General features: G+C 39.7%; 121 protein-coding genes and 6 pseudogenes (1 of these 127 running past the window's edge). 19 read left to right on the top strand and 108 right to left on the bottom strand.

Annotated elements, in window-relative coordinates; translation table 11 throughout:
• From QZ114_RS03120 to QZ114_RS03085, 8 genes are all read right to left on the bottom strand, one after another.
• Window positions 1-1,093 carry the 5' portion of an MATE family efflux transporter gene (locus QZ114_RS03120; protein ID WP_295499613.1) on the bottom strand. Its footprint begins 278 nt before the window's first position, so the window shows 1,093 of its 1,371 coding nt (coding positions 1-1,093); the start codon lies at window positions 1,091-1,093; the stop codon falls past the left edge of the window.
• Window positions 1,094-1,313: 220 nt separating this feature from the next.
• On the bottom strand, window positions 1,314-2,480 hold the full coding sequence (recA, locus tag QZ114_RS03115) for a recombinase RecA (protein ID WP_295499611.1): 1,167 nt from the start codon (window positions 2,478-2,480) through the stop codon (window positions 1,314-1,316).
• Between the two features lie 54 nt (window positions 2,481-2,534).
• Entirely contained in the window at window positions 2,535-3,791 is a 1,257-nt protein-coding gene (locus QZ114_RS03110; protein ID WP_295499610.1) for a competence/damage-inducible protein A, read from the bottom strand.
• Between the two features lie 76 nt (window positions 3,792-3,867).
• Complete coding sequence (locus tag QZ114_RS03105; RefSeq protein ID WP_295499608.1) at window positions 3,868-4,965, bottom strand: biofilm formation/cell division transcriptional regulator BrpA; 1,098 nt, start codon at window positions 4,963-4,965, stop codon at window positions 3,868-3,870.
• Window positions 4,966-4,972: 7 nt separating this feature from the next.
• A complete protein-coding gene (locus tag QZ114_RS03100; RefSeq protein WP_295499606.1) occupies window positions 4,973-5,491 on the bottom strand; it encodes a GNAT family N-acetyltransferase in 519 nt (172 codons plus the stop codon).
• Window positions 5,481-5,924 (bottom strand): tRNA (adenosine(37)-N6)-threonylcarbamoyltransferase complex ATPase subunit type 1 TsaE, encoded by a 444-nt coding sequence (tsaE, locus tag QZ114_RS03095; RefSeq protein ID WP_295499604.1) that lies wholly within the window; start codon window positions 5,922-5,924, stop codon window positions 5,481-5,483. The genes QZ114_RS03100 and tsaE overlap by 11 nt, the downstream gene beginning before the upstream one ends.
• Before the next feature lie 84 nt (window positions 5,925-6,008).
• Window positions 6,009-6,629: a hypothetical protein gene (locus tag QZ114_RS03090; RefSeq protein WP_050222261.1), complete on the bottom strand. Its 621-nt coding sequence runs from the start codon at window positions 6,627-6,629 to the stop codon at window positions 6,009-6,011.
• Window positions 6,630-6,934: 305 nt separating this feature from the next.
• Window positions 6,935-7,798, bottom strand: a complete 864-nt coding sequence (locus QZ114_RS03085; protein WP_050389815.1) for a helix-turn-helix domain-containing protein — start codon at window positions 7,796-7,798, stop codon at window positions 6,935-6,937.
• Window positions 7,799-7,988: 190 nt separating this feature from the next.
• On the opposite strand from QZ114_RS03085, the pseudogene QZ114_RS03080 reads away from it, so the two are divergent.
• From QZ114_RS03080 to QZ114_RS03050, 7 genes and pseudogenes are all read left to right on the top strand, one after another.
• A pseudogene (locus QZ114_RS03080) lies at window positions 7,989-8,158 on the top strand (PhrA family quorum-sensing system peptide).
• Between the two features lie 156 nt (window positions 8,159-8,314).
• Complete coding sequence (locus tag QZ114_RS03075) at window positions 8,315-8,608, top strand: hypothetical protein (protein ID WP_261274920.1); 294 nt, start codon at window positions 8,315-8,317, stop codon at window positions 8,606-8,608.
• Window positions 8,609-8,644: 36 nt separating this feature from the next.
• Window positions 8,645-10,816, top strand: a complete 2,172-nt coding sequence (locus tag QZ114_RS03070) for an ABC transporter permease (RefSeq protein ID WP_295499598.1) — start codon at window positions 8,645-8,647, stop codon at window positions 10,814-10,816.
• Window positions 10,817-10,820: 4 nt separating this feature from the next.
• Complete coding sequence (locus QZ114_RS03065) at window positions 10,821-11,477, top strand: ATP-binding cassette domain-containing protein (protein ID WP_295499596.1); 657 nt, start codon at window positions 10,821-10,823, stop codon at window positions 11,475-11,477.
• Window positions 11,478-11,590: 113 nt separating this feature from the next.
• On the top strand, window positions 11,591-13,606 hold the full coding sequence (locus QZ114_RS03060) for a bacteriocin-associated integral membrane family protein (RefSeq protein ID WP_295499594.1): 2,016 nt from the start codon (window positions 11,591-11,593) through the stop codon (window positions 13,604-13,606).
• Between the two features lies 1 nt (window position 13,607).
• On the top strand, window positions 13,608-14,240 hold the full coding sequence (locus QZ114_RS03055) for an ABC transporter ATP-binding protein (protein WP_000571431.1): 633 nt from the start codon (window positions 13,608-13,610) through the stop codon (window positions 14,238-14,240).
• A 140-nt stretch (window positions 14,241-14,380) separates the two neighbouring features.
• Window positions 14,381-14,539, top strand: a pseudogene (locus QZ114_RS03050) (competence protein ComA); the annotation flags it as partial.
• Between the two features lie 627 nt (window positions 14,540-15,166).
• On the opposite strand, the gene ndk reads toward QZ114_RS03050, so the two are convergent.
• The 3 genes from ndk to rpoB form a co-directional block, all read right to left on the bottom strand.
• Window positions 15,167-15,580, bottom strand: a complete 414-nt coding sequence (gene ndk, locus QZ114_RS03045; RefSeq protein WP_295500255.1) for a nucleoside-diphosphate kinase — start codon at window positions 15,578-15,580, stop codon at window positions 15,167-15,169.
• 350 nt (window positions 15,581-15,930) lie between these two features.
• Window positions 15,931-19,608: a DNA-directed RNA polymerase subunit beta' gene (rpoC, locus tag QZ114_RS03040; RefSeq protein ID WP_295499591.1), complete on the bottom strand. Its 3,678-nt coding sequence runs from the start codon at window positions 19,606-19,608 to the stop codon at window positions 15,931-15,933.
• 32 nt (window positions 19,609-19,640) lie between these two features.
• On the bottom strand, window positions 19,641-23,240 hold the full coding sequence (gene rpoB, locus QZ114_RS03035) for a DNA-directed RNA polymerase subunit beta (RefSeq protein ID WP_295499589.1): 3,600 nt from the start codon (window positions 23,238-23,240) through the stop codon (window positions 19,641-19,643).
• Window positions 23,241-23,749: 509 nt separating this feature from the next.
• On the opposite strand from rpoB, the gene QZ114_RS03030 reads away from it, so the two are divergent.
• The gene (locus QZ114_RS03030; protein WP_295499587.1) at window positions 23,750-25,228 is read left to right on the top strand and encodes a M protein trans-acting positive regulator PRD domain-containing protein; all 1,479 of its coding nucleotides are present in this window, start codon (window positions 23,750-23,752) and stop codon (window positions 25,226-25,228) included.
• Between the two features lie 204 nt (window positions 25,229-25,432).
• Here the strand turns inward: QZ114_RS03030 and glmS are convergent, their stop codons facing one another.
• The 8 genes and pseudogenes from glmS to ruvB form a co-directional block, all read right to left on the bottom strand.
• Entirely contained in the window at window positions 25,433-27,241 is a 1,809-nt protein-coding gene (gene glmS / locus QZ114_RS03025; protein ID WP_295499585.1) for a glutamine--fructose-6-phosphate transaminase (isomerizing), read from the bottom strand.
• A gap of 190 nt (window positions 27,242-27,431) precedes the next feature.
• Window positions 27,432-28,116 (bottom strand): annotated as a pseudogene (locus QZ114_RS03020) (family 1 glycosylhydrolase); the annotation flags it as partial.
• 406 nt (window positions 28,117-28,522) lie between these two features.
• A complete protein-coding gene (locus QZ114_RS03015; protein WP_295499583.1) occupies window positions 28,523-30,376 on the bottom strand; it encodes a proline--tRNA ligase in 1,854 nt (617 codons plus the stop codon).
• Window positions 30,377-30,388: 12 nt separating this feature from the next.
• Window positions 30,389-31,648: an RIP metalloprotease RseP gene (gene rseP, locus QZ114_RS03010; protein WP_295499581.1), complete on the bottom strand. Its 1,260-nt coding sequence runs from the start codon at window positions 31,646-31,648 to the stop codon at window positions 30,389-30,391.
• Between the two features lie 21 nt (window positions 31,649-31,669).
• A complete protein-coding gene (locus tag QZ114_RS03005; RefSeq protein WP_295499579.1) occupies window positions 31,670-32,473 on the bottom strand; it encodes a phosphatidate cytidylyltransferase in 804 nt (267 codons plus the stop codon).
• An 8-nt stretch (window positions 32,474-32,481) separates the two neighbouring features.
• Window positions 32,482-33,240: an isoprenyl transferase gene (locus tag QZ114_RS03000; protein ID WP_295499577.1), complete on the bottom strand. Its 759-nt coding sequence runs from the start codon at window positions 33,238-33,240 to the stop codon at window positions 32,482-32,484.
• Between the two features lie 230 nt (window positions 33,241-33,470).
• Window positions 33,471-34,043 (bottom strand): nucleotidyltransferase family protein, encoded by a 573-nt coding sequence (locus QZ114_RS02995; protein WP_295499575.1) that lies wholly within the window; start codon window positions 34,041-34,043, stop codon window positions 33,471-33,473.
• Window positions 34,024-35,022 carry a Holliday junction branch migration DNA helicase RuvB gene (gene ruvB / locus QZ114_RS02990; protein ID WP_295499573.1) on the bottom strand — a complete coding sequence of 333 codons (999 nt, stop codon included), beginning with the start codon at window positions 35,020-35,022 and terminating at the stop codon, window positions 34,024-34,026. Before ruvB ends, QZ114_RS02995 begins: the two co-directional genes overlap by 20 nt.
• 132 nt (window positions 35,023-35,154) lie before the next feature.
• Between ruvB and QZ114_RS02985 the strand changes: the two genes are divergently transcribed.
• Window positions 35,155-35,247: a type I toxin-antitoxin system Fst family toxin gene (locus tag QZ114_RS02985; protein ID WP_295499571.1), complete on the top strand. Its 93-nt coding sequence runs from the start codon at window positions 35,155-35,157 to the stop codon at window positions 35,245-35,247.
• A 136-nt stretch (window positions 35,248-35,383) separates the two neighbouring features.
• Here QZ114_RS02985 and QZ114_RS02980 read toward each other — a convergent pair whose 3' ends face one another.
• The 3 genes from QZ114_RS02980 to QZ114_RS02970 are packed head-to-tail and all read right to left on the bottom strand — an operon-like array spanning window position 35,384 to window position 37,781.
• A complete protein-coding gene (locus tag QZ114_RS02980) occupies window positions 35,384-36,106 on the bottom strand; it encodes an ABC transporter permease (protein ID WP_295500252.1) in 723 nt (240 codons plus the stop codon).
• Window positions 36,107-36,112: 6 nt separating this feature from the next.
• Entirely contained in the window at window positions 36,113-36,841 is a 729-nt protein-coding gene (locus QZ114_RS02975; RefSeq protein WP_295499569.1) for an ABC transporter permease, read from the bottom strand.
• Window positions 36,842-36,845: 4 nt separating this feature from the next.
• Window positions 36,846-37,781, bottom strand: a complete 936-nt coding sequence (locus QZ114_RS02970; protein WP_295499567.1) for an ABC transporter ATP-binding protein — start codon at window positions 37,779-37,781, stop codon at window positions 36,846-36,848.
• A 529-nt stretch (window positions 37,782-38,310) separates the two neighbouring features.
• On the opposite strand from QZ114_RS02970, the gene QZ114_RS02965 reads away from it, so the two are divergent.
• Complete coding sequence (locus tag QZ114_RS02965) at window positions 38,311-39,171, top strand: helix-turn-helix domain-containing protein (RefSeq protein ID WP_295499565.1); 861 nt, start codon at window positions 38,311-38,313, stop codon at window positions 39,169-39,171.
• Window positions 39,172-39,247: 76 nt separating this feature from the next.
• On the opposite strand, the gene QZ114_RS02960 is transcribed toward QZ114_RS02965, so the two are convergent.
• Entirely contained in the window at window positions 39,248-39,508 is a 261-nt protein-coding gene (locus QZ114_RS02960) for a DUF5966 family protein (protein WP_295500248.1), read from the bottom strand.
• 142 nt (window positions 39,509-39,650) lie between these two features.
• On the opposite strand from QZ114_RS02960, the gene QZ114_RS02955 reads away from it, so the two are divergent.
• Entirely contained in the window at window positions 39,651-39,743 is a 93-nt protein-coding gene (locus QZ114_RS02955) for a type I toxin-antitoxin system Fst family toxin (protein ID WP_000970294.1), read from the top strand.
• Between the two features lie 580 nt (window positions 39,744-40,323).
• On the opposite strand, the gene QZ114_RS02950 is transcribed toward QZ114_RS02955, so the two are convergent.
• The 55 genes from QZ114_RS02950 to uvrA all read right to left on the bottom strand — a co-directional run bounded on the left by QZ114_RS02950 (window position 40,324) and on the right by uvrA (window position 82,461).
• Window positions 40,324-40,740 (bottom strand): GNAT family N-acetyltransferase, encoded by a 417-nt coding sequence (locus QZ114_RS02950; protein ID WP_295499562.1) that lies wholly within the window; start codon window positions 40,738-40,740, stop codon window positions 40,324-40,326.
• Window positions 40,741-40,751: 11 nt separating this feature from the next.
• Window positions 40,752-41,444 carry a GNAT family N-acetyltransferase gene (locus QZ114_RS02945; protein WP_295499560.1) on the bottom strand — a complete coding sequence of 231 codons (693 nt, stop codon included), beginning with the start codon at window positions 41,442-41,444 and terminating at the stop codon, window positions 40,752-40,754.
• A gap of 94 nt (window positions 41,445-41,538) precedes the next feature.
• A complete protein-coding gene (locus QZ114_RS02940; protein ID WP_295499558.1) occupies window positions 41,539-41,958 on the bottom strand; it encodes a DUF3021 domain-containing protein in 420 nt (139 codons plus the stop codon).
• Between the two features lie 9 nt (window positions 41,959-41,967).
• A complete protein-coding gene (locus QZ114_RS02935; protein ID WP_261021415.1) occupies window positions 41,968-42,423 on the bottom strand; it encodes a LytTR family DNA-binding domain-containing protein in 456 nt (151 codons plus the stop codon).
• An 18-nt stretch (window positions 42,424-42,441) separates the two neighbouring features.
• A complete protein-coding gene (locus QZ114_RS02930; protein ID WP_295499556.1) occupies window positions 42,442-43,284 on the bottom strand; it encodes an ABC transporter permease in 843 nt (280 codons plus the stop codon).
• The gene (locus QZ114_RS02925) at window positions 43,284-44,150 is read right to left on the bottom strand and encodes an ABC transporter ATP-binding protein (RefSeq protein ID WP_295499555.1); all 867 of its coding nucleotides are present in this window, start codon (window positions 44,148-44,150) and stop codon (window positions 43,284-43,286) included. The genes QZ114_RS02930 and QZ114_RS02925 overlap by 1 nt, the downstream gene beginning before the upstream one ends.
• Before the next feature lie 670 nt (window positions 44,151-44,820).
• The gene (locus QZ114_RS02920) at window positions 44,821-46,053 is read right to left on the bottom strand and encodes an acyl-CoA thioesterase/BAAT N-terminal domain-containing protein (protein WP_295499554.1); all 1,233 of its coding nucleotides are present in this window, start codon (window positions 46,051-46,053) and stop codon (window positions 44,821-44,823) included.
• Window positions 46,054-46,109: 56 nt separating this feature from the next.
• Window positions 46,110-46,565: a MarR family winged helix-turn-helix transcriptional regulator gene (locus QZ114_RS02915; protein ID WP_295499553.1), complete on the bottom strand. Its 456-nt coding sequence runs from the start codon at window positions 46,563-46,565 to the stop codon at window positions 46,110-46,112.
• 161 nt (window positions 46,566-46,726) lie between these two features.
• A complete protein-coding gene (leuS, locus tag QZ114_RS02910; protein WP_295499552.1) occupies window positions 46,727-49,228 on the bottom strand; it encodes a leucine--tRNA ligase in 2,502 nt (833 codons plus the stop codon).
• A 156-nt stretch (window positions 49,229-49,384) separates the two neighbouring features.
• A complete protein-coding gene (locus tag QZ114_RS02905; protein ID WP_295499551.1) occupies window positions 49,385-50,077 on the bottom strand; it encodes a histidine phosphatase family protein in 693 nt (230 codons plus the stop codon).
• 235 nt (window positions 50,078-50,312) lie between these two features.
• The gene (locus QZ114_RS02900; protein ID WP_295499549.1) at window positions 50,313-51,650 is read right to left on the bottom strand and encodes a PFL family protein; all 1,338 of its coding nucleotides are present in this window, start codon (window positions 51,648-51,650) and stop codon (window positions 50,313-50,315) included.
• A 9-nt stretch (window positions 51,651-51,659) separates the two neighbouring features.
• Window positions 51,660-51,926, bottom strand: a complete 267-nt coding sequence (locus QZ114_RS02895; RefSeq protein ID WP_000644124.1) for an ACT domain-containing protein — start codon at window positions 51,924-51,926, stop codon at window positions 51,660-51,662.
• Window positions 51,927-52,190: 264 nt separating this feature from the next.
• Complete coding sequence (gene rplQ, locus QZ114_RS02890; protein ID WP_000331493.1) at window positions 52,191-52,577, bottom strand: 50S ribosomal protein L17; 387 nt, start codon at window positions 52,575-52,577, stop codon at window positions 52,191-52,193.
• 11 nt (window positions 52,578-52,588) lie between these two features.
• Window positions 52,589-53,524, bottom strand: a complete 936-nt coding sequence (locus tag QZ114_RS02885; protein WP_295499527.1) for a DNA-directed RNA polymerase subunit alpha — start codon at window positions 53,522-53,524, stop codon at window positions 52,589-52,591.
• A gap of 42 nt (window positions 53,525-53,566) precedes the next feature.
• Window positions 53,567-53,950, bottom strand: coding sequence for a 30S ribosomal protein S11 (rpsK, locus tag QZ114_RS02880; RefSeq protein ID WP_001118385.1), 384 nt, complete (start codon window positions 53,948-53,950; stop codon window positions 53,567-53,569).
• A gap of 17 nt (window positions 53,951-53,967) precedes the next feature.
• Window positions 53,968-54,333 (bottom strand): 30S ribosomal protein S13, encoded by a 366-nt coding sequence (rpsM, locus tag QZ114_RS02875; RefSeq protein WP_000090781.1) that lies wholly within the window; start codon window positions 54,331-54,333, stop codon window positions 53,968-53,970.
• A 17-nt stretch (window positions 54,334-54,350) separates the two neighbouring features.
• Entirely contained in the window at window positions 54,351-54,467 is a 117-nt protein-coding gene (rpmJ, locus tag QZ114_RS02870) for a 50S ribosomal protein L36 (protein WP_001808836.1), read from the bottom strand.
• A 24-nt stretch (window positions 54,468-54,491) separates the two neighbouring features.
• A complete protein-coding gene (gene infA / locus QZ114_RS02865) occupies window positions 54,492-54,710 on the bottom strand; it encodes a translation initiation factor IF-1 (RefSeq protein ID WP_001029883.1) in 219 nt (72 codons plus the stop codon).
• A 116-nt stretch (window positions 54,711-54,826) separates the two neighbouring features.
• Window positions 54,827-55,465: an adenylate kinase gene (locus tag QZ114_RS02860; RefSeq protein ID WP_295499525.1), complete on the bottom strand. Its 639-nt coding sequence runs from the start codon at window positions 55,463-55,465 to the stop codon at window positions 54,827-54,829.
• A gap of 150 nt (window positions 55,466-55,615) precedes the next feature.
• Window positions 55,616-56,926, bottom strand: coding sequence for a preprotein translocase subunit SecY (gene secY, locus QZ114_RS02855; RefSeq protein WP_295499523.1), 1,311 nt, complete (start codon window positions 56,924-56,926; stop codon window positions 55,616-55,618).
• A gap of 12 nt (window positions 56,927-56,938) precedes the next feature.
• Window positions 56,939-57,379 (bottom strand): 50S ribosomal protein L15, encoded by a 441-nt coding sequence (gene rplO / locus QZ114_RS02850; protein WP_000766089.1) that lies wholly within the window; start codon window positions 57,377-57,379, stop codon window positions 56,939-56,941.
• A gap of 144 nt (window positions 57,380-57,523) precedes the next feature.
• A complete protein-coding gene (gene rpmD / locus QZ114_RS02845; protein ID WP_000057241.1) occupies window positions 57,524-57,706 on the bottom strand; it encodes a 50S ribosomal protein L30 in 183 nt (60 codons plus the stop codon).
• A 13-nt stretch (window positions 57,707-57,719) separates the two neighbouring features.
• On the bottom strand, window positions 57,720-58,214 hold the full coding sequence (gene rpsE, locus QZ114_RS02840; RefSeq protein WP_000874202.1) for a 30S ribosomal protein S5: 495 nt from the start codon (window positions 58,212-58,214) through the stop codon (window positions 57,720-57,722).
• Window positions 58,215-58,231: 17 nt separating this feature from the next.
• Window positions 58,232-58,588 (bottom strand): 50S ribosomal protein L18, encoded by a 357-nt coding sequence (gene rplR / locus QZ114_RS02835; RefSeq protein ID WP_000624044.1) that lies wholly within the window; start codon window positions 58,586-58,588, stop codon window positions 58,232-58,234.
• An 83-nt stretch (window positions 58,589-58,671) separates the two neighbouring features.
• Window positions 58,672-59,208 carry a 50S ribosomal protein L6 gene (gene rplF, locus QZ114_RS02830; RefSeq protein WP_295499521.1) on the bottom strand — a complete coding sequence of 179 codons (537 nt, stop codon included), beginning with the start codon at window positions 59,206-59,208 and terminating at the stop codon, window positions 58,672-58,674.
• 186 nt (window positions 59,209-59,394) lie between these two features.
• Window positions 59,395-59,793, bottom strand: a complete 399-nt coding sequence (gene rpsH, locus QZ114_RS02825) for a 30S ribosomal protein S8 (protein WP_049543957.1) — start codon at window positions 59,791-59,793, stop codon at window positions 59,395-59,397.
• A 284-nt stretch (window positions 59,794-60,077) separates the two neighbouring features.
• Window positions 60,078-60,263, bottom strand: a complete 186-nt coding sequence (locus QZ114_RS02820) for a type Z 30S ribosomal protein S14 (protein ID WP_001085697.1) — start codon at window positions 60,261-60,263, stop codon at window positions 60,078-60,080.
• Between the two features lie 17 nt (window positions 60,264-60,280).
• Window positions 60,281-60,823, bottom strand: a complete 543-nt coding sequence (gene rplE / locus QZ114_RS02815) for a 50S ribosomal protein L5 (RefSeq protein WP_000013542.1) — start codon at window positions 60,821-60,823, stop codon at window positions 60,281-60,283.
• A gap of 23 nt (window positions 60,824-60,846) precedes the next feature.
• Window positions 60,847-61,152, bottom strand: coding sequence for a 50S ribosomal protein L24 (gene rplX / locus QZ114_RS02810; protein WP_000497690.1), 306 nt, complete (start codon window positions 61,150-61,152; stop codon window positions 60,847-60,849).
• Window positions 61,153-61,229: 77 nt separating this feature from the next.
• The gene (gene rplN / locus QZ114_RS02805) at window positions 61,230-61,598 is read right to left on the bottom strand and encodes a 50S ribosomal protein L14 (RefSeq protein ID WP_000616545.1); all 369 of its coding nucleotides are present in this window, start codon (window positions 61,596-61,598) and stop codon (window positions 61,230-61,232) included.
• Between the two features lie 25 nt (window positions 61,599-61,623).
• Entirely contained in the window at window positions 61,624-61,884 is a 261-nt protein-coding gene (gene rpsQ / locus QZ114_RS02800; protein ID WP_000440801.1) for a 30S ribosomal protein S17, read from the bottom strand.
• A 24-nt stretch (window positions 61,885-61,908) separates the two neighbouring features.
• Window positions 61,909-62,115, bottom strand: coding sequence for a 50S ribosomal protein L29 (gene rpmC, locus QZ114_RS02795; RefSeq protein ID WP_000772918.1), 207 nt, complete (start codon window positions 62,113-62,115; stop codon window positions 61,909-61,911).
• A gap of 9 nt (window positions 62,116-62,124) precedes the next feature.
• Window positions 62,125-62,538, bottom strand: a complete 414-nt coding sequence (gene rplP / locus QZ114_RS02790; protein WP_000960946.1) for a 50S ribosomal protein L16 — start codon at window positions 62,536-62,538, stop codon at window positions 62,125-62,127.
• Between the two features lie 3 nt (window positions 62,539-62,541).
• Window positions 62,542-63,195: a 30S ribosomal protein S3 gene (rpsC, locus tag QZ114_RS02785; protein WP_000529938.1), complete on the bottom strand. Its 654-nt coding sequence runs from the start codon at window positions 63,193-63,195 to the stop codon at window positions 62,542-62,544.
• 12 nt (window positions 63,196-63,207) lie between these two features.
• Window positions 63,208-63,552 (bottom strand): 50S ribosomal protein L22, encoded by a 345-nt coding sequence (rplV, locus tag QZ114_RS02780; protein WP_295499518.1) that lies wholly within the window; start codon window positions 63,550-63,552, stop codon window positions 63,208-63,210.
• An 11-nt stretch (window positions 63,553-63,563) separates the two neighbouring features.
• The gene (rpsS, locus tag QZ114_RS02775) at window positions 63,564-63,845 is read right to left on the bottom strand and encodes a 30S ribosomal protein S19 (RefSeq protein WP_000533766.1); all 282 of its coding nucleotides are present in this window, start codon (window positions 63,843-63,845) and stop codon (window positions 63,564-63,566) included.
• A gap of 103 nt (window positions 63,846-63,948) precedes the next feature.
• On the bottom strand, window positions 63,949-64,782 hold the full coding sequence (rplB, locus tag QZ114_RS02770) for a 50S ribosomal protein L2 (RefSeq protein WP_000512911.1): 834 nt from the start codon (window positions 64,780-64,782) through the stop codon (window positions 63,949-63,951).
• Window positions 64,783-64,799: 17 nt separating this feature from the next.
• Window positions 64,800-65,096, bottom strand: coding sequence for a 50S ribosomal protein L23 (locus QZ114_RS02765; protein ID WP_001055347.1), 297 nt, complete (start codon window positions 65,094-65,096; stop codon window positions 64,800-64,802).
• A complete protein-coding gene (rplD, locus tag QZ114_RS02760) occupies window positions 65,096-65,719 on the bottom strand; it encodes a 50S ribosomal protein L4 (protein ID WP_000024537.1) in 624 nt (207 codons plus the stop codon). The genes QZ114_RS02765 and rplD overlap by 1 nt, the downstream gene beginning before the upstream one ends.
• A 24-nt stretch (window positions 65,720-65,743) precedes the next feature.
• The gene (gene rplC / locus QZ114_RS02755; protein WP_295499513.1) at window positions 65,744-66,370 is read right to left on the bottom strand and encodes a 50S ribosomal protein L3; all 627 of its coding nucleotides are present in this window, start codon (window positions 66,368-66,370) and stop codon (window positions 65,744-65,746) included.
• A 216-nt stretch (window positions 66,371-66,586) separates the two neighbouring features.
• Complete coding sequence (gene rpsJ, locus QZ114_RS02750) at window positions 66,587-66,895, bottom strand: 30S ribosomal protein S10 (protein ID WP_001284511.1); 309 nt, start codon at window positions 66,893-66,895, stop codon at window positions 66,587-66,589.
• A gap of 255 nt (window positions 66,896-67,150) precedes the next feature.
• Window positions 67,151-67,741, bottom strand: a complete 591-nt coding sequence (gene nrdG, locus QZ114_RS02745; protein WP_295499512.1) for an anaerobic ribonucleoside-triphosphate reductase activating protein — start codon at window positions 67,739-67,741, stop codon at window positions 67,151-67,153.
• Window positions 67,734-68,240 carry a GNAT family N-acetyltransferase gene (locus QZ114_RS02740; RefSeq protein ID WP_295499510.1) on the bottom strand — a complete coding sequence of 169 codons (507 nt, stop codon included), beginning with the start codon at window positions 68,238-68,240 and terminating at the stop codon, window positions 67,734-67,736. The genes nrdG and QZ114_RS02740 overlap by 8 nt, the downstream gene beginning before the upstream one ends.
• Before the next feature lie 37 nt (window positions 68,241-68,277).
• On the bottom strand, window positions 68,278-68,418 hold the full coding sequence (locus QZ114_RS02735) for a hypothetical protein (RefSeq protein WP_000521632.1): 141 nt from the start codon (window positions 68,416-68,418) through the stop codon (window positions 68,278-68,280).
• A gap of 11 nt (window positions 68,419-68,429) precedes the next feature.
• Window positions 68,430-70,637: an anaerobic ribonucleoside-triphosphate reductase gene (gene nrdD / locus QZ114_RS02730; protein WP_295499508.1), complete on the bottom strand. Its 2,208-nt coding sequence runs from the start codon at window positions 70,635-70,637 to the stop codon at window positions 68,430-68,432.
• Window positions 70,638-70,756: 119 nt separating this feature from the next.
• Window positions 70,757-72,298, bottom strand: a complete 1,542-nt coding sequence (locus QZ114_RS02725) for a damage-inducible protein CinA (protein WP_295499506.1) — start codon at window positions 72,296-72,298, stop codon at window positions 70,757-70,759.
• 284 nt (window positions 72,299-72,582) lie between these two features.
• Window positions 72,583-74,115, bottom strand: coding sequence for a cardiolipin synthase (cls, locus tag QZ114_RS02720; RefSeq protein WP_295499504.1), 1,533 nt, complete (start codon window positions 74,113-74,115; stop codon window positions 72,583-72,585).
• 370 nt (window positions 74,116-74,485) lie between these two features.
• On the bottom strand, window positions 74,486-75,733 hold the full coding sequence (locus QZ114_RS02715; RefSeq protein WP_295499502.1) for a folylpolyglutamate synthase/dihydrofolate synthase family protein: 1,248 nt from the start codon (window positions 75,731-75,733) through the stop codon (window positions 74,486-74,488).
• A gap of 579 nt (window positions 75,734-76,312) precedes the next feature.
• A complete protein-coding gene (locus QZ114_RS02710; protein WP_000017620.1) occupies window positions 76,313-76,618 on the bottom strand; it encodes a DUF1292 domain-containing protein in 306 nt (101 codons plus the stop codon).
• 15 nt (window positions 76,619-76,633) lie between these two features.
• Window positions 76,634-77,053 (bottom strand): Holliday junction resolvase RuvX, encoded by a 420-nt coding sequence (gene ruvX, locus QZ114_RS02705; protein WP_295499500.1) that lies wholly within the window; start codon window positions 77,051-77,053, stop codon window positions 76,634-76,636.
• A 3-nt stretch (window positions 77,054-77,056) separates the two neighbouring features.
• Window positions 77,057-77,323 carry an IreB family regulatory phosphoprotein gene (locus QZ114_RS02700; RefSeq protein ID WP_000507059.1) on the bottom strand — a complete coding sequence of 89 codons (267 nt, stop codon included), beginning with the start codon at window positions 77,321-77,323 and terminating at the stop codon, window positions 77,057-77,059.
• Window positions 77,324-77,409: 86 nt separating this feature from the next.
• The gene (locus tag QZ114_RS02695) at window positions 77,410-77,979 is read right to left on the bottom strand and encodes an SP0191 family lipoprotein (RefSeq protein ID WP_295499498.1); all 570 of its coding nucleotides are present in this window, start codon (window positions 77,977-77,979) and stop codon (window positions 77,410-77,412) included.
• Between the two features lie 66 nt (window positions 77,980-78,045).
• Window positions 78,046-78,444 carry a transcriptional regulator Spx gene (gene spx / locus QZ114_RS02690; protein ID WP_000591165.1) on the bottom strand — a complete coding sequence of 133 codons (399 nt, stop codon included), beginning with the start codon at window positions 78,442-78,444 and terminating at the stop codon, window positions 78,046-78,048.
• A gap of 131 nt (window positions 78,445-78,575) precedes the next feature.
• Complete coding sequence (locus QZ114_RS02685) at window positions 78,576-79,637, bottom strand: Xaa-Pro peptidase family protein (RefSeq protein WP_295499495.1); 1,062 nt, start codon at window positions 79,635-79,637, stop codon at window positions 78,576-78,578.
• Entirely contained in the window at window positions 79,630-82,461 is a 2,832-nt protein-coding gene (gene uvrA / locus QZ114_RS02680) for an excinuclease ABC subunit UvrA (protein WP_295499493.1), read from the bottom strand. Before uvrA ends, QZ114_RS02685 begins: the two co-directional genes overlap by 8 nt.
• A 131-nt stretch (window positions 82,462-82,592) precedes the next feature.
• Here uvrA and QZ114_RS02675 point away from each other — a divergent pair, with 131 nt between their 5' ends.
• The 3 genes from QZ114_RS02675 (at window position 82,593) to QZ114_RS02665 (ending at window position 85,400) form a co-directional block, all read left to right on the top strand.
• Window positions 82,593-83,537 carry a magnesium transporter CorA family protein gene (locus QZ114_RS02675; RefSeq protein WP_295499492.1) on the top strand — a complete coding sequence of 315 codons (945 nt, stop codon included), beginning with the start codon at window positions 82,593-82,595 and terminating at the stop codon, window positions 83,535-83,537.
• 11 nt (window positions 83,538-83,548) lie between these two features.
• On the top strand, window positions 83,549-84,226 hold the full coding sequence (locus QZ114_RS02670; protein ID WP_295499490.1) for a DUF1129 domain-containing protein: 678 nt from the start codon (window positions 83,549-83,551) through the stop codon (window positions 84,224-84,226).
• A gap of 142 nt (window positions 84,227-84,368) precedes the next feature.
• Window positions 84,369-85,400, top strand: coding sequence for a S66 peptidase family protein (locus QZ114_RS02665; RefSeq protein WP_295499488.1), 1,032 nt, complete (start codon window positions 84,369-84,371; stop codon window positions 85,398-85,400).
• A 51-nt stretch (window positions 85,401-85,451) separates the two neighbouring features.
• On the opposite strand, the gene QZ114_RS02660 is transcribed toward QZ114_RS02665, so the two are convergent.
• The 4 genes from QZ114_RS02660 to mutL are packed head-to-tail and all read right to left on the bottom strand — an operon-like array spanning window position 85,452 to window position 89,254.
• Window positions 85,452-86,126: a CPBP family intramembrane glutamic endopeptidase gene (locus QZ114_RS02660; protein ID WP_295499486.1), complete on the bottom strand. Its 675-nt coding sequence runs from the start codon at window positions 86,124-86,126 to the stop codon at window positions 85,452-85,454.
• Window positions 86,123-86,686, bottom strand: coding sequence for a DNA-3-methyladenine glycosylase I (locus QZ114_RS02655; protein ID WP_295499484.1), 564 nt, complete (start codon window positions 86,684-86,686; stop codon window positions 86,123-86,125). The genes QZ114_RS02660 and QZ114_RS02655 overlap by 4 nt, the downstream gene beginning before the upstream one ends.
• A 9-nt stretch (window positions 86,687-86,695) precedes the next feature.
• Entirely contained in the window at window positions 86,696-87,289 is a 594-nt protein-coding gene (ruvA, locus tag QZ114_RS02650; protein WP_049543119.1) for a Holliday junction branch migration protein RuvA, read from the bottom strand.
• Window positions 87,290-87,304: 15 nt separating this feature from the next.
• Complete coding sequence (gene mutL, locus QZ114_RS02645; protein WP_295499481.1) at window positions 87,305-89,254, bottom strand: DNA mismatch repair endonuclease MutL; 1,950 nt, start codon at window positions 89,252-89,254, stop codon at window positions 87,305-87,307.
• Between the two features lie 206 nt (window positions 89,255-89,460).
• Between mutL and QZ114_RS02640 the strand changes: the two genes are divergently transcribed.
• Both QZ114_RS02640 and QZ114_RS02635 read left to right on the top strand, forming a co-directional pair.
• Window positions 89,461-89,901, top strand: coding sequence for a LytTR family DNA-binding domain-containing protein (locus tag QZ114_RS02640; RefSeq protein ID WP_295499479.1), 441 nt, complete (start codon window positions 89,461-89,463; stop codon window positions 89,899-89,901).
• Window positions 89,898-90,356 (top strand): DUF3021 domain-containing protein, encoded by a 459-nt coding sequence (locus QZ114_RS02635; protein WP_295499477.1) that lies wholly within the window; start codon window positions 89,898-89,900, stop codon window positions 90,354-90,356. The genes QZ114_RS02640 and QZ114_RS02635 overlap by 4 nt, the downstream gene beginning before the upstream one ends.
• Window positions 90,357-90,407: 51 nt before the next feature.
• Here the strand turns inward: QZ114_RS02635 and nrdI are convergent, their stop codons facing one another.
• From nrdI to QZ114_RS02620, 3 genes and pseudogenes are all read right to left on the bottom strand, one after another.
• Complete coding sequence (gene nrdI, locus QZ114_RS02630; RefSeq protein ID WP_295499475.1) at window positions 90,408-90,872, bottom strand: class Ib ribonucleoside-diphosphate reductase assembly flavoprotein NrdI; 465 nt, start codon at window positions 90,870-90,872, stop codon at window positions 90,408-90,410.
• Between the two features lie 78 nt (window positions 90,873-90,950).
• The gene (locus QZ114_RS02625) at window positions 90,951-91,478 is read right to left on the bottom strand and encodes an ABC transporter permease (protein ID WP_295499473.1); all 528 of its coding nucleotides are present in this window, start codon (window positions 91,476-91,478) and stop codon (window positions 90,951-90,953) included.
• 60 nt (window positions 91,479-91,538) lie between these two features.
• Window positions 91,539-91,734 (bottom strand): annotated as a pseudogene (locus QZ114_RS02620) (helix-turn-helix domain-containing protein); the annotation flags it as partial.
• Between the two features lie 157 nt (window positions 91,735-91,891).
• On the opposite strand from QZ114_RS02620, the gene QZ114_RS02615 reads away from it, so the two are divergent.
• Window positions 91,892-92,461 (top strand): MptD family putative ECF transporter S component, encoded by a 570-nt coding sequence (locus QZ114_RS02615; protein ID WP_295499470.1) that lies wholly within the window; start codon window positions 91,892-91,894, stop codon window positions 92,459-92,461.
• Window positions 92,462-92,490: 29 nt separating this feature from the next.
• Here the strand turns inward: QZ114_RS02615 and QZ114_RS02610 are convergent.
• The 15 genes and pseudogenes from QZ114_RS02610 to QZ114_RS02540 all read right to left on the bottom strand — a co-directional run.
• Window positions 92,491-92,724 (bottom strand): annotated as a pseudogene (locus QZ114_RS02610) (ABC transporter permease); the annotation flags it as partial.
• 22 nt (window positions 92,725-92,746) lie between these two features.
• On the bottom strand, window positions 92,747-93,991 hold the full coding sequence (locus QZ114_RS02605; RefSeq protein ID WP_295499468.1) for a transporter: 1,245 nt from the start codon (window positions 93,989-93,991) through the stop codon (window positions 92,747-92,749).
• Complete coding sequence (locus QZ114_RS02600) at window positions 93,988-95,922, bottom strand: kinase (protein WP_295499466.1); 1,935 nt, start codon at window positions 95,920-95,922, stop codon at window positions 93,988-93,990. Before QZ114_RS02600 ends, QZ114_RS02605 begins: the two co-directional genes overlap by 4 nt.
• A 341-nt stretch (window positions 95,923-96,263) precedes the next feature.
• Window positions 96,264-97,133, bottom strand: a complete 870-nt coding sequence (locus QZ114_RS02595) for a helix-turn-helix domain-containing protein (protein ID WP_049502605.1) — start codon at window positions 97,131-97,133, stop codon at window positions 96,264-96,266.
• A 129-nt stretch (window positions 97,134-97,262) separates the two neighbouring features.
• Window positions 97,263-97,955, bottom strand: a complete 693-nt coding sequence (locus tag QZ114_RS02590) for a methionine ABC transporter permease (protein WP_295499463.1) — start codon at window positions 97,953-97,955, stop codon at window positions 97,263-97,265.
• A gap of 1 nt (window position 97,956) precedes the next feature.
• Window positions 97,957-99,018, bottom strand: coding sequence for a methionine ABC transporter ATP-binding protein (locus QZ114_RS02585; protein WP_295499461.1), 1,062 nt, complete (start codon window positions 99,016-99,018; stop codon window positions 97,957-97,959).
• Entirely contained in the window at window positions 99,011-100,384 is a 1,374-nt protein-coding gene (locus tag QZ114_RS02580) for a M20/M25/M40 family metallo-hydrolase (RefSeq protein ID WP_295499459.1), read from the bottom strand. Before QZ114_RS02580 ends, QZ114_RS02585 begins: the two co-directional genes overlap by 8 nt.
• A 111-nt stretch (window positions 100,385-100,495) precedes the next feature.
• Window positions 100,496-101,350, bottom strand: a complete 855-nt coding sequence (locus QZ114_RS02575) for a MetQ/NlpA family ABC transporter substrate-binding protein (protein WP_295499457.1) — start codon at window positions 101,348-101,350, stop codon at window positions 100,496-100,498.
• Window positions 101,351-101,502: 152 nt separating this feature from the next.
• A complete protein-coding gene (locus QZ114_RS02570; protein ID WP_295499455.1) occupies window positions 101,503-102,333 on the bottom strand; it encodes an amino acid ABC transporter substrate-binding protein in 831 nt (276 codons plus the stop codon).
• Window positions 102,334-102,436: 103 nt separating this feature from the next.
• Entirely contained in the window at window positions 102,437-102,760 is a 324-nt protein-coding gene (locus QZ114_RS02565) for an AzlD domain-containing protein (protein WP_295499453.1), read from the bottom strand.
• Window positions 102,750-103,445 (bottom strand): AzlC family ABC transporter permease, encoded by a 696-nt coding sequence (locus QZ114_RS02560; RefSeq protein ID WP_295499451.1) that lies wholly within the window; start codon window positions 103,443-103,445, stop codon window positions 102,750-102,752. The genes QZ114_RS02565 and QZ114_RS02560 overlap by 11 nt, the downstream gene beginning before the upstream one ends.
• Before the next feature lie 119 nt (window positions 103,446-103,564).
• Entirely contained in the window at window positions 103,565-104,575 is a 1,011-nt protein-coding gene (gene tsaD, locus QZ114_RS02555; protein ID WP_295499449.1) for a tRNA (adenosine(37)-N6)-threonylcarbamoyltransferase complex transferase subunit TsaD, read from the bottom strand.
• Window positions 104,565-104,999, bottom strand: coding sequence for a ribosomal protein S18-alanine N-acetyltransferase (gene rimI / locus QZ114_RS02550; protein WP_295499447.1), 435 nt, complete (start codon window positions 104,997-104,999; stop codon window positions 104,565-104,567). Before rimI ends, tsaD begins: the two co-directional genes overlap by 11 nt.
• Window positions 104,996-105,679, bottom strand: coding sequence for a tRNA (adenosine(37)-N6)-threonylcarbamoyltransferase complex dimerization subunit type 1 TsaB (gene tsaB / locus QZ114_RS02545; protein WP_295499445.1), 684 nt, complete (start codon window positions 105,677-105,679; stop codon window positions 104,996-104,998). Before tsaB ends, rimI begins: the two co-directional genes overlap by 4 nt.
• Before the next feature lie 104 nt (window positions 105,680-105,783).
• Window positions 105,784-105,999, bottom strand: a complete 216-nt coding sequence (locus tag QZ114_RS02540; protein ID WP_295499444.1) for a hypothetical protein — start codon at window positions 105,997-105,999, stop codon at window positions 105,784-105,786.
• Window positions 106,000-106,276: 277 nt separating this feature from the next.
• Between QZ114_RS02540 and QZ114_RS02535 the strand changes: the two genes are divergently transcribed.
• Both QZ114_RS02535 and QZ114_RS02530 read left to right on the top strand, forming a co-directional pair.
• Window positions 106,277-106,510, top strand: coding sequence for a DNA-dependent RNA polymerase subunit epsilon (locus QZ114_RS02535; RefSeq protein ID WP_000639572.1), 234 nt, complete (start codon window positions 106,277-106,279; stop codon window positions 106,508-106,510).
• Window position 106,511: 1 nt separating this feature from the next.
• Complete coding sequence (locus QZ114_RS02530) at window positions 106,512-108,191, top strand: ribonuclease J1 (RefSeq protein ID WP_295499443.1); 1,680 nt, start codon at window positions 106,512-106,514, stop codon at window positions 108,189-108,191.
• A gap of 339 nt (window positions 108,192-108,530) precedes the next feature.
• On the opposite strand, the gene mnmG is transcribed toward QZ114_RS02530, so the two are convergent.
• The 8 genes and pseudogenes from mnmG to QZ114_RS02490 form a co-directional block, all read right to left on the bottom strand.
• Window positions 108,531-110,444 (bottom strand): tRNA uridine-5-carboxymethylaminomethyl(34) synthesis enzyme MnmG, encoded by a 1,914-nt coding sequence (mnmG, locus tag QZ114_RS02525; RefSeq protein ID WP_295499442.1) that lies wholly within the window; start codon window positions 110,442-110,444, stop codon window positions 108,531-108,533.
• A gap of 9 nt (window positions 110,445-110,453) precedes the next feature.
• Window positions 110,454-110,909, bottom strand: a complete 456-nt coding sequence (locus tag QZ114_RS02520) for an NUDIX hydrolase (RefSeq protein ID WP_295499441.1) — start codon at window positions 110,907-110,909, stop codon at window positions 110,454-110,456.
• Between the two features lie 139 nt (window positions 110,910-111,048).
• Window positions 111,049-112,170 carry a tRNA 2-thiouridine(34) synthase MnmA gene (gene mnmA, locus QZ114_RS02515; protein ID WP_295499439.1) on the bottom strand — a complete coding sequence of 374 codons (1,122 nt, stop codon included), beginning with the start codon at window positions 112,168-112,170 and terminating at the stop codon, window positions 111,049-111,051.
• A gap of 156 nt (window positions 112,171-112,326) precedes the next feature.
• Window positions 112,327-112,542: a hypothetical protein gene (locus QZ114_RS02510; RefSeq protein ID WP_295500245.1), complete on the bottom strand. Its 216-nt coding sequence runs from the start codon at window positions 112,540-112,542 to the stop codon at window positions 112,327-112,329.
• Between the two features lie 47 nt (window positions 112,543-112,589).
• Entirely contained in the window at window positions 112,590-112,811 is a 222-nt protein-coding gene (locus QZ114_RS02505) for a hypothetical protein (RefSeq protein ID WP_295499438.1), read from the bottom strand.
• 171 nt (window positions 112,812-112,982) lie between these two features.
• The gene (locus tag QZ114_RS02500) at window positions 112,983-113,570 is read right to left on the bottom strand and encodes a hypothetical protein (protein ID WP_295499437.1); all 588 of its coding nucleotides are present in this window, start codon (window positions 113,568-113,570) and stop codon (window positions 112,983-112,985) included.
• Between the two features lie 384 nt (window positions 113,571-113,954).
• The gene (locus tag QZ114_RS02495; RefSeq protein ID WP_295499435.1) at window positions 113,955-114,812 is read right to left on the bottom strand and encodes a helix-turn-helix domain-containing protein; all 858 of its coding nucleotides are present in this window, start codon (window positions 114,810-114,812) and stop codon (window positions 113,955-113,957) included.
• Between the two features lie 69 nt (window positions 114,813-114,881).
• Window positions 114,882-115,127: pseudogene (locus tag QZ114_RS02490) on the bottom strand (IS5/IS1182 family transposase); the annotation flags it as partial.
• Window positions 115,128-115,343: the final 216 nt, after the last annotated feature.

Below are 115,343 nucleotides of genomic sequence, written 5' to 3'. Positions count from 1 at the left end.
TGATTTGCAGGTAGAGACTTCCATTTTCTACCAAGTAGCTATCCGTCGAACTAGCCAAGAAGGAAACCAAGGCTGGACTGGCAAAAAAGAGGAAAACACAAATAAAAACTCCCCAGGACATACTTAAACGACTGCCGATTCGAAGACCTTGAACAATACGGTCTGGACGCTTAGCACCTAAATTCTGAGAAGCAAAGGTCGTCATCGAAGCAGAAATAGCGGTCATAGGAAGAAGGGCGAAAGCCATAATACGTCGAGCCGCCGTCTGAGCACTAATAATTACGGCACCAAAGGTATTAACAGAAGACTGTAAAATCACACTGCCGATGGACACAATGGAACTCATCAAGCCCATAGCCAAGCCTTGCTCCAAAAGATCCGCGTATAAAGCCTTATTCCACTTAAAATGTTTGAGTTGAGGGAGTAGTTCAGGTACATTCTTTCGGATATAGTAGAAACAAAGTACAGCTGACAGCCCCTGCGAAATAATAGTTGCAAGTCCTGCCGATTGAACTCCTAACTGCAGTTGTGTAATGAAATACAAGTCAAGAACTACATTGACAAGGGCAGAGAAAATCAGAAAACCAAGTGCAGCCAGACTGTCACCAATAGATCGCAACAAACCTGCAAAGAGATTATAGGCAAAGCTGACACCGACACAGGTCACAATCATAGAAATATATTGATAGGACTGAGGGAGGATTTCTGCAGGAGTATCTAGGTACTGTAAAAGCGGATACAAACCAAGAAAACCCAGCAACATAACCACAATACTCAAAAGAGCACCTAAAATCCAGGTAGCTGCTACTGCTTCCTTGATTTTTGTAAAATTCCGAGCACCATAATAGCGAGCAATAACAATCCCCATCCCATTGCCAACACCAAGAGTAAAACCTACAATCAGGTCAAAAATCGCTGTTGTCGCCCCTACTGCAGCCAAGGATTCTTGACCAAGAAAACGCCCTACAATTAAGACATCAGCAGTGTTATAGAGCTGTTGAAAAATATTAGACAGCAAGATTGGGAAGGCGAAGCTTAAGAGCGAGGGAAGAATCGGGCCATGAATCAGGTCCACTGTTCGTTTTTTATTCATAAGGCTATTATATCAGCTTTCTAGAGGAGCGACAAGAAACAGCAAACTATAGATGATCTGAGACCTTAAACAAAAAATCGAAAAAGTAGTGGATTTGCTCCACTACTTTAATAGCTTATACTCAATGAAAATCAAAAAGTAAACTAGGAAGCTAGCCGTAAGCTGTACTTGAGTACGGTAAGGCGACGCTGACGTGGTTTGAAGAGATTTTCGAAGAGTATTATTCTTCAATTTCGATTTCAAGCTCATCGCCTAGGTCAAGAGTCACTTCTTCATTCACAGAATCTGCTTGAACTGCCTTATCTTTTTTGCTTTCAACACCTTCTACAGAAGCTTCTTCTCCATCAATCAAACCAAATTGAACACGGATTTGATGGTCGATTTCATCAAAGACTTCTGGATGATCTGCCAAGTATTTTTTAGCATTTTCAGAACCCTGCCCGATTTTCTCATCCTTGTAAGAGTACCAAGCTCCTGCTTTTTTAATGATATCCAAATCGCTTGCGATTTTCAAGAGTTCACCAGTCTTAGAAATCCCTTCTCCGTACATGATTTCAACGAAGGCTTCCTTAAATGGTGGAGCCACCTTGTTTTTCACGACCTTAATCTTGGTTTCCTTACCAACATTGGTGTCTTTTTGATCCCCAGTTCCCTTGATTTGCGTGCTTCCACGAACATCCAAACGCACTGATGCGTAGAATTTCAAGGCACGTCCACCAGGAGTTGTTTCTGGATTTCCAAACATGACCCCAACTTTTTCACGCAATTGGTTGATAAAGATGGCAATTGTTTTGGTCTTATTGATAGAAGCACCAAGTTTACGCATGGCCTGGCTCATCATACGAGCCTGCAAACCAACGTGGCTATCTCCGATATCTCCATCAATTTCTGCACGAGGTACAAGGGCAGCAACTGAGTCGACCACAACAAGATCTACAGCACCTGAGTCGATCAATTTTCCTGCAATCTCAAGACCTTGCTCTCCTGAGTCTGGTTGTGACAAGAGCAATTCGTCAATATTGACACCAAGGGCCGCAGCATAAGCTGGATCTAGGGCATGCTCTGCATCGATAAAGGCTGCAATACCACCTTCTTTTTGCGCTTGTGCAACTGCATGAAGGGCAACTGTTGTCTTACCAGATGACTCTGGCCCATAGATTTCGATGATACGCCCCTTAGGATAACCACCTGAACCAAGGGCAATGTCAAGCGCCAAGGAACCTGAGCTCATGACTTGTACCTTTTGCTCTGCACGTTCACCCAAACGCATGATTGAACCCTTACCAAAGTCTTTCTCAATCAATTTAAGAGCATCATTCAAGGCTTTTTCACGTTCTGCCCCGAATTTTTTTGAAATTTCTTCTAATTTTTTTGGTTTTTTTGCCATTCTATTCTCCTACATTCTAATGGTCCTCAGACCTATCTACTATTATATCAAAAGTTAGTCACTTAATAAAGCCTTGCGAACTAGGTTAAAGGCATGCATAACCGCAATGTGACGTACATCTGCTCGACTTCTGCCTCCAATATTCACCTTGATGACCTCAGTTCCATGCTCTTGAGCCAAGCCTATAAAGACTGTCCCAGCTGGATATCCTTCTAGGCTATCTGGTCCTGCCACTCCAGTCAAACTAAGGGCAAAATCAGACTGGGTCTTGATTCGTACCTGCTCAGCCATCTTCTGAGCTGTAAATTCAGACACTACACCATGTTCTTCCAAATCCTTGGCAGGAATATCCAACATCTTTGATTTTTCCTCCAAGCTATAGGTCACAAAACCACCCTTAAATATACTTGAAACCCCCGAAAAATCCGCTACGGTAGCTTGGAAAAGACCTGCCGTCAAACTCTCTGCAGCCGTAATCGTTTTCCCTTGCCTTTTCAGTTCTTCTACCACAATGCTGGCCAAGCTGGACTCTTCCCCATACCCATAACAAAGGTCTCGTAAAGAAAGACCTTCAAAGGTCTGGCGATCCAAGATTTGATTTTCCAAGATATCCAGCACTTGATTTGCTTCTTCTTGATTGCTAGCTTTTGTTGACAGACGTAGAGTTACCTCTCCTGTCTTTGCATAAGGCGCCAAGGTAGGATCTGTTTGATTATCAATCAAATCAGCCAAAATCGTGACCAACTGACTCTCACCAATTCCAAAAAATCGAAGAACACGGGAATACAGCTTGCTACCTGTCATCAACTTGGGTAGAAGTTGGTTTAAAACCATAGGTTTCAATTCGCTTGGTGGACCAGGAAGGACGACGTAGGTCACTCCATCGGCTTCTAATATTCCTCCCACAGCCAGTCCTGTTTCGTTTGGCAGTGGAGTCGCTCCTTCTACAAGTTGAGCTTGTCTTTCATTATTCGGTGTTCGGGCATAGTCTGGTCGCTGAGCAAAAAAGACATCCAACTTCTCCTGCGCCTGAGAATCAAAGACTAATTCTTTCCTTAAGAATTTAGCCAAAGTTTGTTTGGTCAAATCGTCCTCAGTCGGTCCCAAGCCTCCTGTTAAAATCACTAGACTACTACGTGTTCTCGCAATTTCAAGGAGAGATAACAAACGTCCTTCATTATCTCCTACAGCCGTTTGAAAATAAACATCCACCCCAATTTCTGCTAGTTTTTCTGATAAAAATTGAACATTGGTATTAACAATCTGTCCTGTTAAAATTTCTGTTCCAACAGCAATGAGTTCTGCTTTCATGTTTCCTCCTACCTATTTATTCGCATTTTTTTGAAAAAATCGCAGGAAATTTCCCACGATTTAACTATAAAATAAATTATTCTATATTTTCTTGATTGATAGTGTTAGGAATAGTTTCCGTTACTGTTTCCGTTACTGTTTCTGTTACTGTCCCTATCACCGGCCCTAAACCAATACCATTTTGGTTCCCAAATAGTTTCTCGTATAAAATAGCATTGGTTTCTAACTCTGTCACCTTAGGTTTATCAAGTGAGGTTCTCAATAAATTCTGAATTTCTAACAAGTGACTAGCAGTTACTATTTGATAGGATATTCCTTGTAAATTAGCATCTTCACCTTGTAATTGGTGCGTTTCTATTGTTTTAAATGAATCTCTGTAACCCAATAAGCTTGGAATACTATTAGAAGACAAGTCAATATTGGTCTGCATATTCGTACTTAATGCTTTTAAGATTGATTGATAATGACTAACACTATTCAAACTGAGCACTTTTTCGACAACTTTTTGAATGACTTCCCGTTGTCTTTTTTGACGACCATAATCTCCTTCTGGATCTTGATAACGCATCCGTGAATAAACAAGGGCTTCTTCTCCATTTAGAGTTTGTTCACCAACACCTATTGAAATTTTATTAAACTCCTCTTGATCACTAATTGAAATTGGGAAGCCCAAGGTATTATTAACAGTAATACCCCCAACTGCATCCACTAGTTGTTGAAGTCCTTGCATATTAACCATCACATAACGATCTATATGGATATTCATCATTTTTTGAATGGTCGAAATAGCTAATTCAGCCCCACCACCAGCATAGGCAGCATTCAGTTTCGCTTCGTAAACACTACCATCATTTTGCTGGATCTTCGTTAAAATATCACGTTCTAAACTTAGCATAGTTGTTTTCTTTGTACGTGGATTAACGGTTAACAATATCATTGAATCACTATTGCCTTCCCAAGGATCAGTCCGTTCAACATTCCCTGTATCCACTCCCATCAAAAGAATCGTCAATGGCTCAGTAGCCTCAATCACATTTGTTTCTTCCCCAATTTTTTTATAGGTTTTTGACAAGGCATCCGTTCCTTGCTGGTAAATGGTATAAGCAAAGACACCAATACCTAAAGCTGTAACTGCTAAAAAAGCTAGCACCATTCCAATAATTTTTTTAATCATATTTCTACTAATCTATCAGTCTACCCATAAGATAAACATCAATAAAGTCCCCTTCTTCTATGTAAGCTCCGCGCTCTTGTCTACCTTCAATCACAAAACCATATTTTTGATATAGATGAACTGCAGCTTGATTACGAGTTTGAACAGTTAATTGAAGCCTACGAAGAATGCCACTAGCCTGCGCCCATTCTACGACTTCTTCAAGCAAGAAACTTCCCAAGCCATTATTCCAATATTTCTTACCAATCACAATAAAGAGATCTCCAATATGACGAACTCTCTTACGTTGATCAGCTGTGATGTTTACAAGACCAGCAATTTCATCATTCAGTAAGGCAAGTAAAGTGATTTGATTTTCTGAGTGAGCCTGTTTATCCAAAAACAACTCCATCTCAATATCTGTCAATAGAATACCTTCCCCGTCCAGACTGGTAAAATCTGTCTCCAAACTCACACGATTTAAAAAGGCTACTAATTCAGCCGCATCTTCAGCTTCTGCTTCCCTAATGAGCAATTCATACTCCATGTTGAAGCTCCTCTAAGAGTTCTTCTGCACGCAACCCCTTTGCTCGAAAATGTAATCTTCGACCATCTTCTTCTTTTAGAATTTCCAATTCTAAATAAGTATCTGGTAAGGCATCACCTAAAAGATGCCCCCACTCAATAATAGTCACTCCACCACCAAAGAGAAATTCATCTAAATCAATAGAATCAGCATCCCCCTCTATACGATAAACATCTAGGTGGTAAAGCGGAAGACGACCTTCATACTCTCTTACGATAGTGTAGGTTGGACTTTTAATCATTTGAGAAATCTGTAAACCTTTAGCAAGTCCTTTAGTAAAGGTCGTTTTACCTGCGCCCAGTTCTCCAGTTAAGATTAAAACATCATTCTTTTCTAATAGATGACCCAAACGCTCCCCTAAGAACTGTAGCTCTTCTTCATTTTTTGTGTACATACTCTTATTATACCAAAAACTTTTCTTTTGTGTCTATTTTCCTGCTAAACTTATCATTATAACATCCATAAAAACAAGCTTTCTCTAAAAGAAAATGAGCGTAGCAATGACCAATACAAGATCTCGGAAAATATGACCATAAAAGGAAACTTCCTTCTTGACCGAATTTGGGACAAGATAGGCTGCAAAAAACAAACCCAGTCCAATATAAATCAAAAGAGAGACAATGGTCATTGGATTTCTTAAGAAGAGAAGTGTTGCTAAAATAGTCACCAACACTGTCTTTTTTCTGTCTAGCATAGCAAGCAAATCGCGCATGTATTTTTTCAAGGGTAAAAAAATCAGCAAATCTAGTCCAAATAGGAAAAAGAAGGATGGCAATAAAAAATCAACTAATTCTTGCTGCAACGTATTTTTGATGAACAAGTTATCTGACAGGACAAGAACAGCTCCTAACAAATTAATTAAGAGCAGGATACTGTAAAAAAGCTTCACTGACTTCTTACTGGCTAGGACACTATGAACTTCTTGCTTACGGGTATAAAGATAATTTACTCCAGCACAGATTCCCGAAACGAATACCATACTTCCGATAAAAAAAGCTGTACTTTGTTTAAAGGACAAGATGCATTCTTTCCATAGGAAACAGCTACTCAAACTGATTTGAATTAAAGCTAACAAAAATAAGATTCTCATTGATTTCATCTTTTCTCTCCCTTCCTACCAATCATTATACTCGGAGAAAAGAGGGAACTGTTTCCAATCTTCTCAAATGTCTCTTTAAGACGCTAAACAAACATGAGAGACTAATACTCAATGAAAATCAAAGAGCAAACTAGGATGCTAACCACAGGTTGCTCAAAACACTGTTTTGAGGTTGCAGATAGAGCTGACGTGGTTTGAAGAGATTTTGGAAGAATATAAATTTGAAATAAGGCTGATAGTATTAATTTCACTATCAGCCTTACAGGTTATTTAACGTTTCAGAAAAACTATAATGTCAAGATTAACTAAACAGTATCTAATTCCTTCAAATAATTTTCTATCTTCATCAACATTAAAGGATTGTTATAAATCTTACATAACTCTTTTGCTTCTATATAATAATTTTTGACTTGTTCTTTGTCTAGAAATTTGGCTCCAGCATTTCCTACAAGAATAAGTAGAGGAGCCAGTTGGTAGCTTGTCTGTCTTTGTTTACAGAGTTCAATCGTCTCAAGAGCTTCTTGGATGGCTTCGTTATATTTTTCCTTTGACACTAGGTAGTGAGCGTAGTTGTAACGAACTCTGATGTAGCCAAATAAAAACTCTTGATGCTCAAAATTTTTTGTCTGATATAACTCCATCAAATGAGAGTAGTTTGCTTCATAATCTTCTTCACGACCCACTAAGGAATAGAAATTAGATAGAGTATTCAATGCCTTTAAATAAATCAGAGTATTTGAGGAGACTTTTAATAATATATTTTCCAATGAAGAAATAGCCTCACACTTACTGTCATATTGATAGAAGTCAATAATAGCTTTAATCCATTCAAGGTAAGTTCGGTCTTCTAGTGTTAGAAAAGTACTTCGTTCAATCTCTATTCTATAAATATATTCCAAATTGTCATAATTTCTGTCATCTAATAGTCGAGCAGATAATTGCTTGAAATTAGAGAGGTTAGATTTAATTTCAATTTGTTCATTGAAAAAATAATCTAATGGTACTTCAAGTCGTTGTGAGAGTTTGAACAAAAGGTCTGCGGAGGGAATGAAATGCCCTCTCTCAATTTTACTAATCTGACTTTGTTCACAAATTCCTTCTGCAAGAGTTTGTTGGGAGAGTCTCAACTCTTTTCTTTTCAATCTGAATTTCTCTGCGAGTGTATTCATTAAAGATAATAAACCTTCCTATTTGCTTAATTTCATTATAAAATTTTTAGTTCAAAATAGCAAGTTAAAGGAATAAATAATTCCTTATGGTAATAAACTGGAAAAAAAGTCAAAAATTACATAAAAATGCTTGGCTAAATAAAATATATCTGTTAAAATAAGGATAATAAAAAAGAAAAGGGTTTCACGAATGAAGAAAAATCGTGGAATTCAAAAATTAGCTATATTAGCATTACTAGGTGTTTTATGTTTAGTAATACAATTCCTTACCAATAGTTTATTAAGAAGAATAAACTATTGGAGATTCGAGTCCAATCACAAAAGAAGTCCAATGGTCTTGATGTTGGGAAGGCTGATTAAATGATGAAAATACTATTAACTATATAGTATTTCTGTTTTATCTAACTTTTAATTAGAAAGAAGTGATTCGAATGTAGTAGGGTTTGATTTGTTGATACTTCTAAAGGCGGTCGTTGTTATTGTTAGATTTTAAGTGAAAGAAGTGAGGGCTTTACAATGAAGAAAAGCATAAAAAAAATAATTACAACATCTTTACTTACACTGACTTTAGCTGGTGCAGGTGGTTCGATTGTTTCAGCTACAACAGTTTGGTATAAAGGTACTGCAGTTTATTGGGATTATGGTCGTACTGCTGGTCTTTGGAGCTATTCAAATGTTCAGTCTGGTGTTTACGAACACTCAGCATCTGCTAACGGGGCATTCTCAGGCTGGCAATCCCCTGGAGTAGAAGCACGTGTTTCTAAATTCATCGGAACTGGTACAGCTGAATGTTACTGGAATTGTAGGTAAGTACCTATGACATACAAAAACATATTATTAGGTAAAATGAGATACTTAATCCTGTTTTTGATTACCATCCAGAGTGTCTTACTTGCTCTGGTAGCAATTTTTTTAGCAGGTTTACAGTATCAACAGTCATGGCAGAGTTATAATCATCATTCCGGGACCGTAACAGTTTATCTTCAGAAGTTAACAGAAGAGCAATCACAAGATGTATTTAATTATTTTTTAGAACAGAGTGACTTGTCCATATGGACAAAACGTTCTGAAAGTAGTGATACAGGAGAAGGTCTAAATAGGATTTATATAGACATCCTTGGTAGTTCTGCTGGTTTTTCAGATTTTGAAAGTACGGGTAAAATAGTTGTCTCACAACAACAATTTGCAGATTTATTATCTCATAGTGATAATAGTATGACTATTGGACTTGACAAAGGCTCAAATAATATGCTTTACGAGCTTCCAGATTTATTATTTAGCACACCTGTAGTCATTGAACGATTAGATTATACTTTCCAAAACACTAATACGATTAATGGGATATACCATATCAATGGTCTCCACGATGCTGTCTCAAGAGATAACTTTCTGTTGCATCTTTCAAAGGTGTCAGGTATTTCTGTTGAGGATTTGACAAAAGAAAGTTTTGGAAGTAGTACTGATCAGGGAATTTGGGGAATAATACTTGCTATCAGCATCTTAGTAAATGCCTTCATTTTACTGATTCTATTCTTAATCTGTGTTCTTCAATCCTTTAAACATTTCGGAACATTGATTCTTTTAGGATGGGATAGAAAAGAATTATGGTCTGCTTTTTTCAAAAATTCTCTACTATTTTCAATCTACATTATTCCAATTATCTCTTTATGTAGTTGGTTGTTGTCAGGCTGGTCTAGTTTTGGTTTATCATCGTTTATTCTAGTTTTTGCTGGAGTCAGCCTCTCAGTCTTGTTGCTACTATTGATATTCATTATTCCAACGATTATTGTTTATTCGGTTTCTCCATTAGCCGCAATTCATAAACGATTACCAATGAAGCCTTTAATGGTAACCTGCTTGTTATTCTATACCTTGGTAGCTGGTTTGTTAATCGCAGTCAGTTACTCTTTAGATGCTCCAATGAATCAGTTTATTGATAATATGAAAGTATCTAGGGAGTGGAAGAATGTTGAAGATATGTACGTTATATCCAGTTTTGTTGAGGGAGATGATGTAGGTACATATGCAGGAACTACAAATTCCCTTGAGCATACTATGTATAACTTTTACCAGCGTATATCTGAGCTTCCAGGTGTCTATATTGCCCAGGGAAAATTTCTTAATCAGGAGTCCCTTGATGCAGTCTATGGGACATACCAGCATGTCCCTAAAAAACCATTTTGGTATTTGAAATTCTCCTATAATTACCTGCAAGACCTAGGTATTCCCCTAAGTGATGAAGAGTTGCTAGAAATGAGGAATGGTACTCGACTTTATCTTCTACCTAACACGCTCAATACAGAAGAACTTGAGGTGATGAAGGCGTATTTACAGGAAAGTGTCACTGTAAAACCGGGAGATTTACAAACTAATTTCACAGAAAATCAGAAATTTATGTTCAAGGTTTACCAACCGTCTCGACCAATATTTACTTGGTCAGATTCCATTTCTTATGGTACAACTAGTGAGAATCCAGTTATTTTTGTCTCAACACCAGAGAATTTATATTTCATGGAGTCAGCAAACTTAGTTGTCAGTGGCTATAATGGTCTTTTGAAGATTCGTGATAGGGAAACGATGGAACAGGTAGTGTCCGTTCTAGAAACAGAGTTTCCAGATTTAACGGATAATTGGTTGAGTTTTACAACTGTCAAGAACTTTATCAATGGTCTTCAAAAAGATCTGAGTTATACATTTTATCTTTTCGGCACGATCATAGCGATTATCATCATTACGATGATGGCTATTTTCTGGAGTTTTGTCTTAATGTACCGCTTGTTATTTGAAGAAAAATTGTATGTTCAATACTTTATGGGATTCTCACCATGGAAAAGATATATTGGTGTGCTTTCTCTCATTATTAGTTTTTCTGTGATGGAACTAATCGTTTCTATCTTGTTGGGTTCTAAGTTGGGAATAGTCATGACACTAGCTACATTTGCTTTTCAGATAATGCTTCTTTACTTCAGTTTGTTCCGTAAAGAAGGAGAGAGTATCATACAATCATTTAAGGAGTAATCTCATGTCTAGAATTTCAGTACAAAATGTATCAAAACAATTTGGTTCAAGAGAAATTTTCAAAGACTTAAGCTTTGATATTGAGGAAAATGAATTTGTAGCTTTAGTAGGACCTTCTGGTTCTGGAAAATCGACTATTCTCAATATGATTGGACTATTGGATACTGTTAACAGTGGTAAAATCCTAATCAACGGAAAAGTTTTGCCTAAGGTAAATTCGCAATCAGCAGTTCATTATCGAAGGAATGTCATCAACTATCTTTTTCAATCCAATGCACTCATTTCTACATCTAGTGTGAAAGATAACCTGATGCTTGCCATGACTTTTTCGAATTTCTCTAGACAGGAGAAAGAGCAGAGAATCAAGGAAACGCTAGAATTTGTTGGTCTACAAAATCGGTTAAATAGTAAAATCAATGAATTATCGGGAGGTGAACAGCAGAGAATTGCGATTGTGAGAGCTATTTTAAAGCCCGGAGATATTGTCCTAGCAGATGAACCAACCGGATCGTTAGATCCTGAAATGTCTCAAAAAGCTTTCGATTTGATTCAAACTTTGAGAGATCAATTTGGTAAAACAATTTTGGTTGTTACGCATAATATGGAGCAAGCACGGCAATGTGATAGGATCATTTCACTGGAGTCGGTTCTTGTAAATTAACTCAACCATTATTAGCACTTGATACGGTTACTTCTATCAATAGTTTAGTAAGCTTGTTAGTTTATAGAGGGCAGGGGTATTTCTGCCCTCTGTTTTAGAATAAGGAATGCACTATGAAAAAATTATTTATACTCATATCCAACCTGCTTGCTAGTTTGTTCTTTGTTTGGGTATTTACCATTTGGACTGATACATATGTCTCCTATTATTACCCCAACGTTGTTGTACGTGATTCTTCCCCTGAAACAACTTTTCAGCATGTTGCTACACGCTTGGAAAAACTAGCAGAAGAAACGGATAGCTTTATTGCGATTCAACACCAGGATACTAACTCAGAAGGTACTACAGTTTTTTCTTATACGACCTTTGGGAACGGAAAGTTGCCTGATGGGCTTCAGGAAAAAAATCTAGAAGATGCTCAAAGTAGTAGTGTTGAAACAAATTATTTTGTATTCGATGGAAACCTAGATATTCACTTGCTAAGGGAGGAGCTAAGTCAACTTGGCTTGACTAACATGCACCTGACAATTCCATCTAAACTATCTACGTTAATGGCTATCTTTAGTAACGGATTTCAGTTAATCAGTCTATTGATTTTCATCTTAACCTTTGTAGCACTGACTTTAATTAGTCAAATTAGCCAATTACGGTCGTCGGGCATTCGCCTCATTTCAGGAGAGAAACGGTGGTCCATTTTCCTTAGACCAGTTGGTGAGGATTTGAAAGGGATAGCTGTTGGTTTCAGTTTAGCTGGCGTACTCGCCATTCTTATGCAAAAAATTCTGTCGCTTCCAACGCAATCCCTAATGACCATAGGAGAAGGCTTGCTCAGTTATAATCTCATCTTGTTGTCGATCTCCCTGTTTTTCGCTCAACTCTTCGCAGTTGGGATAAAAAAGATACACCTGATGCAGATTATAAAAGGGCAAGTGCCTGTCAGAGGAATCATTAGTTTGATTTTAATCGGTCAACTATTAGCGATTATTATTGTAACGCTGGGAATAGGGAGTAGCTTAAAGTATTCCCAAGCCTGGCAACAGCATCGGATTGGACAAGAGGTTTGGAGCCAGGAAAGGCAACTGATTACCCTATCAATCAGCCGTGAAGGAACGAGTCCTGGTTTTGATGAACAAGCTCAAAGGAAACTCAGAACTTGGTATCAATTGATGGATCTGGCTGTTTCAGAACAAAAGGCTTTCTTATCTAGACACCAGTTAATTGACCGTACTTTGCAAAATGGCATAGCTTCCTCCAAAAACTTTATAACCTCTACAGAATGGCACGATTACAACCCGAATGGCAATGTCCTTATCGTCACACCGCAATACTTGGAGCGTCAAAACATTCCTGTAGATACAACTATTAAGCAAAAGATGAATCACCTTGATGTAGGGGAGTTTGTCTTATTGCTACCTGAACACCTCCGTTCAGAGGAAGAACATTATAAATCTGTTTTTGAAGACGACTTAACCAGTCGCATGTCTAGTCGAGATGAACGACAGCAAATGACTGCTACGGTAGGTTATTTGGAATCAGGTCAGGATCGTTTTGTGTATAATACGACCCCTATTTCTTACCAGCAGTTTTTGAAAGATCCAATCATCATTGTTATAACACCCCAATCAACTGGTCCACAGTCCATTTTGTTTTGGGTAGACGCAGTACAGAACTACGTTCTCTTTAATCAATTGTCTGATGCCCAGGAGCTTATCCAGAGACAAGGCATTGAAAATTGGGTCTCAGAAATGCAAACAGGTTACCACAACTACATCACATTATTGGATAATATCCAGAGGGAACGTTGGGTAATGCTAGCAGGAGCTGTGCTTGGGATTGCAACTTCAATCTTGTTGTTTAACACTATGAATAGGCTCTACTTTGAAGAATTTAGACGTGCCATTTTTATCAAACGCATTGCAGGTCTCAGGTTCTTAGAAATCCATCGCACTTATCTCTTTGCTCAACTGGGTGTGTTTTTACTGGGATTTGTTGCGAGTGTATTTCTTATGGTAGAGATAGTAGTTGCTTTCTTAGTCTCGTTACTCTTTACTGGTCTATCTCTTTTACAGTTACATGTCCAAATGCAGAAAGAAAACAAGATGTCCATGCTTGTTTTGAAGGGAGGTTAATATGATTGAACTTAAACAGGTGAGTAAATCTTTTGGAGAACGAGAGTTATTTTCGAATCTTTCAATGACATTTGAGGCTGGAAAAGTCTATGCCTTAATTGGTTCAAGTGGTAGCGGAAAAACAACCTTGATGAACATGATTGGGAAATTAGAATCTTATGATGGGACGATTTTTTACCGAGGTAAAGACTTGGCCAATTATAAATCGAGTGATTTTTTCCGTCACGAATTGGGCTACCTCTTCCAGAACTTTGGCTTAATTGAAAACCAAAGTATTGAAGAAAACCTTAAGCTAGGTCTCATTGGTCAAAAGTTGAGTCGGGCGGAACGGCGGTTGAGACAGAAGCAGGCTTTAGAACAGGTCGGCCTGGATTATCTTGACCTAGATAAGCGCATCTTTGAGTTATCGGGCGGAGAATCGCAACGGGTTGCCTTGGCAAAAGTTATCTTAAAGAATCCACCCTTTATTCTGGCAGATGAGCCAACAGCTTCAATAGACCCAGCAACCTCTCAGTTGATTATGGAGATTTTGCTATCTCTTCGAGATGATAATAGGCTAATCATTATCGCAACACATAATCCGGCAATTTGGGAGATGGCTGATGAAGTGTTCACGATGGATCGTCTGAAATAAAAATCCTTGTTTTTAATTGCACGATGAGTTACTGAAATATTATCATGAATCAATAATTGGAGTTAATTTAGAATTGTACTTTATTAATATTGAGGTAACTTTTTCTTGATAAAGGAAGAAATAGTGGAGAGAAAGTTAGATTGAAAAAATTCGACAATTATATTATTGAGAAGCCTTGCGATTCTAATTTAGATAAACTGCAAAAAATCTTAATAATTGAAAGTTTGGTAGATGATATTTTGCAATTTTCTCTCAGAATCAATAATAGTGTAGGAGAGATTTTCCTCCTACAACCGTTTCAAAAGAAAACTATATTTATTTCATGTTATTTTGAGGAAGATATTGTGAAAGTCAAAGATGATTATGAAGTTGAGTAGGCTTTGTTAGAATTTCAAAAATTTAGAGCATTTTTGGCTTAGTAATCTGTGTTGAAGGCTCAAAATCTATGGTAAAAAGTAGCTTTGAAAACGTATTACCTCCAAAGATTTAGTTAAATAATGATTTAACACAAAAAGAAATTATTGAAGTTCTGGAAAGATGTTGTTTCAGTATTGAGAAAAGGTGGGAAAAACTTGCGATTTTCACAGAGAAAGGAAGAATAAATATAGAAATATAGTCAATTGAAACAAGAACAGGACAAAAGAACCTTTTGTGCCATATTTTTCTCCTTTCGCTTTACAATTGGCTTGAACACCTTTATTGTATCGCGTTTGGAGTTTTTTTGGTATAACCTTCGACGCGCACCCGCATAGCGGGTGTTTTTTTGTCTCGCACCTAACGGAGCGAGACGAACTAATAGTCACTTAATCAAAAAACGCACCATATCAAAAACTAAAAAGTTTGATATCATGCGTCATGTCTTAAACTAATTGACTATACTTTCTATGCAAATGAGCTTTTAACCAATTGATTGAGCCAATCCACTCTTAAAACCAAAGAGCAATTTCTCGCTTAGCTGACTCTTCTGAATCTGAACCATGTACAACATTTTGAATAGCTTGGTTTTTACCAGCAGCTTTTGCAAAATCACCTCGAATAGTTCCTGGTAAAGCTTCTTCTGGACGAGTTGCTCCCATCATGGTCCGCCAAGTTTCGATTACTTTGGGACCAGAAATGATACCTACAAGGATTGGTCCTGAAGTCATAAATTCACGAATCGGTGGGTAAAAACTCTGACCAACCAAGTCCTGATAGTGCTGGTCAATTAGCTCTTCTGAAACCTGTGAACGCAACTCCAATTTTTCTATTGTAAACCCACGTTGTTCGATGCGTTTTAACACTTCACCCACTAGTCCTCTTTTTACACCGTCTGGTTTAATGATAAAAAATGTTTGTTCCATCCTCGTCTCCTTTGTCAGCTTCTTTCTTTTATACTCTTCGAAAATCTCTTTAAACCACGTCAACTTCGCCTTGCCGTATGTATAGTTACTGACTTCGTCAGTTCTATCTGCAACCTCAAAACGGTGTTTTGAGCTGACTTCGTCAGTTCTATCTACAACCTCAAAACGGTGTTTTGAGCTGACTTCGTCAGTTCTATCTACAACCTCAAAGCAGTGCTTTGAGCAACCTGCGGCTAGTTTCCTAGTTTGCTCTTTGATTTTCATTGAGTATTATTTTACCACATTTCATGGAAAAATGGAGAAAGTTTTCAGAAAAGAGAAAGAGAACCCGAAGGCTCTCTCATTCTCTTTTATTCTACTGTTTCTTCCACAATTTCAACGGCAGTATCCACAACTACTTCTGTTGTTTCTTCGTTTCCTTCTTCCTCTACTGGAGGATTAAGGTATTCTTCTTCGTTGATAGCATGTGGTTCAAGGTTACGATATCGTGCCATACCAGTACCTGCTGGGATGATTTTACCGATGATAACATTCTCTTTAAGTCCAAGGAGATGATCTTTCTTACCACGGATAGCCGCATCAGTAAGGACACGAGTTGTTTCCTGGAAGGAAGCCGCTGACAAGAAACTGTTTGTTTCAAGTGAGGCTTTGGTAATTCCCATAAGGACTGGGCGACCTGTCGCTGGAACTCCACCTGCGATAAGGACATCTTTGTTAGCATCTGTAAAGTCATTGATATCCATGAGGGTACCCATGAGAAGGTCTGTGTCACCTGGATCCATGACACGTACTTTACGAATCATTTGACGAACCATTACCTCGATGTGTTTGTCACCGATTTCTACCCCTTGGCTACGGTAAACTTTTTGTACTTCACCAAGAAGATAAGTTTCAACTGATAAGACATCACGAACTGCAAGGAGACGTTTTGGTTGGATCGAACCTTCTGTAAGAGCAGCACCACGCGCTACTTGGTCACCAACTTCAACACGCATACGAGCGGTAAATGGAACAACATATTCGCCTTCGCCAGTTTCGCCCTTAACAAAGACTTTCTTAGTACGAGTTGATGCATCTTCTTCGATAGCAGTAACTTGCCCTTTAACCTCTGTGATAACCGCTTCCCCTTTAGGATTGCGGGCTTCAAAGATTTCTTGGACACGAGGAAGACCCTGAGTGATATCGGTATTTGAGGCAACCCCACCCGTGTGGAAGGTACGCATTGTAAGCTGTGTACCAGGTTCTCCGATAGATTGGGCAGCGATTGTACCAACTGCTTCACCAACTTCAACCGCATCACCAGTCGCCAAGTTGATACCGTAACAGTGACGGCAGACACCGTGACGAGTGTTACATGTAAATACGGAGCGGATAGTAACTTCTTCTACACCAGCATTGACAATTTCACGCGCCTTGTCTTCTGTGATTAACTCATTTGGACCGATGATAACTTCACCAGTTTCTGGATGTCTAACTGTTTTCTTAGTGTAACGACCATTTAGACGCTCTTCGAGGGACTCAATCATCTCTTTACCTTCTGCAATAGAACGGATCAAGAGACCACGGTCAGTTCCACAGTCATCCTCACGGATGATAACGTCTTGAGCAACGTCAACCAAACGACGAGTCAAGTAACCTGAGTCGGCTGTCTTAAGGGCCGTATCGGTCATACCTTTACGAGCACCGTGAGTTGAGAAGAACATTTCGAGTACTGACAAACCTTCGCGGAAGTTTGAAAGGATTGGCAATTCCATGATACGTCCGTTCGGAGCCGCCATCAGACCACGCATACCGGCAAGCTGTGAGAAGTTTGAGATGTTACCACGGGCTCCAGAGTCCATCATCATAACGATTGGATTCTTAGGATCTTGGTTGGCAATCAAACGTTTCTCTAGTTTTTCACGGGCAGCACGCCATTCAGCTGTAACAGCATTGTAACGCTCGTCGTCTGTAATCATACCACGACGGAATTGTTTGGTGATTTGTTCTACACGTTTGTGTGATTCTTCAATGATTTCAGCCTTATCATCAACGACTGGGATATCGGCAATCCCCACTGTCAATCCTGCAAGAGTTGAGTGGTGGTAACCAAGGTTCTTCATACGGTCAAGTAGAGCAGAAGTTTCTGTCGTACGGAAACGTTTGAAGATTTCAGCGATGATATTTCCAAGATTTTTCTTCTTGAATGGAGGGTTAAGTTCAAGATTGCTGATAGCTTCCTTGATATCTCCACCAAGTGGCAAGAAGTATTTGGCTGGAACGCCTTCTATCAAGTTGGCATTGTTTGGTTCTTGCAAGTATGGTAGCCCCTCTGGCATGATGTCATTGAAGAGGATTTTACCAACTGTTGTAAGCAAGACCTTGTGTTTTTGCTCTTCTGTCCAAGGCTTGTTGAGGCTGTCTGTTGCGATACCAACACGTGAGTGGAGGTGAACATAACCATTACGGTAAGCCATAACCGCTTCATCACGGTCCTTGAAGACCATTCCTTCACCTTCACGACCAGCTTCTTCCATGGTCAAGTAGTAGTTACCCAAAACCATGTCCTGAGATGGAGTAACAACTGGTTTACCATCTTTCGGGTTCAAGATATGCTCAGCAGCCAACATCAAGATACGAGCTTCTGCTTGGGCTTCTTCTGAAAGCGGTACGTGGATGGCCATTTGGTCTCCGTCAAAGTCGGCATTGTAGGCTTCACAGACAAGTGGGTGTAAGCGAAGGGCCTTACCATCAATCAAGACTGGCTCGAAGGCCTGGATACCCAAACGGTGAAGGGTAGGTGCGCGGTTCAAAAGTACTGGGTGTTCTTTAATCACTTCTTCAAGGATATCCCAGATACGCTCATCTCCGCGTTCCACCAAGCGTTTAGCTGCTTTGACGTTTTGCACGATATCACGCGCAACGATTTCACGCATAACGAATGGTTTAAAGAGCTCGATAGCCATTTCACGTGGCACACCACATTGGTACATCTTAAGAGTTGGACCAACGGCGATAACGGAACGTCCTGAGAAGTCAACACGTTTACCGAGCAAGTTTTGACGGAAGCGTCCTTGCTTCCCTTTAAGCATGTGGCTCAATGATTTTAGTGGACGACTACCTGGTCCTGTGATTGGACGACCACGACGACCATTATCAATCAAAGCATCAACCGCTTCTTGAAGCATACGCTTCTCATTTTGAACGATAATACCTGGTGCATTCAACTCAAGCAAGCGAGCCAAACGGTTGTTACGGTTGATAACACGGCGGTAAAGGTCGTTCAAGTCAGATGAAGCAAAACGACCACCATCCAACTGCAACATTGGGCGAAGATCTGGTGGAATAACTGGAAGGATGTTGAGAATCATCCATTCAGGTTTGTTTCCAGACTTGTAAAAGGCATCCAAAACATCCAAACGACGGATAGCTTTGACACGTTTTTGTCCAGTAGCTGTTTTCAACTCTTCTTTGAGTTCAGCAATTTCTTTTTCAAGATCTACTTGTTTTAAAAGATCTTGGATGGCTTCGGCACCCATCTTAGCAACGAATGAACCATAACCATACTCACGCAAGCGCTCACGGTATTCGCGCTCTGTCATGATAGACTTGTGCTCAAGTGGTGTATCCTTCGGATCAATGACCACATAAGCCGCAAAGTAGATAACTTCCTCGAGAGCACGAGGGCTCATATCAAGGGTCAAGCCCATACGGCTTGGAATCCCTTTGAAGTACCAGATGTGAGATACAGGAGCTTTCAACTCGATGTGCCCCATACGCTCACGACGAACTTTCGTACGCGTTACTTCAACCCCACAACGGTCACAAACAATCCCTCTGTAACGAATGCGTTTGTACTTACCACAAGCACATTCCCAGTCTTTTGTAGGACCAAAGATAACTTCATCAAAGAGTCCTTCACGTTCTGGTTTCAAGGTACGGTAATTGATTGTTTCAGGTTTTTTGACTTCTCCATAAGACCATGAACGGACTTTACTTGGAGAAGCTAGTGTAATTTGCATACTTTTAAAACGATTTACATCAACCACTATTTCTTCCCTTTCTATTCTAAGTGAACTGCTTATTCTTGTTCAGCAGCTTCTTCTGTTGCTTCCGCTTTTGCTTCTTCAGCTTCAAAGGCTGCTTTAGCTTCTTGTGCTGCTTTTTCGCGGGCTTTTTCAAGGTCATCTACGTGGATGACATCTTCGTCCATTCCTTCATCCAAGTCACGAAGTTCCACTTCTTGATCATCTTCGTCAAGAACACGCATGTCAAGACCAAGAGATTGCAATTCTTTTACAAGAACTCGGAAGGATTCTGGAACGCCTGGTTTTGGAATCGGTTTTCCTTTTGTAATAGCTTCATAAGCTTTCAAACGTCCGTTGATATCGTCAGACTTGTAAGTCAAGATTTCTTGAAGGACATTTGATGCACCGTAGGCTTCAAGAGCCCAAACCTCCATCTCACCGAAACGTTGTCCACCAAACTGGGCTTTACCTCCGAGTGGTTGTTGGGTAACGGTTGAGTAAGGTCCGACAGAACGCGCGTGCAATTTATCATCAACCATGTGGTGGAGTTTGATCATGTACATGACTCCGACAGAAACACGGTTATCAAATGGCTCACCAGTACGTCCATCGTAAAGGATTGTTTTAGCATCGCTATCCATACCTGCTTCTTTAACAGTTGACCAAAGGTCTTCAGAACTTGCTCCGTCAAAGACTGGTGTTGCGATGTGAATACCAAGAGTACGAGCCGCCATACCAAGGTGGAGCTCCATAACCTGACCGATATTCATACGTGATGGCACCCCAAGTGGGTTCAACATGATATCGACTGGAGTTCCGTCTGGAAGGTAAGGCATATCTTCTACGGGAACGATGCGAGAGACAACCCCTTTGTTTCCGTGACGTCCAGCCATCTTATCTCCGACCTTGATTTTACGTTTTTGAGCGATGTAGACGCGAACCAGCATGTTGACACCTGATTGCAACTCATCTCCATTTGCGCGTGTAAAGATTTTAACATCACGAACAACACCATCGGCACCGTGTGGTACACGAAGAGAAGTATCACGCACTTCACGAGATTTATCCCCGAAGATAGCGTGCAAGAGACGTTCTTCAGCCGAAAGGTCTTTCTCACCCTTAGGTGTTACTTTACCTACAAGGATATCGCCTTCTTTAACCTCAGCACCAATACGGATAATACCCATTTCGTCAAGATCTTTAAGGGCATCTTCACCAACGTTTGGAATTTCGCGAGTGATTTCTTCAGGCCCAAGCTTTGTATCGCGTGTTTCTGATTCGTATTCTTCAAGGTGGACAGATGTATAGACATCGTCTTTAACCAAGCGTTCGCTCATGATAACGGCATCCTCGAAGTTGTAACCTTCCCAAGTCATGTAGGCAACGATTGGGTTTTGTCCAAGCGCCATTTCTCCATTTTCCATAGAAGGTCCGTCAGCGATAAAATCACCTTTTTCAACGACATCACCAACTTTAACAAGCGTACGTTGGTTGTAAGCCGTACCTGAGTTTGAACGACGGAATTTTTGGATGTGGTAAACGTCCAATGAACCATCTTCACGACGAACTTCTACCTTGTCAGCATCTGCATAGGTAACTTTACCGTCATACTGAGCAATCACAGCAGCTCCCGAATCATGGGCTGCTTGGTATTCCATACCAGTACCAACGTAAGGTGCTTTTGGATTAATCAATGGCACAGCCTGACGTTGCATGTTGGCTCCCATGAGGGCACGGTTGGAGTCATCGTTTTCCAAGAAAGGAATACATGCTGTCGCAACGGCAACTACCTGTTTTGGTGATACGTCCATGTAGTCAACAACATTCGCCGGATACTCTTGGTTGACCCCTTGGTGACGTCCCATAACGACTTTCTCAGCAAATGTTCCATCTTCATTCAGACGAGAATTAGCCTGTGCTACAGTAAATTCATCTTCTTCATCGGCTGTCAACCAAACGATTTCGTTCGTGACAACACCTGTTTCACGGTCAACTTTACGGTATGGTGTTTGAACAAAACCATATTTGTTCAAGTGCCCGTAAGATGACAAGTTGTTAATCAAACCGATGTTAGGTCCTTCAGGTGTCTCGATTGGACACATACGTCCGTAGTGAGTGTAGTGCACGTCACGCACTTCATATCCAGCGCGGTCACGTGTCAAACCGCCAGGCCCTAAGGCTGACAAACGGCGTTTGTGTGACAACTCAGAAAGTGGGTTGTGTTGGTCCATGAACTGTGACAACTGTGATGAACCAAAGAATTCTTTAACCGCAGCTGTTACAGGACGGATATTAATGATTTGTTGTGGTGTCAAGACTTCGTTGTCCTGAACAGACATACGTTCACGGACATTACGTTCCATACGAGAAAGTCCAAGACGTACTTGGTTGGCAAGCAATTCACCAACCGCACGGATACGACGGTTACCAAGGTGGTCAATATCATCTACACGGCCAATTCCTTCAGCTAAGTTGAGGAAGTAACTCATTTCAGCAAGAATATCTGCAGGTGTTACGATACGAACCTTATCATCTGGATTTGCATTACCAATGATAGTAACTACACGGTCAGGATCAGTTGGCGCAACAACCTTAAATTTTTGCAGAACAACTGGTTCAGTCACTACCGCTGCATCATTCGGAATGTAAACAATCTTGTTCAAATCGCCATCCAAATGACTTTCAATTCTCTCAATGACATTACGAGTCATAACAGTTCCAGCTTCCACCAAGATTTCACCAGTCTCAGCATCTACCAACGGCTCAGCAATCGTTTGGTTAAGTAAACGTGTTTTAATATTGAGTTTTTTATTAATTTTATAGCGCCCAACAGCTGCTAAATCATAGCGACGTGGGTCAAAGAAGCGAGCTACAAGCAAGCTACGTGAGCTTTCAGCAGTCTTAGGCTCACCTGGACGAAGGCGTTCGTAAATTTCTTTCAAGGCTTCGTCTGTACGAGAATCCATTGGATTCTTGTGGATGTCTTTTTCAACAGTATTGCGAACCAATTCGCTATCACCAAAGATATCAAAGATTTCATCATCACCAGAAAAACCAAGTGCACGAACCAAGGTTGTAAATGGAATTTTACGCGTACGATCAATACGAGTGTAGGCGATATCTTTTGAGTCGCTTTCAAGTTCCAACCAGGCTCCACGGTTAGGGATAACAGTCGAACCGTACCCCACCTTACCATTTTTGTCTACCTTGTCATTAAAGTACACACCTGGAGAGCGGACCAACTGAGATACGATGATACGCTCACCACCATTGATGATGAAAGTCCCCATTTCTGTCATGATTGGGAAATCACCAAAGAAAACTTCTTGAGTCTTGATTTCGCCTGTTTCTTTATTGATCAAGCGGAAGGTTACAAAAATTGGTGCTGAGTAGCTAGCATCATGGATACGAGCTTCTTCTAGCGTATATTTTGGTTCCTTGATTTCATAGCCAACAAATTCCAACTCCATTGTGTCTGTGAAGTTTGAAATTGGCAATACATCTTCAAATACTTCCTTAAGACCGTGGTCTAGGAAAGCTTTGAATGAGTCAGTTTGAATTTCAATCAAATTTGGTAAATCAAGAACTTCTTTAATTCTTGAAAAACTACGACGGGTACGATGTTTCCCATATTGAACGTCATGTCCTGCCAAGATGATTCTCCTTTGTAAATAAAGTTCCAAGCCTCGTCGATTAGGCTATTGATTATCGTAATTGGGCCGTAAACCCCCTATCATCATGTCCCTTTGGTGAATTTTCAGAATCTTTAAATCTTTATTACAAATGCTCAAAATCCTGAAAAAAAGCACAAAAAGAGCAGCTAAATCTGACTTTTTCAGAAGATTTAACTGCTGTGAGCCTTGTCTGGACAATATTTCAGACAAAACCTACGACAAATGATTATTCGTATTATACCCTATTTAGCTAGATTTTTCAAGGGGATTTGGTATTTTTTAATGAAATCTTTTCTTATGAAAGTAAAGATTCAATCTTGTAATAATGACGAAGTAGCTAACTTCTTTTAAAATTTCATTTTCAGTTGTCAATCTTGGTACAAACTATTATAAATTCCAATTTTTCCTAATTTATCTTAGTCTACTTTTCTTGACTTTACTAGTTTTTTCTTTTAATATATATGTATAAATATATTAGGAGATTTCTTATGGACATTTTACTTTCTAAAAGGGAACAAGTTCTACTAAAGTTACTGGAAGAATTAATCCAAGCCCAAGATTGGATACAACTTTCTGACTGGGCAGAAAAGTTAAATCTGTCACTAGAAGAATTACATGATTGCCTCTCTACCCTAGAAGCCTTGTCTCCAAATCTCCTTATTTACTCTACAAAAAGCAGTATTAAATTAGAATATGAGCTAGGTAATTGCCTGGATCCCAGAATAACTATTTTTAAAAATTCCCCAAACATCTCTTTCCTAAACTATCTGTTTTTCAATGAAGGATCTTCACTTACTACTGCTAGAGAAGCTCTTTCCACTAGCCAAGAACAAGTAGAAAACATCGTTCGCTACCTGAATACTATACTTCCAAAAAATTATGCCATCAGTATTCAAACCTCCACTATCGAGATGCTGGGAAAAGAAGAAGATATACGTTCCTTTTATTTAGATTACTTTAGCCAAAGTTACGCTTTTCTCGATTGGCCCTTCTCATCTATTTCTGAAGATATTCTAACTAGCTTTATTCAAACTTTTTTAGATTCCCAACAAGTTTCGCCTAATCTTCTCAACTTGCGACAAATCAAGTATACTGTCGCTATCAATATGGTGCGCTTAAAGAAAAATCATGTCATCTCAAATCCAACTCCTCTTTTAACCAATCACTACCATTCTATCTTACAAGCACCGAAGTTCGAATATGATATCAAAAAGCTTGCTAAAAAACTCCGTTTCGAACCTACTAAATCAAGTCTAGAACAGCTATTTTCTAATCCAACAAATACTCCTCAAATCTCTAAAAATCCTTGTAATAACCCATTAGGAGATATTAACTACATTCAAAAATCCTATCGTGTATTGAGTCAAATTGTAACAGAGTTATCCAAGGAATTCCATCTACAGATTGACGAAAAGGAAGAGCTGATTTGGCTTCTCCACTATACCGCCCAGGATGAGTTTCTTGATAAGACTAGTAACCACTTCCTTGATAAAAAGAAATCTCGAATCCTAACTAAATATGAGGAAGAATTCCCTAAACTTTTCGAAGAAAGTAGAAGAAAATTCCTAGATTATCTAATAGAAATGGGGCTAGAATATCGACCCAAAAGAATTGAAGACTTACTTTATACCTTCTCCGTTCAAGGTCATCGAATTTTAGTACAGTTACTAAAAAAACTTCCAAAAATACGCGTTTTAGTCATTAGCGATCTTGATAGTTGTCATGCTCAAAGTCTAATTGCTTCCTTATCCTTTTACGGAAGTAACCTCTATCTTTTTGACATCTGGGAAAAAACAGGCCTTTCTTTAAAAAAACTCAACCAAACACCGCATGATATTATCATTACAAATTTTCCTGTGTCAAACAGTTCGAAACCAATCATCTGTAGTCAAAATCTATCTACCACAGAATTATTCCATCGTCTTCACCTTTTATCATCACAAATTCAAAAAAGTAGACTCACTTAAATCGTAGCAATCTCTTGTTGCGGTTTTTTTATTTAGCGTGATCTACACCACGTTTTTATTACAAAGATCGTAAATCTTTTATAACTGAGAATTAAATTTCTACTAATCAAACTCTGAAAAAGAAAATCACCCCCAAAGTTAGATTTTCCAACTTTCTTCTGGGGTGTTATTTTTTATCTGTGAAATAAATAAGATTATTTTATTCTACTCCACCGTTACAGACTTGGCAAGGTTTCTTGGTTTATCCACATCTAGCCCACGGTGTAAAGTCGCAAAATAGGCTACTAGTTGAGTTGGTACAACCATGGAAATTGGTGAGAGGTAAGGATGTACGGTCATTAGGACAATATCATCAGTATCATTTGCTACATGTTCTTCTGCGATAGTGAAGACTTTGGCACCACGAGCTGCAACCTCTTGGATATTTCCACGGGTATGGTTGGCAAGAACTGATTCTGATAAGAGAGCTAAAATAGGTGTCCCTTCCTCAATCAGAGCAATTGTTCCATGCTTAAGTTCTCCTGCCGCAAAGCCTTCACACTGGATGTAAGAAATCTCTTTGAGTTTAAGGCTTGCTTCCATAGCTACGTAGTAATCTTGACCACGCCCAATATAAAAGGCGTTGCGAGTTGTTTCAAGAAGCTCACGAACCTTGGCTTCAATGGTTTCTTTCTCTGAAAGAGTTGATTCGATAGACTGAGCTACGATTGACAACTCATGAACCAGGTCAAAGGCTTGCGCTTTAGCATTACCATTTGCTTCTCCGACTGCTTTTGCAAGGAAGGCAAGGGCTGCGATTTGCGCTGTATAAGCCTTGGTTGAGGCTACGGCAATTTCAGGTCCTGCATGAAGGAGCATGGTATGGTCGGCTTCACGAGAAAGAGTTGAACCTGATACGTTTGTCACTGTCAAGCTTGGGATACCCATTTCATTAGCCTTAACCAAAACCTGACGGCTATCTGCTGTTTCACCAGACTGGCTGATAAAGATGAAGAGTGGTTTCTTGCTGAGCAGTGGCATACCGTAGCCCCACTCAGATGAGATTCCAAGTTCAACTGGCGTATCTGTCAATTCTTCCAACATCTTCTTAGAAGCAAATCCTGCGTGGTAAGATGTTCCAGCTGCAAGGATGTAGATACGGTCTGCGTCTTGAACAGCCTTGATGATAGCTGGGTCTACTACTACTTGACCAGCCTCATCTGTGTAGGCTTGGATGAGTTTACGCATAACCGTTGGTTGCTCATCAATTTCCTTGAGCATATAGTAAGGGTAAGTTCCCTTACCGATATCTGACAAGTCTAGCTCAGCAGTGTAGCTAGCACGCTCACGACTGTTGCCATCATAGTCTTGCACTTCGACGCTATCAGCCTTGACAATTACCAACTCTTGGTCATGGATTTCCATGTACTGGTTGGTCTCACGAATCATAGCCATAGCATCTGAGCAGACCATGTTGTAGCCTTCCCCAACCCCAATCAAAAGTGGTGATTTATTCTTAGCTACATAGATGACTTCAGGATCTTGTGAGTCAACCAAGGCAAAGGCATAAGAACCACGGATGATGTGAAGAGCTTTTTTGAAGGCTTCAAGAACTGACAAGCCATCTTCTTCCGCAAATTTTCCAATCAAGTGAACGGCGATTTCTGTATCTGTCTGCCCCTTGAAGTGATGACCCTCAAGGTATTCTTCCTTGATTTCAAGGTAGTTTTCAATGACCCCATTGTGCACCAAGACAAAACGTTCCGTCTCAGAGCGGTGTGGGTGAGCATTGTCCTCAGTTGGTTTCCCATGAGTTGCCCAACGAGTATGTCCGATACCAGTCGTTCCCTCAACACCAGCTGTCTTAGCAGACAATTCTGCGATACGTCCCACTGCCTTAACCAGGTGACTCTTATCGCCACCAAGGACAAAAATTCCCGCAGAATCATAGCCACGGTATTCGAGCTTTTCAAGCCCTTGAATCAAAATATCAGTTGCATTTTTGTTCCCAACAACACCAACAATTCCACACATAGTATATACGACACAGTCAAGCTGTGCTTTCTCCTTAAAATTGGTATAGTCTAATCCCTCTTTTACAGAATCAGCAAAAACAGTATATACTTGTTTCTTTCTCTTGTCAAGAACAAAAATTGGTATAGTTTTATATTAGATGCAACACATGGAAAACTCCGAACAATCAACATCATCAATCAAAGTTTTTTTATCTATTATTGTCACTGAGCTCTTTGAACCAATTTCCTAACTTCTTTAGGCGAGGTTCCTGCGTTGCAGATCTAACTCAACTAAACCATAACTGTTCTTATAGTTCTTAAGCCAGAACAAGTAGCCTTTACAGTTGGTACAGTCTACGATGGCACGGTTAAGTTCAGCCAAATGATATTTTACAAAGTCAATCCGATAATCGTCTTGAATCATTCCGTTTTTACGGAATTTTTCTTCGCCTTCAACTCTTATCCCATTTTCTGTCTACATCCATTCGATATTGCCATAATTTCCCTTGATATTTTGAGCGATGTCATAAATCCCTTGCTCATAAATCTCCCAGCCACGGTGAGGATTAATTTTACGTCCAGGCATAACATAAGGCTCGTAAAAATGTTCTGGTAAGAGTGGGCTCTCTGGATGCTTAGAAAATCGAGGCGCCATAACACGTAAAGACTAGTAGTAGTTTACTTCAAGGGAGGCTACTGTATGTTGTAACTCTTCATCTTTAGAATTAGACAAAAAGGACATATTCTAATAAAATCTCTACCAATCTGGTAGATATATTCCCAAAACAGAAGGGACAAATGACTATTGCGCTTGAACAAAATCTGTAATAGGTGCTAGCTAAGTGAATAGGTCGGTGTTAAATTAAGTACAATCCTAATCTTTGAATTCAGCTGAAATTAAACGACCAGTCTACTCTAGAGTACAGAAAACTGGGCACATAAGAAGAAGGACTCTTCCCCAATTATTGGGGTGCAGTGCCAAGTTTTCGTAGATTGAAGCAGTTACTTTATTTTCCCAACCATCCACGTCTTCCTATAAGAGAAATGGCAAAGATTGACCTAAATATAAATCCCCTTAACCTTAATGACTTCGGCTTCAAAACCATATAAAAACAAATAGTTGTCACTTACTCTATTACTGACTTATCTAGTTTCATGTGAAACGTTAATTAAGATTATATGCTGCTGACACTAGCCTCTTATTTGATTTTAATCGAGTATACTCCTATCTCATTTTAAAGAAAAAAACAGGACAAAAACTAGTTACATTTTTACCCCGTTTTTCTTATGACTATAGTTTTTATTTCTTACTTAAAATTTCAAGTGTTTCAAGTAAGCTATCAACATGAACTTCAATCGTATCACCAGTTGCTTTAATTTTGACTTCTACGATACCATCAGCTGCTTTTTTACCAACAGTGATACGGATTGGCAGACCAATCAAGTCACTATCACTAAATTTAACACCGACACGTTCGTTACGGTCATCTGTCAAGACTTCGTAACCAGCTCCTATCAAGTTTGCTTCAAGTTTTTCTGTCAAGGCTTGCGCTTCTTCATCTTTGACATTGACAGTGATCAAGTGAACATCAAATGGTGCCAATTCTTTAGGGAAGTTGATTCCCCAAGCGTAACGGTATTCACCTTTTGGCGTTTTGTTAACAAAGAGGCGAGCGTGTTGCTCCATTACTGCTGAAAGGAGACGGCTAACACCAATGCCGTAGCATCCCATGATGATTGGCACAGCACGGCCATTTTCATCCAAGACATCTGCTCCCATGCTTGCTGAATAGCGAGTGCCGAGTTTGAAGATGTGACCAATTTCGATACCACGCGCAAAGTTAAGAACCCCTTGTCCGTCTGGGGAAATTTCACCCTCACGAACTTCACGGATATCCACATATTCTGCAGTAAAGTCACGACCTGGATTTACACCAGTCAAGTGGTAGCCATCTTCGTTAGCACCCACAACTGCATTGCGAACATCTTGCACCTTACGGTCTGCAATGATTTTAACATTCTCTGGCAAACCAACTGGTCCAAGTGAACCAAATCCTGCTTGAACAACACTTGCCACTTCTTCTTCGCTAGCAACGTCAAAGAAATCTGCTCCCAAGTGGTTTTTCAACTTAACTTCATTAAGCTGGTCATTTCCAACTAGAAGAGCTGCAACAAGCTCACCATCTGCCATGTAGAAGAGAGTTTTAATCGTTTGTTCTTCTGGAACGTTTAGGAAAGTTGCCACTTCATCGATTGATTTAACATCTGGTGTTGCAACACGAGTCACTTCTTCTTCAGCGACAACACGGTTGCTTGGTTTATACTCGTTTGTTGCCATTTCTAAGTTAGCTGCATAGCTAGATTCACTTGAGTAAGCAATGGTATCTTCACCAGAGACCATCCATTTGAGTAATTCTGCCTTGATTTCTTCTTGCACTTCTGCAGGAATTTCGTCAAATGAGGCAACCGACTTGTCCAAGACAACCCAGCGGTCAAGGTCTGTACGAGCAGGTGTAATAGCCATAAATTCTTGGCTGTCCTTACCACCCATGGCTCCACCGTCACCAATAATAGCCTTGAAGTCTAAGCCACTACGAGTGAAAATACGCTCATAAGCAGCCTTATACTCATCATAAACACTATCCAAGCTATCATAGTTAGCGTGGAAGCTATAAGCATCCTTCATGATAAACTCACGTGTACGGAGAAGTCCATTACGTGGGCGTTTTTCATCACGATACTTAGGTTGGATTTGATAGAGGTTGAGTGGCAATTGCTTGTAAGATTTAACAGAATCACGGACAATAGCTGTAAATGTTTCTTCGTGAGTTGGACCTAGGATGAAGTCTGATTTCTCACGGTTTTTTAGTTTGTAAAGGTCTTCACCATAAGTTTCGTAACGACCTGATTCGCGCCACAACTCTGCACTAAGAAGGGCAGGAGCCAACATCTCAACAGCTCCAATCTTGTCGAATTCTTGGCGCATGATGTTTTTGGCTTTTTCAATCACACGGTTGGCAAGTGGTAGGTAAGAATAAACACCTGCTGAGACTTGACGAACATAACCAGCTCGCAACATAAGAGCATGGCTGATAACTTGAGCATCGCTTGGCATTTCGCGAAGCGTTGGGATAGGCATTTTACTTTGTTTCATAATATTCCTCGATTATCTAAAAAAGAGTCGCATGATGTCATTCCAGGTCACAGCAATCATCAAGACAACCATGATGACCACTCCGGCCAAGGTGACATAGGTTTCAATTTCTTGTTTCAATGGTTTGCGGCGAATGGCTTCTAGGATATTGAGTACAATCTTACCACCATCCAGAGCTGGAATCGGAATAAGGTTAAAAATCCCGATATTGATGGAAATCATTGCCAAGAAGTACAATACGTTCTCAATTCCATTTTTAGCAGCATCACTACTTTCCTTAAAGATGGCAACAGGTCCACCTAATTTATTCAAATCTGGGTGAAAAATCAGATTCTTCAAAGCAGAAAGGATACTAAGAGCCGAGTTAGCAGCAGTTGTAAATCCACCAGCAAACATAGAAAGCAAGTCTGATTTAATTCCCGGTTGAACTCCAAGTAAGTAACGTCCTTCACTTTCTTCTGGACTAACTGACACTTGTTTTTCACTACCATTTTCAGAAATAGTCACATCCAAGGTCGGAGCCGTCTTATCTTTAGTTTCTGCTTCCACAGCCTGGGTTAAACTTTCCCAGTTGCTAATCTCATGTGAGCCAATCTTGGTAATCTGTGCCGTTTCTTGTACTCCCACCTTGGCCAAAGCCCCTTGGGGCATGACATGGAACTGATTGTTCTCAACATCTCCGACACCACCCTGCATAAAGATTAAAATCCAAAAAACAACGACACCTAAGATAAAGTTATTCATAGGTCCTGCAAAGTTGGTAATCAATTTTCCCCAGATGGTTGCATTTTGATATTGAACATCCAAGGGAGCAATCCGAACCTCAGTCCCATCTGCTTCCACAACCGTTGCATCGTGATCCACTGCAAATGTTTTTTCTTCTTCCAGAACCAAGCCCTTGATAAAAAGCTTGTCTTCAAAGTCAAACAGGGTCACCTGCATAGGGAGGGCCGTTTGATCCAATTTTTTACCAGAAAGATTGATTCGTTTAACCTTACCATCATCAGTAAGGGTCAAACTGACAGGAGTTCCTGTCTTGATTTCAGTTGTATCATCACCCCAACCGGCCATGCGAACATAACCACCCAGAGGCAAGATTCGAATGGTATAGGCTGTACCATCCTTGCCAATGTGAGCAAAGATTTTTGGTCCCATACCAATGGCAAATTCACGCACTAAAATTCCTGATTTCTTAGCAAAGTAGAAGTGACCAAATTCGTGCACCACCACAATAATCCCAAAAACCAGAATAAAAGTTAAAATTCCGAGCATAGTATTTTCTTCCTTTTTCTATTAAAAGAGTCCAAATAAGTGCATGATTGGAAATACCAGCAACATACTATCGAAGCGATCTAAAGCACCACCGTGACCAGGTATAAATTTCCCTGAGTCCTTCACCCCGAAATGACGCTTGATCGAACTTTCTAATAAATCACCAAACTGTCCAGCTATGCTGAAGAAAATAGCAAAGAAGGACATTTTGTAAATTCCATATGGAAGAGCCACCGTCCTATCAACTATCATAAAAATAATCGTTACTAAAATAGCTCCTAAAATACCACCTATTGCACCCTCAATTGTTTTATTGGGAGAAACAGCTGGTGCCAACTTCCGTTTACCAAAATTCATACCAGCCAGATAGGCAGAACTATCTGTCGCCCATACGATACATAAGGCCAACAAAACTTTATCTAAACCAACAGCACGAGCATCTAGCAAGGCATTAAAACCAAAACCTACATAAAAACTCATAGCTAACGGAAATACGGCATCCTCAATAGTATAAGACTTGCTAAAGATAGTCGTTCCAAGCATGATTGAAATCAAAACACTATAGGCTACGACATTCCCATCAACTGGTAAAAAAGTCAAGTAGTTTTCCAATGGAATAGTCAGAGAAAATGTCGCAAAGAGGGTCAAGAGGCCCTCCATAGTCATAGTTTCCAAACCTTTCATCTTCAATAGTTCATGCATGGTTAACATGGCTATAAGGCCAATCACTATCTGAAGCAAGAGACCCCCTACCATGAGAATGGGTATAAAAATAGCTAGGGCAATGGATGCAAATAAGGTTCTTTTTTGTAAATCCTTTGTCATAAATCCTCCTAAACTCCTCCAAAGCGACGATGACGACGATTGTAGTCAAGAATTGCTTCCTTCAAAGCCGCCTCATCAAAATCAGGCCATAAGATATCTGTAAAGTAAAGCTCACTATAAGCTCCCTGCCAAGGAAGAAAGTTACTCAAGCGTAATTCTCCACTTGTACGGATAATCAAATCCGGATCTCGTAAATCCTTAGGTAAATACTGAGTGAAAAGGTAATCTCCAACCAAATCTTCAGTGATATCAGAAGGATTGATTTCCTCATCTAAGACATTTTGGGAAATCTGCTTAAGAGCCTGTGTAATCTCGGCACGTCCACCATAGTTGAGGGCAAAATTAAGAATTAATCCTGTGTTGTTTTTAGTTAATTCCTCAGCCTTGGTCAGAGCTTCAAAGGTTTGCTTAGGCAGGCGGTCTGTCTCCCCAATCATTTGAATCTTAACATTATTGGCATGTAGCTCAGGTACATAACTGTCATAAAACTCTACTGGTAAGTTCATGATAAACTTTACTTCCTGATCTGGACGCGTCCAGTTTTCTGTAGAAAAAGCATAAACTGTAAGCACCTTAACACCTAATTTACTAGCTGCCTTAGTCACAGTTTGCAAAGCTTCCATCCCTGCCTTATGCCCAAACACCCTTGGTTGCATACGTTTTTTAGCCCAACGGCCATTCCCATCCATGATGATGCCGATATGAGCAGGAACCTGTGTCGGAACTTCTACTTCCACAGCCTTATCTTTCTTAAAAAATCCAAACATGATCTTATTCCTATTCAAAAATCTATCGTTTCATTATACCATATTTCCTTATTTTCTTCCATTATCAACATGTTTATTCTATATCAGGTTGCGTATTTTCAAAAAAATAAGCCGCCTGATTGGGCGACTCTATTTTTTATAGGGAGATTATTATGAAAAAGTTTTAGGAGTTTAAGTTAAGGCCTTCTTAACTTATGAACTTAGTATACAGCACCTAACTTAAATTTTCCTTAATTATTTTTAAAAATCAAATTTTTCCATTTCTCCTGCCAATTTTTCTTGGATAAACGTGTCTGATAGATTTCCATTCGGTCTTCATTTTCTAAAAAATGAGGAGTCGGACGAACTTGAAAATTCAAAATATCCTCAAGACCGTATGGAGTAAAGAGTTCCAAAGCGGATTCTTCATTCAAGCGCAGTCCAAGCGCCGTACACCGTTCTGGATACTTACTCATAGCATCACGAGAGCTAATATAGGAAGCAGTATGAGGGCAATGCTGGTGCATATAGACCTGATTTTTCAACTCCCACTGGTACTGAGGAAAGTCCTCTCTCAGCTTGCTTTCTATAGCCAGCGTTTCTTCGTAACTGACATCTGGGTCAAAGAAAATCACATCCACATCTGTTTCACAGTCAAAAGTGGTTTTGTCTGATAATAGATTCCAGATGAAATTTCTGACAGAACCTGCTGCCAACCACGAGTCTTTTAAGTCAAGGTTTCGGATGATCGTCAGAATAGCCATCATATCTGGATTTTTTCTAAAAGCCTCTAGAATTTCTTGCTCATTTTTCACTATATTCATAACCTAAGTGCTCATATGCCTTAGCAGTCGCTACCCGTCCAGACCGTGTCCGCATGATAAAGCCTTTTTGAATCAAGTAGGGCTCATACATGTCTTCCACCGTCTCACGCTCTTCTGCGATATTGACAGAAAGGGTACCCAAACCAACAGGACCACCACCGTACATCTCAATCATGGTGCGAAGGATTTTTTGGTCCACATAGTCCAGACCTTCATGGTCAACATCCAGCATGGTCAAAGCCTTATCGGTAATAACATCATCAATAACCCCATTCCCCATTATCTGGGCAAAATCGCGCACGCGCTTAAGGAGACGATTGGCAATACGAGGGGTTCCACGACTACGTAGAGCCAACTCAGATGCTGCCTCATGAGTGATTTCCATCTCAAAAATATCTGCCGTTCGCTCGACAATTTCTGTCAAGTCAGCATGAGCATAATACTCCATATGCCCCGTAATCCCAAAACGTGCCCGTAGAGGATTTGACAGCATACCAGCCCGAGTCGTCGCCCCAATCAAGGTAAAAGGAGGCAACTCCAAATGAACACTGCGACTACCTTCACCAGCACCAATCATAATATCAATGTAGAAGTCCTCCATGGCACTGTAAAGCACCTCTTCTACTGACATGGGCAAACGATGAATCTCATCAATAAAAAGGACATCCCCAGGCTCTAGGTCATTCAAAATAGCTACTAAATCACCTGCTTTTTCAATGGCTGGACCAGAAGTTTGCTTGAGATTCACTCCTAATTCGTTAGCAATAACAAAGGCCATGGTCGTTTTCCCCAATCCTGGAGGGCCAAATAAGAGGACATGATCCAGCGCTTCATCCCGCATTTTGGCAGCTTCGATAAAGATTTGGAGCTGATCCTTGACCTTATCCTGCCCAATATATTCACGTAAATACTGAGGACGGAGTGTGCGTTCTACTAACTCCTCATCCCCCATTATCTCATTATCTAAAATTCTACTCATGTTTCTATTATATCAAAAAACCAAGCCACAAACAAAAAAGCCACTGGATTGGTGTCTCCCGAGTTTAACACTTATGTGGTATAATATTCTACGGCACTGCTACACCGCCTACGAAAGGAGGTGAGATAGCCCATGATGGAACTAATCCTTAAAACTATCATCGGACCGATTGTGGTCGGTGCCATCCTTCGCTTAGTCGATAAATGGCTAAACAAAGATAGATAGTGTCAAAAAAGACCCCAAGCTTAATGTGGAAGTTAGCTTGGGGTCTTTTCTAGTCCATGATATAGAACTAATCCTTAATTCCTCTCCATTATCCCACAGTTCACACATTTTGTCAAAGATCTACATTCTCAGCTTGTCATTTATAAGCAAAAATAATGTTCATCATGCGTTTATCTGCCAACAAATAATAGAGACATGCCAGCAAGGTAACCAACCAAATGGCATATACAGAAACTGTTAAAACCGTGAATTCCTCCATGATGATTAGTAGTAAATTTGCCAGATAATACCGCCCAACAACCGTTGTTAAAGCAAACAAACCTGCAAATGACAATAAAAAGGCAAGTGGTAGGGCAAGGATAAGTTCCTTCCGATATTTTCCTAAGAAGAGGACAATAATACCAGCAGACAGTGTATAAGCAAAAGCAATTGCTCCATAAACAAGTCCCCAAGATAACATTGCAAGACTAGAGAAAGCAAAATCACCATCCATTAACTCTAGGACCAGCATAGCCAAAAAAGTGAATTCACTGACTAGTAGATTAATCAACAAGGCAAGCATAAACTTCGCTTGGAGTAATTGTTTCAAATCGACAGGAATCAATCGGAGGTTTAAAATCGTTTTAGACACTTGTTCTATTCTTATCAAATCCACTAAAATCATACTCGCAAAAGGGAGGAGAAAATAGTAGTTCAAAAAGAAGAAACCATTTTCTACATACCAGCCATTCACACTACCGTACGAATGCCCTTGATAAATCTGATGACCAATCATAAACTCTAACAAAAAGAGCAGGATGGCTACAAAGGGAATCATATACAGTATCTTTCGCCTTCTTAGTTTAGTCAATTCTAGCATCAACATTTATTCATCCACCTTTCTTAACCAAGATTTAATGGACAAGAAAGACAAAACAAGTAAAGATAAACCTAGTACAACAATCGATAAGATAGCTGGCTGTTGAAGCACCACTCCTTCTCTGTTTCCTTCCCAGATTAAACTGTTAGCACTTGTTACTGGACTGATATTCGGACTCGTCCTTGCTAAAAAAAATGACACTAAAACATACATGACGCCGACCAAATTTCCAACTATCTCCTTGCCTCTTACTTTTATCATGACCAAAGCAACTAAAGGAAATACTCCCATGGGAATTAAGACACCACTACTCATACAAAGATAGAAGAATCTTAATAATAAAGACAAACTGACTGTTGAAGAAAAGCGAGATAGTAGTGCAAATAAGGAAACCGAAATATAGGTGAATAACATGATACACAGAGCGTTGATTTCAATATACAAAATCTTAGCCCAGAATGTCTTCATCAGATTTGCTGAAGCGAGTTTTAAGTTGTTCATGATGCGATAGCGATATTCTACACCAAATGCCTGTATTGTATAGGAAACACAATACAAAGGGAGAATCAAAAAGTTTAAATAAGACAAAGAAAATTTATAGACAAAGGGAAAGGAGTCAAACAAGCCTCTCGCATCATTTACATAATAACAGATGAGAGCTAGGTAGAGGGAAACAACACCATATACGACAAAATTCAGTTTTTGATGCCTTTGTTTGAGAAATTCAATCTTCACTAAATCAAGCAATTCCCTCACCTCCTGTTACTCGCTTAAAATAATCCTCTAAACTTTCATTGCTTTTATAAGAATATTCTTTTAGAACTATTCCGTTGTCTTTTAAGGCGTTAGATACGACCGCAATATCAAAATTAGGTGATTCTCCCTGAAGTTCAAGTTCTATATCCGAAAGAATACTGATCTGTTCTTGCAGATTTATCCTGCAAAGCACTTCCTTAGCTTGAGAAGCATCCGAAACAATTAGGTGGATTTTCCTTTTCTCTGCACCATCTATTAATTCCTGCATAGTCTTTTCAGCCATAAGGTGGGTATCATGCAGTATCCCAACTCTATCTACAAGCTTTTCAAGTTCTGAAATAATGTGACTGGATATTAAAATCGAAATGCCATGATTGGTACTGAGTTCCTTTAGATAACGGCGCATTTCAAGGATACCAATAGGATCCAAACCATTTGTTGGTTCATCTAATATCAGAATTTTCGGCTGGTGCATAATAGCGTTAGCAATTGCCAACCTTTGCTTCATTCCCAGAGAATACTGCTTGAATAGTTTTTTATTTTCCCCATCTAATCCTACTACTTGTAAAGCTTGCTCTACCTGTTTTAGCGAAATTCCTCTCAATCTTGCAAAAATAGAGAGATTTTCAGGTCCCGTTAAATTAGGATAAAAAGAAGCACTGTCCAATACCACACCGATTTGAGATAGCAAGTCCTTAGAAAATTCCCCCAACAGTTTTTCAGATAGAATATCCACTTCACCACTATCCATCGCTGTCAAGCCTAAAATAGCCTTGATAAAGGTTGTCTTTCCAGCACCATTTCTTCCTAGTAAGCCATAGATTTCTCCCTGTCTTAATGTAAAATCTATCCTATCTAAGACAATTTTCCCATCATAGGATTTTGATAAATTAAATGTCTGTATTACTGGATTTCTCATTTTCACTCTCCTCCGAACATTCATACACCCACATTAAGAGATATAATAGAGTAGTTCCTGTATAACTAGTTATATGATAGGCTAATAGGGTATATCAAGCTTACAATCCCCCCTTTAAGTCCTTCAAACTGTTCCACGATCTGTTACTTCACAAAAAGTTTAATAAATCAATCCGCTAGCACAGGATCAACTTCACTAGTTGTTGCAGCTTGTTGTATAACTCTCTAACCCCAGATATATTGTGATTGATTTACAGGTTCCCTAAAAAGAAACCGCTTCTAATAATCCTAAAAAGGACAATATCAAAATGATTTTACGAAACTTCGCTAAAATACTCATATTAACCACCTTTTTCTTAACTTTACACTTGTAAGTGTACTACTTTAAATATTCTTTGTCAATAAAAACATATTCTTTTAGTAATCTTTTTTTTATTTTATTTCTTTATGACTATTTTATGTTGAAAAGTTGAAAAATAGAGATTAAAAGTATATAATTAATCGTAAATTTATTTAAAGAAGGTTTAAAGATGAGCATATTATCTGATAAACTAAAAGCCAAGAGAAAAGAAAAAGGATTCTCACAAAAAACGCTTTCCGAAGGAATTTGTGAGCAAAGCCAAATCAGCAAAATAGAACGTGGCAACTATATGCCTGCTGCTGATTTACTCTATAAACTTGCAAATCGGCTTCAAGTTCCCTTAGATTATTTTTTCGATGAACAGATTGAAATGACTTCCAATATAGCACCGTTTAAGAAATTAGCAGAAAAATTACTTGAAGATCGTAATTACGAGGATTTAGAATACCTCTTAAACTTAGAAAAAGAAAAGTATCAGTATCTGTCTACTGAGGATGAATTTTATCTTCTATGGATTCAAGCGATTATCCTTTTCTACTTACATGATTCTAAAGATGAAGCTATCGCCAGTCTAGAAAACGCTTTGCCAAAGCTTTCGGTCAGCTCATCTGTGTATCTTAAACTCCTCAATACTTTATCTAATTTTTATTTTTCTGTAGGACGTGATACAGAATACGAAGAAAATAACTCACTTCTTATCAGTTTGTATCAGGAAAAAGATTTAAACCACCAAGAGTATTTATTTGGTTATATTCGAGTTAAACATAATTTTGCCTATTATTTACACTCTAAAGGGAAGGAATTAGAAGCCGTCCAAGAAGCCTTAGAAACCATTGACTTTTGTAAACAAAAAGAGACCAGCTATCAGCTAGCACCTCTTTTAACTATTGTTGCAAATGCCGGAAAAGATTTTTTAAAGCATGATGAAATTCTTGACTATTATTTACAGGCTCGTGATATCTGTAAAATATACGAGCACAAGCTCATGATGGCTAAGATTGATCATTTTTTGAAAGATAAGGATAGGTGACTTCAATCGTAATAAGTTATAATTACCAATTAGATAAAAAAATGGAGAAGAACCATTAGAGTTTTCTCCATTTTATTCATCTTATCTTCCACTTATACCCTGCCCAGCCTGCCAAGACAAGCAAAGCAAGGTTAAAGATGATAAAGAAAGTCGTAAAACCAAATAATCCATTCTGTGCCAAATCTTCCGTGTAAAGTTCAGTCTCTGTAAAGAACAGATAAATTCCATAGACTTCTACGAAAATAAGAAAACTGACAAAACCAATCAGGAAAAGTCCACTGGCAATAATAAAGAGTCTCCATAAAAGAATGAGAATCCCTCCTACTACTAAAAAAATTACTGGGAGAAGAAGTAAATAAGCTCTAACTTCCTCCTTTCCAAATGTAAAAGCACTCTATCCTACTGAGAGAGTAGAATATTTTATGATATCATATTGTTCGGCACTTCTACACCGCCTACGAAAGGAGGTGAGATAGCCCATGATGGAACTAATCCTTAAAACTATCATCGGACCGATTGTAGTCGGTGTCATCCTTCGCTTAGTCGATAAATGGCTAAACAAAGATAGATAGTGTCAAAAAAGACCCCAAGCTTAATGTGGAAGTTAGCTTGGGGTCCTTTCTAGTCCATGATATAGAACTAATCCTTAATTCCTCTCCATTATCCCATAGTTCACAAAATTTGTCAAAGGTTTATATCTTCATCAACTCAGCTTCTCCAACTTTAGAATCTGTCCAATAAAGTTTATAAGATTAAGTAAAAGTTATCGAAAAATGATTTTTAGAATAGTCCCAAAAAGCCTGAAATAGAGACAAAAAACTCCACCTGATTGGGTGGAGTTAAGGGAGATTATTATGAAAAAGAAAAGTTTAGAATTTTATTAAATAAAGTTAGGAGGTCTTTATTTAATAACTACATAATACATGACGAAGCTTAAAACTAGCTTAACTTTTCTCAAATTCTAGCATTTTTTAAAAATTTCTATCAGCATCACCTCACCCCACAAAAAGTCACCTGATTAGGTGACTTCATTAGGAGATTATGATGAAAAAAAGTTTTAGGATTTCATTAAATAAAGTTAGGAGGTCTTTATTTAATGACTATATGATACTAGACCATCCTTAAACTTTGCTTAAGAAAAAACAAGTTTTGTTATTTTTCTCGATTCGCCCAAGTCATCCCTATACAATTATAGGTGGATAAGATTTCAAAGCCCATAGAACGATAGAATTCCAAAGTTCTTTCTGTCTGTTCTGTTACCAGCTGGACTTGATAGGTATCTTTGTAATCCTCTAAAGCCTCTTTCATTAGGGCACTACCAATCCCTTGACGCTGACAGATTGGTAAAACGATTAAATCCTGAACCAATACTGATGAGAATCCATCTCCAACCAAACGAATCAAACCCACCACAGCATCACCATCAAATGCCAGATAAATTACTAATGAATGAGACAAGGCCTGCTCCAGCATCAGAGGTTGATTTGTATAATTTGTCCAACCGACAGCCTGATAGAGATGCAAAACATCCTCTAGCTTGACAATTTCTTGCTTTTTAATAGTAATCATCTCAACACCTCTTAAAACTCTCTCAAGCTCTTGTACTGTCGTCCATTTTTATCAAAATTTTCAGGACGCAACCATGTTTCCAAACGAGCTTTGACTTTGGGCCAGTCCTTATCGATCATAGACATCCAATCCGTATCTCTGGTGCGACCTTTATAGATAACAGCTTGGCGGAAGGTTCCCTCGTAGATAAAGCCCAAACGTTCTGCTGCTTTTCTAGAAGGTAGATTTAGTGCATCACATTTCCACTCATAACGGCGATAGTTGAGCTCTTCAAAGACATAACGGGCTAATAAAAACTGGGCTTCTGTCCCCATTCTTGTGTGCTTGAGAGTCGGAGAAAAGGTCACTGCTCCAACTTCAATAGCGCGATTGGCTTGGTCAATGCGCATGAGAGAAAAAGTACCCAGAGCTTTACCAGTTGATTTATCGATAATCGCGTAGTAAAAGCGATCCTTTCGCTCAATCATCTGCTTCAAAGCTACCATTAACTCTTCTAGATTAGCCACAGGTGGTTGAAAAAGGTAGGTCCACATCTCACGAGGACTATCTGGGCCATAAACAGCTAATAAATCCTCTGCATGCTTTTCCACCGATAGAGCTTCTATAATCGTATATCTCCCTTCTATTCGTACAAGTGAAGGCAAAACTCCAGGTGTATCATCTACAGGTTCACCAATCATCTGACCATATTCATTTACTGGCATCTTTCTTCTCCTTGTTTTACGCTGAAAATAGTATACCACAAATTGTTCTCTTTGGAAACTAGAACTGGCTTAAAACTTCATCCTCAACACTATATTAGTGACCCGCTTTCTGTCTTTTATCCTCTAAGGCTTGATTAATTCGTTGGGTGAGTTTGTGAGTCCGCCAAATTTGATACAGCCATATCAATCCATAAATTAACAAGAAAAAGAACCAAAGCAAAGGGCTCCACAAGGCTACACCCCAGCCAAAAATTAGAGAGGTCAATACTAAAATAGTAGCTGTCACTAATAAATGAACTCCAACACGCATACTAAAAGCAAGAAACTCTAGCTTTTCAAGTATTAAAGTCAATACCCCCATAATTCCACCCATTAAAAACAGAGCTAGAATATTTTTTGCCATTGGTGCAGGATAGGTAATGCTTGGATAACACTGAGCTAATAACATCATACTCAAATAAAAGAAGGAAGCCGTACGCATTCCCGATACAAAATAATCAATTAATCGTTTCATGATTTTCTCCTATAAACCTAGATAATTCATTAAGGACTTGACGTATTTCCTACTCACACTAGATTTGATACCCCGAGTCATTTTAGCCATCATGTTCCCTGAAAAGCTATCCGATAATGACTCTAAATGGTCAATGTTTATGATTGAATGACGTGATATCTGTATAAAGTTACGCCGATTAATCCGATTCTGAAAATTTATCAATGTTTCCTTAGTTTTATAAATCCCATCTACCGTATAAATGGTCAACAAGTTCTTATCGATATCTGCTAGAATAAGATCCTCAATTTTCACCATAACCAGATGATCATCCGTTCGAATAGGAATGGCCACCTGATTGGTCGTTGAAAATTGTTCTAAATACTCCATGATTTCCCTTGCTTGGTCGGTTAACTGAGCTGCTTGAATTACAATATGTGGGTCCTTTTCTGAAAACTCTGCCTTCATTTCAAAACGAATCTTCATTTTCTCTCCAATATACTTTTATTTTCTCTTGCTAAATACTTTAACAAATAAAAGCCAAAGAAGAATAGCGACGAGACTGATAATAACCACTATAAAGTATGTCTCTTCCTTTGTCAATAGTTCTTGCCAGTTGATTTGGATTCCCATTTTTTCTTGAAATTCCTTTAACAATCTGCTATTTCCTGTAAATGCGGTCTCTAATGGTTCTTTCATTAAAATTTGTCGATAAAGAGAAGCAATATAAGTTGCAGGGGTACACTTCATGATAATCTGTGCAAAATCAGGTAAAACTCCAATAGGGACATAAGTTCCTACTAAAAATCCAGAAGCAGTTCCCACTATAGTTGCCAGTTTGCCAAGACTATATACAGATTGAAAACGATAAATCAAGAGAATATTTATCAAACTTGAAAGCAGACTACTTAACAACATAATCAAAGCAATTTCCGGTAAATGACTGATAACTGGACTCTCTTTAAAATAAAGCCCCATAACAGCAAACATAAACACCTGCATGACAAAAGAAATGGCAATACTACTGATTAGATAGGACACCTGTAAACCCCAGATACCTAAATCTGTCAAGAAGAGATCTTGATCCACTTGATTTTCACGATCCTGTACCATTTGTATAAGAGCCGTAAAACTGGTTGTAATCCCAGTCACAGCCAAGGTCCCACCCATCAGCCAGTTATTTAAAAGGTTCGTATTATCAGGGAGTTGGGACCAAGCATCCATCAAGTTCTTCTGCAAAAAAATGATATAAAGGAGGAAGGAAATCAATGCCCCCAATAATGAGAAAAATACTCCTGAACGATTACGAAAATATAAGATAAAATTCCGTTTCAATAAAGCTAACATTAGCGAACCTCTCTTCCTGTAAGTGCAATAAAGGCATCATCCATAGTACCTGGACGAAACTCAAAAGAATCAATTTCTTCTCGTACTTTTGCCAAATATTCAATAGCTTCCAGTGATGTCCTTGGATAAAAAAGATATTCCAACTCATTTTCTTCCTTTACTGTCATTCCAGTCTGTAGCAACTTTTCTAAATCCTTCATTTCTTTAAAACGAATTTTTAGAATATTAGATGCATACTGACTTTTAATAGCCGTCGCAGAACCTTGCGCAATCACTTTCCCATGATCAACGATATAAATCTGATCCGCTTCATCCGCTTCATCCAGATAATGAGTCGTTAAGATAATAGTCATCCCTTCATCCTTTTGTAGTCGAGACAGTAAATCCCAAATGGCTTTGCGAGTCTGAATATCTAGACCTGTCGTTGGTTCATCTAAGAAAAGAATATCTGGCTGTGAAAGAAGAGCACGCGCAATATCAACCCTACGTTTTTGCCCACCTGACAAAGTCCCATATAGTTGCTTCTGGAAAGCAGTCAAACCCAGTTGATGAATCAAATCATCCACACGACTTGCTGCAATCTCCTTATACTGTTGAGCACGAATCGTAAGATTTTCCCTAACTGTCAACATCTCATCTAGTACACTAGCTTGAAAAACAACTCCGATTTTCGTATTTGGCGCATATCGAATCTGACCTTTTGTCGGCTTTTTCAAACCGATTAGCATGGAAATGGTGGTTGATTTTCCTGCACCATTGGGACCCAAAATAGCATTAAAACTCCCTTTTTCAAACTCTAACTGAATATCTTCAACAGCCATATGATCGCCGTACCGTTTAGTCAAATGTTTAGCTTGTAAAATCATATTTAGTTCCTCCTCTTTACCTCACCAGTTTAACAAAAAGAATGAAAGAAAAATCGACTTTTGAGATAAGTGGTTAAAATGAGAGCTTAAGTGGTGAGATGATTAGGGTTAAGTTAAAGTAGAGAAGGCTACAGCCATTTTTCTCCTACCGAATTGCTAAATGAAGCTTAAAAACACCTACAACAAAATGTTATATTTTGAAATATGCGCTATAAAAGAGATGTTTTACCGCATCTGGCCGAAAAATTCAAGAATAGGTAGTATTATTCTCGCCAAATCAAACAATAAAAAATTAACTAGAAATCATGACACACAATCCCTTCTATCAAAATGAAATTGCTGAATATGATATGATTGAATTGGAAGCAAGTAAGTATTTCCCTAAATTTGAAACTTCCATTAGCCAAATTTTTGACGCCAAGTAAATCCATTAGGAAATAATATATGAAAAGAATTTTCAATACAAGCAAAAAACAGCTCTTTTTATCCGAGAAGAGCTGTTCTATTTTATGAAAGAGAAAGTCACTAGTAACTCTTGTACTTCTCTCTACGTTTTTACTGTTTGAGTTCAAATTTCTCTTGTTTGAACAATTGCTTTTGTAGACTGGACTACCAACTAGAACTGTGTTTTTATCTTAGTTGGGACTATTATAGTACGGTTCAGCACTATCTACAAATTTTTCAGATATGTATCAAAATAATTTATCGTGGCAAACCATGAGTCCACACTTTCTTTCATTAATAAGCGCCAATCTTTTCGATAACGATGATTCGGTTGATAAGCAATCGTCAACATATGCCCTGTTTCATGGTATTTTTTAAACAAAATGGATTCCCCTTTATAATGTGAAATGATATCATCTATCGCGGATGATGCATTCCATATTTCATCAACATCGCTTCCTAGTAATAATAAAGGAGAGGCAATTTTACTCACATCAATCTGAGCCCTACTATCTTCAGGAATATGTTTTCCAAAAAACTTGTTTAACAAATAATTTCCTAACTGAAATTTTTGATAAGGAAGTTCCTTTTGTAAATATGTCCAAGAAGATGAATGAGAGTTGAGTTTTCCCTTTATTCCCTCAAATATTACATTTGAGGGGGAATTGAGTACCAAACATCGCACATCTTCCAAAATACTTTGTCCAGCCAGAACAAGCTCTGCTCCTTTAGAGCGACCATATATTCCTATTTTTGTATTATCAACTTGAGGATGATGATATAGAAAATCTTTCGCCTCCTCCAGACATTCTATTGGAATTCGTTCTAAATTTGGGGGTAATCCCTCTAAACCAAAATAAGCTATCGCAAGACAAATATAGCCTCTTGAAGATAAAAGTTGGGCAATATTCTGAGCTTTTTCAATTCTTCCCTCACTACCGCTAACAATAATCACGGCTGGCGCCCTTCTTAACTTTTCATCATAAAATAATCGACCTTGAAAATGCTTGTCATAGATATCTTGATATCTTACTCCTAGATTCATATAACGCCTTACGAAACTTTGCTCCGCGACCACATCTTTCCCCAGCTTGATTTTAATTTCAACACCAAAACAATCTCGTAATGGGATTCTATCAAGAGAACTCGGTAATCTCCTTTTCCTATTCTTCAACGGTTTCGCATTAAAGAATAATCCCATTTCTGAAACCCCTTTATAAGATCCCGAAATAGATGTTGTCTGAGAGGTATCAATCATACCGTCCTGATCAGATAAAAAAATTGCGGTTGATTTCCATATAACATCATGATCTAAAAGCAAGGGAGCATTTATACAGTAATAATCAGACAGGTACATTTCTACACAATACATTGCCCTTGGTTCTAAACCATTGATAGCAATATAAAAAGATTCATCCGCTAAATCTGTTTGTGAAATCAGTTCTATGTTTACAGTCATATCTTCTCCTTTTTGTTAATTTACTTAACAATTATATTTAAAATTTACCGCGACTTTTACCACGGTAATTCTCCCCACACCTTTTCAATATCATCCATCAATTTCACAACTGTTTGAAGTTCCCCCTCGCTATAGTTGTTTAAAACTGAAAAGATTGATTTTTCAATATGTGCTTGTTGCTCCTTATGGATTTTAAAAACTTCGATGCCTTTTTCAGATAATCTCAAATATTTATTTTTCCCATTATTCGGATCAAAATCAAAAACAACTAAATTTTTTTGAATCAATCTTCTAACACTTTGAGTTATTGCACTTCTCGAAACTTCTAATAGTTCAGATAATTTTACTAGATTTAAGGGCTGATTTTTCCCAATCACAACAATCAAATGTACCTCATTCAACGTAATGGATTTGTCAGTACTAATTTTATGTTGATTTTTTTTTAACTGTTCAAATGCTAAAATAAATCTATTGAAACGATTATTAAATACAATAAATTCTTTTTTATCCATAATCTCTCTTCTTTGTTAATTATATTAACAAAACAAAAACTTCCTGTCAAATAAAAATCCCCCAGATTCTACTCTGAAGGATTCCTATCTTATTTCGAAACGGTATTGACGAGTTCATTTAGCTCAAACAGTTTGAAGTTTGAAACCAGCAAATAAATTGGTTACTTCGTTACAATATTAACGAGTTTATTCGGTACCGCAATTACTTTTACGATGTCCTTACCGTCAATTTCTGCTTTAACCTTTTCATCTGCTAGAGCAATTTCTTGTAATTCTTCGCGTGATAGTTCTTTAGCTACCATGAGTTTAGCACGGACTTTTCCTTTGATTTGGACAACGATTTCGATTTCGTCTTCAACTAATTTGCTTTCATCCCAAGTTGGCCAAGCTACATAAGAGATAGATTCTCCTGTTGCTGCAACTGTTTGCCAGAGTTCTTCTGCCAAGTGAGGTGCAAATGGTGCAATCAACTGAACAAAGCCTTTGGCGTAGTCTACATAAAGTTTGTCTTCCTTGTTAGCAGCGTTGACAAAGACCATAAGTTGGGCAATAGCTGTGTTGAATTTGAGGGACTCAATTTGCTCAGTAACAGCTTTGACTGTTTCATTGTAAACCTTGTCCAGAGCGCCATTGTTTTCTGCAACAATTTCCTTACTTGTAATCAAGCGGTAAACACGATCAAGGAATTTACGGCTTCCTTCCAGACCTTCTTCTGACCAAGCGATTGAAGCATCAAGTGGTCCCATGAACATTTCATAGACACGAAGGGTATCGGCACCGTATTGTTCCACCACGTCATCTGGGTTGACAACGTTCTTGAGCGATTTAGACATCTTGGCTGGCGCTTGCTCCAACTCTTCTCCTGTTTCCACATGGAAGAAGGAACCGTCACGTTTTTCAACCTTATCAGTCGCTACAAGAGCTCCACGGTGGTCACGGTAGCTTGTTCCCAAAATCATTCCTTGGTTAAAGAGTTTTTGGAAAGGTTCTTTAGTCGGAACAACACCGAGGTCATAGAGGAATTTGTGCCAGAAACGAGCATAAAGCAAGTGAAGAACGGCATGCTCTGCTCCACCAACATAGATATCCACTGGCAACCATTGTTTGAGGAGATCCTCGTCAGCTAATTTCTCAGTATTGTGTGGGTCAATATAGCGGAGGTAGTACCAGCTTGAACCTGCCCATTGTGGCATAGTATTGGTTTCGCGACGACCTTTGACACCATCTTCACGAGTCACTTCAAGCCAATCTGTCAAGTTAGCTAGTGGACTTTCACCAGTACCTGAAGGACGGATATCCTTGGTTACAGGCAAGACAAGTGGCAATTCACTTTCAGGAACAGCTGTTGAAGTTCCGTCTTCCCAATGAATGATTGGAATTGGTTCACCCCAGTAACGTTGACGGCTAAAGAGCCAGTCGCGGAGACGGTAGGTAACCTTCTCTTGTCCACAGTCTTTTTCTTCCAACCAAGCCACAATCTTGGCAATAGCGTCTTCTTTGTTCAGTCCATCTAGGAAGTCTGAATTGACATGAAGACCATCCTCTGTGTAGGCAGCTTCTGCTACGTTTCCACCTTCAAGGACTTCTACGATTGGAAGGGCAAATTGTTTGGCAAATTCCCAGTCACGTTGGTCGTGGGCTGGAACAGCCATTACTGCACCTGTACCATAGCTAGCAAGGACGTAATCCGCAATCCAGATTGGAATTTCCTTACCATTGACAGGGTTAACGGCATAAGCACCAGTCCAAACTCCTGTTTTTTCTTTAGCAAGGTCTGTACGAGCCAGGTCAGACTTGAGGCTAGCTTGGTGTTTGTAGTTTGCTACAGCCTCTGCTTGCTCTGAACTTGTGATAGCATCTACCAATTCATGCTCAGGAGCCAAAACAGTGAAAGTCGCACCGAAAAGGGTGTCCGGACGAGTGGTAAAGACTGTAAATTCCTTGTCTGTTCCTTTTACTTTGAAAGTTACATTTGCACCAGTTGATTTCCCTATCCAGTTGCGTTGCATGTCCTTGATAGACTCTGGCCAATCTAGTTCATCTAAGTCATTGAGCAAGCGCTCTGCGTAGGCCGTGATTTTGAGCATCCATTGGCGCATTGGCTTGCGGACAACTGGATAGCCTCCACGCTCAGAAGTTCCATCAGGAAGGACCTCTTCGTTGGCGATGGCTGTTCCCAATTCTTCAACCCAGTTTACTGGCACTTCCGCTTCATAGGCCAAGCCTTTTTCGTAAAGCTTAGTGAAAATCCATTGAGTCCATTTGTAGTAGTTTGGATCTGTTGTGTTGACTTCACGATCCCAGTCGTAAGAAAATCCAAGCGCATTGATTTGGCGTTTGAAGTTAGCAATGTTCTCAGCTGTAAATTCTGCTGGGTCATTACCAGTATCCATAGCATATTGCTCTGCAGGCAAACCAAAAGCATCCCAACCCATTGGGTGAAGGACATTGTAGCCTTGCGCACGTTTGTAACGGCTGAGGATATCGGTTGCAGTATAACCTTCTGGGTGTCCTACGTGCAGACCCGCTCCAGATGGATAAGGGAACATATCAAGAGCATAAAACTTCGGTTTTGATGCATCTGTCCCTGTCTTAAATGTATGATGTTCTGCCCAGTAGCCCTGCCACTTAGGCTCAATTTCTTTATGATTGTAAAAACTCATGGTCTCTCTCCAATTTTGTGATGTTACTATTATACCATTTTTAGGGGATTTTGAAAGATGAGAAATGTTCTTTTGTCCCCACTTACCAAGAAAAACTAGCCCTCCAAACTCTCCCATTTCCCAACTAAAAATAGCTCCTATACGGAGCTACCTCTATTATTTCTTGTTTTCTTTCATCTTCTGCTGTCCTAATTCCCGGTAACGACGATCACCGACGATTTCAACAGTAAATTGATCATCTTCATATTCAAGGATAGTCACACTACCATTATCTAGACCATGAGGATGCATACCATTGATAAGGTAAACCATAGTTCCAATAGTCATCCCATGGCTGACAACAAGTGCATTTCCTCCTCCTTCTTCTTCCATTTCTTTTGCAATAGATTCAAATCCTTGCCTAATACGACTACTCAGTTTTTCCCAACCTTCAGCCCAACCAGCCGTATCAACCTCTACTAAACCTTCTGCTAGTTCTGCATAAGACAACTGATGAACATGATCCACTTTAAAAACACGGGGAATAACTCCCATGAAAAGTTCTCCATCATAGGCTCCATCAAAACTTCCAAAACACCATTCTCGGATTCGCTTGTCCATCCTATAAGGGATTTTCCCTTGTAAGCCTAGTTCTTCCAATATAATTCCCATAGTCTGGATCGTACGACCTGAATCACTGGAATAAGCTCTTTCAAACTTCAAACCAGACTCTCGTAAGCCAATCCCTAACTCTTGGATTCCTAATTCACCTTCAGTAGTCAATGGAGTATCACTCCAACCTTGCGCACGACCAAGTGTATTAAACATGGTCTTACCATGACGTACCAAATACAATCGTACTTTTACCATTTTCCCGTCCTCCATCTGCTTCTATTATATCATGCTTCAAAGAAATATTCGTATTTTAGAGGTCATACTGTTCCCACCAATTTCTACAAAAGAAAAGCTACCTTTATGGCAGCTTCCTTAGGAAATTATTATGAAAAGTTTAGGATTTCTATTAAATAAAGTTAGGAGGTCTTTATTTAATGATTATAGTATACACAGTCATCCTTAAATTGAACTTAAAGTCTCTCATATTTTTTTAATTTTTAAAACTATGGATTGGAGCTGGGATTTGGCCTCCACGAGAGATAAAATCAACTGACGAAGCTTCATTGACTTTCATAACTGGAGCCGTACCAAGAAGACCACCAAATTCAATCATATCGCCTTCTTTTCCTTTTGGAATGATACGAACAGCTGTTGTTTTCATGTTAATGACACCAATTGCAGCCTCATCTGCAATCATGGCCGCAATGGTTTCAGCAGGTGTATCCTCCGGAATGGCAATCATATCCAAACCAACGGAACAGATAGCCGTCATAGCTTCTAGTTTTTCCAAATTAAGAGAGCCATTTTGCACTGCAGCAATCATTCCTTCATCCTCGGAAACAGGGATAAAGGCACCAGACAACCCACCGACTTGGTTGCAAGCCATAACTCCGCCCTTCTTAACTTGGTCATTCAAGAGTGCCAAGGCAGCTGTCGTTCCATGGGTTCCAACCGTTTCTAGTCCCATTTCCTCAAGAACACGAGCTACAGAGTCCCCTACAGCAGGTGTTGGTGCCAAACTTAAGTCCACAATCCCAAATTCTACACCGAGACGCTCACTAGCCATCTGACCAACTAATTGACCGATACGCGTAATTTTGAAGGCAGTCTTCTTGACCGTTTCTGCTACTACATCAAAGCTCTCTCCACGAACTTTTTCTAAGGCACGTTTGACAACTCCAGGCCCTGAAACCCCAACATTGATAATCACATCCGCTTCCCCAACACCATGAAAGGCACCTGCCATAAATGGATTATCCTCAACTGCATTAGCAAAGACAACCAACTTAGCCGCACCCATATCAGATAAGTTCGCAGTTTCCTTGATAATTCTCCCCATGTCTGCTACAGCAGTCATATTAATACCAGACTTGGTTGAGCCGATATTGACTGACGAGCAGACTTTGTCCGTTTCAGCCAAAGCGCGCGGAATAGAATTGATGAGAATCTCATCTCCCTTTTGATAACCTTTTTGAACCAAAGCAGAAAAACCACCAATAAAGTCCACTCCAATCTCTTTCGCAGCCTTATCAAGCGCTTTTGCCAAAACTACATAGTCTGTTGCATCTGTCGCTGCTCCAATCAAAGAGATAGGAGTCACCGATACACGTTTATTAACGATTGGAATTCCCAATTCAGCTGCAATTTCATCGCCAACAGCCACTAAATTAGCTGCCTTGGTCGTAATCTTTTGATAAATTTTCTCCGCAGCACGATTGATATCTGGATCGATACAGTCCAAAAGAGAAATTCCCATTGTAATTGTTCTGATATCGAAGTTTTGTTCTTCAATCATGGCAATTGTTTCAGTAACTTGTCTAATATCCATGATTACCTCCTAGATATTATACATAGCTTCGAAAATCGCAGCACTCTGAATATTAATTTTCACATTCAAAGTTTGCCCAAAAGCTTCAAACTCATTTCGCAGATAAGTGAAATCTTGCTTTTCATCGCTAGAGACGACAGCCATCATCGTAAAATATTCATCCAAAACAGTTTGAGAGATATCGTCTATGTTCAAACCCAATTCTGCAATTTTACCAGAAACACCTGCAACAATTCCAGATTTATCTTTACCAACAACAGTTATAATCGCTTTCATAAGCAAACTCCAATTCTTCTTAAAATTAGAAACCTGAACATTAAACAGGATTCTTTTCAAATAGTATAGCATATTTCTAACTAAAATACTCAAAAACGCCTGCTTACGAAGTTGTTCTTAAGAAAAAAACAATTTCGTAAACAAGCGTCTACTATCTCAACTTATGATGAGTGTTCCCGCTAGGACCGAGATCCTAGCGGTAGACCAGAGCTAGACTAAGAGCACAAGACTCCATCATCATAACACTCAACAAAATTGATGATTTTATACTAATTCGATGATCGCCATTGGCGCTGCATCACCACGACGTGGTTCAGTTTTAAGGATACGAGTGTATCCACCGTTACGTTCAGCATAACGAGGTGCGATTTCTGAGAACAATTTTTGAAGTGCTGTAGTAGAAGTGTACTTATCAGTTGCTTCATCATAGTTTTCAGATGCGATTTCATTACGTACGAAAGCAGCTGCTTGACGACGTGCATGCAAATCACCACGTTTACCTAGAGTAATCATTTTTTCAACAGTTTTACGGATTTCTTTAGCACGAGCTTCAGTTGTCACGATTGATTCGTTGATCAAAAGGTCAGTTGTCAAATCGCGAAGCATTGCTTTACGTTGTGAGCTAGTGCGTCCTAGTTTACGGTAAGCCATGTATTCCTCCTTTATTTATCTTTTAATCCAAGACCCAAATCAATGAGTTTGAGTTTCACTTCTTCCAAACTCTTGCGTCCAAGATTTCTTACTTTCATCATCTCTGCTTCAGATTTTTCTGTCAAGTCATGCACAGTATTGATACCGGCACGTTTCAAACAGTTGTATGAACGCACAGACAAGTCCAGTTCCTCAATCGTACGATCCAAAATACGGTCGTCAGATTCAGTGTCAGCTTCTTTCATCACTTCAGTTGACTTAGCAATCTCAGTAAGATTTGTAAACAAATCAAGATGTTCTGTCAAAATACGTGCTGAAAGCCCTAAAGCATCTTCTGGAATAATTGTTCCATTAGTCAAGATTTCAAGGGTTAATTTGTCGAAACCATCATTGCTACCTACACGAGCAGGTTCAACTTGATAGTTGACTTTTGTAACTGGTGTATAAATAGAATCTACAGCAAGTGTTCCAACTGGTGCATTATCTTTTTTATTCTCATCAGCAGGTACATATCCACGACCACTGTTAACAGTCATTGCCGCTTTTAGAGAAGAACCTTCACCGATTGTAAAGAGATAATGATCTGGATTTACAATTTCAATATCGCTATCTGTCAAAATGTCTCCAGCTGTCACTTCAGCAGGACCTTCGACATCTAGTTCGATGATTTTTTCGTCTTCAACGTACGATTTCACTGCAATTCCTTTAATGTTCAAAATGATTTGCATCACATCTTCACGAACACCTGGAACTGTGTCAAACTCATGCAAGACACCTTCAATGTTGATAGATGTCACTGCAGCTCCTGGCAAAGAAGCTAAAAGTACACGACGAAGAGAGTTACCAAGTGTTGTACCGTAACCACGTTCAAGTGGTTCGACTACAAACTTGCCATAATCTTTATTTTCATCAATTTTTGTTATATTTGGTTTTTCAAACTCGATCATTTAGTTACTCCCTCTTAAACGAAAAGCAGTGTAATGCGATGATTATACACGGCGACGTTTTGGAGGACGAGCACCATTGTGTGGCACTGGAGTCACATCACGAATTGCTGTTACTTCAAGACCAGCGGCAGCAAGCGCACGAATAGCTGACTCACGACCAGAACCTGGACCTTTTACAGTAACTTCAACTGACTTAAGACCGTGTTCTTGTGCAGATTTGGCAGCAGCTTCAGAAGCCATTTGAGCAGCGAATGGTGTAGATTTACGAGAACCTTTAAATCCAAGAGCACCAGCTGATGACCAAGCAATTGCATTACCATGCACATCAGTAATCATAACAATAGTGTTATTAAATGTAGCGTGAATATGAGCAATACCAGATTCGATATTCTTTTTCACACGACGTTTACGTGTTGGTTTAGCCAAGACTTTTACCTCCTATATTATTTTTTCTTACCTGCAATCGCAACAGCTTTACCTTTACGAGTGCGAGCGTTGTTTTTAGTGTTTTGTCCACGGACAGGAAGTCCACGACGGTGACGGATACCACGGTATGAACCGATTTCCATCAAACGTTTGATGTTTAAGTTTACTTCACGACGAAGGTCACCTTCAACTTTGATTGCATCCACTTCGCGACGAATAGCATCTTCTTGATCTGATGTAAGATCACGTACACGAACATCTTCTGAAATTCCAGCAGCAGCCAAAATTTTCTTAGATGTTGCAAGTCCGATACCATAAACATAAGTCAATGAAATTACTACACGTTTGTCATTTGGAATGTCAACTCCAGCAATACGAGCCATGTTTTCTCCTTTCTATCTTATCCTTGACGTTGTTTGTGTTTTGGATTTGCTGGGCAAATTACCATAACACGACCATTACGACGAATAACTTTGCAGTATTCGCAAATTGGTTTGACCGATGGTCTTACTTTCATTTCTTATCCCTCCAAGTTTTTCGATTATTTAAAGCGGTAAGTGATACGCCCACGAGTCAAATCATATGGACTCATTTCGACAGTAACACGATCTCCCGCTAAAATACGAATATAGTTTTTACGAATTTTACCAGAAACTGTTGCTAAAATCTGATGTCCATTTTCAAGTTCAACCGTAAACATTGCATTCGGCATTGTATCAACTACTTTGCCTTCAACTTCAATCACATCGTCTTTTGCCACGCAAAAGCACCTCCATAAATTTCGATTCGATGCCTCTAGACACAGAGACAACAATTATAAGTCAGACTATTTCAGTATAACATTTGTAGCGGATTTTTGCAAGTGTGAAAAACGCTTTATTTCAAATTTGTCAATACTTTTTCGATATCTGAGAAGACATCATTGATATCTTGATTACCTTCGATATCATGAACTAAATCTTGGGCACGATAGTGGGCAATGATTGGTTCTCCTTGGGCAATGTTAACATCTAAACGACGTTTCACTGTTTCAGGTTTATCGTCTTCACGTTGGTAATAATCCTCTTCCTTATAGTCAACTGGTGGGTTGAATACCTTATGGAAAGTTTCTCCAGTAACGCGGTGAATGATACGACCACTCAAACGTTCCAAGAGGCTGTCTGGATTTACTTCAATGTTGATGACACCTTCTAGTTTGATGCCAAGTTCAGCCAATGTTTTGTCTAAGGCATGAGCTTGTTCGATTGTACGAGGGTAACCATCTAACAAGAATCCAGTTTCTTTAATATCATCTTGTGAAAGACGTTCTTTAACGATTCCATTTGTAACTTCATCAGGAACCAACTCACCTTTATCAATATAAGATTTAGCAAGAACACCCATTTCAGTTTGATTTGCCATTGCAGCACGGAACATATCACCTGTTGAAATATGTGCAACATGAAATTTTTCCACGATTTTCGCTGCTTGAGTTCCCTTACCTGCACCAGGTAAGCCCATAATCAAAAGATTCATGATCTAATCTCCTTATTTTGTTTTTAAATAGGTGCAAAAAGTCTTTTCACCCCTATTTAAAAACAAAATAGAAGAGGGGAGACTAAACCCTCACACATGTTAAAGTTTATGTCTCCACTCTCTCAGCATTTACTAATAAAGTAAATACTTTTATTCTGTTCTATCCATGAAACCAACATACTTGCGTTTCAATAGATAACCTTCTAATTGCTTGATTCCTTCAATACCCGTCGAAATAATAATCAAAAGACTGGTTCCTCCAAAAGCAACTGCTTCTGAAAGTCCAAAAATATCTTTTGCTACAATCGGTAAGATTGAAATCACACCTAGGAAGAGCGACCCTACAGTTGCGAGACGACGAAGAAGTCTAGACATATATTCTTCTGTTCCTTTACCAGGACGAACTCCGTGGATGTAGGCCCCACTTTTTTGTAAGTTTTCTGCAGCTTTTTCAGGATTAATCTGTACAAATGTATAGAAGAATGTAAATAGAATAATCAATAAAGCATACATGGCAATACCAGTAGGTGATGTAGTTGCAAGCATTTCTTGTGCCGTACGCACCCAAGTCCAATCATTCCCTGTAGCACTTAAAAACTGCAAGATAGCTGCAGGAGCTGCCGTAATAGAACTTGCAAAGATAACCGGGATAACACCTGCTGGATTAACCTTCAGCGGAAGGTATGAACTAGATGGTGCTCCTTGCGCAACCTTTGTATATTGGATTGGAATTTTATATTCAGCTTGTTGAACATACGTTGTAAAGTAAATGATCAACAAAACAGTAATAATCAATATGATTACAAAGATAATAGATGAATTGATACGACTACTTGGGACGTTGACAAAATAGTCAACATAGATTCCCTGAATCATCTCTGGAATTGAAGCGACAATCCCTGCAAAGATAATCATAGAAACACCATTTCCGTATCCCTTATCTGTAATTTGCTCTCCCAACCAAGTCACAATCATACTCCCAGCTGTTAGAATGATACCAATCATGAGGAAGACTTGTGGAGTAAGAGCAGTTGTTAACAATTGAGCCCCAGCCAAGGTATTAAAACCAGCTGTAATACCGATTGATTGCACAAAAGCAAGAACAAGAGCAATATATCGTGTGGCCTGGTTTAATTTCCTTCGACCTACTTCTCCTTGTTTACCCCACTCTACAAATTTCGGTAAAATATCCATTTGTAATAGTTGGACAACAATGGAAGCTGTAATGTAAGGACTAACACCAAGTGCAAAAACTGAAAAGTTTTTTAAGGCATTACCTGATACTAAACTCAACATGTTTAGGAATGATAGGCCACTTAAGGCATTCAAGCTGTTGGCATTGACACCTGGAACTGTAATACTAGTTCCGATCCGAAAAACCAAAACAATAAAAATCGTAAAAAAGATTTTTGATCGTACCTGCTTAACCTTAAGCGCTTCTCTTAATAATTTAAAAAACATAGGTCACCTCTCTTAGATGACTTCTACTGAACCACCTTTAGCAGTGATAGCTTCTTCAGCTGATTTAGAGAATTTAGCTGCTTTCACAGTCAATTTCTTAGTCAACTCACCGTTACCAAGAATTTTAACACCTGATTTTTCAGCTTTAACAATTCCTGCTTCGATAAGAACAACTGGAGTTACTTCAGCACCATCTTCAAAGACGTTCAATTGGTCAAGGTTCACAATTGCGTATTCTTTAGCGTTAATATTAGTGAATCCACGTTTTGGAAGACGACGGAACAATGGAGTCTGTCCACCTTCAAAACCGAGACGAACACCGCCACCGCTACGAGCTTTTTGACCTTTTTGACCACGACCAGATGTTTTACCGTTACCTGATGAAGTACCACGACCAACGCGGTTACGTACTTTACGAGAACCTTCTGCAGGTTTCAATTCATGAAGTTTCATTTATATTTTCTCCTCTTTTGTAAAATGCTAGCGCCGATAAGGGAGAAAAGGTTGTCTCCCCCATCAACTCGCCTATACGATGTCATCATAGATGACTATATCTAGTTTTAGGGGATGGTATACTGCACATCCCCTAAAAATTCATTAGTTTACTTCTTCAACTGTTACCAAGTGAGATACTGCAGTGATCATACCACGGATAGCAGCGTTATCTTCTTTAATAACAGAGCTGTTCAATTTGCCAAGTCCAAGTGCTACAACAGTTTTACGTTGTGATGGAATGCGTCCGATTGGAGACTTAGTCAAAGTAATTTTAATTTGAGCCATTTTATCCCCTTTCTTATGCCAAATCAGAAACTGAAATACCACGAAGGGCAGCAACTTCTTCAGCGCGTTTCAATTGTTTCAAACCTTCAACAGTTGCACGAACAATGTTGATTGGAGTGTTAGAACCAAGTGATTTAGATGTAATATCTGCCACACCTGCCAATTCTACAACGGCACGAACTGCACCACCAGCGGCAACTCCAGAACCTTCTACAGCAGGTTTCAACAATACTTTAGCTCCACCGAATTCTGAAAGAACTTCGTGTGGGATTGTTGTTCCAACCATAGGAACTTCGATCAAGTTTTTCTTAGCATCATCTACTGCTTTACGGATCGCTTCTGGAACTTCTTGAGCTTTACCAGTACCAAATCCTACGCGACCGTTGTGGTCACCAACAACAACAAGAGCTGCGAAACGAAGACGACGTCCACCTTTAACAACTTTTGTAACACGGTTGACAGCAACTACGCGTTCTTCTAATTCAACTGCATTGTCTTTAAATGCCATTTTCTAGTGTCCTCCTATTAGAATTTCAATCCGTTTTCACGAGCTGCATCAGCCAAAGCTTTCACACGTCCGTGATATAGATATCCACCGCGGTCGAACACCACTTCTGAAATACCTTTAGCGTTTGCACGTTCTGCAACGAGTTTACCGACAGCAACGGCTTGTTCAGTTTTAGTTCCTTTTGAAACTTCTTTGTCAAGAGTTGAAGCACTTGCGAGCGTTACACCCGCTACGTCATCAATCACTTGAGCGTAGATGCCTGTATTAGAACGGAATACGTTCAAACGTGGGCGATCAGCAGTTCCAGAGAGTTTTCCGCGAACGCGACGGTGGCGTTTTTGGCGGAGTTTGTTTTTATCTGGTTTTGAAATCACAGTTTTCACCTCTTTAGTTTTAAATCGTGTGCTATGCACAAAGTTGGAAAATAGGTTGGTGGTTAAGAATCAACCACTCAACATTATTTACCTGTTTTACCTTCTTTACGGCGAACGAATTCACCAACGTAACGGATACCTTTACCTTTATATGGTTCTGGTGAACGAAGGCTACGTACGTAAGCAGCTGTTTGACCAACTACTTCTTTTGAAATTCCGCTAACAACGATTGTTGTTGGGTTTGGAAGTTCAAAAGTAATTCCTTCTGGAGCTTCAACTTCGTCTGGATGAGATTTACCAACAGCCAAAACAAGTTTAGATCCTTGAAGTTGTGCACGATAACCAACCCCACGCATTTCAAGTTCTTTCTTGAATCCTTCTGATACACCAACAACCATGTTGTTCAAAAGGGCACGAGTAGTTCCGTGGATAGTTTTCATTTCTTTTGAATCGTTTGGACGGTGAAGAGTTACTTCAGTACCTTCCACACGGATTTCAATATCTTTTGAGAACTCACGAGTAAGTTCTCCTTTAGGTCCTTTTACAGTTACTACGTTGTCGTTGTTAATGAGTTCAACACCAGCAGGCAACACAATAACTTTATTACCAATACGTGACATTATATATTCTCCTGTTAGATTGTCAGACCATAACGGCCAGTTTTCACGGGGTTAAATCGATTTCTCGATTTAAAGGAACATTTAGGTTTCAATTTCAAAGTGAATCTAGCCATCGTCTCTCAGGCATAACTTTGGGTTAGGCAAGAAACGATAACGAAGAGTCACAAAGAAATTGAGAGCTAAATATTACCAAACGTAAGCAATAACTTCTCCACCAACATTCTTTTGGCGTGCTTCTTTATCAGTAAGCAAACCTTCAGAAGTTGAAAGGATAGCAATTCCAAGTCCGTTAAGAACTTTTGGAAGGTCTTCACGTTTTTTATAAATACGAAGTCCTGGTTTAGAAACACGTTTCAAGTTAGTGATAACTTTTTCACCGTTTGGTCCGTATTTAAGGAATACACGGATGATGCCTTGTTTGTCATCTTCGATGATTTCAACGTTTTTTACAAAACCTTCGCGTTTAAGGATTTCAGCAATCCCTTTTTTGATGTTTGATGCAGGTACTTCAAGTACTTCGTGTTTAGCTTGGTTAGCGTTACGAATACGAGTTAGGAAGTCTGCGATTGGGTCAGTCATAACCATTTTGTTTTTCTCCTCTTACTAGTAGTTTGCAAGTTGCACTTGCTAGTTAATACATGATACAAAGAGCGTAACAGCAAGAGCAAAAATAGGCAATTTGATGCAGGAGCGATGCTCCAAAGAAAATTGGTCTTTTTTGCCAAAGCTGTAGCTCGTGTTCAAATTGGCAAGCCAAACTGAACCCGGGCTAAACTCTGTGTGAAAAAGATAAACTTTCCTAGAAACTTCAGTTTCTTCGTCAAGTTTCCTATTTTCACTTAGAGTTTTGACGCCCTTGATATCTTAAATTACCAAGATGCTTTGGTAACGCCTGGGATTTGTCCTTTGTAAGCTAATTCACGGAAGCAAACACGGCAAAGTTTAAATTTGCGGTAAACTGAATGTGGACGACCACATTTTTCACAACGAGTATAAGCTTGAGTAGAGAACTTCGCTGGACGTTTGTTCTTAGCAATCATTGATTTTTTAGCCATTAGATTTACCTCCTATATTATTTTGCAAAAGGCATTCCAAGGCCTGTAAGCAATGCACGTGACTCTTCGTCAGTGTTAGCAGTTGTTACGATAACGATGTCAAGACCACGAGTTTTGTCAACGTCATCGAAGTTGATTTCTGGGAAGATCAATTGTTCTTTCACACCAAGTGTGTAGTTTCCACGTCCATCAAATGATTTTGTTGGGACACCATGGAAATCACGCACACGTGGAAGTGATACTGAAACCAATTTATCCAAAAATTCGTACATACGTTCACCACGAAGGGTAACTTTTGCACCAATCGCAACACCTTCACGAAGACGGAAGCCGGCGATTGATTTTTTAGCTTTAGTGATAAGTGGTTTTTGACCTGAGATAAGTGCTAATTCTTCAGCAGCTTTTTCAAGGCTTTTAGCGTTTGATACAGCTTCACCAACACCCATGTTCAAAACGATTTTATCTACTTTAGGCACAGCCATCACTGATGAGTAGTTGAATTGTTCTGTCAAAGCAGGAACTACTTCATTAAGATATTTTTCTTTTAAACGATTTGCCATTATACTTCTCCTTTCCTTCGTGATTAATCAAGCACTTCGCCTGATTTTTTGTTGTAGCGAACTTTTTTACCGTCTACAAATTTGTAACCAACACGACCAGCTACACCATTTTTGTCCAAAACTTGAACGTTTGATACGTGGATAGCTGCTTCTTTCTCGATGATACCACCTTGAGGAAGATCGTTAGTTGGACGTTGGTGTTTCTTAACAATGTTAACACCTTCAACGATAACTTTGTTTACTTTTGGAAGGGCAGTAAGGACAACAGCTTCTGTTCCCTTATCTTTACCAGCGATTACGCGAACTTTGTCGCCTTTTTTTACAAACATTAGGTTTCTCCTTGATTTTTCTTACGCCCATAAGGGCACCCTAGCTTAAAGCTAGGGGACTAGTTTGTTTCTAAAAATTAAAGTACTTCCGGAGCAAGTGACACAATCTTCATGAAGCCACCTTCACGTAATTCACGTGCAACTGGGCCAAAGATACGTGTTCCGCGAGGAGTTTTATCTTCACGGATGATAACTGCTGCGTTTTCGTCAAATTTGATGTATGAACCATCAGCACGACGAGCACCTGATTTAGTACGAACGATAACTGCTTTAACAACGTCACCTTTTTTAACCGCACCACCAGGAGTAGCTTGTTTTACAGATGCCACGATAACATCACCGATGTTTGCAAATTTACGTCCTGAACCACCAAGAACTTTGATAGTCAAGATTTCGCGAGCACCGCTGTTGTCTGCGACTTTCAAACGAGTTTCTGTTTGAATCATTTCAGTTTTCTCCTTTCAGGTTTGATTAGATGATGACCGCTTCTTCAACAACTTCTACAAGACGGAAACGTTTTGTTGCTGAAAGCGGACGAGTTTCCATGATACGTACGATATCGCCTTCTTTGGCAACATTGTTTTCATCATGAGCTTTGTATTTTTTAGAGTAGTTAATACGTTTACCATAGACTGGGTGGTTACGTTTTGTTTCAACTACAACTGTGATTGTCTTGTCCATTTTGTCAGATACAACACGTCCAACAAGAACTTTACGATTATTGCGTTCCATTGAAATTTCTCCTTCCCTAGTCTATTATTTCGCTTCAGATTGAACTGTTTTGATACGAGCGATTTGTTTTTTAACTTCTTTCAAGCGAGCTGTTTGTTCCAATTGACCAGTAGCAGCTTGGAAACGAAGTTCAAACAATTCTTTTTTCAATTCGTTTTCGCGCTTCGCGAGTTCTTCTTGAGAAAGACCACGAAGTTCTTTAACAAATTCTTTTACTTCATTAAGTTTCATGCCTTCTCCTTATTCTGCTTCACGTTTTACGAATTTACATTTAACTGGCAATTTGTGGCTAGCAAGACGAAGCGCTTCGCGTGCAATCTCTTCAGATACACCAGCGATTTCGAACATCACTTTACCACGTTTAACCGGTGCTACCCAACCTTCAGGTGCCCCTTTACCAGATCCCATACGCACACCGATAGCTTTAGCAGTGTATGATTTGTGTGGGAAGATTTTAATCCAAACTTTACCACCACGTTTCATGTAACGAGTCATGGCGATACGAGCAGCTTCGATTTGGCGGTTAGTGATCCAGTGGCTAGTAGTAGCTTGAAGGCCGTATTCACCGAATGCTACTTCTTTCCCACCTTTTGCTTCACCGCGCATTTTTCCACGGAATTCACGACGGTGTTTAACACGTTTAGGTACTAACATTGGTTATTTACCTCCTTTAGTGTTTTTGCGAGCTGGAAGAACTTCACCACGGTAGATCCATACTTTAACACCAAGTTTACCGTATGTTGTATCTGCTTCTTCCCAAGCGTAATCGATATCTGCACGAAGTGTGTGAAGTGGAACAGTTCCTTCAGAGTATCCTTCAGCACGGGCGATATCTGCACCGTTCAAACGACCTGATACTTGAGTTTTGATTCCTTTAGCTCCAGCACGCATTGCACGTTGGATTGCTTGTTTTTGTGCACGACGGAAAGCAACACGTTGCTCTAATTGACGAGCAATACCTTCACCTACAAGGTGAGCATCCAAATCAGGTTGTTTGATTTCGATGATGTTGATATGTACTTGTTTCCCAGTCATCTTGTTAAGTTTTGCACGGAGTGCATCAACGTTAGCACCACCTTTACCGATAACCATACCTGGTTTAGCAGTGTGAAGTGAAACGTTAACTTTGTTTACTGCGCGTTCGATTTCAATAGTTGAAACTGCTGCGTCAGCAAGTTCTTTTTGAACGAATTTACGGATTGCAAGATCTTCATGAAGGTAATCCGCGTATTCTTTTTCAGCATACCATTTGGCATCCCAATCACGGATGATGCCGACACGCATACCAATTGGATGTACTTTTTGACCCACGATTTTACCTCCTTATTTTTCTGCAACAGCTACAGTGATATGAGCTGTACGTTTGTTGATCGGTGAAGCTGAACCTTTCGCACGTGGACGGAAACGTTTCATAGTTGGCCCTTCGTTAGCGAATGCTTCAGATACTACCAAGTTAGCTTTATCCAAACCAAAGTTATTTTCAGCGTTAGCTACAGCTGATTTCAAAACTTTCAAGATGATTTCAGCAGCTTTGTTTGGAGTGAATGTCAAAATTGCGATTGCATCGGCTACGCTTTTACCACGAATGTTATCAAGAACAAGACGTGATTTACGAGGTGAAACACGTACTGTACGAGCCATTGCTTTAGCTGAAGTAATTTCTGCCATTTATGTTCTCCTTATTTTCTACGTGTTTTCTTGTCGTCTGCAGCGTGACCTTTGTAAGTACGAGTTGGTGCAAATTCACCAAGTTTGTGACCTACCATGTCTTCTTGGATGTAAACAGGTACGTGTTTACGTCCGTCATAAACTGCAATAGTGTAACCAATGAAACTTGGGAAGATCGTTGAACGACGTGACCAAGTTTTAATAACTTTTTTCTTTTCGTCGTTAGCTTGAGCTTCAACTTTTTTCATCAAATGCTCATCGACGAAAGGTCCTTTTTTAAGACTGCGTCCCATTTTTATATTTTCTCCTTTAAATGTTGTACCACAGCGGCTTGCGCTCCTATGGAGCGCTACCGAGCTGGCGGATTTACTAGTTGCTTAAGCGACTAGTTTAATATTATTTCTCGTTGCGACGACGAACGATAAGTTTGTCAGATTTCGCTTTCTTGTTACGAGTTTTAAGACCAAGAGCAGGTTTGCCCCATGGAGTAGATGGTGCTTTACGACCAACTGGTGCTTTACCTTCACCACCACCGTGTGGGTGATCATTAGGGTTCATTACAGAACCACGAACTGTTGGGCGGATACCTTTCCAACGGCTACGTCCTGCTTTACCAAGGTTTACAAGTCCGTGTTGTTCGTTTCCGACAACACCAACTGTAGCGCGGCAAGTTCCAAGAATCATACGAACTTCACCTGATTGAAGACGAACAAGAACGTATTTACCTTCAGAACCCAATACTTGAGCAGATGCACCAGCAGCACGTACCAATTCACCACCACGACCTGGTTTCAACTCGATGTTGTGGATCAAAGTACCAACTGGGATGTTAGCAAGTGGAAGAGCGTTTCCGACTTTGATATCTGCTTCTGGACCTGAAACGATACGTTGACCTACTTCAAGACCTTTTGGAGCGATGATGTATGCTTTCACACCGTCAGTGTAGTGTACAAGAGCGATGTTTGCAGAACGGTTTGGATCGTACTCGATTGTTTTAACAACTGCTTCAACGTTGTCTTTGTTACGTTTGAAGTCAACCAAACGGTAGAAACGTTTGTGTCCACCACCTTGGTGACGAACTGTGATACGACCGTTGTTGTTACGACCAGCCTTGCTCTTCAAAGCAACAAGCAATGATTTTTCAGGAGTGCTTGTTGTGATTTCAGCGAAATCCAAAGAAGTCATATTACGGCGACCGTTTGTTGTTGGTTTATAAACACGAATTCCCACGATATTTCCTCCTTAGATTATTCAGCTTCAGCAGCAAACAACTCGATTGCTTTAGAATCAGCTGTAAGTGTGATGATAGCTTTTTTAGTTTTGTTAGTAAAACCAGTGTAACGTCCAACACGTTTAGCTTTTGGTTTCACGTTGATTGTGTTAACATTGGCAACTTTAACACCTTCGAAAGCAGCTTCAACAGCTTGCTTGATCAAAAGTTTGTGTGCACGAGTGTCAACTTCAAATACATATTTGCCTGCTTCAAGTTGAGCCATTGAGCTTTCAGTGATGACAGGTTTTTTGATAACATCATACAAATTCATTATGCAAGAACCTCCTCGATTTTAGAGATAGCTGCTTGTGTGACAAGAAGTTTGTCGCTATTTGCGATGTCAAGAACACTTGCAGTTGTAGCAGTTGCAACTTTCACGTTTGGAAGGTTACGAGCTGAAAGAGCTGCGAATTCATTTCCTTCTTCAAGAATAACAAGAACTTTAGAATCGATGCTCAATGCTGCAAGAACTTTTGCAAATTCAGCAGTTTTTGGAGCTGTAAATGAAAGAGCGTCTACAGCTACGAATTTGTTTTCAGCAACTTTTTCAGAGTAAACTGATTTAAGAGCTAGGCGACGAACTTTTTGTGGAAGTTTGTAGCCGTATGAACGTGGAGTTGGTCCGAAGACAACACCACCACCACGCCATTGTGGTGAGCGGATAGAACCTTGACGAGCACGTCCAGTTCCTTTTTGACGCCATGGTTTGCGTCCACCACCTGATACTGCAGAGCGGTTTTTAACAGCGTGTGTTCCTTGACGAAGGCTTGCGCGTTGGCTGATGATCACATCAAACACAACTGATTCATTTGGCTCAATGCCAAATACTGCATCGTTAAGAACAACTTGGCCAGCTTCTTTACCAGTTTGGTCAAATAATGTTACGTTTGCCATTGTGACTGATTTCCCCTTTCTTTATTATTTACCAGCTTTAACTGCTGATTTGATAGTGATAAGAGATTTCTTAGCACCTGGTACGTTACCTTTGATAAGGATAACGTTCTTTTCTGGAACAACTTGTACAATTTCAAGGTTTTGAATTGTTACGCGGTCGCCACCCATACGTCCTGCAAGGTTTTTACCTTTGAATACGCGGTTAGGTGCAACAGGTCCCATAGAACCTGGACGACGGTGGTAACGAGAACCGTGAGCCATTGGTCCACGTGATTGTCCGTGGCGTTTGATAACACCTTGGAAACCTTTACCTTTAGAAGTACCAGTTACGTCAACAACGTCTCCAGCTGCGAATGTTTCAACTGTGATTTCAGCACCAACTTCCAAGCCTTCAACGTTTTTGAATTCACGAATGAAGCGCTTAGGAGCCGTGTTAGCTTTTGCTACATGTCCTTTAGCAGGTTTGTTGCTCAATACTTCGCGCTTGTCATCGAAACCAACTTGGATAGCGTTGTATCCGTCTGTTTCAACAGTTTTAACTTGAAGAACAACGTTTGGAGTCGCTTCAATAACTGTTACAGGGATCAATTCGCCAGCTTCAGTGAAGATTTGAGTCATTCCCACTTTTTTCCCTAAGATTCCTTTTGTCATGAGAAAATAGTTCCTTTTCTATATTTTTTATTCAAAAAGTTTTTAACGAGCGTTTTTTATGCTCAAGTCTAAGATACAAAGGGCGTCAAACTCAAAGTGAAAATAGGAAACTGACGCAGTGTCTGGCAGACACTAGGAAGTTTATCTTTTTCACACCGAGTTTAGCCCGTGTTCAATTAGATTGAAACACCAGCCTCTGCTCTTTTATATTTTAGATTAAAGTTTGATTTCTACGTTTACACCACTTGGAAGATCCAATTTCATCAAAGCATCAACTGTTTTTTGAGTTGGGTTGATGATATCAATCAAGCGTTTGTGTGTACGCATTTCAAATTGTTCGCGAGAATCTTTATATTTGTGAGTCGCACGAATAATTGTGTAGAGACTACGTTCAGTTGGAAGTGGGATTGGCCCTGCAACTTCTGCACCTGTACGAGTAGCTGATTCTACGATTTTTGCAGCCGCTGTGTCAAGCGTACGGTGTTCGTAAGCTTTCAAACGGATACGGATTTTTTTGTTTGCCATCTTTTTCTCCTTTTCGTCTATTTAAGATAATAGGCTAGCTCCACAAGAAAACCGACGCGGTGTTGCGTGGCAATGCAACCGAGCGTGTCGCAACCTCTTGCATCAAAGCTAAGGCTGTAATTTACAGCACCATAATAGAATAACACAAAGCCCCTGCGATTGCAAGGGATTTGTTGCTGTTTTTTAAATTTTTTAACATGAAAATGTTTTCTTTTTTGATAGGTCATTTATTTTAAGTGTTATTATAGAAGAAAGTTACTCTCTCTTCACCTGTTCATAACTTTCTTTTCCGTCATTGAGCTTCTCCCAAATCACCACTTGCCCACTTTTGAGGGATTTTTGCACATCGATAATTCGTTGGTTGGACGAACCTCGAAATTGGAGCATGAGATTTCGCTTGTTACGATCGTATCGCCCATCGACCAGAATGTCAATCAGTGATAAGAGTTCAAGTTTGTCTTGGGTCTCTAGCATCATTTCTTCCCATGTATAGCCGGTCCAAGACCAGATGTCCTTGTCTGGCAATTCCTTCCGAATGCGCTTAACGAGTGGCAAAAGAATCCCAGTATTGAGAAAAGGCTCCCCTCCCAGTAAGGTCAACCCTTGAACATAGGGTTGGGCAAGGTCTGCCATAATCTGTTCTTCTAATTCTGCTGTATAGGGAATTCCAGCATTGAAAGACCAAGTCGCAACATTATAACATCCCTCGCAGTGAAACATGCAACCTGCTACATAGAGGGAGTTTCGCACACCTTCTCCATCTACAAAGTTAAAGGCCTTGTAGTCGATGATACGTCCTTTGCTGAGCTCCTCACTCTTCCACTCGCCTGGTTTTGGATTATTCATTCGCCACCCCTATCCAATAACGCTCGACTCCATCACGAACATCCTCAATGAGACCTCCATTTGCTAGAATGACTATTCTACTAGCAGGATTATTCACGCTACAGGTCACAAGAGCCTTTTTGATGTTCTTTTCCTTAGCAACTTGCAAGCCCTGACGGAGAGTTTCTTTCGCATAACCTTTGCCTCTTTCTGACGGACGAATGCAGTAGCCAATATGACCAGCATCATTCAGTAAACCCTCATTCAGTCTCAATCGCAGATTCAAAAAACCTAGAGCATGACCTACATCATCAAATGATACAAATTGAATAGAAGGAACACGATTTTCAGGCAAATTTATTCCCATCTCTTTTTGCATATTTGTTTCCAACCATTCTTCATATACAAAGTTCTCTGTATCCCAAAATCCTCCATCATGGGCTGATTGGTTCTTTTCAAACTCTGCCATCATCTCTAAAACTGTTGCTTTATCTGCTAATCTTGGTCTGCGTAGTTCCATTTTCACCTCCCACTAAGAGAAAAGCGAGAGAAATCCCTCACTTTTTCTTATTCTTATTTAAAAATTGTTCTCTGAGGTTGAGCAAGCGTTCTTTTTTGCTCACTCCACCTTTCGAATGCTTTTCATGATAACGAGTCACTTGAGCACGTCCTTTATCGTCTAATTGATATTTTCCCATACCTTGTCTTTCTAATTCATTATTTTTTGGCCCGTTACTTTGATAGTTGAGCCATTCATATGTTTGACACGCGCAGCGATTTCCTTGTGACGACCGTTTACCATGGGGCGAGCTTGAGGATTCCCTAAGTAGCCACAAGTCCGTTTCACAACATCTACTGTTTTAGGGTCACTATTGCCACAGTTTGGACAAGCAAATCCTCTCTCAGTCGGTTCAAAATCCCCTTCAAAGTCACACTTGTAGCAACGGTCAATTGGAGTATTAGTCCCTAGATAGCCTACACGGTCATAAGCGTAATCCCAGACAGCTTCCAAGGCCTTTGGATTTTGCTGAAGGACTGGATACTCACAGTAATGGATGAAACCACCTGACGCACCTGCTTCTGGATAGACTTTCTCAAAGTCCAATTTTTCAAACGGTGTTGGATTTTTACGAACATCGTAATGGAAAGAGTTAGTGTAGTATTCCTTATCTGTAATATCAGGAATAGAACCGAACTTCTCTGTATCTAGACGACAGAAGCGATCTGTAAGACTTTCAGAAGGTGTTGAATAGATAGAGAAATGGTAGCCGTATTGATCCGACCATTCTTCCACACGGCGTTTCATGTCACGAATGATGTCTAGCGTGAATTCCTTTGCTTCTGGATTACTCTCCCAGCTGTTACCAAAGAAAACAGTTGCTACTTCATAGAGTCCGATATAGCCTAGTGAAATCGTTGCACGGCGATTTTTGAAAAGCTCATTAACACTCTCTTCTTTACCAAGACGTCGTCCGAAAGCACCGTATTGGTAGAGTATTGGTGCATTGGCTGGTGTAGCTTCCTTGGTACGCTCAACACGGTAAACAAGAGCATCCTCTGCGATATTCATGCGCTCGTTGAAGATTTCCCAGAACTTGTTCATATCCCCTTCTGACTCGAGGGCGATCCGAGGCAAATTGACCGTCACAACGCCTAGGTTCATCCTTCCTGAATTGACCTCGATGCCATTTTCATCTTTCCACCCTTGAAGAAATGAACGACAGCCCATAGGAATCTTGAAGGAGCCCGTTAACTCGATAATTTTATCATAAGATAAGACATCTGGATACATCCGCTTGGTTGCACACTCAAGAGCCAGCTCTTTAATATCGTAGTTAGGCGAACCTTCCTCTAAATTGAGCCCTCTTTTAAGAGTAAAAATTAGTTTAGGGAAGATAGCTGTGCGATGTTCTGAACCAAGACCCCTGATACGAATGGTCAAGATAGCCTTTTGAATTTCCCGTTCAAAACGATTTGTTCCTAAACCAAAACCTAACGAAGTAAAAGGTGTTTGCCCATTTGAAGTAAATAAAGTATTGATTTCATACTCAAGAGATTGCATGGCATCATAGATGTCTTTTTGTGTTTTTTTCCAAGCAAAATCTTCTCGTTTTTCCGGCAAGACCCACTCTTCAGCATCTTTAAGATGTTTTTGGTAATTCTTCTCTGCGTAAGGGGCTAAAACTTCATCAATCCTATTAGCTGAACATCCTCCGTACTGACTAGATGCAACGTTAGCGATGATTTGCGAAATTTGCGCTGTCGCAGTCTGGATAGACTTAGGGCACTCCACCTCAGCATTCCCAATCTTAAAACCATTTTCCAACATACCCTTAAAATCAATCAAACAACAGTTGGTCATAGGTGTATAAGGGCTGTAATCCAAGTCGTGATAGTGGATTTCCCCTTTTTGATGAGCATTGGCCACGTGCTGAGGAAGCATTTGCAACCCGATTGATTTCCCAACAATTCCTGCTGTCAAATCACGTTGAGTATTAAAAACATCGCTATCTTTATTTGCATTTTCATTAACAACTGACTGGTCTTTATTTAGAAGTTTGTGGATACTAAAATTAATATCTGTTGCTTTTGAACGCTCAAAATCCCTTTGAGTCCGATACGTGATGTACTCTTCAGCCAAAGCATATTCTTTGGCTTCAAGTAGTTCATGTTCTACGACATTTTGAATCTCATAAATCTTCACACCTTGAGGGAAACGGTTATGAATTTCTGTAATAATTCGCTCTAATAGAGCATTTAGGCGCTTTTCAACCAAGGGCGTCACATCCATGACCTTGTTGGCCGCCTTGTGGAGAGCCTTGTCAATCTTATCAACATCAAACACAACTCGTCTACCATCACGCTTTTCAACAAATAGGGTTGGCAAGGGGGTAATTTTTTCTTCAAATGCAATCATATACATTCTCTTTTCTAAATTGTTCTTTCTAGAAAGTATTATACCACTCTAAAAAGAAAAATCAATATCTTGTGTTAAAAATCGTAAAATTTTTAAAATTACACAAGATATTGATTTTTTTATTTTAATTTATAAACTTTGAAATTCGGTAAATCTGTCTTTTCAACTTGATAATTTTCCTTCAAAAGAGCTTCAACTTCAGACCAAAGGGATACCTTGTCATTAACAATAATCATCTTTGGTTGATTGTCTTTAAGGTCATTTATCAGGATATTCTTATTCTCTGTAGTAGTCGTATAGAGAACTGGCGAAGGGAAAATTGAACCAGCCAGTCTTTGGCTTTCTTTGTAAACCTGAACATTTTGACCCCATATATAGATTCGATCTTCTTCCCCAGTCTCTTGCCTTATCCTATCAACTACTCGGTGTTGTTCGTTATAACTATCTGCATGTAAAACAAAACGATTTACAAAAGGAAAGCTAATGAGATAAGCAACAACTAAAATCGGTAAATAAAGACTTCCTTTCATGAATTTTTTCCATAAAGAAGGAATCCCTTCTCTCCTTCTGCTACCTACTCTTTTCCCTGAATCCTTCACTTGAATAGTAGCTATCAAAAGAAGAACCAAGAAAGGAAGAAAAACAATCAGACGTGAAGCTTCTAAAGGTTCTTGAGAAAAAATAATCAAAAATAGCGATAACAAGAAAACAAAGCAAGCCGGGATAGAAATAGCATGTAGCTTACCTACTTTGGACTGGGTAAACCCAAGAAAAATCAGTAAAAATCCTCCTAATCCTAAAGTTATTAGGCCATAAAATAAAGTATTGTCTAGTAACTGCGAATTCGTAAAAATACGGATGGAATCAATCGGATATAACATACTACTTAAAGCCTTTTCAAGACCACCTGAAATAAGGACAAGGTAGGCTAATGGATAAAAAGCAAGAGAGAAACCTAGAGCAGAGGCAAAAAATTGATAAACTCCATTCAAAAATCGTCCATTCTTAATATTAAATATAATTAAACCTATAGTGATGGCTATAATAAATAGGGAACTTGTTAGGGAATCTATGAAGAAAGATATGCCAAATAGGATTCCAAGACTTAAAAATCCTTTATCATGGTTGGGATGCGACAGATAGTTTGCTATTAAGTAAAAACCAGCAAACAAGAATGGCATAGCTAAGATACTAGCATAACCTCCACCAAAACCAAGACTAGAAACTAAAATATAAAATATGATTAATAGTTGTTTAGCTTGTTCGCTTGCCCCTGTTAAATGACTCGTTGACCGATATAGAAAATAACCACTGCCCAGAAAAGCCAACCATTCTACCAAAGCAAAAAGGACACTTCCCTTTGTGATATAAAGCAATAAGTAATAAAGAAAACCTCGACTAGCATAATAGTTACTATAAAGATCCCCGACCTTATGAAGAGCCCAACCTATATACAAATCTTGAGCCTGAGAAGAACTTACCATATCTAGTAATAACGGAAGTACGGAAGAAAAAATCGTAGCCATTATGCTTCCAATGATTAATTCTAAAAAGGGAATAGACATCTCTTGCTCATTTTCTAAATGAGATTTAACATCCCTAACAACCTTATTTTCATCTATCGCTTCAGATACTTTTTCTATTCTCCCATATACTACCATATCATTTCTCCTATTCAATTTATCTGTCTTAGTATATCAAAAAGACCGAGAATTGTCAGCCTGTGATGGCTCTTTAAATGATTTTTTACATAGTTTAGCAAAAGTTTCAATCTCCCGAAATCGGTGAAAATGAGTCTGTTTAAATGCAATGATATAATTTAATTCTTCCTTAGTTAGCATACTTCCTCCCCTCTATCTTTTTATCTATTCGTAAAATACAAAAAAATAGGACCTTAGTCATGTCCTAAGGTCTAGATTTCTTATATAAATACCTATTCAAGAAGCTACAGAATAGGTGCGAGTAACTGAGCAACTTCCTTAATCAGTTTTTGATACCAACTATTTTTTATTGTTTGAAGGAAAATTTCTTGTGATATCGAAAAAATCTCCTCAAAATCTTCTTGAATTTCTGCGATTGATTCTGTCTTATACAACAAAACTGCATTTTCATAGTGATGAAGCAAGCTTCGGTAATCTAAATTAATCGTACCAACTGATGCAAAATCACTATCGACTAACATTTGCTTACTATGTATGAAACCTGGACTATACTCAAAAATTCTAACTCCTGCCAATAATAAATCTGGATAGGCTCCCCTTGTGATTAGCTGAATCAATTTTTTATCAGGAATAAAAGGTGTCACAATACGCACATCAACGCCCCTCATTGCCGCATTTTTTATGCTTTCCGTCAAATCATAGTCGATGATCAAGTAAGGTGTGGTTATATAAATAGAATCGGTAGCCTGATTAATCAAACTCTGATATACCTTTTTCCCTACCTGGGTACGAAAAATAGGTTTCGGCCCACTACCATAAGGGATACAGAGACCCTGACCAGAACGAGATTGGTTTTCCAAATGATATTGATCAAAATCACTGATTTCTCCTCTATTGATGTACCAAGTCATCAAAAAGAGACGCGTTAAAGCTTTAACCCCAGGACCATCTATACGAATTCCACTATCTTTCCAGTATCCAAAACGTTCTACATGATTAATATACTCATCGGCTAGATTAATTCCTCCTGTATAGGCCACTTGACCGTCTATCACAAGAATTTTCCTATGATCTCTATTATTATAGGCTACAGTCAGACGAGGAATTACCTTGTTAAACTTGTGAGCTTCAATCCCTCTACTACGAAGTTGGATCGTGTAATCAACAGGTAAAGTAGCCATACAGCCAATATCATCATATAGCATCTTCACTTCCACACCCTGAGCTGCCTTTTGCTCTAGTATGTCTAACATACTGTCCCACATCAAACCTTCTTCAACGATATAATACTCTAAGAAGATAAATTTCTCAGCTTTCTTGAGGTCCTCTAAAATATGAAGCCACATACTTTCGCCAGAAGAAAAAAATTTCGAATCCGTTTGATCGTAAACATCGGCATTCATATCCATACTCAACAGAGACTTAATAACTCCATAAGCCGACTTGTCATCTGCCTTCAAGTTTTGACGGAGTTCTTTACTATTTTCCTCTCGATAATGCATAGAACCCAACTTATCTAACTGCTTGATTTCCTTTTTAGAAAGTCTCCTTTCACCAAACATCAGATACAGCAAGGGACCTATTACAGGTACAAAAGTAACCACCAGCCACATCACTTTACTATCAGGTGTCATTGAACGATTAACAATGGATACAACAGTAGCTGTTGTCATGAAAATCAATAAAAACACCCACAATATAGGAGCTATTTTCCCCAAATAAAGAAAGAGACCAAACACCACAGAAAGTTCAAGTAGCATAATCGAAATACTAAAGCCATACTTGGACATCAATAATTGAAATTTCCTATACTTCATATCTCCTCCTTCATTATTTACAGTTCCAAAAAAGTAATTGATACTAGTATAACTCAGGTACTCGATAGAAGGCAAGTATTTCTATTATTTTTATGAATAAATCAAAAGAGACTGTTACATTCAGCCTCTTCTTTTTATTCAGATTTAAGCAAAACCTCAAAAAATGCATATGTCTAGCTTTAATAATCGTTCGTTTAGCATTCATTTCATCAGCGCTACATATAAGCTGCTCAAACATCCATTCCTACTATAGATACAGTAGCAAATCTATCTGTTTTGAGTTTAGTGATTAGCTATTCTACTGCAAATTTATGGCTAGATTTTTTCTCTAAAAAATAGGTTCTTTCGTACGATAGTCGAAAAATAGAGTTCAATTGTGCTGACTGTCAAGCAAGTAACTTCGGACTTCTGATATAAAATAGAGAGAACCAGTTACAAAAAGCAAATCTTGCTTACAAATCTGTTCTTCAAATTCCCTAATAAAATCACTATAAGAAGGAATCAAATCGTATCCCATCACATCATGGTTTCTCAAGGAACCTTGATAGTCAAAGCCAGTTACCTTGAGCTCCACTTGAGGCAACTGTTGAGACAGATAGTCTAGCATCCCTTGGTAATCCTTGCGCTTTAGTGCTCCAAAAAGGATTTGAGTCCGATAGCCTTCCCGCTCTTTTTCTTTAATAAACTCTACTAGGCGAATCAGGGCATGCAAATTATGAGCTCCATCTAAGTAAATCTGAGGACGAATACGTTCCAAACGACCAGCCCAGTGGGTCTGCTCCAAGGCTTTTCTTATACACTGTTCATCAATTGCTTCATTCCTTGCTGCCATAAAAAGTAAAAAGGTTTCAATAGCCAAAGCCGCATTTTCCTGCTGATAGACTCCTTCTAATCCTATCTTCACTTTTGAAAGATCTAGTAAAGGACTTGAAAAATCCCCAGCCTTCATCGAAAAATCATGTCCATACTGGTAAAGTTCAACAGCTTTAGCTTCTGCAGTTTTTTGACAAACAAGTTGAGCTTCTGGAGCTAACTTTGCAATCACAGCCTTCTTACTCGCTTTAAAGATCCCAGCCTTCTGTTCTGCAATTACTTCCAGATTATCACCTAAAGTTTCTTGATGATCTAAGCCAATTGAAGTAATGACTGCAATTTCTCCTGTTACCACATTAGTAGTATCAAGTAAACCACCGATTCCCACTTCTAGTAAAACCAGATCCACCTCTTGCTCCCGAAAATAGAGTAGCCCAATCAAGGTTAGCAACTCAAAAAAAGACAGCTGATCATGGGTTTTTAAAAGACTCTTTTCCATTTCCTTGATCTGGTCTGCCAAACGGATAAAATCTACATCATCTATCGGTTGACCATTGAGACAGATTCGGTCATGAATACTAACTATATGAGGAGAGGTAAAGGTACCTACTTTTTTACCATGACTCCTAAACAACTCTCTCATAAAAGCGATGGTTGATCCTTTCCCATTCGTCCCTGTCACGTGAATAATAGGATAGGATTTTTCAGGATTTTCCAATAAATTCACCGCTTGCTGCATTCGGCCCAAACCTGATCTAAAATTCAATCCAATCCGACTATGTAGCCATTCTTCCACTTCAAACATATATATCTCCTTAATAAAAAAGGCAATAGAACAGAAACCGATAGATACTGTCTAAATTTCATAGTCTTATGTCCTCAAGGTTTCAACAATCTAATAGATTGTTGAAAATTACAAATAGAAAAAGTGAATTGTTCACAAAAAGAACTTTTTGGAGTCTAAAAGACTAACTGAAAGACCTAGCAGCTACCGCATCTAAGTTTCATTGCTAATAAAAAGCGAGGTTAGGATTTTCCCCCAACCTCTTACTTGCTTATCTAGAACCTAGCTAGATTTAAATTCCAACTCTTCCAATTTCTAGGAATTGGACTGATACAATCTCCCAGACTGCCTGCTCCTTCTTATTTCTAAAAACAGGACTAAACACGTCCACTGGACGTTCCAACTCTTCTAATTTCTAGGAGTTGGGGTAAAAACATCCCCCGAACTTACTGACGGTTTTTATTTTTAGCGTCAGGCTAAAAACGTCCACTGGATGTTCCAACTCTTCCAATTTCTAGGAGTTGGGGTAAAAATGTCCCCCGGACTTACCAGCTCTTTTTTATTTCAAAGAGCTGGGCTAAAAACATCCACTGGATGTTTTTACTCCTCCATAAAACTGTTGAAGACTTCTTCAATCATATTCCATTCGTCTTCTGAGTCTTCTGGGATTGGTTGCAATTCACCTTCTGTTCCGTCTTCATTTTCGATGAATGAGTATGCTTGAATTTCAACTTGTCCATCTTCATCTTCTTCTGCATTAACTGGTACTAAGAGAACATAGTTTTTACCAAATTCTTCTTTTCCATCAATCGTCAAAAGAATTTCAAACAAGGTTTCGTTTCCTTGTTCATCTACTAGTGTAATAAGTTCACGTTCTTCGTGGTCATGGTTATGATCGTGTGACATAGCCTCTCCTTTGTATTAAAATTTTCTATCTAAATAATTTTGTAAAATCAGCTGAGCAGCTAACTTATCAATAACTTTCTTACGCTTATTACGGCTGATATCTGCTTGTTCAATCAACATCCGTTCTGCAGCAACTGTAGTTAAGCGCTCATCTTGGTAGTCTACGGGTAAATCAAAAAGCTCTTCTAACTTAGCTCCGTATGCTTGACTCGCTTCTACACGAGGACCACTTGTATTGTTCATGTTCTTAGGCAAGCCCACTACAAAACGGTCAACTTTATAGCTTTCAACTAATTCCTTGATACGATCAAAACCAAATTGGCCTTGTTCTTCATTAATTTGAATAATTTCAAGCCCTTGGGCCGTAAATCCTAGTGGATCGCTAATCGCTACCCCCACCGTTTTTGAACCGACGTCCAATCCCATAATTCTCATAGGTTATAGATCGACTCCTTGTCCTTTGAGGTAGTAGCGAACCAATTCCTCAACAATTTCGTCACGCTCATATTTACGGATTTGATTTCGCGCATTATTATAACGAGGAACGTAGGCAGGGTCTCCACTCAATACGTATCCTACAATTTGATTAATTGGGTTGTAGCCCTTATCATTCAAAGAAGCATAGACATCCGTTAAAGTTTCACTAATTTCTTTTTTATTGGAATCATCTAATTTAAAACGTACTGTTTCTTCAGTAAATCCCATTCTAACACCCTCTTTCACTAGAATATTACTATTATAGCATAATTCCTTACGTTCTACAAATCAGGCAGTCTATTTATTTGGATTTTCTATTGTTCTGTCGCACCATTTGCCAATCTGTCTGAAATATATTTGCTTGGTTCATTCTTCAAGAGATTTTCTAAACCAATATTCTTCAGATATTCAGTCTGAGAAGCCTTCTTGACATCCAAAACTTGAAAATCATAACTGGTCGTTGTTTGGAGTTCTGTTGCACTTAATAGTTTGGTTTCAAGCTTAAATCCTGCTAATTTACGAGCCTCTATAATGGATTCATCCTTTTCTTCAGCCTCAAGAAGGGCTTTTTGAGTTTCTTCTACACCATGTTGATTTATATAAGCCTTCAACTCGTCAGAAACTGGACGCTTTTGTTGAATAGTTAAACTCAAAAAATTCTTATCTTTATACGTTATAATTTGTGTTTGCTGACTGCCATCCTCTGACTTAGGGAAAACTAATGTTTTAGTGACAACTGTATTTTTCTCTGCGTTTTCTATAACTGGCAAGACTGATTCAATCTTGTCCTTTTCTGTTTTTGTAGGTGTGCCATTCTCTTTTTTCTGTCCACATCCAACTAGGACAAAGAGAAAAACTAGACTAGCAAGCATTATTTTCTTCATTTCTTTCTTCTTCCTTTTTTAAAATTTAAATAGAACAAGGCTAGGAATCACTCCCAGCCTTGATATTTATAGAGCAGCACGCAGACGTGCTTCTGCATTTTCTACATTACGAACAGAACGTGGCAAGAAGGCCCGAATATCATCTTCTTTATAACCGACTTGTAAACGTTTCTCATCAACGAGAATGGGACTTTTTAAAATCCGTGGTGTTTCCATGATTAAATTAAGTACTTCATTAACACTCAAATCTTCAATATCAACCCCAAGGGCTTTAGCATAGCGATTTTTTGACGATACAATGCTAGCGATTCCATTATCTGTTTTTGTAAGAATATCTAGTAATTCTTCTCTCGTAATTCCTTCTTTACCAAGGTTTTGTTCTTTATAACTTAACTGGTGGGCATTGAGCCAGGTTTTTGCCTTTTTACAGCTAGTACAACTTGAGACTGTATAAATTTTGATCATGTACCTACCCCTTTCGCTACATGTTATTATCAGTTTAGTCCATTATACCATAAAAAACATCCGACTTGCGACCTATTTTTAAAAAATTTTAACTTTTTTCGTCATTTTCGTACTTTTTTCTTGACAAATCATTAAATGACTATCAACTCTTTTGGAGCCAAAGTCAATAATTCACAACCTGTCTCTGTAATCAGAATATCATCCTCGATACGAACACCGTATTTACCTTCGATATAGATACCTGGCTCATCGGTCAAGGTCATACCTGCCTTAATAGTTTCTGTAGAAGTCTGGCTAAAGTAAGGCTCTTCATGGATATCCAGACCAATACCGTGCCCAATACCGTGGGTAAAGTAGTCGCCATAACCTGCCTCAATGATAATGTCGCGAGGAATTTTGTCAAAGTCACGGAAACCTAATCCTGCCTTAGCTTGGTCAATCAAGGCTTGGTTAGCTTTTAGGACCGTATTGTAAATCTCTACCTGCTCGTCGCTGACATGCCCTAAATAGATAGTCCGTGTCATATCGCTGACATAGTGATCATAGAGACAGCCAAAGTCCATGGTAATGGCTTCTCCCAGCTCCACTGGTTTGTGCATAGGATGAGCATGGGGTTTGGAAGAGTTGATACCGCTAGCTAGAATTGTGTCAAAAGACAAGCCAGATGCTCCCAACTCACGCATGCGGAAGTCAAGGAAGTTGGCAATCTCAATTTCAGTCTTTCCTGGCTTAATAAAGTCAAGCGCATCGCGGAAAGCTTGGTCTGAGATAGAACAAGCCTTGCGAATAGCTGCAATCTCTACCTCATCCTTAATCATTCGAAGACCTTCAACAAACTGTGTTTGTGGAAGTAAGTCCAAACCTGCAAAAGCTGCCTGCATACGGTAGTAATAAGAGACTGAAATCTCGTCCTCAAAACCGATTCGAGACAATCCCATATCCTTAATAATGCTTGCAATGACAGCCAATTCATCACGATCTGCTACAATCTCAAAGCCACTGGTTTCTTGCTTGGCTGCGATAATATAGCGAGAATCCGTCACCAAGATTCGGCGGTCACGGCTGATAAAGACTGTTCCGTTTGAGCCCCAAAAACCAGTCAGGTAATAGACGTTTTTAAGGTTATTGATGATGATACCATCTAGTTCTTTTTCTTGCATTTTAGCTAGAAATGCTTGTACGCGTTTATTCATGATGTAACTTTCCTTTCAAATAATGTCCTGTGTAGCTGGCTTCGTTGGCAGCTACTTCTTCTGGAGTTCCTTTTGCGATGATGGTTCCACCACCGACACCACCTTCAGGTCCCAAGTCAATAATATGGTCTGCTGTCTTGATAACGTCTAAATTGTGCTCAATGACGAGGACTGTATTGCCATCGTCAACAAAGCGAGCCAAGACTTTAAGCAAGCGAGCAATGTCCTCAGTATGCAGCCCTGTCGTTGGCTCATCCAGAATATAGAAGGATTTGCCTGTCGAGCGTTTGTGGAGTTCACTAGCCAACTTCATACGCTGAGCTTCTCCCCCAGAAAGGGTGGTAGCTGGTTGTCCTAAGGTCACATAGCCTAGCCCCACATCCTTGATGGTCTGGAGTTTACGTTGAATCTTTGGAATATGTCGGAAGAATTCCACCGCATCGTTGACGGTCATATCCAAGACCTGCGAGATATTCTTTTCCTTGTAGTGAACTTCTAGGGTTTCACTGTTGTAGCGAGTCCCGTGGCAGACTTCACAAGCCACGTAAACATCTGGCAAGAAGTGCATCTCAATCTTGATAATCCCATCACCTGAGCAGGCTTCACAACGACCACCCTTGACGTTGAAACTGAAACGACCCTTCTTGTAGCCTCGAATCTTGGCTTCGTTTGTCTGAGCAAAAAGGTCACGTATGTCGTCAAAAACTCCAGTATAGGTGGCTGGGTTAGACCTCGGCGTTCGTCCGATTGGGCTCTGGTCAATGTCAATCAAGCGGTCTACATGCTCAATCCCTGTAATCGTTTTAAACTTACCTGGTTTGTCTGAATTGCGGTTGAGCTTCTGGGCAATAGCTTTTTTGAGAATGCTATTGATTAGGGTCGATTTTCCTGAACCTGATACCCCTGTCACCGCGATGAATTTTCCTAGTGGGAATCGAGCAGTAACATTTTGCAAATTGTTCTCACGCGCTCCTGTCACTTCGATAAAACGACCATTACCGACACGTCGCTCTGTTGGCACTGGAATAGCACGTTTCCCTGACAAGTACTGACCTGTGATAGACTTGCTGTTGCGAGCCACCTGTTTGGGCGTACCTGCAGCAACAATCTCCCCACCAAAAACACCGGCACCGGGACCAACGTCAATCAGATAATCCGCCTCACGCATGGTATCTTCGTCATGTTCCACTACTATGAGAGTATTGCCCAAGTCACGCATCTTTTTCAGACTGGCAATCAGGCGGTCATTGTCCCTCTGGTGGAGACCGATTGACGGCTCATCCAAGATATAAAGAACACCTGATAGATTGGACCCAATCTGGGTCGCCAAGCGAATACGCTGACTTTCCCCACCCGAAAGGGTCCCTGCTGAACGCGACAGGGTCAGATAGTTGAGTCCCACGTTATTGAGGAAGGTCAAGCGATCCTTGATTTCCTTGAGAATGGGACGAGCAATGATGGTTTCATTTTCAGACAGAGTCAACTGACTGACCAAGTCCAAGTGGTCTGCGATAGACAGGTCTGAAATTTCTCCGATATGTTGTCCTTGCTCACCACCAACACGGACAGACAAGGCCTGGTCATTGAGACGGTAACCATGACAAGTTCCGCAGGTCAGCTCATTCATGTAGAGGCGCATCTGGGTGCGGGTGTAGTCACTATTGGTTTCATGGTAGCGACGTTTGATATTATTGACAACTCCTTCAAAAGGAATGTCGATATCGCGCACACCACCAAATTCATTCTCATAGTGGAAATGGAATTCCTTGCCATCTGACCCATAGAGAATCAAGTTCTTATCCTCTTCTGACAAGTCCTCAAAAGGCTTATCCATATCCACTCCAAAAGCTGTCATAGCCTGCTCTAGCATGTTTGGATAGTAGTTGGATGAGATAGGATTCCAAGGAGCCAAGGCTCCCTCACGTAAGGTTTTGCTGGCATCTGGCACTACCAAATCAGTATCTACCTCCAGCTTGATGCCCAAGCCATCACACTCACTACAAGAACCAAAAGGAGCATTGAATGAGAAGAGACGTGGCTCTAACTCTGGAACAGTAAAACCACAAACTGGACAGGCATAATGCTCAGAAAACAACAACTCAGAATCATCCATAGTGTCGATAATGACATAACCTTCTGCAATACGAAGGGCAGCCTCAATAGAATCAAAGAGACGACTACGGATACCCTCCTTGATGACAATACGGTCAACCACGACATCGATATTGTGTTGCTTACTCTTAGACAACTCTGGCACTTCGGTCACATCATAGACTTCCCCATCCACACGGACACGAACATACCCATCTTTCTGAATCTTTTCAATAACGCTCTTGTGCTGTCCTTTTTTCTTACGGATAACTGGGGCTAAGATTTGCAGACGTTGGCGTTCTGGCAACTCCAAAACCTTATCCACGATTTGCTCCACAGAAGAAGCCTTGATAGCCCCATGCCCGTTGATACAGTAAGGCGTCCCCACACGCGCGTAGAGGAGACGCAGATAGTCATTGATTTCAGTCGTCGTTCCCACCGTCGAGCGAGGATTTTTACTAGTCGTTTTCTGGTCGATGGAAATAGCTGGGCTGAGACCATCAATAGCATCTACATCAGGCTTCTCCATATTGCCCAAAAACTGGCGAGCATAGGCTGATAGACTCTCTACATAGCGACGTTGCCCCTCAGCATAGAGGGTATCAAAGGCCAGACTGGATTTCCCTGAACCTGACAAGCCGGTCACAACAACCAGCTTGTCTCGTGGAATCTCCACATCAATATTTTTTAAATTATGGGCACGCGCCCCATGAATGACAATTTTATCTTGCATCTTTGTTCTTTCTAGTCCATTATTGCTTACCATTATATCAAAAAATGTGAGATTCTATTACCCAAAAGGCTAAATTTATAGTATAATAGTACGGTGTGAAAAAATATGAAAAATAAGAAAGGATAGGAGATATGAAACAAGTTTTTCTCTCAACAACAACTGAATTTAAAGAGATCGATACGCTTGAACCGGGTACTTGGATCAATCTCGTCAATCCTACTCAAAACGAATCTATTGAAATCGCAAATGCTTTTGATATCGATATTGCTGACCTTCGAGCACCACTCGATGCAGAAGAAACTTCTCGTGTGACCATAGAGGATGAATACACTCTGATTATCGTAGACGTTCCTATCACAGAGGAAAGAAATAATCGTACTTACTACGTTACTATCCCTCTAGGAATTATCATCACTGAAGAAACAATTATCACCACTTGCTTGGAAGAACTTCCTGTCCTTGACGTCTTTATCAATCGTAGACTGCGTAATTTCTACACTTTCATGCGTTCACGCTTTATTTTCCAAATTCTCTACCGCAATGCAGAGCTTTACCTAACAGCCCTTCGTTCCATCGACCGTAAAAGTGACCAGATTGAAAGTCAACTTCACCAGTCTACACGTAACGAAGAATTGATTGAGCTCATGGAGCTGGAAAAAACCATCGTCTACTTTAAAGCCTCACTCAAGACAAATGAGCGCGTGATTAAAAAACTGACTAGTTCTACTAGCAATATTAAGAAATATCTAGAAGACGAAGACTTGCTTGAAGATACTCTGATTGAAACCCAACAGGCCATCGAGATGGCAGATATCTATGGAAATGTCCTTCATTCTATGACAGATACCTTCGCCTCTATTATCTCCAACAACCAGAATAACATCATGAAAACCTTGGCCCTTGTGACCATCGTTATGTCCATCCCAACCATGATTTTCTCTGCCTACGGTATGAACTTCAAGGACAATGAAATTCCTTTAAATGGGGAACCTAACGCCTTCTGGTTAATCGTCTTTATCGCCTTTGCTATGAGTGTCTCGCTCACTCTCTATCTCATCCATAAAAAATGGTTCTAAGAGGAATACTTATGTCTCAGATTGACTTACAAAAATTAACCAAGAAAAACCAAGAATTTATCCATATCGCTACCCAACAATTTATCAAAGATGGGAAAACAGACGCTGAAATCAAGGCAATATTTGAGGAAATCATTCCCCAAATCCTTGAAGAACAAGCAAAAGGTACGACTGCACGTTCCCTCTACGGCGCACCCACCCACTGGGCTCATAGCTTTACAGTCAAAGAACAGTACGAAAAAGAGCATCCAAAAGAAAATGATGATCCAAAACTGATGATTATGGACTCAGCCCTTTTCATTACTAGCCTCTTTGCTCTCGTCAGCGCCCTCACAACCTTCTTCTCAGCAGACCAAACTATTGGCTATGGATTTATCACTCTCTTGTTAGTTGGGCTTGTTGGTGGATTTGCCTTTTACTTGATGTACTATTTTGTATACCAGTACTACGGGCCAGATATGGATCGCAGTCAACGTCCACCTTTCTGGAAATCAGTCCTCGTTATCCTAGCTTGTATGTTCCTTTGGTTGCTTGTCTTCTTTGCAACAAGCTTCCTACCAGCTAGCCTTAACCCAGTCCTTGCACCATTGCAGTTAGCAGTTATCGGTGCAGCTCTCCTAGCCCTTCGCTTCTATCTCAAGAAACGCTTCAATATCCGTAGCGCAAGTGCAGGACCATCACGCTATTAAAAAGAATAACAAAAGCAACCACATCGAGCGGTTGCTTTTTCACTTACTTTTTTGATTTTAAAGTATTCTTCTGACATCCCACATAGCTCTATCTAATCTTTTGTGATAAAATAGGCTCAATCTATTTCTAGGAGGATAAAACATGATTTCTACTATTGGTATTGTTAGTTTATCTAGTGGCATTATCGGAGAGGACTTTGTCAAACATGAAGTGGACTTGGGTATCCAACGTCTCAAGAACCTGGGACTCAATCCTATCTTTTTACCCCATTCGCTAAATGGATTAGACTTTATCAAGGACCATCCTGAAGCTCGTGCAGAGGATTTGATTCATGCCTTTTCTGATGATAGTATCGACATGATCCTATGCGCCATCGGTGGAGACGACACCTATCGCTTACTACCTTATCTTTTTGAAAATGACCAACTCCAAAAGGTTATCAAACAAAAAATTTTTCTTGGCTTCTCGGATACAACCATGAACCATCTCATGTTGCATAAACTAGGAATCAAGACTTTTTATGGTCAATCCTTCTTAGCAGACATTTGTGAATTAGACAAAGAAATGTTAGCCTATAGCCTTCACTACTTTAAAGAATTGATTGAGACTGGAAGAATCTCAGAAATCCGCCCTAGCAATGTTTGGTATGAGGAACGAACTGATTTTAGTCCCAAGGCTCTGGGAACACCTCGTATCAGTCATACAAATACTGGTTTTGACTTGTTGCAAGGAAATGCACAGTTTGAGGGAAAAATCCTCGGTGGTTGCCTCGAATCCCTCTACGATATCTTTGACAACTCTCGATACGCAGATAGCACGGAGCTATGCCAAAAATACAAACTCTTCCCTGACTTATCCGACTGGGAAGGAAAGATCCTCTTGCTAGAGACAAGCGAAGAAAAGCCTGAACCAGAAGACTTCAAAAAGATGTTGCGGACTTTAAAGGACACTGGCATATTCGAGGTCATCAATGGAGTCTTGGTCGGAAAACCTATGGATGAAACTTTCTATGACGACTATAAAAAGGCACTATTGGATATCATTGACAGCAATATCCCGATTATCTATAATCTAAATGTCGGCCACGCAACTCCAAGAGCAATTGTCCCCTTCGGAGTCCATGCTCATGTAGATGCACAGGAGCAAATCATTTGCTTTGACTATAACAAATAAAGCTGGGAAGAATTTCTCAGCTTTTTCTCAGTATCATTACTGATATTTTCATCACATACTACTGATAGCTAAAATGATTAAGGAGAGACTGTTGCTTAACATGTGAATAAGTAGAGGATAGTAGATATTCTCCTTTTCTTTCACATAAATAATTGAAAAGGCAAGGCCAGCACCTAGATAACCGACTGCACCGACCCACTCGGATAGATCCAAGCTGTGCATATGAGTTAAGGCAAAAGCAAGGCCGGCTATAAAGATACTCAGCCAAGTTGGCAGACTTTTTCTCAAATATCTCAATAGAGTTTGACGAAAAATTAATTCTTCTACCAAAGGTCCAATAACACAAGCAAAAACAGCTATCAGTATTGGTTGCTCTTGAAAAGTGCTTTGAATATTCGACTGGTTTAGACCTTGTCCGACTAGCTCAAAAAACTGCTTCAACATCTCTGATACCAATTCAAAGACAACATTCATCAGAAAGAGAAAGAGCCATCCTGTTAAGACGCCAAAGAAGAATTTCCTTTTAGTCTTTCTAATCTCATTCCATTGTTTGAACAATCTATCCTTGAACAAGAAAGAACCATATAGAGCTAGTACTACATAGACTAGATAATTCGCAATGGCAGATGGCATCAAAGAAGCCAGTAATTTAACGCCATCAAACTCAAATAGAACTGTATATAGTATCGAAAAAATTAGAATTCCCTTATTTTTGTTAGACATCATTTAAGACCTTTCCACTCACAATCGTTCTCGTGGTCATCAACTAGGCCTGCAGCTTGTAGAAAAGACAAGACAGCGACTGGGCCTGTGAACTTGAAGCCTCGTTTTTTGAGATCTTTGGCTAATCTCTCAGATAAGGGTGTTTTAGCTGGGGCTTGGCGGTAATCGGGAACATCGTTCACGATAGTTTTTCTCTCAACAAAAGACCAAAGATAGGCATCAAAAGAGCCGTACTCTACCTGTAGTCGTAGAAAGACTTGGGCATTAGCGCGTGTAGCAAAAATCTTGGCTCTATTTCGGATGATGGCTGGATTATCCAGCAAGTTTCCCAATTCGGTGTCGGTCATCTCTGCGACTGCTTGAATTTGATAGCCATGAAAGGCTTCTCGGAAAGCTTGACGTTTGTTGAGCACCGTTTCCCAAGATAGGCCTGCCTGATAGGTTTCCATACACAATAACTCAAACAATGCTTGGTCATCATGGAGGGGCTGACCCCACTCCTCATCATGATAGGCAATGTAGAGCGGATTGGTCATCTTGACCCACGAACAACGTTTTGTCATGTTCTACTCCTATTTGACCAACATTTTAAGGGCCGACTTGATATAGTTCTCAGCTGTATCTGTCGTTCCTTCAAAGAATTTCTTGATTTTCTTGAGTTCGGTCGTCTTGTAGCCCAGAGCCAGCATGGCTTCCATAGCTTCTTCCAGTTCTTGGTTTTCAGCGCTAGCTTGCACTGCCACCTTGGCAGGAAGATCATCTCCTGCAACTACTACCTTGCCTTCCAAGTCCAACACCATCTGCTGGGCTGTTTTCTTGCCAATTTTAGGGAACTTAGTCAAGTAGGTGATGTTCTTGGTTTCAATGGCTTGAACCAAGCCAGCATTATCATCAGCAGCGATAATAGCGAGAGCTGACACAGGACCAATCCCAGATACCGAAATCAGACTGAGAAAGAGCTTTTTCTCATCTTCTGAACGAAAACCATAAAGTAGATGGGCGTCCTCACGCACGACCTGATGCACATAAATCTGAGCTTCCTGATTAACCTGACCTGAGTAGGCATAGGGATTGGCCACATGCAGGATATAACCGATACCATTGGTTTCAAGGACAATGTATTTAGCAGTGATTTTGGTAATGATTCCTTTTAAATATTCGTACATAGTTTTCCTTTTAATTTAATATTTCCCCAACTCACGGAGACTGGTGTGATTTTCCTGAATACGTCGGAACATCTTTTCCATATCCGACTTAGTAAAATGCACCAAAACAGGACGTCCGTGGGGACAGTTATAGGGATTATCACATTGAGAGAGCTGATAGAGGAGTTGTCTAGCTGAATGATCATCAATACGATGGTTGGCCTTAATCGACCGCTTGCAGGACATCATAATAGCCAGCTCTGCTCGGTATTTCTTGATAGAAACTTCCTTGGTCAAGAGTAGCATATCACACATTTCATAGATGCCTGACTCAATCTCCTCCTCTGCCATCCAAATAGGATGTTCACGTAGGATAAATTGATTTTCCCCGTACTCTGCTAGAAAGACGCCCACTTCCTCCAAAAGTGCCATCCTTTCCTTGAGACGGAGGGCATCATCCGCAGGAAATTCAAATATATAGGGCACTAATAGTTGCTGCTGGCTCTGATCAACATTGCCAATGCTCTCACGATACTCCTCGTACTTGACTCGTTCCTGAGCCGCATGTTGGTCTATGATGTAGAGCCCATCTCGCCCTTGAGCAAAGAGATAGGTTCCATGCATTTGCCCGAAAAATTCCAACTCTGGGAAGCTTGACGATTCTTCTCGCTCCAGTTTGTCATAGGCCTTATCAAGACTCGCAAGGTCTAACTCTGGATGGTCTAGTTGGTCATAATTAGCAGGCTTTCTTTCTGCAAAATGCAGTTTTGCTGGCTTGGTCAGCTGCTCCAAGGTTTCCTTGGCAAATAAAGTTAAATCCTGTCCTTCACCAGTCAATTCTACCTGATAATCAGCCACCTCAGCTTGACTAGGTCTTATCGGCTCTGTTTTTTCATAGTAGAGAGTATTTTCTTTGAGAGGGAGAATGGTCTGCTCCACCTTTTGACGATTGCGCACGGTAGATTTAGCAAGATTTTCCAAGGCATCTGGGATCAAAGTTTGCTCCTTGAGACTATTTGAAATAGCTTCTGAAACCAGGGTCATAAGTTCTTTTTCCTTAGAAATCCGCACCTCTTGCTTGGTTGGATGCACATTGACATCCGCTAGATAAGGGTCAATATGGATATGAATGACAGCCAGTGGAAAACGCCCCACCATGAGCTTACTGCCATAACCGTCAAGAATAGCACGATTGAGTAAAAAGTTCTTGATATAACGACCATTGATGAAGAGACTGATATAATTGCGATTGGCCCGAGTTAACTCAGGCAAGGACACAAAACCTGAAATTTCGAAATCTAGGTCAGAATTCTCAATTTCAATCATCTTCTTGGCACTCGCCAAACCATAAATTCCTGCGATTGCTTGTCGCAGTTGACCAGTCCCAGCTGTCCGCGTCATTTCCTTGCCATCACTAATCAAGCTGAAAGAAATTTCAGGATGGGCCAAGCCCAGACGGTTGACAATATCAATGATATGAGACAGCTCCGCTTGCTGACTCTTCATATACTTGAGGCGGGCAGGCGTGTTGAAAAAGAGATTCTCCACACAAACCTTGGTTCCCACAGGACTAGTAGCTGGAATGACTTCTTCAACTTCTCCACCACGCGCGACTAGCTTGGTCCCGTGACTTGCGCCATCCACCGCAGTCAACAGAGTTAAAACACTAACAGACGCTATAGAAGGTAGGGCTTCACCACGAAAACCAAGCGTGCGAATTCGAAAGAGGTCTGCTTGATTTTTTATCTTACTGGTCGCATGACGACGCAGAGCCAGCTCTACCTCATCGTGGGCAATTCCGTGACCATTATCTGTGATTTGAATCTTCTTGAGACCAGACTCCTCAATCTCAATGATAATCTGACTAGAGCCAGCATCAATGGCATTTTCTACCAACTCCTTAACAACGCTAGCTGGACGCTCGATAACCTCTCCAGCCGCAATCTGGTTTGCCAGTACCTCTGGTAATTCAATAATATGAGACATCTTTCAGCCCCTTTCTGTATCTATTTTCCTAGAAATTGATTAGTGCTATTATACCATATTTCAGATAGGACAGAAAAGCAAGCACCACATAGGAATCAAATCCCTCCACATAGACAAAGTCCCTTGCAAGGGTCTGGAAAATAGTGTTTAATAAAGATATACAGGAAGTGATCACAACCTTGTATAACTAAAAAGGAGAGAAATTTATGAAAGTAGAACTACAGATTAGTGAAACTTACGAAGAGGAAAAGCTGATTGTTCAAGCACCTCAGCCGACAGATAAAGTCCAGAAAGTCATCGAGTTCGCAGAAAATCTTGACCAAAAAGAAACAATCAAAGGAAAGATTGATGATCAGGTCTATCTAGTTAAAATTGGTAAGATACAACGCTTCTATATCGAGAATCGGAAGGTTCTAGCAGAAACCGCGAGTCAGACCTACAGCATTGATTTGCGACTCTATCAGGTACTTGAAATTCTACCGACCACTTTTATACAAATTTCCCAATCTGAAATCGTCAATATCGACTCTATCTCTCATCTCAAGCTCACCCCCAACGGCCTAGTAGAAATTTTCTTGAAAAACGAAAGCTTCACCTACTCTTCACGCCGTTACCTAAAAACCATCAAGGAGAAATTAGAACTATGAAAAAACAAATCTTCCACGACGCAGCTACTGGTGTCCTCATCGGCCTCATCCTCTCTATCATCTTTTCACTCATTTATGCACCAAATACCTACGCTCCACTTAGCCCTGAATCTCTCGTCGGCCAAGTAATGGCTCAACATCAAGTTCACGGTGCCCTGATCTTGCTCTACTGCACTCTTATCTGGGCAGCCATCGGCATTCTCTTCAACTTTGGCAAGCGATTATTCAGCCGTGACTGGAGCTTGCTCCGTGCGACGCTTTCCCATTTCTTCCTCATGCTGGCTGGCTTTGTCCCACTAGCAACTCTGGCAGGTTGGTTCCCCTTCCACTGGAATTTCTACCTCCAGCTCATTCTTGAGTTTGCGATTGTCTACCTCATTATTTGGACTATTCTCTATAAAAGAGAAGCTAGAAAAGTAAATCATATCAATCAACTCTTAGAGCATAGAAAGTAAGCAGTAAACATTTTCTAAAGTCTCCAGAAAAATAAAAAGTCAAGCCCTAGCTTAACTTTCTAATTCATATAAGTTTGCAATGATAGCTGCGACATGTTTGATATCTTCCAGCATACCTCGCATTTCAAAGTCTGCCAATACAGGAAAACCAAAACGCTCACTATATTGCTTGGCTGTCAGGCAATATTGGTTATTAAAGTTACGGTTCCCTGAACCTACGACCCCAAAGCACTTACTAGCATTGTCACCATAGGCGATAAAATCCCCAACGGGTGTCGTCAAAATCTCAACATCTCCGTTGTCCACGCCATTTCCACCTTCTAGGTAGGTCGGCAAAAAAGTGACATAGGGATGATCCATCTCATAGAAATCTTGGCCTTCTTTGACCAAATCTTTGATATGAATCTTTTGAACTTCAATCCCCTCGTACTGAGACAAGAGATAATCTTTCAAGCGCGTCACAAAACTCTCAGTATTACCGCTCAGACTGATATAAACTAAAGAAATTGTCTTCATATGTACCTCCATCATTTCATTTGATAATCGAAAAATAACTACCAAGATTGTAACTTGATAGTTATTTTTTGTCAACTCTTAAGCGACTTCTTCCTCTTCTTCCAACAAAGCTTTTTGCTGACGCCACATCTTATAAAAGACCAAAGCTAGGAAAAGAACATTGATGACGATATAGAAAATACTTACCGCTTTGCTACCAACACTGATTCCCAAACGCATAGTATCATCTCGAACTAACTGTACAGCATCTTGTAAACTCACATAACTATAAATCGAACCAATAATGGCTAACAAAACATAGCCAACATAAGCATAGTTTGCATATTGCAAGTTCTTACGAACTAGGAGAACAATAGCTACTACAACTAAAATAGATGAAAGAACAATCAAGACACTGTTAAAAATTGAGTGAGAAGATTCTGCCACTTTATAGCTATAATTAATGGTATCTTCTAATTGCTGAGCATTGATACCTCCAGCTTGTGGGTGAGCCGCACGAAAGGCTTCTTTGCTAGGTAATGGACTCAACATTCCATACAGTGACGAAGCTGAAAAGAGAGCTGATAAAATTAGCAAGACCCAAAGGTAAATCGGTTTCTTTTTCATAATAGAACCTCCTGATATTATTAATAATATTATAGCATCATTTATATGGGAATACAAATCTTATAATGTTGTTTCTATCTGTTTTTGGTAGGCTTTGGGAGATTTTTCGCACAATCTCCGAAAGACTTTATAAAAATATCCAACATTACTGTAGTCAACAGCATAACAATTATCTTCAACACTGTCACTCGTTGAAAGTAAAATCACTGGTAGTCTTTATGCGTTGTTTGTTTAGTAACTCTGCAAAGATTGAATTTGCTTAAGCCTTACAATAAAACGATCTAATCATCTACTATTAATAAATCTATAAAAAATTTAGTTTGGCAAGCAAACAATAACACTTTCTTCCCATTTACAATCCCACCAAACCGTGGTAAAATGAGAATTGTGAAAAAATTATCAGGAGACAATTCATGAAAAAATCTATCTTAACTACACTGCTTTTTGCAGTTCTTTACTTCCTCTGCATGGGAATTGGTGTCCTTTTGGGCAATCCCCTTGACCAAACTGGAAATATGTTTTATGCGCCTGCTTTTACTGCCCTTGTCGGCGGTAGCGTCTATATGATCCTAGTCGCAAAAGTTCCGCGCTTTGGAGCCATTACCACTATCGGCCTTGTCATGGCCCTCTTTTTCTTGGGATCTAAACACGGTGCTGGTGCCTTCCTTCCTGGAATTATCTGTGGTCTCCTAGCAGATGGAGTAGCTCATTTAGGAAAATACAAGGACCAAACAAAGAATTTCCTTTCTTTCGTTATTTTCTCCTTTAGCTCAACAGGACCAATCTTACTTATGTGGATTGCGCCTAAAGCCTATATGGCTACCCTTCTAGCAAGAGGAAAATCGCAAGAATATATCGACCGTATCATGGTCGCACCAAATCCTGGAACTGTCCTTCTATTTATCGCAAGTATTGTCATCGGAGCCCTAGTGGGTGCCTTGATTGGACAAGCCTTGAGTAAAAAATTTGCACAGAAAATCTGATTACTAAAAAAGAGCCACACGGCTCTTTTTTATTTATGACTCAATTTCTTAGTCAAGAAATCTCCCAAGAATTGGATTGTAAAGATAATCAAAATGATAATGATGGTTGCCAAGATGGTCACATCGTGATTGTAGCGGTTAAATCCATAGGCAATGGCTACGTTACCGATACCACCAGCTCCAACTGCACCAGCCATAGCTGTTTCCCCAACAAGGGAAATCAAGGTCACAGTCGTCACACGGATCAAATCTGGAAGACCTTCTAGTAAGCCTGATTTTCCTAGGTTAAACTTTTTTACCCGAAAAACTTCTTTTTTCTAATGATAAAATCAACCCTATCACACTCACTACCAAAAATACCCACCAACAAAGCCTGATATCTTGTAAAGCTAGGAAGGAAAATACAGACATCCCCACGGGTAATGTTAAAGAAAAAATCATACTCAAAAGATTATTACTTCTAGCTAATACATCCGCGCTCAAGTTAGACAGTAACAGAGTATCTAATTTAGGCATTGATTTCGACATCAAATACATGACAAAAGCTAAGCAGGCAACACCTACTAGAGGAGTGAACTCTAAAATATTAGCAGTAGCAAGTAAGACAAACAGAATTGCATTGAGCGATAGCAAACTTGAAAACGACAATTTTCCAAAATAATCATGGGGAGTTAGGCTACCAAGAATAGCTCCTCCCAAGCTGACACATTCAATTAAAAATAGAGCTTGAGCATAGCTGAGATGATAGATAGTATGGTTTAATAAGTAAAAGTGATAAATACCTCCAACAGCTCCTCCCAAAGTATTCATTACTAAAATAACAAGAATAATTTTAAACAAAGATTTACTTTCTCTCTGTCTAAATATATTATCCATGTCCGCATAGATTGCCTTAACTTGTTGAAGTAAACTAATCGACTTATCCTCTACACTTACAGACAAATACGTCAATTCTCTTCTATTTTTGAACAAAATAAGAGAAGATAGTAAAAAGAAGCCAGCATTCACAATTGCAACAAAAGAAAAATTTTGGTGGCTTGTTGTGAGTAACCACACTCCTAAGGCTTGACCTCCTAGATTTGATAAATAGGAAACAAACTGAGTAAAGGAATAAGCTTCATAGAGCTTATCTTCTGAAATATTATGCTGGATAATCGGCATACGAAGGCCTGCTGTGTAATCTGATAAAATATCCGAACAGATATTAATCATACAGATAAAAGCAAACGTTACGAAATTCTGATCATGAATCACACTAGCAATCAAAAGAAATAGCAGACTTTGCACACAACCAACCCAGATAATTGTCCTTGCTTTATTCCGAGTATGATCAGCCTTAATCCCAACATAAAAAGTAAATAGGAAAGGTAAAATCGTAATCATATTCGCCATAAATACTGCTATATTTTTAAAGGGTAGACTCGCAGCATAAACGATAAATACCAGATTATAAATATAAGCTCCACTTGAGCTTAAAAACCTCGATAAGGTCAGTATTCTAAATAAATGATGTCTTAAGAATAGTTTCATAACAGACCTCCTTGGCAATCCAGTAAACTATCAATCTTCACTCTAGGAATAAGATTTTCTGTATTTAACCCCACGTCCTTTAGAATAGAACTAGTTATTAATAATTCTTTTGCTACTACAATAAATTCATTATTAGGAAAATATTTGTTAACTGCTAACAGAGTATCTGCTAACCCATCCATTCCCATCCAATATCCAGAAAACTGAGCATACTCAACCAATATACTCGAACTCAGATCCAAAATAATATCTTTGTATTTAAATGGATCAATATATAACAACATTCTTATGACCCCAGATGTTCCATCTAACAAATAAGGAGAAACTGTTGTGGTAGAATTTTTCAAAAATTTTCTACCACCTATGTCTAACAGATTAGATAATACAATCTCAATACCTCTACTTATAGTATATCTGCTGAAAGAAATTTTATGTAAAAAAATTAAAAATCCCGATAAACCATTTAAACCATAAGTATTAAAACTATCAAATATATCCAACGATTCATCAGAGGTTATATCTATACTTTCTGTAAAATCAAATCTTGACTCTAATAAATTCAGAAATTCTTCGTCACTTAGTGGTATAAATGCCGTACTTGAGGACGTAATTTTTGTTTCTTTCTGTCTCTCTGCATATATATTTGAAAATATTTTTTTAGCAGTATGTATATCTGGATTATCACTAAATAGATAATTTATTAGAATATCTATGTTCGTTACTATTCCTTTTTGAAGAAGTAATTCTTTTACTTTATTAGTTTTTAAAGCTTCTTCTTCTCTCAAGTGTAATCTCCCCAGTAAAAATAACATCAAGTTTGCAACTTTATAACAATCTGCTTTTTTACCTTCTATACAATTCCATTTTTTTAAACAAATGTCATTATAAATACCTACTGTCGGAGATTCAGATGATTGATATGAGTTTTCTAAGTCAATAAAATACAAATCTAACATTTCTGTAATCAGAATATTATCTGAATGAATATCATTCAACACAATATTTTCTTTATGAAAATATTCAACCACTTCAATTATTTTTTCAAAAATTCTTAATAAAGTAAGAAAATTGGAGTAATTTTTAATAATGTCACTACTAGAATAAGAATATAAGTTATAATCATCTACAAAATCTTTTAATGTGTAGCCGTCTATAAATTCATAAATAAAATATCCATTTGTCCATTCATTAATATTTTCAAGCGATTTGGGAATATATTTGATTAGCTTCTTAGATAACTCCCACTCTCTTTCTCTAAACTCCCTCTTTTCTACATTTATATATGATAAAACGAAATTACGGCATTCCTTTATCACAACTTTCCTATTATATTTTTTTGAATTAGCTAAATAGATATTACCGCCATTACTAGATTTTATTATTGAATTTATTTCATAATTATTAGACATGTATGTATCTTCAAATATTTGAGATTCTTGAATATCTTCAATCCATTTAGGTAAGTCAAAATAAGATTTTTGATAATCTTGCCAAACTTCCCCATCTGGTCCATACATACTAGGTAAGCCGTCAATTAAATGCGCTTCATTAACAATATTACATCCAAATCTGTAGAAAATATTATTTGAATTTTTATATTTTCTATCACTTAGTATATAAATACCTTGGAAATCACAAGGTATTTTTTGATAAAGCTTTTCAAGTAAATCTATACAGTGATCTCTATTCTTTGGATAAATAGTTATAAACTTCCCTGATTCTGCAGATGATTCATTTTCTGAAAAATTTTTATAAATTTTATCAAAGTCAGACAAACATTTATACATAGTTCTTTCTCGTTCTAGCAACTTACTAACTATATCAAATACTTGTGTATAATTCTTTATAGTAGCAGAAATATGAATTTTAAAACCAAATTCTTCCAATTTATATAAATTATCATTATAGTATGTGAAGTCCATTCTATCCATAGTTCACCTTTTTACAAATAGATAAAGGAGTATGATATACAAATCTATACTCCTTATAAAATATTGCCAATCTGAGTTCATTATCCTTTATGAACTGAACATTTGTAAGTAGCTACAAATTCTTTGACTGGTTCTGCATGTTTTGATGCAGTCATTGCAAATTTTGTCATTTCTGTTACCTCCTTTGTTTTATGGAACCAGTATAACAAAAAAAGTGGGGCTCCCCACTTTTTTGTAATATATTTTTTCTGAAAATAGAAACTCTAGCGCCTAGAAACTACTAATTATCAATCCATCTACAAGGCTATTTATTTTTCATCAGTCGATGTAACGAGAATATATTACAAATCTTTATTTGAAAGCTGATTTGCAAAATAGTTTTCATAGTATCTTGCACCATCTACATACTCTAAATCTTGTAAGATTGTAATGCCTCTCTGGATTTTTTCAAGACCCTTATTTTTTACATTAAAAATAGTATCATAATACCCTTTAGCAATCATATAAATGATTTTAAGATAAGCTTGAGATTCTGGCAATTCTCGTTTTTCAATCTGAAAGATAAAATAATCTGCTTTTAATTTATCCTTTTCCTCTATCGCTTTAAAGAGTCCATTAATTAAAATGGTGTCAATACCAACTTTGTTACTAGGTAAAGAGCCTAATAAATCCGTCTTTTGCAACATCTCCCTAGAATATTTAAAATAGAGGGGCAGAGGAAACAAAGTAGAAATCGTTGAAAATAGTTCCAATTCATAATTTCCCCAGATGTCAATAGTAAAAAAATAGTCATAGAGAAAAGTCAGTTCTTCATCCGTTGCTCTTATTTCTGAATCAAAAAACACAAGAAGGCTTTTGATACGAATCATTTGTAAAAGATAGCTTGTTTCACCACTTGATCTATACTTTTGAGTCGTCTCTTCATACAAGGAATGGAGAGAATCAATCCCTTCTCTATCATATAAATCCCAAAGATTTTCTTGAAAAGCCAAAACCTTTTTCTGAGAAAAACCACGTACCAAGTACATAAATTCATTCAAATCAGAGTGGATGTTATCTAAGGCAGTAATCAATTTCATAGATGATAGGTCTGCTTCTCCACGCTCAAATTTGCTCAGCATGGAATAAGTAAACTCTCCTCCCGTCGCCTCCTGTAGAGATACATTCCGACTCTTTCTCAATTCTTTAAAAACTTCTCCCAGATTTTGCATATTGACTCCCCACAATTCTTAACTCTCTTACTCATAAAAGTAACGGTTGATAGCAACCAGTACAGAAAATTTCAAGTCTTGACTATAACGACAACTCCTATGAATGATGTACAGATGGCCTAGTTCTCTTTATTTATGACTCAATTTCTTAGTCAAGAAATCTCCCAAGAATTGGATTGTAAAGATAATCAAAATGATAATGATGGTTGCCAAGATGGTCACATCGTGATTGTAGCGGTTAAATCCATAGGCAATGGCTACGTTACCGATACCACCAGCTCCAACTGCACCAGCCATAGCTGTTTCCCCAACAAGGGAAATCAAGGTCACAGTCGTCACACGGATCAAATCTGGAAGACCTTCTGATAGGTAAACACCCACGATATCCCCAAATGTCGCTCCGCTAGCTTGAGCCGCCTCAATGACACCGCCATCCAATTCAGCCAAGACAACCTGTACCTGACGGGCAAAGAAGGCAAAGACTGCAAAAGAAAGTGGCACAAGGGCTGCATTAGGCCCGATACTAGTCTTAACAATCAAGTGAGAAAGGGGAGACAAGATTGCCAAGAGAATGATGAAAGGAACAGCACGGAAAATAGAGGTAATCTTATCCAAAATCCAGAAAACGACCTTATTCTCCAAAACACCACCTGGCGCTGTCAAGACGAGAAAGAGACCTGCCACTAACCCCAAGAACCCTCCGATGATGAAAGAAAGAACTGTCATATAAAGGGTTAGGTAGATGGCTGTTCCCCAGCCTGCTTGACCAGCCCAGCCCATTTTATAGACATTTGGTAAATAGGTTTGAATCAATGATTCCATCTTACTGTCCTCCCTTCAATACTTTTAACTGCACACCAGCCTGACGAATGGCTTCCTGGGCACCTGCTAGCGCTACTTTTTCACCCGACAAGACCACAACCAATTCTCCAACAGGAGTGCCATCGAGGATTTCGATATTCCCATAGAGGATATTAGCTGTTACTTGATATTGCTTGTACAATTCATTCAAAAGCGGCTCGTCTGTTGAAGCACCTGCGTACTTGAGTTGCACCAAGAGGCTGTTTTCAGACAAATGTTCCACGATTTCTTGCTTCTCAATCTTAACCATGGCTTCATCAATACCTGTGGCTGTTGAGATAAAGTCTTGGGTCAAAGGTTGTTTAGGATTTGAGAAGATTTCAAGGACGCTGCCCTCTTCAATCAAATGCCCATCCTGCATGACTGCCACACGATTGGCAATGTCTTTGACAATCTGCATTTCATGCGTGATTAAGACAATGGTCAAGCCTAATTTTTGGTTCAAATCTTGCAATAAGGCCAAAATCTGCTTGGTTGTCTTAGGGTCAAGGGCAGAAGTTGACTCGTCTGAAATCAAGATTTTTGGATCATTTGCCAAGGCACGTGCAATAGCCACACGCTGTTTTTGCCCTCCAGATAGTTGTGAAGGGTAGTTTTCAGCACGATCTGCCAAACCAACCAAGTCCAACAACTTAGCAACTTTAGCCTTCTTCTCTTCCTTGCTGAGTCCAGAGTGTTTAAGGGCAAAGGCTACATTCTCCTCTGCCGTCTTTTGGCTCATCAGGTTAAAATGCTGGAAAATCATCCCGATATCCTGACGTTTACGACGCAACTGCTCGGCCGTCAAGGTCACCTTGCCATCAAAAATCACATCGTCGTCAATGGTGATTTTCCCTGCAGATGGTTTTTGCAAGAGGTTAATCACCCGTACAAGGGTTGATTTCCCTGCTCCAGAATATCCAACGATTCCGTAGATATCCCCTTCTTGGATGTGAATAGTCACATCCTTGACCGCTGTGATGGTTCTCTTCTTCTGATGAAAAGTCACATCGATCTGATCTAACTTGATAATATCTCTACTCATAGCTTCTAATCAGCTCCTCTACTAATTCAATATGGGTGTAATAATCGGCGATTCGCACGTTCTCATCTCCACCGTGGTCTCGACTGTTGGCATTTCCTAGACCAAAGGCCACCATTGGTACTTCTAGGGCATCAAAGACCGTATGCATTGGCCCTGTCCCAGCTGTAGTTGGCAAGACAGATACGCCCTGTGGATAGAATTTCTTGGCTAGCTCAATCACATTTAGAATGGCTGGTGCGCTCATATCGCTTCGATAACTCATTTCTCCCAAGGTATAGTATAATTCTACCTTATCAAAACCGTTTTTGTCTAGCTGTTTCCGAATTTTTTCCAGTACGTCATATGGTTCTAAACCAGGAACCAAACGAACTTCTAACTTAGCACTAGCTTCCGCTGGCAAAATCGTTTTAACTCCCTGACCTTGATAACCAGACTGGATTCCTTCTATATTGAGGGCAGGCTCAAAAAAGAAACGTTTTAAATAATCTGCACGCTCTGCCTGTAAGAGAGGTAATTCCAAACCATAGATTTCTTTGATTTCTCCTGGATTACGCTGGGCATACTGATCAATCAAAGCAAGTTCTCGCTCATTTGGCTCTTGGACTTCTTCGTAGAGTCCTTCTACCAAGATACGACCATCTGCTGCACGAAGAGACTGTAAGGCTTGAAGGAGATACCAGGGAGCTGATTCCACAACCCCACCATAACTGGAATGAATGTCAACATCCGCACTTTTCACCTTGGCATCAAAGGTTACAATTCCCTTATTCCCTCCAGAAATTTCCAGTTGTTCCAAGGCATTTTTAGTCCCTTGTTCCCAGACCAATAAATCCGCACCACGGAGTTTATCCGCATGCTTTTCCAAATACTTATCTAGGTCTGTCGAAGCCGATTCCTCCGCGCCCTCCATGATAAAACTGATATTGACAGGCAAGTCATCATGGTGTTGCATATACTTTCTCAAAGCACTCAAACGAGCCGTGATATGTCCCTTATCATCATCCACTCCACGCCCATACATAATGCCATCACGCACAGAGAGGGTAAAAGGATCCTCAGTCCAGACCTGATCTCCATCTGCTGGCACCGTGTCGTAATGGTTATAAAAAATCAAGGTCTTGGCATCTGGACGCGAACTCTTAAAATGCGCCATGACAAAAGGAGCCGTATAGCTCTCATCAATTTCAACTTCAGCCCCAACACGCTTGAAAATCTCTTCCAGATAGTGGGCAACTTCCTTCAGTCCAACCTGTTGGGCAAAGACTGATTTCTTAGAAATCAAGGTCCGCAAAACTTCAAAGTAATGTTGCGCTACATGATCCATTTCAAATTTTTCAATCTGTTCTTGTTCGCTAGGAAAAACCATTTTCTCTCCCTCTCTACACTTTTTTCATCTCTTACAGAATCAGCTTCTTAAAACGGAAAACCCGATATAAAAGCAAGAGGTGGAACATTTCTCCCACCTCCTAATATCCTATTACCAAACTGGTTGATCCAAGCCGTCTGATGTTTTTTCGATGACTTTTTTCACTTCATCTGTATGGTAAGCTGCGATGACTTTCTTGATAGCATCCGCTTTAGGTGAAGTTTCCCAATCTTTTTTAGCAACAATGATGTTGTACCATTGTTTTGAATTTTCGTCAGCTTGCTCTTTGAAAAGTGCTTTCTTGTAGTCCAATTTTGCTTCTGTAACGAAGGTGTTGTTTACAACGGCAGCGTCAACTGATGACAATGAACGAGCTGTTTGGCTAGCGTCCAATTCAGTGATTTTCAAGTTCTTTGGATTTTCTTTAATATTAGCAACTGTTGCAAGTGCAGTTCCAGACACATCCAATTTAATCAAACCAGCTGATTGAAGCAAGTAAAGCGCACGGCTTTCGTTTGTAGCATCGTTTGGTACAGCGATTTCTCCATTTGCTGGGATGTCTTCAACTTTAGTGTACTTGTTGTCACTTCCATTCAAACCTGAGTAAAGGCGAATTGGAGAGATATAAGTATCTGCAATCGCTACAAGATCTTTCCCGTTTTCTTTGTTCCAGTTGTTCAAGAAGTTGTAGTGTTGGAAAGCGTTCAAGTCTACCTCACCATCAGCAGTTGCCTTGTTTGGTTGTGAGTAATCTGTGAACTCTGTAAATTCCAAAGTAATACCGTCTTTTTTGACTAATTCTTGGATCTTATCCCAACGAGCTTCTTCAGAACCACTACGGTTCACTGTTGCAATTTTAACAACTGTTCCATTGTCTGCTTTCTTTTCTGAGTTTCCGCAAGCTGCAAGAGCCAATCCTGCGACTGTAGCAATCGCTGCTACACCGAGCCATTTTTTAATTTTCATAGTTATTCTCCTTTAAAATAATACTGTAACAGTATCTCATAAATTATTTATTTTAACAAATTGTTATTAGATAGGCAGATATATAGTTTAAAACTATATGCCCAAATAGTAGGAAATCACCCACTTTTGTCAGAATGGATGATCTCAAGGAATTATTTAATATCAGCTTCTGCTGGTAGGTAAGTATCTCCGAAGAATTGTTTAGACAATTTTTCTAGAGTTCCATCTTTGTAGAGTTCTTGGATACGTTTGTCTACAAAGGTTTTCAACTCATCTTGACCCTTAGCAAGAAGTGGGTAAACGTACGGTTGTTGGTCGCTCGGAAGCTCAATCACTTTCAAATTGTCCAAACCTTGGTTCTTGATAACTGTTTCAACACCGATCTTATCAAAAATCTTGTAGTCAAATTGACCATCGCTCAAACGAGACATGATTTGTTGAAAATCAGCTCTAGTATAGTTAAGAACAGTAGGTTTATCTGTGTGTTGTTTATTGTAGTCTTCTAACTGTTTAGCAGAGGTTGTCCCTTGAACAACTTCTGTTGATTTTCCACCAATATCGTCAAGCGATTTGATGCTAGAGTCATCTTTTTTCACTACAAGAACGTTAGGGTTTTTAGCAGTTGGAGCTGCATAAAGGTATTTTTCTGCACGTTCTTTAGTGTAGCTGATATTGTTAACAGCCATCTGGTAACGATCAGCATCAAGTCCTGCAAAGACACCTGACCACTCTGTTTTTTCAAACTTGACTTCATACTTAGCAGAGTCTTTAAAGATAGCACGAACTAGTTCAATCTCATAACCAGTCAATTCGCCATTTTCTTCATAGTTGAATGGTTTTGGTGAAGCATTGGTTGCAACGATAATTTCTTTCTTGCTAGCTGCTTCTCCTTCTTTTTTCGCACCACCTGAGCAAGCTGCTAAAACACCTGCAGCAAGAAGCCCTAGGGCAGCAAGAGATGAGTATTTAACGATTTTTTTCATGTCATTTCCTCCAAAATAGAATACCTTATAATCTTATCAGAAAAAAAGTAATTATGCCATTATATGATATCTATATCTGTGATAGATTTTCTTTATAGCCCATTTAAAATAGTAGACGCAGGACGGCAATCAAGACAACTCCAAAGAGAACTGTTCCGACTAGATTGCGGTAGCGAAAGGCTACCCAAGCCGTTGGAAAGACTGCTAAGAAGTCCAGCCATTTAATTTGAGGCAGGCTACCGACTTTACCTGTCACTACGCTTGAAAGAATCAAGGCAAAGATAATAGAAACGGGCAAGAACTTCAAAAATCGCTCAACGATAGGAGGCAAACCCTTATACTTGGCCAAGATAAAAGGAATGATACGGGGAATCCAGGTCACCAAGCCAGAGAAAATAACTGCTAATAAAAGATACTTACTGACCATCTAAAACCACCCCCATTGTACAACCAAGTAGCGTCGCAAATAAAACAGCTAGCGACTGAGACACCACTGTCAAGAGTAAAAAGAAGGACACCGCAACAACTGCTAGGATAACGAGCAGGTTGCGGACAGGAATCCGTCTTTGCATAATCTGGAATTGCGAGGCAAAAATCCCGATAAACATGCCTACCAGAGCAAAGTCAAGACCAAAGATTTCGGGATTTGGCAGAAGACCACCTAGAGCTGTCCCAACAACCGTCCCAATCAACCAAGCCACATAGCTGTTGAGATTATTCCCATGCATCCACATAGGATTGACCTTATCTGTATGGGCTAATTCTCCCATCAATACACCATAAGTCTCATCCGTCAAGATACTAGACATACCGATATTGTGCCAAAGACTGGTATGGCGGAAATAAGTCGATGCGTGTAAACTCAACAAAAAGAGACGCAAATTAATCAAAAAAACCGTCATAGCAATGGCAGCCACAGGGGCCTGCACTGCAATCAAGGCCAACATGGCAAACTGGGCACTCCCAGCATAAACAAAGAGGCTCATCAAGGCCATCTCAACAGGTGTCACATAGGGTGCACCGATAATTCCGCAGGCCAGCCCGATACTAACATAACCTAGGGCCGTTGGCATGGCTGCCTGCGCCCCCTCCCAAAATCCTTTTTCTTTCATCTTTCTCCTCATATTGTCTTAATAAGTGGGCTGAAAAGGCTCCAGCCACAGCATGGACTATTATAACACATTCAGGAAAGAGAAAAAAGTCTGCTGATTGTAATCAGACAGACTTCATTTTATTCCATAGTATCAAAAGCAAGACTTGGTTTGGCATTGAGATCCAAGCTTGCAAAGTTTTCTTTGTTCCACTCGCTGACGCTGGCATAGGCAATCATACCTGCATTGTCTCCGCAGAGGCGCAGAGGTGGGATGATGACCTTGACATCTGTTATTTCGGCTGCTAGGCGTTCTCTGAGACCTTTATTGGCTGCCACACCACCTGCCACGACAAGGGTTTTAACAGGGTATTTCTCCAAGGCCTTCTTGGTTTTAGCCATAAGAATATCCAAGACAGCTACTTGGAAGGAAGCACACAAATCCTCTGTGGACAAGCTTTCTCCCTTTTGCTCAGCATTGTGATGAAGATTGATAAAGGCAGATTTCAAACCTGAAAATGAAAACTCCAGATTATCTTCCTTAATCATGGCACGAGGAAAATCATAAATATCCTGTCCCTGATGAGCTAGCTCGTCAATCTCACGACCGGCAGGATAGGTCAAGCCCATGACACGGCCGACCTTATCATAGGCCTCACCAACCGCGTCATCTCGCGTTTCTCCAACAATCTTGTAGTCACCAGCCTCAGAAACATAAACCAACTCTGTGTGCCCACCGCTAACCAAGAGGGCTAGCAAGGGAAAGTCCAAAGGCTCCACACTCTGGGCGGCCATGAGGTGACCAGCCATGTGGTTAACAGGGATAAGTGGAAGTCCATGTGCCCAAGCAAAGGCCTTAGCAGCTGACAAGCCAACTAACAAGGCTCCGACCAAGCCCGGTCCATAGGTAACCGCCACAGCTGTCACGTCCTCTTCCGTAATCCCTGCTTCTGCCAACGCCTCCTCGATACAGGCTGTAATGACCTCGACATGGTGACGACTAGCCACTTCAGGCACTACGCCACCAAAACGTTTGTGACTCTCAATTTGACTAGCAATGACATTGGACAAGAGTTCATCATCATTTTTCAAGACGGCGACACTGGTCTCATCACAGGATGTCTCAAATGCTAAAATATATCTATCCTTCATCTATTTCTCTCTTCATGATAATGGCGTCCTCGACTGGATCATGGTAGTAGGCCTTTCTCTCAGCGATGACTGCCATTTTTTCTTTCTTGTAAAATGCTTGCGCTCGATGATTTGACCTTCTGACTTCTAGGAAAATCTCCTTACCCATCGGTAATTGAGCAAACAAGGCTGATGCAATTCCCTGGCCCTGATAGATTTGTTTGACAGCGATTTGCAGGACTTCTGCCTCAAAGAGATTCTCCTGAACAGCTAGAAAGCCAATCACTTCTGTCCCATCATAAGCCAGAGCATACCAAGTCTGATTTTGGGACAGGTCTGCTTGGATTTGTTCCAGCGTCCAAGGACTGACTGAGTAAACATCCACCATGACAGCGTAGATGGCTTGAGCCAGGTCAGGCTGTTGGATTCGTATAATTTCGATCATAGGCGTTTAATATAAGACTCACCAGACTCGGTATGGTTCTTGAGCCAGTTTTCCTCAGCCTCAACACGTTTGAGGTAGTTCGGCACAAAATCATGCAAGGAGTCTGCTTCCTTGTCCCAAGCCAAAAGAGCAAGATTAGCTGCATTAGGCAAGGTTTCTTTGTAATCAGTCCTTGGCAAGTGTTCTTGAATCTGCTCCACAAAGGGGCCAACTTCTCCGACAAAGGTAACCTGACTAGCACCCTTAACTTTTTCTAACACCTCTTCAAAAGATAGGTGCGCTTCTGGCATGACAGGTTTAGCATTTTCATAAAATCCTGCATAAACATTGTTGCGACGAGCATCCATCAAGGGAATAAACAAACCTTCTTGTTGATAGGGCACCAGAGCCAAGAGGCTAGACATACCAACTAACTCAATGTTCAGGGTATGGGCCAAAGTCTTAGCAGTTGCTACCGCAATTCGCAAACCTGTGTAGCTACCTGGCCCTTCTGCCACCACGATTCGATCCAAGTCCTTGGGGGTCCAATCCAAACTTGCCATCAAAAAATCGATGGCAGGCATGAGAGTAATACTGTGATTCTTCTTAATATTAATAGTCGTCTCGGCAAGAACCTGCTTATCCTCTAAAATAGCAAGAGAAAGAGCCTTGCTGGACGTATCAAAAGCTAATACTTTCATAACATATTCCTATCCTTTTGTCTGCTTACTATTATACTACAAAAGCTGGCGCATGGGAATTTTCTTTGCGCCCAAACAAAAATGCCCCAGCATGAGCAGGGCATCTAAGCATTTAAGCCAAAATAAAATACCAACCAAACGACATAGGTCACGAGGAGGAGAAAAATCGAGTAGAAAGTCACAAAAGTAATCTTCCGCAAGAGCTTGCTTTGTCGTTGTTCCAGTTTTGTAAACAGGAGATTTCCTCCATAAACGCAAGCAACAAAAACGATAAAAGCTACCAAACGAACTCCGATAGCAAAAGCAAATAAACTATTCATAGAGCAACCTCCTTGACTTAAAAACTATAGGGAATTATGACAAACGATAAATTCCGCTTCCATTATCAAGATAACATATTTTCTCTATTTTTGCAAACGCTTACCAAAAGGAACTATATGACTTTTTCGTTTCCGTCTTTTACTAATTTTTCATTTTATGTTATAATTGAAACAATTGTAACGAATCAAGGTCAATCTAGACACAAAATGGAATGAAGTCAAGCAAATCTCTGCTAAAAGTTTGGAATAAGCTGACCTGTAAATAGAAAGGAACTATATGATTTACAAAGTTTTTTATCAAGAAACAAAAGAACGTAGCCCACGCCGTGAAACAACACGCGCACTTTATCTAGACATCGATGCTAGCTCAGAACTTGAGGGCCGTATCGCTGCTCGCCAACTTGTCGAAGAAAATCGCCCAGAGTACAATATCGAGTATATTGAACTCTTGTCTGACAAATTGCTAGATTACGAAAAAGAAACTGGCGCCTTCGAAATCACGGAGTTCTAATATGGCCTATACTCTTAAACCTGAAGAAGTCGGCGTTTTTGCCATCGGTGGTCTGGGAGAAATCGGGAAAAACACATACGGAATTGAATACCAAGACGAGATTATCATCGTCGATGCTGGGATTAAATTCCCAGAAGATGACTTGCTTGGTATCGACTATGTTATCCCTGACTACTCTTACATAGTAGACAATATCGACCGCGTCAAGGCTGTCTTGATCACACACGGACACGAGGACCACATCGGTGGGATTCCTTTCCTACTCAAGCAAGTAAATGTCCCTATCTATGCTGGACCGCTTGCCTTGGCTTTGATCCGTGGAAAACTCGAAGAACATGGCCTCTTGCGCAACGCTAAACTTTACGAAATCAACCATAACACAGAGTTGACCTTTAAAAATCTCAAGGCAACTTTCTTTAGAACTACACACTCTATTCCAGAACCTTTGGGGATTGTCATTCATACTCCTCAAGGGAAAATTGTCTGTACGGGTGACTTCAAGTTTGACTTAACACCAGTTGGTGAACCAGCAGATTTGCACCGTATGGCAGCTCTTGGTGAAGAAGGTGTACTCTGTCTCCTGTCTGACTCGACAAATGCAGAAATTCCAACCTTTACCAACTCTGAAAAAGTCGTTGGCCAGTCCATCATGAAGATTATCCAAGGCATAGAGGGACGTATCATCTTTGCATCCTTTGCCTCAAATATCTTCCGTCTCCAACAAGCAACAGAAGCCGCTGTTAAGACTGGGCGTAAGATTGCAGTCTTTGGTCGTTCTATGGAAAAGGCCATTGTCAACGGAATCGATCTTGGCTACATCAAAGCTCCTAAGGGAACCTTTATCGAGCCAAATGAAATCAAAGACTACCCTGCAGGCGAGGTTCTTATCCTCTGTACAGGTAGTCAGGGTGAACCTATGGCAGCCCTCTCTCGTATCGCCAACGGAACCCACCGTCAGGTGCAACTCCAACCCGGCGATACGGTTATCTTCTCTTCTAGTCCGATCCCTGGAAACACCACAAGCGTCAACAAGCTCATTAACATCATTTCTGAAGCTGGTGTTGAAGTTATCCACGGTAAAGTGAACAATATCCACACATCTGGACACGGTGGTCAGCAAGAGCAAAAACTCATGCTCCGCTTGATTAAGCCAAAATACTTCATGCCTGTCCACGGTGAATACCGCATGCAAAAAGTCCATGCTGGACTTGCGGTGGATACTGGTGTTGAGAAGGACAATATCTTTATCATGAGCAATGGTGATGTGCTTGCCCTTACTGCTAACTCAGCTCGTATTGCAGGTCATTTCAACGCCCAAGATATCTATGTCGATGGAAATCGTATCGGTGAAATCGGCGCAGCTGTCCTCAAAGACCGTCGTGATCTATCTGAAGACGGTGTCGTTCTAGCAGTCGCAACTGTTGACTTCAAATCACAGATGATTCTGTCTGGTCCAGACATCCTCAGTCGAGGCTTTGTCTACATGAGAGAGTCTGGAGACTTGATTCGCCAAAGCCAGCGTATCCTCTTCAATGCAATTCGTATCGCACTTAAAAACAAGGACGCCAGCGTGCAATCTGTCAATGGTGCCATTGTCAACGCTATTCGCCCCTTCCTCTATGAAAATACCGAACGTGAACCGATCATCATCCCGATGATCCTCACACCAGATGAAGAATAATACTCTTCGAAAATCTCTTCAAACCACGTCAGCTTCGCCTTGCCGTATATATGTTACTGACTTCGTCAGTTCTATCTACAACCTCAAAGCAACCTACGGCTAGTTTCCTAGTTTGTTCTTTGATTTTCATTGAGTACAAGTCAACAAAACAGCTCCGTTTTCGGAGCTGTTTTTCTCTATGCTTTCTTTTGAGATTAAAACTCAAGAAAAATCGAAATCAGACTAGAAGGCTAGACGAAAGCATAACTTGAGTTAGCTCCCATAGTTCGGGGAACTATGGGAGGCTGTAGATGAATCAAAGCCAAGCTTTGAACTCATTCGTAAGAAGCCGACGACGTATCATTTTGATTTTTGAAGAGTTTTAGAAATACTACGATTTTTACCTTCAAGATACACCATCAAAATGGAAATATCTGCTGGGTTTACTCCTGAAATACGGCTAGCTTGGCCGATGGTTTCTGGATTGATGAGTTTGAACTTCTGACGAGCTTCTGTCGCGATAGAATCGATGTCATCCCAGTCGATATTAGCTGGAATGCGTTTTTCCTCCATGCGTTTCATCTTGGCAACCTGGTCCATGGCTTTAGAAATATAACCTTCGTACTTGATTTCTGTTTCAATCAATTCGATAATCTTGTCATCCAAGTCCTCAGCAGCTGGCCCGATGAAGGCCACCACATCTTGGTAAGAAACTTCTGGACGGCGAAGGAATTCCTTGGCTGTCACCGCATCTGTCAACGGTTTGAAGCCCATCTCCTCAACCTTGGCATTGGTTTCCTTAACTGGCTTGAGTTTGATGCTGTCGAGACGTTTCATTTCATTATCAAATTGATTTTTCTTGATTTCAAAGCGAGCCCAGCGTTCATCGTCCACAAGTCCAATCTCACGTCCCATCTCAGTCAAACGCATATCAGCATTGTCATGGCGGAGAATGAGACGGTATTCAGCACGACTAGTCAAGAGACGGTAGGGTTCAATGGTTCCTTTGGTCACCAAGTCATCAATCATCACCCCGATATAACCGTCACTGCGCTTCAAAATCAACTCAGGTTTACCTTGGATTTTCAGAGCCGCATTGATACCCGCGATAATCCCTTGACCAGCAGCTTCTTCGTAACCTGACGTTCCATTTGTCTGACCAGCAGTGAAAAGTCCTGAGATTTTCTTGGTTTCCAGAGTCGCACGCAACTGGTGTGGCAAGACCATGTCATACTCGATAGCATAACCTGTTCGCATCATCTCTGCATTTTCCAAACCTTTGATGGAATGGACCAACTCACGCTGCACATCCTCAGGCAGACTGGTTGAAAGTCCTTGGACATAGACTTCCTCTGTATTGCGCCCTTCTGGCTCAAGAAAGAGTTGATGACGTTCCTTGTCCGCAAAGCGCACAATCTTGTCCTCAATCGACGGACAGTAACGAGGTCCCACTCCCTTGACCACACCTGTAAACATAGGCGCACGGTGGAGGTTGTTTTGGATAATCTCATGACTGGTACCATTGGTGTAGGTCAACCAGCATGGCACTTGATCCTTGATATAGTCCTCATCACGTGAAGTATATGAGAAGTGATTTGGCGCTTCGTCCCCTGGCTGAATCTCTGTCACGTCGTAGTTGATTGAAGAAGCCTTGACACGTGGAGGGGTTCCTGTCTTGAAACGACCGATTTCGAGTCCAAGTTCCTTGAGATTGTCAGCAAGGTTAATCGAAGCCAAGCTGTGGTTAGGACCTGATGAGTACTTGAGGTCACCGATGATAATTTCCCCACGAAGGGCAGTCCCTGTCGTCACAATAACAGCCTTAGCAGAATACTCTTGGTGGGTCGCTGTACGGACACCGACAACCTTGCCATCTTCCACCAAAATCTCATCAATCATGGTCTGACGAAGGGTCAGATTGTCTTGATTTTCAACCGTCTTGCGCATTTCCTTAGAGTAAAGCTCCTTGTCAGCCTGCGCACGAAGGGCACGGACAGCTGGCCCCTTCCCTGTGTTGAGCATCTTCATCTGGATGTAAGTCTTATCAATGGTTTTGGCCATCTCGCCACCGAGGGCATCGACTTCACGCACAACAATTCCCTTGGCAGAACCACCGATAGAGGGGTTACAAGGCATGAAAGCCAGCATTTCAATGTTGATGGTCGCAAGTAAGACCTTACAACCCATACGACTAGCAGCCAGGGATGCTTCTACCCCAGCGTGTCCCGCACCAATTACAATAATATCGTATTTTTCAGTAGAATTATAAGTCATGTTTCTCTCCTATTTCTCAAGATGAATGTGTCTTAGTTGGCCGTCCCATTCTGGTAGGGCTGTTTTTAGAAAGGCTGGAACTAGTTGAATATTCTGGAGCTGATCTAAGTCAATCCACTCACAGGGCTGCCTTTTCTCATCTTCCTGCATGGTCAATGGGGCATCTTCAAGCAAATCCACCAGATAATGAAACTCGATATTGTGATAGGAAACACCGTCCTGTTCAAAACGATTTTCAACAACAAAAGTTAGTTGCCCAGCTTGAGCTCGGACACCTAATTCTTCCCTCACTTCACGGACTACCGCTTCTTCCGTTTTTTCGTTAACTTGAATCGCACCGCCAATTGTGTAATACTTGCCCTTATCTTTGGTGACTAGGAGCTTGCGATTTTGGACAATCAAGGCTGTCGCCCGAACTCCAAAAACCGTATTTCCTACTTTTGTCCGAAAGTCTTGCTGAGTCATTTTTTCCTTTCCCTTAAACGACACAAAAACAGTCAAAACTCCAAAGAAGTGCAGGACAAAAAAGCCTGCAACATCCATGAGCTTTGACCATCATTTCTATTGCTTTTATTATTGTAGCAAATTGAGAAAATTTGTCAATCTAAATGTACTGACAAACTTGTCCATCGCGGTAAGCATTGTCAATCAAACCACCACCTAGACACTCTTCACCATCGTAAAAGACAACTGCCTGTCCTGGTGTGATGGCGCGTTGCGGTTCTGCAAAGATAACCTCTGCCTTGTTTCCTTTGACATGGACAGTCACCTTCGAATCAGGCTGACGATAGCGGAATTTTGCTGTGCATTCTAGCGTAAATTCCTCTGGCATATCACGAGTAAAGTGGACCTGACTGGCTTCTAAGCTGGTTGACATGAGCGAGTCATGGTAGAAACCTTGTCCGACATAGAGGATATTTTTGCTTAGGTCTTTTCCAACAACGAACCAAGGGGCATTGTCACCACCGTGTTGTCCACCGATACCGAGGCCGCCACGCTGACCAATTGTATAGTACATAAGACCTGCATGCTCCCCCATATCGCGACCATCCACAGTCATCATGCGACCAGGCTGAGCTGGCAGGTAGTTGCTGAGGAAGTTTTTAAAGTTCTTTTCTCCGATAAAGCAAATCCCTGTCGAGTCTTTCTTCTTGGCAGTTGCAAGGCCTGCTTCTTCTGCTAGTCTGCGAACTTCAGGCTTTTCCAAATGTCCCAAGGGGAACATGGTTTTTTGAAGTTGTTCTTGCGAAAGTTGGCTGAGGAAATAGGTCTGGTCCTTGCCGTTGTCCACGCCACGAAGCATGTGAACTGCTCCATCTTCATCACGCGCCACTCGAGCATAGTGCCCAGTCGCTACATAGTCTGCCCCCAAGGTCATGGCATAGTCCAAAAAAGCCTTGAACTTGATTTCCTTGTTGCACATAACATCTGGATTTGGCGTGCGTCCTGCACGGTATTCCGCTAGGAAATACTCGAAAACGCGGTCCCAGTACTCTTTTTCAAAATTGACAGAGTAGTAGGGAATGCCAATCTGGTCTGCCACCGCAGCCACATCCTTGTAATCTTCGGTCGCCGTACAGACGCCGTTTTCATCTGTGTCGTCCCAGTTCTTCATGAAGATGCCAATCACATCGTAGCCCTGCTCCTTGAGAAGAAGAGCCGTCACCGACGAATCAACACCACCACTCATCCCCACGACAACACGTGTTTTAGAGTTATCACTCATGGTAAGTCTCCCATCTATTCGTTTATTCACGATTGAAGGTCGTGTGTGCTTCACGATTGAAGGTCGCTTGAGCAGTATTCATTATAACATGCTTGGTTAGAGAAGACAAGAAAGAGGCTGATAATCTACCAACCTCTGGTTTTATTGATAAAAACTTTAGTCATCATCGTCTCTATAAAAATATTTTCTATACACCCTTGATAATACCAAAATTAATGCCAATATTATACCAAGAGCCATAATAATAGAATTGATTAGATTTATTTTAGTATGTCCAATCACTAGTCCAATAATTGGACTAGTAGACATGCTTAGATATAATAAAAATGACAAAAAATGAATCTCACCAATTCCTGCAAAAAAATGTTTCATTTTAAATATCCCAATTTTACCTTTCATCTTTATAATCCAATAATCCACTAACAAATATTTTGATTTCTCTTTCTTTTGAAAAATCTTGACAGCAAATTTACTCCACTTAATGCCACTAAGATTTCAATGGGCAAAAAATAGTAATCCCATATCAAATGAGAAATCAGCAATGACAGAAATAGTATACAGTCAATATAATTATTCTTAAAATATTCTGTAAATACATAATACAGAAATGCCACAACCACTGAAATTAAAACAACCATCATAATACTAGCGTCCTGTCCTTCTCACTAACTCTATTTCCAAAATTTAATTTTTGGGGGACTTAGTAATGAAATTACAATTAACAACACACCTAATATAAATAAAAGTATTTCCCAAAATTTATTCTCAGTTTTAATAAGAGGAATAAGATTCGTTTTTTGGGCAATTGTCGATCAAAATGTCCGTTTATCTGTCAATAATCCTAGAAAATCTTGTCGTTTCAAGTCGGAGAAATGTTTGGTTGAAAGACTTCCCTTTTGAAGTCCATCATCTCTGACCTGCAAATAATAGCTATGTTGGCTTGTTTTGATTGTCAAAAAATCGCCAAATACAAAAGCTCTCTTCCAGTTGCGAATCTCAAATTCTTTCATCTCTGATTTTGGAATGCGGATAAGTCCTTGCCGCAAATCGCGATGATGCTCACTTGTGAAAGTCATCCCATTTCCAAGATTTCTTATCAGTAACTCATCTGGGGTCACCATCACCAGCGCTATTTTAGTTAAGAAAATTTCAACTGTTGGTGGTAAAATAGCCAAATTAAACCACGGGTGTAAGTAGCGATAAGCTAAGAAATAGTGACGATCCTCACCCAATCCTAGTTGTTTATATAAGGTCTTGACCTCACTATCTAACCTCGCTTCAAAAGACACATCCGAATGCTCTTCTTCCTTCTTCTGATTAAAATAACTCACCCAGACTAGGAAACCTATAAAGACTATGCTAAATATCCCTGATAAGAGATATTTTAAATTGTAGTTCATCACTTAACCTCCTGATTCACTACTCTACCTAAAGCAGAGGCCTATCTATTTTGAAAATAGTTCCATAACAACTTTAAATAAGACTGGTATCACTAAAATTAGGATAATTCCTATTACAAATATCATGACTACTCGCAAAAGATCCTTATTTTTAAACATTTTCCCACTCCTTTTCTAGCTACATCATAATTCTCGACCAAATACAAAATTAAGAACACTGCGCTTGGTAACGTTTACACACCCCCATTTCACCTATATTATAAATCAACATATATAAACTGTCAAGCAATTTAAGCAATAATCTAAATATTTTTGAAAAGAAGAATTATAGTTATATTTCGTGCATGAAAAAGATAGCTTCTGCTATCCTTATACATTCTCTGACTACTTATCCATCAGATATTGTTCTACCTTGAGTGCCATAACTTCATTATTTTCAATTAGATAAAGCACCTTAGCTTTCATATAATAGTCCTTAGCAACAGAGATATCAAGATTTTCTGTTACATTTCCCAACAAGCAATATAAATCGGCTAGCCTAAAGCTACTATGATACTTGTTACAAAATTCAATCATCTCCAATAATAGCGCTCTGGACTTGTCCATCTCCTCCTGTTTCCAAAGGTGGTAACAATAATTGTATTTTATTTTGATATACAACTCAATTTGTTCACGCACACTGGTATCGATTTTTGAAAGGGCTACGGAAACCTGATCATATAGTTGTTCAAATTTCTCCTTATTCTCATCATAGCCTAAGAAAATCAGCAGAGTATTCAAAATATATAAGTAGTCCACTTTATCAATACTAATCCTACTGAGGATGTCCTCTATTTTTGAAATAGCTAGGTTTAATTGGTGTTCACATTGATAGGTTAGAATAGCATCTACCCAGTCCAGATAAATCTTTTCATCAAAAGATAAGGAAGTCTGTTGCTTTCTTTCTCCCTCAAAAACATATTTCAAAGAGGCATAATCTTGATTTTCCAACAATGTTTCAGACAACCTCTTGAAAGCAGACAAGCCTAGAAACTCTTTCGAAATTTCTCCTGAAAAAAAATAGTCCATATTTAAGCCCATTTTTTCAGATAATTTATATAACAAATCTGCTCCTGGCATATATTTGCCTTGTTCCATTCGACTTATCTGAGTTTGTTGGCAAATTCCTTCTGCCAACTCTTTTTGCGACCAGCCCAGCTCTTTTCGCTTATTTTTTAATCTTGTTGCTAATAATGCATGCATGCTAATCACCACTATTTATATTCTATAAAAACATTATACTACTTTTTTGAGAAGATTATGTCATATTGTCTACAAAGAGTGAATAGGTTTCTCTACATGTACGCAAAAAGAAGCTGGGCAAAAACTAGCTTCCAAATAAAACCACACTGTAGTTTCAGTCTTGAATACAATCAAGTTGAAAGGAATACCGTGTGGTTTTTGAATTTTTGAAGTTTCATAGGTCAGTTTGTTGGATAATGTTATAAGAAAATTCATGCTCATCAATAGAAAGCTTAATTCCCCTACAATTATCTGTTTACCTCTGTTATACATTCTAATTTTCTTTAGTCAGCGCAACATCTTTTTATTTTTTGCTAGATTTTGAGACGGTAAATAATACTAAATGAAACTAAAATGAATACTCCTTGCTTTTCTTGAGAGTGAAAAAGTACAATAAAATGATTGTAGTGATTAACACAAGATACTGACTAATAGACATCGTATTTGAAGCAACAAATACAGGTAAGGAATAAAAAGGAAGAAGTTCAATTG

The sequence above is a fragment of the uncultured Streptococcus sp. genome (genome assembly GCF_901875575.1).
Taxonomy (GTDB): domain Bacteria; phylum Bacillota; class Bacilli; order Lactobacillales; family Streptococcaceae; genus Streptococcus.
This window is presented reverse-complemented; position numbering and strand designations above follow the sequence as displayed.

Coding starts and splice junctions, on each gene's coding strand:
- QZ114_RS02655 (WP_295499484.1), bottom strand. CDS start 86,686: ATGACAAAACGTTGTTCGTGGGTCAAGATGACCAATCCGCTCTACATT.
- nrdD (WP_295499508.1), bottom strand. CDS start 70,637: ATGATTGCATTTGAAGAAAAAATTACCCCCTTGCCAACCCTATTTGTT.
- cls (WP_295499504.1), bottom strand. CDS start 74,115: ATGAAGTATAGGAAATTTCAATTATTGATGTCCAAGTATGGCTTTAGT.
- QZ114_RS02925 (WP_295499555.1), bottom strand. CDS start 44,150: ATGATTTTACAAGCTAAACATTTGACTAAACGGTACGGCGATCATATG.
- ruvA (WP_049543119.1), bottom strand. CDS start 87,289: ATGTACGAATATTTAAAAGGAATCATTACCAAAATCACTGCTAAATAC.
- rpsS (WP_000533766.1), bottom strand. CDS start 63,845: ATGGGACGCAGTCTTAAAAAAGGACCTTTCGTCGATGAGCATTTGATG.
- QZ114_RS02860 (WP_295499525.1), bottom strand. CDS start 55,465: ATGAATCTTTTGATTATGGGCTTACCTGGTGCAGGTAAGGGAACTCAA.
- QZ114_RS02520 (WP_295499441.1), bottom strand. CDS start 110,909: ATGACTCAGCAAGACTTTCGGACAAAAGTAGGAAATACGGTTTTTGGA.
- QZ114_RS02605 (WP_295499468.1), bottom strand. CDS start 93,991: ATGAAACTATTCTTAAGACATCATTTATTTAGAATACTGACCTTATCG.
- rplQ (WP_000331493.1), bottom strand. CDS start 52,577: ATGGCTTACCGTAAACTAGGACGCACTAGCTCACAACGTAAAGCAATG.
- QZ114_RS02985 (WP_295499571.1), top strand. CDS start 35,155: ATGATGGAACTAATCCTTAAAACTATCATCGGACCGATTGTGGTCGGT.
- rplO (WP_000766089.1), bottom strand. CDS start 57,379: ATGAAACTTCATGAATTGAAACCTGCAGAAGGTTCTCGTAAAGTACGT.
- QZ114_RS02665 (WP_295499488.1), top strand. CDS start 84,369: ATGATTTCTACTATTGGTATTGTTAGTTTATCTAGTGGCATTATCGGA.
- QZ114_RS02920 (WP_295499554.1), bottom strand. CDS start 46,053: ATGACTGTAAACATAGAACTGATTTCACAAACAGATTTAGCGGATGAA.
- QZ114_RS02940 (WP_295499558.1), bottom strand. CDS start 41,958: ATGAAACGATTAATTGATTATTTTGTATCGGGAATGCGTACGGCTTCC.
- tsaB (WP_295499445.1), bottom strand. CDS start 105,679: ATGAAAGTATTAGCTTTTGATACGTCCAGCAAGGCTCTTTCTCTTGCT.
- QZ114_RS02950 (WP_295499562.1), bottom strand. CDS start 40,740: ATGATTACTATTAAAAAGCAAGAAATTGTCAAGCTAGAGGATGTTTTG.
- QZ114_RS03070 (WP_295499598.1), top strand. CDS start 8,645: ATGAGATACTTAATCCTGTTTTTGATTACCATCCAGAGTGTCTTACTT.
- QZ114_RS02945 (WP_295499560.1), bottom strand. CDS start 41,444: ATGCCAGTAAATGAATATGGTCAGATGATTGGTGAACCTGTAGATGAT.
- rpmD (WP_000057241.1), bottom strand. CDS start 57,706: ATGGCTCAAATTAAAATTACTTTGACTAAGTCTCCAATCGGACGCATT.
- QZ114_RS02905 (WP_295499551.1), bottom strand. CDS start 50,077: ATGGTAAAAGTACGATTGTATTTGGTACGTCATGGTAAGACCATGTTT.
- rplF (WP_295499521.1), bottom strand. CDS start 59,208: ATGTCACGTATTGGTAATAAAGTTATTGTGTTGCCTGCTGGTGTTGAA.
- QZ114_RS02495 (WP_295499435.1), bottom strand. CDS start 114,812: ATGCATGCATTATTAGCAACAAGATTAAAAAATAAGCGAAAAGAGCTG.
- rpmJ (WP_001808836.1), bottom strand. CDS start 54,467: ATGAAAGTAAGACCATCGGTCAAACCAATTTGCGAATACTGCAAAGTT.
- QZ114_RS02740 (WP_295499510.1), bottom strand. CDS start 68,240: ATGGAACTACGCAGACCAAGATTAGCAGATAAAGCAACAGTTTTAGAG.
- QZ114_RS02560 (WP_295499451.1), bottom strand. CDS start 103,445: ATGAAAGAAAAAGGATTTTGGGAGGGGGCGCAGGCAGCCATGCCAACG.
- QZ114_RS02915 (WP_295499553.1), bottom strand. CDS start 46,565: ATGGATAAAAAAGAATTTATTGTATTTAATAATCGTTTCAATAGATTT.
- QZ114_RS03060 (WP_295499594.1), top strand. CDS start 11,591: ATGAAAAAATTATTTATACTCATATCCAACCTGCTTGCTAGTTTGTTC.
- rpsQ (WP_000440801.1), bottom strand. CDS start 61,884: ATGGAACGCAATAATCGTAAAGTTCTTGTTGGACGTGTTGTATCTGAC.
- QZ114_RS02585 (WP_295499461.1), bottom strand. CDS start 99,018: ATGAGTAGAGATATTATCAAGTTAGATCAGATCGATGTGACTTTTCAT.
- rplE (WP_000013542.1), bottom strand. CDS start 60,823: ATGGCAAATCGTTTAAAAGAAAAATATCTTAATGAAGTAGTTCCTGCT.
- QZ114_RS02970 (WP_295499567.1), bottom strand. CDS start 37,781: ATGAGAAATCCAGTAATACAGACATTTAATTTATCAAAATCCTATGAT.
- QZ114_RS02980 (WP_295500252.1), bottom strand. CDS start 36,106: ATGCTAGAATTGACTAAACTAAGAAGGCGAAAGATACTGTATATGATT.
- mnmA (WP_295499439.1), bottom strand. CDS start 112,170: ATGAGTGATAACTCTAAAACACGTGTTGTCGTGGGGATGAGTGGTGGT.
- recA (WP_295499611.1), bottom strand. CDS start 2,480: ATGGCAAAAAAACCAAAAAAATTAGAAGAAATTTCAAAAAAATTCGGG.
- rplV (WP_295499518.1), bottom strand. CDS start 63,552: ATGGCAGAAATTACTTCAGCTAAAGCAATGGCTCGTACAGTACGTGTT.
- QZ114_RS02625 (WP_295499473.1), bottom strand. CDS start 91,478: ATGAAAAAGAAACCGATTTACCTTTGGGTCTTGCTAATTTTATCAGCT.
- secY (WP_295499523.1), bottom strand. CDS start 56,926: ATGTTTTTTAAATTATTAAGAGAAGCGCTTAAGGTTAAGCAGGTACGA.
- QZ114_RS02500 (WP_295499437.1), bottom strand. CDS start 113,570: ATGAACTACAATTTAAAATATCTCTTATCAGGGATATTTAGCATAGTC.
- tsaE (WP_295499604.1), bottom strand. CDS start 5,924: ATGTACACAAAAAATGAAGAAGAGCTACAGTTCTTAGGGGAGCGTTTG.
- mutL (WP_295499481.1), bottom strand. CDS start 89,254: ATGTCTCATATTATTGAATTACCAGAGGTACTGGCAAACCAGATTGCG.
- uvrA (WP_295499493.1), bottom strand. CDS start 82,461: ATGCAAGATAAAATTGTCATTCATGGGGCGCGTGCCCATAATTTAAAA.
- QZ114_RS02530 (WP_295499443.1), top strand. CDS start 106,512: ATGGCCTATACTCTTAAACCTGAAGAAGTCGGCGTTTTTGCCATCGGT.
- QZ114_RS02715 (WP_295499502.1), bottom strand. CDS start 75,733: ATGTTTGAAGTGGAAGAATGGCTACATAGTCGGATTGGATTGAATTTT.
- QZ114_RS02710 (WP_000017620.1), bottom strand. CDS start 76,618: ATGTCACACGATCATAACCATGACCACGAAGAACGTGAACTTATTACA.
- QZ114_RS02895 (WP_000644124.1), bottom strand. CDS start 51,926: ATGAAAGCGATTATAACTGTTGTTGGTAAAGATAAATCTGGAATTGTT.
- ruvB (WP_295499573.1), bottom strand. CDS start 35,022: ATGAGTAGAATTTTAGATAATGAGATAATGGGGGATGAGGAGTTAGTA.
- rplX (WP_000497690.1), bottom strand. CDS start 61,152: ATGTTTGTAAAAAAAGGCGACAAAGTTCGCGTAATCGCTGGTAAAGAT.
- QZ114_RS03065 (WP_295499596.1), top strand. CDS start 10,821: ATGTCTAGAATTTCAGTACAAAATGTATCAAAACAATTTGGTTCAAGA.
- QZ114_RS02600 (WP_295499466.1), bottom strand. CDS start 95,922: ATGGATAGAATGGACTTCACATACTATAATGATAATTTATATAAATTG.
- QZ114_RS02570 (WP_295499455.1), bottom strand. CDS start 102,333: ATGAAAAAAATCGTTAAATACTCATCTCTTGCTGCCCTAGGGCTTCTT.
- ruvX (WP_295499500.1), bottom strand. CDS start 77,053: ATGAGAATTATGGGATTGGACGTCGGTTCAAAAACGGTGGGGGTAGCG.
- rplC (WP_295499513.1), bottom strand. CDS start 66,370: ATGACAAAAGGAATCTTAGGGAAAAAAGTGGGAATGACTCAAATCTTC.
- QZ114_RS03000 (WP_295499577.1), bottom strand. CDS start 33,240: ATGTTTGGATTTTTTAAGAAAGATAAGGCTGTGGAAGTAGAAGTTCCG.
- QZ114_RS02540 (WP_295499444.1), bottom strand. CDS start 105,999: ATGAATAGTTTATTTGCTTTTGCTATCGGAGTTCGTTTGGTAGCTTTT.
- glmS (WP_295499585.1), bottom strand. CDS start 27,241: ATGTGTGGAATTGTTGGTGTTGTTGGGAACAAAAATGCAACTGATATT.
- QZ114_RS02580 (WP_295499459.1), bottom strand. CDS start 100,384: ATGGTTTTTCCTAGCGAACAAGAACAGATTGAAAAATTTGAAATGGAT.
- rpsH (WP_049543957.1), bottom strand. CDS start 59,793: ATGGTTATGACTGACCCAATCGCAGACTTCCTAACTCGTATTCGTAAC.
- QZ114_RS02640 (WP_295499479.1), top strand. CDS start 89,461: ATGAAAGTAGAACTACAGATTAGTGAAACTTACGAAGAGGAAAAGCTG.
- ndk (WP_295500255.1), bottom strand. CDS start 15,580: ATGGAACAAACATTTTTTATCATTAAACCAGACGGTGTAAAAAGAGGA.
- QZ114_RS02590 (WP_295499463.1), bottom strand. CDS start 97,955: ATGGAATCATTGATTCAAACCTATTTACCAAATGTCTATAAAATGGGC.
- rplD (WP_000024537.1), bottom strand. CDS start 65,719: ATGGCAAACGTAACATTATTTGACCAAACTGGTAAAGAAGCTGGCCAA.
- nrdI (WP_295499475.1), bottom strand. CDS start 90,872: ATGAAGACAATTTCTTTAGTTTATATCAGTCTGAGCGGTAATACTGAG.
- nrdG (WP_295499512.1), bottom strand. CDS start 67,741: ATGAATAATCCAAAACCAGGCGAGTGGAAGAGTGAGGAGCTCAGCAAA.
- QZ114_RS02565 (WP_295499453.1), bottom strand. CDS start 102,760: ATGGTCAGTAAGTATCTTTTATTAGCAGTTATTTTCTCTGGCTTGGTG.
- rplN (WP_000616545.1), bottom strand. CDS start 61,598: ATGATTCAAACAGAAACTCGTTTGAAAGTCGCAGACAACAGCGGTGCT.
- QZ114_RS02535 (WP_000639572.1), top strand. CDS start 106,277: ATGATTTACAAAGTTTTTTATCAAGAAACAAAAGAACGTAGCCCACGC.
- rpsJ (WP_001284511.1), bottom strand. CDS start 66,895: ATGGCAAACAAAAAAATCCGTATCCGTTTGAAAGCTTACGAACACCGT.
- QZ114_RS03105 (WP_295499608.1), bottom strand. CDS start 4,965: ATGATTAAAAAAATTATTGGAATGGTGCTAGCTTTTTTAGCAGTTACA.
- QZ114_RS02900 (WP_295499549.1), bottom strand. CDS start 51,650: ATGGATATTAGACAAGTTACTGAAACAATTGCCATGATTGAAGAACAA.
- QZ114_RS03100 (WP_295499606.1), bottom strand. CDS start 5,491: ATGGAGTATGAATTGCTCATTAGGGAAGCAGAAGCTGAAGATGCGGCT.
- tsaD (WP_295499449.1), bottom strand. CDS start 104,575: ATGAAGGATAGATATATTTTAGCATTTGAGACATCCTGTGATGAGACC.
- QZ114_RS02595 (WP_049502605.1), bottom strand. CDS start 97,133: ATGCAAAATCTGGGAGAAGTTTTTAAAGAATTGAGAAAGAGTCGGAAT.
- QZ114_RS02885 (WP_295499527.1), bottom strand. CDS start 53,524: ATGATCGAGTTTGAAAAACCAAATATAACAAAAATTGATGAAAATAAA.
- rplP (WP_000960946.1), bottom strand. CDS start 62,538: ATGTTAGTACCTAAACGTGTTAAACACCGTCGTGAATTCCGTGGAAAA.
- mnmG (WP_295499442.1), bottom strand. CDS start 110,444: ATGACTTATAATTCTACTGAAAAATACGATATTATTGTAATTGGTGCG.
- QZ114_RS02955 (WP_000970294.1), top strand. CDS start 39,651: ATGATGGAACTAATCCTTAAAACTATCATCGGACCGATTGTAGTCGGT.
- QZ114_RS03005 (WP_295499579.1), bottom strand. CDS start 32,473: ATGACAAAGGATTTACAAAAAAGAACCTTATTTGCATCCATTGCCCTA.
- QZ114_RS03110 (WP_295499610.1), bottom strand. CDS start 3,791: ATGAAAGCAGAACTCATTGCTGTTGGAACAGAAATTTTAACAGGACAG.
- QZ114_RS02695 (WP_295499498.1), bottom strand. CDS start 77,979: ATGAAGAAAATAATGCTTGCTAGTCTAGTTTTTCTCTTTGTCCTAGTT.
- QZ114_RS02700 (WP_000507059.1), bottom strand. CDS start 77,323: ATGGGATTTACTGAAGAAACAGTACGTTTTAAATTAGATGATTCCAAT.
- QZ114_RS02735 (WP_000521632.1), bottom strand. CDS start 68,418: ATGGGAAAATATCAATTAGACGATAAAGGACGTGCTCAAGTGACTCGT.
- QZ114_RS02635 (WP_295499477.1), top strand. CDS start 89,898: ATGAAAAAACAAATCTTCCACGACGCAGCTACTGGTGTCCTCATCGGC.
- QZ114_RS02965 (WP_295499565.1), top strand. CDS start 38,311: ATGAGCATATTATCTGATAAACTAAAAGCCAAGAGAAAAGAAAAAGGA.
- rseP (WP_295499581.1), bottom strand. CDS start 31,648: ATGCTCGGAATTTTAACTTTTATTCTGGTTTTTGGGATTATTGTGGTG.
- leuS (WP_295499552.1), bottom strand. CDS start 49,228: ATGAGTTTTTACAATCATAAAGAAATTGAGCCTAAGTGGCAGGGCTAC.
- spx (WP_000591165.1), bottom strand. CDS start 78,444: ATGATCAAAATTTATACAGTCTCAAGTTGTACTAGCTGTAAAAAGGCA.
- rpsE (WP_000874202.1), bottom strand. CDS start 58,214: ATGGCATTTAAAGACAATGCAGTTGAATTAGAAGAACGCGTAGTTGCT.
- QZ114_RS02930 (WP_295499556.1), bottom strand. CDS start 43,284: ATGTTAGCTTTATTGAAACGGAATTTTATCTTATATTTTCGTAATCGT.
- QZ114_RS02995 (WP_295499575.1), bottom strand. CDS start 34,043: ATGAATATAGTGAAAAATGAGCAAGAAATTCTAGAGGCTTTTAGAAAA.
- QZ114_RS03090 (WP_050222261.1), bottom strand. CDS start 6,629: ATGAAATCAATGAGAATCTTATTTTTGTTAGCTTTAATTCAAATCAGT.
- QZ114_RS02765 (WP_001055347.1), bottom strand. CDS start 65,096: ATGAATTTGTATGATGTTATCAAAAAACCTGTCATCACTGAAAGCTCA.
- QZ114_RS02935 (WP_261021415.1), bottom strand. CDS start 42,423: ATGAAGATTCGTTTTGAAATGAAGGCAGAGTTTTCAGAAAAGGACCCA.
- QZ114_RS02660 (WP_295499486.1), bottom strand. CDS start 86,126: ATGATGTCTAACAAAAATAAGGGAATTCTAATTTTTTCGATACTATAT.
- QZ114_RS03085 (WP_050389815.1), bottom strand. CDS start 7,798: ATGAATACACTCGCAGAGAAATTCAGATTGAAAAGAAAAGAGTTGAGA.
- QZ114_RS02510 (WP_295500245.1), bottom strand. CDS start 112,542: ATGAAACATTTTTTTGCAGGAATTGGTGAGATTCATTTTTTGTCATTT.
- QZ114_RS02575 (WP_295499457.1), bottom strand. CDS start 101,350: ATGAAAATTAAAAAATGGCTCGGTGTAGCAGCGATTGCTACAGTCGCA.
- QZ114_RS03055 (WP_000571431.1), top strand. CDS start 13,608: ATGATTGAACTTAAACAGGTGAGTAAATCTTTTGGAGAACGAGAGTTA.
- QZ114_RS02725 (WP_295499506.1), bottom strand. CDS start 72,298: ATGGTAGTATATGGGAGAATAGAAAAAGTATCTGAAGCGATAGATGAA.
- QZ114_RS03075 (WP_261274920.1), top strand. CDS start 8,315: ATGAAGAAAAGCATAAAAAAAATAATTACAACATCTTTACTTACACTG.
- rpmC (WP_000772918.1), bottom strand. CDS start 62,115: ATGAAACTTAATGAAGTAAAAGAATTTGTTAAAGAACTTCGTGGTCTT.
- QZ114_RS02675 (WP_295499492.1), top strand. CDS start 82,593: ATGAAACAAGTTTTTCTCTCAACAACAACTGAATTTAAAGAGATCGAT.
- QZ114_RS02670 (WP_295499490.1), top strand. CDS start 83,549: ATGTCTCAGATTGACTTACAAAAATTAACCAAGAAAAACCAAGAATTT.
- QZ114_RS02820 (WP_001085697.1), bottom strand. CDS start 60,263: ATGGCTAAAAAATCAATGATTGCTAAGAACAAACGTCCAGCGAAGTTC.
- QZ114_RS02505 (WP_295499438.1), bottom strand. CDS start 112,811: ATGATGGTTGTTTTAATTTCAGTGGTTGTGGCATTTCTGTATTATGTA.
- QZ114_RS02685 (WP_295499495.1), bottom strand. CDS start 79,637: ATGAATAAACGCGTACAAGCATTTCTAGCTAAAATGCAAGAAAAAGAA.
- QZ114_RS03030 (WP_295499587.1), top strand. CDS start 23,750: ATGGACATTTTACTTTCTAAAAGGGAACAAGTTCTACTAAAGTTACTG.
- QZ114_RS03015 (WP_295499583.1), bottom strand. CDS start 30,376: ATGAAACAAAGTAAAATGCCTATCCCAACGCTTCGCGAAATGCCAAGC.
- QZ114_RS02615 (WP_295499470.1), top strand. CDS start 91,892: ATGAAAAAATCTATCTTAACTACACTGCTTTTTGCAGTTCTTTACTTC.
- rimI (WP_295499447.1), bottom strand. CDS start 104,999: ATGATCGAAATTATACGAATCCAACAGCCTGACCTGGCTCAAGCCATC.
- rpsM (WP_000090781.1), bottom strand. CDS start 54,333: ATGGCTCGTATTGCTGGAGTTGACATTCCAAATGACAAACGTGTAGTA.